The following is an 89691-nucleotide window of genomic DNA, read 5'->3' as shown; positions in this document are numbered from 1 at the left end:
GGACCAGCCGGCGCACCTGAAGCTGGCGGATGCGGAGACGCCGATCCGGGTGAACCTGGCCCTGTACGACGCGCCGGAGACGCGCTACTGCCCGGCCGGGGTGTACGAGATCGTGCGCAACGAGGACGGGACGAACCCGCGCTTGCAGATCAACGCGCAGAACTGCGTGCACTGCAAGACCTGCGACATCAAGGACCCGACGCAGAACATCAACTGGGTGGTGCCGGAAGGCGGCGGCGGGCCGAACTATCCGGGCATGTGACGCGGGTTCACGTTGGGTTTTCGCTGGCGCTCAACCCAACCTACGGGTGCTTCGTAGGTTGGGTTGAGGAGCAGCCGAAAACCCAACGTTACTCCGCCGCCTTGGCGGTGAACGTGCGCGGCGGCTGGCATCCGGTGCGGGCCATCTCGTCGTGGATCCAGCGGTAGGTGCGCTCCAGGCCGTCTTCCAGGCGGACGTCGGGGGCCCAGCCCAGCACCTGGGAGATCAACGTGTTGTCGCTGTTGCGGCCGCGCACGCCCTTGGGCGCGTCCAGCTTGTAGCGGCGCTTCAGCGTGATGCCGGCGATGTCCTCGACGATGTCGACGAGCTGGTTGATGGTCACCAGCTGGTCGCTGCCCAGGTTCAGCGGGTCGGCGTAGTCGCCGGTCATGATGCGCAGCGTGCCGTACAGGCAGTCGTCGATGTACATGAAGCTGCGCGTCTGCTCGCCGTCGCCCCAGATCTCGATCTCGTGGATGCCGCTCCGCTTGGCCTGGATGACCTTGCGGCAGATGGCGGCCGGTGCCTTCTCACGCCCGCCGTCGTAGGTGCCGTTGGGGCCGTAGACGTTGTGGTAGCGCACGACGCGCGTGATCAGCCCGAAATCCTCGCTGAAGTGGCGGCACATCCGCTCGCTGAACAGCTTCTCCCAGCCGTAGCCGTCCTCCGGCATGGCGGGGTAGGCGTCGCTTTCCCGGAGCGGCTGCACCTCGGCGCTGGTCTGCTTGTCGGCGGCGTAGACGCAGGCGGAGGAGGAGAACAGGAAGCGCGTAGCCCCCTGGTCGCGGGCGGCCAGCAGCATGTTGGTGTTGATCAGCACCGACAGCATGCACTCGGCCTTGTGCGTCTCGATGAAGCCCATGCCGCCCATGTCGCAGGCGAGGTTGAAGACGTGGTCGGCGCCGGCCGCCATCTCCTGGCAATGTTCGCGCAGGCGCAGGTCGCGCTGGTGGTTCTCGACCTGCGGGAAGAACTGGTACCACTCGTCGGCGTCCTTGATGTCCACCGCGCGGATGCGGGTGTAGCCCTGCGACAGCAGGTGCCCGACGAGGTGGCCGCCGATGAAGCCGCCGGCTCCGGTGATGAGGATGGTGTCGCCGAGGTTCATGATTCTTACCCGATGGTCGGCCCGACGCGCGGAGCCTGTGGTGCTGCAAGGTTTGCCTGTGTCAGATCGACGGCCGGGCGGGCCGGTTCGTCGGGGAGGGAGTAGTGCAGGACGCCGGTGAGCTGGCCCAGAACCCGCGCCACGAAGGCCGGGTTGTTGGTGGCGTAGCGCTTCCAAAGGCGGCGCGGCTCCGACAGCATGCGGAACAGCCATTCGAAGCCGCTGCGCTGGATGAAGCGCGGCGCCTGCCGCTTGACGCCCGCGTGGAAGTCGAAGGCGGCGCCCACGCCGACCAGGACCGGGGCGCGCAGCAGGGGGCGGTGCGCGGCCATCCAGCGCTCCTGCTTGGGCGTGCTGAGGCCGACCCAGACGATGTCGGCGCTGCTGTCGTCGATGGCGCGCACGACGGCGGCGTCCTCCTCGGCGGTCAGCGGGCGGAAGGGCGGGGAGTGGGTGCCGACGATGCGGCAGTCGGGGAAGCGCGCCTCCAGGTTGGCGCGCAGCTTGGCCAGCGTGTCCTCCGACGAGCCGTAGAGGAAGTGGCGGTGGCCGCGCCGCACCGAACGCTCGAACGCGGCCAGCATCAGGTCGGGGCCGTAGACGCGGTCGGCGTGGCGGCGGCGCGCCAGCTTCAGCAGCCAGACCAGCGGCATGCCGTCGGGCGTGACCATGCCGGCGGCGTTGTGGATGGCGCGGATGTCCGGGTCGTGCTGGCTTTCCATCACGCCGTGCACGCCGGTGACGCAGACGTAGGCGCGCTGGTCCGCGTCGATCCAGCGGTCGATGGTGTCGAGCGCGTCGCCCATGTTGATGGCGCTGACCCCGACGCCGAGGACGTTGATGCGGTCGGGCCTGTGCATGGACGGAAACGCCTCCGGTTAAGTGTTCGCCGCTCGCCGCATGGTGGACGGGGCTTGAACATGTTCGCGAATATGGCGCGGCAATTCTGCAGCCGTCAAGGCAATGGACTATGCAGGAGGTCAGAGGCACCGGTGGCGGTCGCGAAAGGTGCGCGCCCTCCGCCGGAGTGGAGTGTCCTCCCCATGCTTTCCCGGCGGACGGGTCTTGAACCTCTTCGGTTCCGCTCCTTGCGGCGGCGCCGCCGACAAGGTGCGAGGTCGCGGATATTAGCCGTATGCCGTTGCCGGTCGGCGATGTCTTTTTGGTGACGACGAGGGCCTATTTTCCGGCATGCATGCGAGGCCGGCGCGCGGGCAACAAAAAAGCCCCTCTCCCGCCGTGGGAGAGGGGCTTTTTCTTCCCGGCGGCGCTTACGCCGAGAATTCCTTTTCGTGCAGCCAGGCGGTGTGGCGGGGCGGCTTCTTGGTGACGGCCCATTCGTCGATCATGTCGTGGGCGACGTCCTTCATGCGCTTCATCTGCTCCGGCGTCGTCGTCCAGGCGGCGCATTCCAGGCGGTGGCCGCTGGGGTCGAAGAAGTAGATGGACTTGAAGATCTCGTGGTTGGTCGGGCCGACGACCGACAGGCCGGCCTTCTCCGCCCGTTCCTTGATCGCCAGCAGGGTGTCGACGTCCGCCACCTGGAAGGCGATGTGCTGCGTCCAGTCCGGGGTGTTGGGGTCGCGGCCCATGGGCGGCTTGGTCGGCAGTTCGAAAAAGGCGAGGATGTTGCCGGCCCCGGCGTCCAGGAAGATGTGCATGTAGGGGTCCGGCTCCTTGGTGGAGGGGACCTGATCCTCGGCGATGGCGCCGATCAGGTCCATGTCCAGGACGTCCTTGTAGAACTGCACCGTCTCCTTGGCGTCCTTGCAGCGGTACGCCACGTGGTGGATCTGCTGGACCAGCATGGGTCGTTCACTCCCTTCAGGTTTTTCGACGGCGCGCTCGACGCCGTGTGCTCTGGGGGATTAATAGTTTCATTTGAAACCATTGTCAATGCGGTTTGTTTTGGGGCGGTTTGTTCTGGGGCGGTTTGTTTGGCCGGCGCGGGTGGGTGGCGCGGCCGGCGGATGCAACCGGATGCAACGGGATGCAACGGATTTGGCGGTGTGTTGCATTGGTGCACCCCGTTCAATTTCCGGGCGGGCGGGGCGGGGAGGTGCGGGCGCAATGGTCCCATGATCGCGCCCATCATCGCCCTCGTTAGGAATATTGTCAATGCGAGCGGCTGCGGTTGCGATTCGCGGCGCCAACGATGCGTGACCTTTACTGGTGCGATCAGAACTGTTATAGGACATTACAGTTATGGCGCTTCAAGACGCCCGGCGCGGGGCGGCCTCCGGACCGGTTCCGCGCACGAGACATCCGCACACGCATCCAGGAGGAAACGCATGACCTCGACCGCTTCCGCCCTTCGCCGCGGCTGGCGCCGCGCACTTCCGGCCGCCCTTTCGGCCGCCCTTTCGGCCGCCCTTTCGGCCGCCTTTCCGGCCGCCGTTGCGGCCGTGCTGCTGCCCGGCGCGGCGCTGGCCGACATCACCGTCGGCCTCATCGTGCCGGCCACCGGCTCCACGGCGGCGCTGGGTATTCCGGCCAAGAACACCGCGGCGCTGTTCCCCGACGAGATCGGGGGCGAGAAGCTGCGCCTGATCGTCGTCGACGACGCGTCCGACCCGACGACGGCGACGACGCAGGCCCGCCGCCTGGTGACGGAAGAGAAGGTGGACGTGATCCTCGGTTCGGTCATGACCGGGGCGGCCATCGCTGTGGCCGGCGTGGCGAACGAGACGGGCGTGCCGCAGCTGGCCCTGTCGCCCATCGACCTGCCGGCGGGCAAGGACGCCTGGACCTTCCGCATGCCGCAGAACGTCACGCTGATGGCGAAGGCGGTGGTCGAGCACATGCGCGCCAAGAACGTCAAGACGCTGGGCTTCATCGGCTTTTCCGACGCCTGGGGCGACTTCTGGCTGCGCGACCTGAAGGCGCTGGCCGAGCCGGCGGGCCTGAAGCTGGTGGCGGAGGAGCGCTATGCGCGCGCCGACACGTCGGTGACCGGGCAGGTGCTGAAGCTGCTGGCGGCGCGGCCGGACGCGGTGCTGGTCGGCGCGTCGGGCACCGCGGCGGCGCTGCCGAACATCGCGCTGCGCGAGCGTGGGTACAAGGGCCAGATCTACCAGACGCACGGGGCGGTGACGCACGACTTCATCCGCATCGGCGGCGCCTCGGTGGAGGGGACGATCCTGGCGTCGGGGCCGGTGATCGTGGCCGACCAGCTGCCGGAATCGAGCCCGGTGCGCGCCCCGGCGCTGGCCTATGTGACCAAGTACGAGGAGAAGTACGGCGCCAACACCCGCACCCAGTTCGGCGCCCACACCTGGGACGCCGTCCAGGTGCTGAACCGCGCCGTGCCGGCCGCCCTGAAGACGGCGAAGCCCGGCACGAAGGAGTTCCGCGCGGCGCTGCGCGACGCGCTGGAGAACGAGAAGGAAATCGCCGCCACCCAGGGCGTCTACAACTTCACCAAGGACGACCACTTCGGGCTGGACCAGCGCGGCTACGTGCTGCTGAGCATCGAAGGGGGCAAGTGGAAGCTGGTGAAGTGACGTGCTGATGTTCCCTCCCTCGCCCTTGGCGGGGGAGGGAAGGGGCCCACGAAGTGGGAAGGGTGGGGGCAGCGGCCTTTGTGGCGGGCGGTGACGCCGGTCACGGATTCTCGGGCAGGCCGTTGCCCCCACCCTCCCAAGCTTCGCTTGGGTCCCTCCCTCCCCCTGCGGAGCAGGGGGAGGGCTAGGAACGAATGCCCTCCCGGAGGAAACGTTGGACGCGACCATCGCCCTGTTCCTGGCGCAGGACGGCGTGACGAACGGCGCCATCTACGCGCTGCTCGCGCTGTCGCTGGTGCTGGTCTTCACCATCACGCGCGTGATCTTCATCCCGCAAGGCGAGTTCGTCGCCTATGGCGCGCTGACGCTGGCGGCGTTCGAGCGCGGCGCCTTCCCGCTGACCGCCGTGCTGGCCGTGCTGCTGGGGCTGGCGGCCTTCGCCGCCGATCTGGCGCGCGAGCCGGCGGCGCGCACACCCCGGCGCATCGCCGTCGGCTTGGCGGCGGACGTCGGCTTTCCGATGGCGCTGCTGCTGGCGGCGTGGCACGTGGCGCCGCTGAAGCTGGGGCCGGCGGTGGAGGTGCCGCTGACGCTGGCGATGATCGCGGCGCTGGGGCCGTTCCTGTACCGGCTGGTGTTCCGGCCACTGGCGGAGGCGTCGGTGCTGGTGCTGCTGATCGCGGCGGTGGGCGTGCATCTGGCGCTGGTCGGGCTGGGGCTGGTGTTCTTCGGGGCGGAGGGGTTCCGCACGCAGCCGCTGACCTCGGCCATGTTCGAGGTGGGGCCGGCGCTGGTGACGGGGCAAAGCCTGTGGGTGCTGGGCACGGCGGGCGGGTTGATCGCGGCGCTGTGGGCCTTCTTCGAGCACACGCTGACCGGCAAGGCGCTGCGCGCCACGGCGGTGAACCGGCTGGGCGCGCGGCTGGTGGGCATCCCCACGGCGTCGGCCGGGCGGATCGCGTTCGCGCTGGCGGCGCTGATCGGGGCGCTGTCGGGCGTGCTGATCGCGCCGGTGACGACGGTGTTCTACGACACCGGGTTCCTGACCGGGCTGAAGGGCTTCGTCGCCGCCATCATCGGCGGGCTGGTCAGCTATCCGCTGGGCGCCGCCGCGGCGATCCTGGTGGGGCTGGTGGAGGCCTTCGCGTCCTTCTTCGCCAGCACGTTCAAGGAGGTGATCGTCTTCACGATCATCATCCCGGTGCTGCTCTGGCGGTCGCTCCGCACCGTGCACGTGGAGGACGAGGAATGACGCCGTCGCGCATTCTCGCCCTCGCGATCCTGGCGGTCGGGGCGGTGCTGCCGCTCATACCGGGGACGCCGGAGTTCTGGATCACGCTTCTCAACTACATCGGGCTGTCGTCGCTGGTGGTGATGGGGCTGGTGGTGGTCACCGGCGTGGGCGGCATGACGTCGTTCGGGCAGGCGGCCTTCTGCGGGTTCGGCGCGTACACGACCGCCGTGCTGTCCACGACCTATGGCATCTCGCCGTGGCTGACGCTGGTGGCGGCGCTAGCGCTGACCGGGGCGGCGGCGTTCGTGCTGGGGCTGATGACGGTGCGGCTGTCCGGCCATTACCTGCCGTTGGGCACCATGGCCTGGGCGATCAGCCTGTTCTACCTGTTCGGCAACCTGGACCAGCTGGGCCGGCACGACGGCATCTCCGGCATTCCGCCGCTGAGCGTGGGCGGCTACGCCTTCTACGACGGGCGGGCGGTGTACTACGTGATCTGGGGCTTCGTGCTGGCCGCCGCCGTGGCGACCTTCCACCTGCTGGACAGCCGCGTCGGGCGGGCCATCCGCGCGCTGCGCGGGGGCGTGACGGCGGCGGAGGCGTTCGGCGTGGACACGGGGCGGGCGAAGCTGGTCGCCTTCGTCTACGCGGCACTGCTGGCGGCGGTGTCCGGGTGGCTGTTCGCGCACGTGCAGCGGGCGGTGAACCCGACGCCCTTCGGCCTGAACGCCAGCATCGAGTACCTGTTCATGGCCGTGGTCGGCGGGGCGGGGCACGTGTGGGGGGCGGTGCTGGGGGCGGGCCTCGTCACCCTGCTGAAGGACCAGCTGCAGGCCCTGCTGCCGCGCCTGATCGGCGGCAACGGGAATTACGAGGCGATCGTCTTCGGCGCGGCGCTGGTGCTGCTGCTGCAATACGCGCGGGACGGGCTGTGGCCGGCGCTGACGCGCTTCCTGCCGGAGCGCGCGCCGAAGCCCGTGCGGGCGGACGCCGAGGAACTGCCGCGCCGGCCGTTCCCGGAACCGGGTCGGCCGCTGCTGGACGTGGACGCGCTGCAGAAGACCTTCGGTGGCCTCGTGGCGGTGCGCGACATCGGATTCTCGATCCGGGCCGGGGAGATCATCGGGCTGATCGGGCCGAACGGGGCGGGGAAGAGCACGACCTTCAACCTCGTCACCGGCGTGCTGCGCCCGTCGGGCGGCGACATCCGGTTGCTGGGCGAGCGCATCGGCGGCCTGCCGTCGCGCGCCATCGCGCGGCGCGGCGTGGCGCGCACCTTCCAGCACGTGAAACTGCTGCCCACCATGAGCGTGCTGGACAACGTCATGCTGGGCGCGCACCTGCGCGGCCGGGCGGGGGTGGCGCAGGCGGTGCTGCGCCTGGACCGCGCGGAGGAGGACCGGCTGCGCGCCGAGGCCGTGCGGCAGCTGGAGCGCTGCGGCCTGGGCGACAGCCTGCACCGGCCGGCGGGCACGCTGGCGCTGGGGCAGAGCCGCATCGTGGAGATCGCGCGCGCACTCTGCCTGGACCCCATGCTGCTGCTGCTGGACGAGCCGGCGGCGGGACTGCGCCACGCGGAGAAGCAGGCGCTGGGCGACCTGCTGCGCCGCCTGCGCGACGAGGGCACCACGGTGCTGCTGGTCGAGCACGACATGGACTTCGTCATGGGGCTGGTCGACCGGCTGGTGGTCATGGAGTTCGGCGCCAAGATCGCCGAGGGGCTGCCGGCGCAGATCCGCAGCAACCCGGCCGTGCTGGAAGCCTATCTCGGGGGGATCGAATGACGGGACCGGTATTCGCGCTGCGCGACGTCAGCGTCGCCTACGGCAAGATCGAGGCGGTGCGCCGGGTGTCGCTGGAGATCGCGGCGGGCAGCATCGTCACGGTGATCGGCGCCAACGGGGCCGGCAAGACGACGCTGCTGAACGCCGCCATGGGCATCCTGCCGTGCACGGGGGAGATCCTGTTCGAGGGCCGCTCGCTGCGTACGGAATCCATCGAGGAGCGGGTGGCGGACGGCATCAGCCTGGTGGCCGAGAAGCGCGAGCTGTTCGCCACCATGCCGGTGGAGGACAACCTGCGCCTGGGCGCCTACACCCGCCCGCGCGGCGAGCGGACGAAGGATGCGCTGGAGCAGGTCTACACCCTGTTCCCGCGCCTGAAGGAACGGCGCCGTCAGGCGGCCGGCACCCTGTCGGGCGGCGAGCGGCAGATGCTGGCCATGGGCCGCGCGCTGATGGCCAAGCCCAAGGTACTGATGCTGGACGAACCCAGCCTGGGCCTCGCCCCGCGCATCGTGAAGGAGATCCTGCATCTGGTGGCCGAGCTGCGCACCACCGGCGTGGCGATCCTGCTGGTCGAGCAGAACGCCCGCGCGGCGCTGCGCATCGCCGACTATGGCTACGTCATGGAGACGGGGGCGGTGACGCTGCACGGGCCGGCGGCGACGCTGGCGAACGACCCGCGCGTCATCGAAAGCTACCTGGGTTTCGCCGAGTGCGCCGCTTGACGGTGTGGTGAGATCTGTTATGGTTCATAACAATTATGCGCACGTGATAGAAGGGAGTTCCGATGCGCCTGGGCGAAAAAATTATGGCGGGTGAGAGAATTCTGGAAGGCGTCCTGCCGTCCTCGCTGCGCGCGGAGATGCGCGAGGCGGTCGCCGTCCTGACCCTGTCGCGGCCGGAGAAGCGCAACGCGCTGAACGACGAAACCATCCTGGGCATTGAGGCGTTCTTCCTGTCCCTGCCGGCCGAGGCCAAGGCGGTGGTGATCGCGGCGGAGGGGGAGAACTTCTCGGCCGGGCTGGACCTGTCGGAGATCACCGAGCGGTCGACGGTGGAGGGCGTGTCGCACTCCATGATGTGGCACCGCGCGTTCGAGCGGATCGAGTTCGGGCGGGTGCCGGTGGTGGCGGTGCTGAAGGGCGCGGTGGTCGGCGGCGGGCTGGAACTGGCCTGCGCCGCGCACATCCGCGTGGCGGAGCGCAGCGCCTATTATGCCCTGCCGGAGGGGCAGCGCGGCATCTTCGTGGGCGGGGGTGCGTCGGTGCGGGTGCCGCGGCTGATCGGGGCGGCGCGCATGGCCGACATGATGCTGACGGGGCGCGTGCACGACGCCGAGGCCGGCTACGCGCTGGGTCTGTCGCAGTACCTGGTGGAGCCGGGCGAGGGCTTCACCAAGGCGCTGGATCTGGGGGCGCGCATCGCGTCCAACGCGCCGATCACCAACTTCGCGGTCATCCACGCGCTGCCGCGCATCGCCGAGGCCGACCCGCGCCAGGGCTTCATGATGGAGGCGCTGATGGCCGCCGTCGCCCAGGGCAGCGACGACGCCAAGGAACGCCTGCGCGCCTTCCTGGAAAAGCGCGCCAAGAAGGTCACCGAGTTCTGAAGAACAGCCGCCGAACGGGGGAACAACGCCCCGCGGCGGACCAACGACCACGCCGATAGGCCGGGGGAAAGCCCCCGGCGCGTTCTCGGGAGGAACGCCATGATAGAGTTGATGCGCGAGGTCCGTCTCGGCGAGGCGGACGTTACGGTCGTGCGCCGTCCGGACGGCAGCATGCTGGTGCGCGCCGAGGGCGCGCTGGAACCCTATCCCGACAAGCTGACCCTGTGCCTGGAACGCTGGGCGGCCGAGGCGCCGGACCGCGTGTTCCTGATGCAGCGGGCAGCGGACGGCGGCTGGCGCGAGGTGACTTATGCCCAGGCGCTGGACACGGTGCGGCGGCTGGCGCAGGCGCTGATCGACCGGGGGCTGACGCGGGAGCGCGGGGTCGCCATCCTGTCGGGCAACGACGTGGAGCACGCGCTGCTTGGGCTGGCGGCGCAGTACGCGGGCGTGCCCTACGCGCCGGTGTCGACGGCGTACTCGCTGGTCAGCACCGACTTCGGCAAGCTGCGCCACGTGCTGGGCCTCGCCACGCCGGGGCTGGTCTTCGCCGCCGACGGGGAGCGCTACGGGCCGGCGCTGCGCGCGGCGGTGCCGGAGGGGGTGGAGGTGGTGCTGACGCGCGGGCCGGGCGGCTTGGCGTTCGCCGATCTGGCGGCGACGGAGCCGACGGCGGCGGTGGACGCGGCGCACGCGGCCGTGGGGCCGGACACGGTGGCGAAGCTGCTGTTCACCTCGGGCTCCACCGGCATGCCGAAGGGGGTGATCAACACCCAGCGCATGCTGTGCGCCAACCAGCAGATGCTGCGGCAGGTCTTCGCCTTCCTGGCCGACGAGCCGCCGGTGCTGGTGGACTGGCTGCCGTGGAACCACACCTTCGGCGGCAACCACAACTTCAACATGGTGCTGTACAACGGCGGCACCTACGTGATCGACGAGGGGCGGCCGGTGGCCGACGGCGTGCTGCCGACGGTCGCCAACCTGCGCGAGATCGCCCCCACCATGTACCTGAACGTGCCGAAAGGCTACGAGGCGCTGGTGCCGCACCTGCGCGCCGAGCCGGAGTTGCGCAAGCGCTTCTTCAGCCGCCTGAAGGCGCTGTTCTACGCCGGGGCCGGGCTGTCGCCCTTCATCTGGGACAGCCTGGAGGAGCTGGCGGTGGAGGCGTGCGGGCAGCGGGTGGTGTTCGTCACCAGCCTGGGCTCCACCGAGACCGCGCCGGCCGCGCTGATCTGCAACCGCCGGGTGGAGCAGCCGGGCGTGGTCGGCATCCCGGCACCGGGCGTGGAGGTGAAGCTGGTGCCCACCGCCGAGAAGCTGGAGCTGCGCCTGCGCGGGCCGAACATCATGCCCGGCTACTGGCGCCAGGACGAGCTGACGGCCAAGGCCTTCGACGAGGAGGGCTTCTACAGGATGGGCGACGCGCTGCGCTTCGTCGATCCGGAGAAGCCGGAACTGGGCTTCCTGTTCGACGGGCGGATTTCCGAGGACTTCAAGCTGGCGACCGGCACGTGGGTCAGTGTCAGCACGCTGCGGGGGGCGGTGCTGCGGCACTTCGCACCACTGGTCAGCGACGTGGTGATCGCCGGGCACGACCGCGACGACGTGGCGATGCTGATCGTGCCGGACGTGCCGGCCTGCCGCGACTTCTGCCCGGACTTCGCCCGCACCCTGCCGGACGCCGAGGTGCTGCGCCGGCCGGAGGTGCGGGAACGCTTCCAGGCGCTGCTGGACGAGTTCGCGCGCATGGGCACCGGCAGCTCCAACCGCGTGGAGCGCGCCGTCGTGCTGGAGGACCGGCCGTCGCTGGACGCCGGGGAGATCACCGACAAGGGCTCGCTGAACCAGCGCGCCGTCCTGACCCGCCGCGCGGCGCTGGTGGAGGCGCTGTACGCGGCCACGCCGGGGCCGGAGGTTCTGGTGGCGAAGCGATAATCAAGGAGAGCGACATGGACATTCGGGGACACGCGGCCGTCGTCACGGGCGGCGGATCGGGGTTGGGGGCGGCGACGGCGCGGCGGCTGGCTGCGGCCGGGGCCAGGGTGGCGGTGCTGGACGTCAACATGGACGCGGCACAGGGCGTGGCGAGCGAGGTCGGCGGCATCGCCGTGCGCTGCGACGTCAGCGACGCCGACGCGGCGGCCGCGGCGCTGGCCGAGGCGCGGGCGGCGCACGGGGCGGCGCGGCTGCTGGTCAACTGCGCGGGCATCGGTGTCGCCAAGCGCATCCTGGGGCGCGAGGGGCCGCAGGCGCTGGGCGACTTTGAGCGGGTGATCCGCGTCAACCTGGTGGGCAGCTTCAACATGCTGCGCCTCGCGGTGGCGGACATGAGCACGCTGGAGCCGCTGGAGGACGGGGAGCGGGGGCTGGTCGTCTCCACCGCGTCGGTCGCGGCGTACGAGGGGCAGGTCGGGCAGGCGGCCTATTCGGCGTCGAAGGCGGGCATCGTCGGGCTGACGCTGCCGGCGGCGCGCGAGCTGGCGCAGTTCGGCATCCGCGTCATGGCGATCGCACCGGGGCTGTTCTTCACGCCGATGATGCAGGGCTTGCCGGAAGAGGTGCAGGCGAGCCTGGGCGCCTCCGTCCCCTTCCCCCGGCGCCTGGGCAAGCCGGAGGAGTTCGCCGACCTCGTCCTGACCTGCGCGGAGAACCGCGCGCTCAACGGCGAGGTGATCCGGCTCGACGGGGCTTTGCGGCTTCCGCCGCGCTGATGGCGGTCGGGGTTTTGGCCGGGGCCTTGGCGGCGGTGGCCTTGGGGGCGCGGGGGCGCGCCGCCCGGGGCTTCGCCGCCGGGGCCTCGGGCGCGTCGGGGTCGTCGGCCATGGACGGGTCGCCCAGGTCGGTCAGGCGCGGCAGCAGGTCGAGCAGCCAGACGCGGCCGTCCGGGCCGATGCGGTCGCGCACGCGCTGCTCGTGCTCCCGCCACAGGGCGTTCAGCTGCTCCATCAGCGTCACACCCTTGGCGGTGAGGTGCAACGCGTGGGAGCGGCGGTCGGTCGCCGCCGGCTTGCGCTTCACCAGCCCGCGCGCCTCCAGCCCGTCCAGCAGCGGCACGAAGTTGGTGCGCTTGATGCTGAGCGCCGTGCTGACCTGCGACTGCTTCAGGCCCGGATTGCGCTCGATCACCGAGAGCACGGAGAACTGCGCCGGGCGGATGTCGGCGGCGGCGAAGGTGCGGATGAAGTCGTGGAAGACCGCCATCTGCGCCCGCTTCAGCAGGAAGCCCATCGACTCCCCGATCAACCCGAGGTCGACCGCGCCGTCGGTTTCGGGGGCCGGGGTCGAGGCGGGCGCCGAGGGCGCCTTCCGGCGCGGGGCGCGCGGCCGCTTCGGGGGAACGTCGGTCATGATGCTGCTGCTCGGGTTGGGCAAACGCATTGGAATGGCCTGGATTCTAGCAGACGGGCGGTGCATATGGTATCGCTATTAATGTTATGATGCATTACAATCATGAAAAGGGCATCGGGAGGAAGCGGCATGACGTACAGGGCACCGTTGGGTGAGATCCTTTTCACGCTGGAACACGTGGCGGGGCTGGGCGTCGCGGTGCGCGACGGGCTGTTCGGCGGCCTGGACGACGACCTCGTGCGCGCCCTGCTGGACCAGGCCGGGTCCTTCGCCGAAGGGGTGCTTGCGCCGCTGAACCGCACGGGCGACGTGGAGGGCGTGCGGTTCGCGGACGGCGCCGTGCGCACGCCCACGGGATTCCGCGACGCCTACCGGCGGTGGGCGGATGCCGGCTGGAACGGCGTGGCGCTGCCGGAGGAATGGGGCGGCGCCGGCCTGCCGGTGATGCTGAACACCGCTGTCATGGAGATGCACACCGCCGCCTGCATGGCCTTCGGCATGGGGCCGGTGCTGACGCAGGGGGCGTCCGACGCGCTGATCGCGCACGCGAGCGAGGCGTTGAAGGCGCGCTGGCTGCCCAAGCTGGTGTCGGGCGAATGGACCGCCACCATGAACCTGACGGAGCCGCAGGCGGGATCCGACCTGGGCCTGCTGCGCACGCGCGCGGTGCCGGCGGGGGACGGGACGTACCGCATCACGGGGCAGAAGATCTTCATCACCTGTGGCGAGCACGACCTGTCCGACAACATCGTCCACCTCGTGCTGGCACGTTTGCCGGACGCGCCGGCCGGTACCAAGGGGATCAGCCTGTTCCTGGTGCCCAAGCGGCTGCTCGACGAGGACGGCTCGCCCGGCGCGCTGAACGACGTGCGCTGCGCCGGGGTGGAGCACAAGCTGGGCCTGCACGGCAGCCCGACCTGCACCATGGTGTTCGGCGAAGACGGCTCCCTTGGGGGCGGGGCGGTCGGCTGGCTGGTGGGGGAGGAGAACCGGGGGCTGGCGTGCATGTTCACCATGATGAACCGCGCGCGGCTGGCCACGGGGCTGCAGGGCGTGTCGATCGGCGACCGCGCCTACCAGCAGGCGCTGGCCTTCGCGCAGGAGCGCCGGCAGGGACGCGCGCCGGGGGCGGCGGGCACCAGCCCCATCGTCGATCACCCGGACGTGCGGCGCATGCTGCTGACCATGCGCGCGCTGACGGCGGCCGGGCGCGCCATCGCCTACACCACCGCCGAGGCCATCGACCGGGCCGAGCGCGGCGGCGACGCGGCGGCGCAGGAGCGGGCGGACCTGCTGACGCCGGTCACCAAGGCGTTCTGCACGGACGCCGGCATCGAGGTGGCGTCGCTGGGCATCCAGGTGCACGGCGGCATGGGCTTCGTCGAGGAGACGGGGGCGGCGCAGCTGCTGCGCGACGTGCGCATCACCTCGATCTACGAAGGGACCAACGGCATCCAGGCCATCGACCTCGTGACGCGCAAGCTGCCGCGCAAGGGGGGCGAGCCGGTGCGGGCGATGCTGGCCGGCTGGCGCGCCATCGTGGCCGATGTTGCGGCCGATGTGGCGGCGGCGGACGCGTCGGCGTTCGGCGCCATGGCGCCACGCCTGACGGAAGCGCTGGACGCGGTGGAGCGGGCGACGGGCTGGCTGCTGGCGGGAGGGCGCGACGTCGAGGAGACGCTGGCCGCCGCCACGCCCTACATGCGGCTGTTCGGCCTGACGGCGGGCGGCGTGCTGCTCGCCAAGGGGGCGGTGGCGGCGCTGGGGCTGCTGCGGGCGGGGCAGGACGACCCGGCGCTGCGCGGGCGCATCGCGACGGCGCGATTCTACGCCGAGGATCTTCTCACCGCCGCGCCGGGCCTTGCCCAGACGACGATGGAGGGCGGCGCCACGCTGCGCGCGGGCGTGGATGCCTTTGCCTAGAAAGCCCCTCCCCCCTGGCGGGGGAGGGGTTGGGGAGAGGGGGAAACGCCGGCTAATGCCGGGGCCCGGCTCTCTTCCGGCTTCGCCGTAACGACCCTCTCCCCAACCCCTCTCCCGTAAAGGGAGAGGGGCTAGACCGCTGCTTGAACGACTTTCTGCACACCGGAGACAGCACGATGAACGTCGACGAACTGGTCGCCATCGACATCCACACCCACGCCGAGAAGTCCTGCCGCGCGCCCCTGGTGGAGGAGGCGCTGGCGATGGAGGAGGCGAAGGCCAAGTACTTCAAGAACGACCTGGGCCAGCCGGGCATCCCGGAAATCGCCGAGTACTACCGCCAGCGCAAGATGGCCGCGGTGATCTTCCCGGTGGACGCCGAGTGCTGCACCGGCCTGCCGCGGGTGCCGAACGACGAGGTGGCGGAGCTGGTGGCGCAGAACCGCGACGTGATGATCCCCTTCGCCAGCATCGACCCGGCGCGCGGCAAGCTGGGCATCCGCGAGGCGCGGCGGCTGATCGAGGAGTACGGGGTGCGGGGCTTCAAGTTCCACCCGACCATGCAGGGCTTCTTCCCCAACGACCGCATGGCCTATCCGCTGTACGAGGTGATCGCCGAATACAAGCTGCCGGCGCTGTTCCACACCGGGCAGACGGGCATCGGCGCGGGCATGCCGGGCGGGGCGGGGCTGCGGCTGAAGTATTCGAACCCCATGCACCTGGACGACGTGGCGGCGGACTTCCCCGACATGCCGATCATCCTGGCGCACCCCTCCTTCCCCTGGCAGGAGGAGGCGTTGGCTGTGGCGACGCACAAGCCGAACGTCTACATCGACCTGTCCGGCTGGTCGCCCAAGTACTTCCCGCAGATCCTGGTGCAGTACGCCAACACGCTGCTGAAGCACAAGGTGCTGTTCGGTTCGGACTTCCCGCTGATCACGCCGGACCGCTGGATCGCCGACTTCGACAAGCTGCCGATCAAGGAGGACGTGCGGCCGCTGATCCTGAAGGAGAACGCGGCGCGGCTGCTGGGGTTGAAGGGGGCGGTTTGAGAGGGCGCTTCATCGGCGACGTTTTGCCCCCTCCCTAACCCTCCCCCGCAAGGCTGTGGAGGGGACTGCCGCCGTTTCGGCACAAGACCCTCCACCGCGAAGCGGGGGAGGGTGGCCGAGCGCAAGCGGAGGCCGGGAGGGGGCCGCGTGGCGGACGCTCATCCATTGTGCTACGCTCCCCACCGCAGCACGGGGAGGATGGCGTGACGTTCGAGCTTTGGATGATCTACGCGGTGGCGGCGGTTGGCCTGTCGTTGACGCCGGGGCCGAACGGGCTGTTGTCGCTGACGCACGGCGTGCGCTTCGGTGCGGCGCGAACGGTGTTCACCGTGCTGGGCGGGGTGTGCGGCTTCCTGGTGCTGGTCGCGGCGTCGCTGGCCGGGCTGGGGGCGCTGCTGGCGGCGTCGGAGGCGGCGTTCACCATCGCCAAGTGGGTCGGGGCCGCGTACCTCGTGTACCTGGGCGTGCGGCTGTGGAAGGCGCCGGCGCCGGCGGTGAGCACGGCGGGTGCCGATGGCACGGTGCGCGATGCCGGGGCGGGCCGGCTGTTCACGCAGGGCTTCCTGGTGGCGGCGACGAACCCGAAGGCGCTGATCTTCTTCGCGGCGTTCCTGCCACAGTTCATGGTGCCGGGCGTGTCGTTCTGGGTGCAGTTCGCCGTGCTGGGCGGCACCTTCGCAGCGGTCGAGTTCGTTTACGAGCTGGTGCTGGCCGGCATGGCGCAGCGCATAGCACCCTGGCTGTCGCGGCACGGGCGCTGGTTCAACCGGATCACCGGATCGATGTTCGTGGGCATCGGCGGCGTGCTGGCGGGCGCCAGCCGGTAGCGGATGCAACCAGGACGGCGGTTGCGCGTTGTCGGGGGAAGAGGAAACGAAACCCCCGATCGAGGACCGCCATGAAGGCCTTTCTATCCGCCGTCGTGTTCGTGCTGATCCTGGCCGTGGTGGCCGGGGTGGCGCTGGACCGCGTCTTCAGCGAGCAAGCCGACGACGCCTTCGCCACGTCGAGCGCGCGCGTGGGCGAAGGCGGCGCCATCGAGACCCGGAAGTTCTCCGGGCAGTGACGGCGCCGCCGCCCCTCACTCCACTGCTTCCTACTCCGCCGCGCGCGGGCCGGTGCGGCGGGTGGCGTCGTTGGCGCGGGCTTTCTTCAGCTGCTGTTCGTACCAGCGGCGGTGGTGGTCCTTGGCCCAGTTCTCGTCCACCTGGCCGGAGCCCATGGCGTCGAAGGCGCCTTCCATGCCGAGCGAGCCGATGTAGATGTGCGCCAGGATGATGGCGATCATCAGCGCGGCCAGGACGGCGTGCACCACGTGCAGGATCTGCATGCCGCCGATGCCGGTGACGGCGAAGGGCGTCATCAGGAGGAAGCCGGTCACCGCCAGCGCGCCGCCGCCCAGGATCACCGCCCAGAAGATGCCCTTCTGCCCGGCGTTGAAGCGCCCGCATTCCGGATGCTCGCCGGACTTGGACAGCAGGCCGCCCATGGACTTCAGCCAGACGAGGTCGGCGCGTTCCGGGATGTTGTCGCGGATCCACAGCACCAGCATCAGCAGCACGCCGATGACGAAGGGTAGGCTGAAGAAGTTGTGGACGATCTTGCTGCCCTCGGCCAGCGTCGAGAAGGCCTGGTGCCCGAACAGCGGGATCAGCAGCGGCCGGCCGAAGGTTACGGCGAGACCGGTCAGCGCCAGCACGATGAAGCTGGTGGCCGTGGTCCAGTGCGCGAAGCGGTCGATCCAGCCGAAGCGCGGCACGGTGCGGCCCGACCGCCCGTGGTCGATGCGGATCGTCCCGCGCACGAGGTAGAAGAGCGCCAGCAACGCCACCATGCCGACGATGAGGATGCCGGCGACGATGCGCAGCCAGAAGGTGCGGAATTCCCGCCACTCGCGCCCCTCCGGCTGGACCAGCACGCCGAGTTTGGCGTCGGGGATGCTGACGCGGCCAACGATCTGGTCCTGCGCGGGGTTGTACAGCTCGACCTGGTCCTTGGAGGTGGGGGAGTTCTGGCCCGGCTGCTGGTAGAGCTGGGCCTGGGAGACGGCCGGCCCAATCAACGGCAGGGCCAGCAGCAGGGCGGCGGCGAGCAGCAGGCGGTGGAGCGTCTTCATGGTGTGTCCTCCTCGGCTCAGCTGCCGCCGGTGCCGGTCTGGCCGGGGGCGAACGGGCTGCCGCGGTCGCCGCGGCCGTAGGCGGTGGCCCAGCCCCAGGCGCCGGAGCCGTAGCCGCGGCGCACCGTGCGCTCCTTGTAGATGTCGGCCAGCACGTCGCCGTCGCCGGCCATCAGCGCGCGGGTCGAGCACATCTCGGCGCACAGCGGCAGCTTGCCTTCGGACAGGCGGTTCTTGCCGTACTTCTGGAACTCCTCCGGCGTGCCGTCGGCCTCCGGGCCGCCGGCGCAGAAGGTGCACTTGTCCATCTTGCCGCGCCCGCCGTAGTTGGTGGCCTGCGGGAACTGCGGCGCCCCGAAGGGGCAGGCGTAGAAGCAGTAGCCGCAGCCGATGCACAGGTCCTTGGAATGCAGCACCACGCCGTCCGACGTCTGGTAGAAGCAGTCGACCGGGCAAACGGCGGCGCAGGGTGGGTCGTTGCAGTGCATGCAGGCCATGGAGATGGAGCGTTCGCCCGGATTGCCGTCGTTCAGCGTGACGACGCGGCGGCGGTTGATGCCCCAGGGGACCTCGTGCTCGTTCTTGCAGGCGGTGACGCAGGCGTTGCATTCGATGCAGCGCTCGGCGTCGCACAGGAACTTCATGCGTGCCATCTTGCGTCCTCCTGTCACGCCGGCTCGACGCGGCAGAGCGTGACCTTGGTTTCCTGCATGAACGTCACCGGGTCGTAGCCGTAGGTGGTCACGGCGTTCACCGGCTCGCCCAGCACGATGGGATCGGTGCCGGGCGGGTAGTTCTTGCGCTGGCTTTCGCCCTGCCAGTAGCCGGAGAAGTGGAAGGGCATGAACACGGTGCCGGGGCCGACGCGGTTGGTGACCAGCGCGCGGACCTTGGCCTTGGAGTTGCCCTCCGGCCCGTAGACCCAGACCCAGGCGTTGTCGCGGATGCCCAGACGTTCGGCGTCGCGCGTGTTGATCTCGGCGAACATGCTCTGCTGCAGCTCGGCCAGCCAGCGGTTGGAGCGGGTCTCCTCGCCGCCGCCCTCGTACTCGACCAGACGGCCCGAGGTGAGGACGAAGGGGAACTTGGCGGCGATGTCCTTCTCGATGGCGGCCGTCTGCACCGCGCGGTTGAGGTGCGGCAGGCGGAAGTCGCGGCGGTCCTGGATCGCCGGGTACTGGGAGACGAGGTCCTTGCGCGGCGTGTAGATCGGCTCGCGGTGGATCGGCACGGGGTCCGGCAGGTTCCAGGCCAGGGCGCGCGCCTTGGCGTTGCCGTAGGGCAGGCAGCCGTGCTTGAGCGCCACGCGGATGATGCCCATGGACAGGTCGGTCTGCCAGCTGACCTCGTCCACCTTGGCGCCGCCGATGGCCTGGATGACGCGCGTCTCGTCCGGCGTCAGGTCCTTGTCCCAGCCCAGCTTCTTCAGCACGGCCATGGTGAACTCGGGATACCCGTCCTGGATCTCCGCACCCACGGAGGAGGAGCCCTCGGCCAGCAGCGAGACGCCCTCGCGCTCCACGCCGAAGCGGGCGCGGAAGGTGCCGCCGCCGTCCATCACGTGCTTGGAGGTGTCGTAGAGGACGGCGGAGCCGGGGTGCTTCAGCTCCGGATGGCCCCAGCACGGCCAGGGCAGGCCGTAGTAGTCGCCGGCGCACGGCCCCTTGTCAGCGCGCATGGTGATCTTGTCGAAGTCGGCCTGGTGCTTCATGTGCAGCTTCAGGCGTTCGGGCGACTGGCCGGTGGCGCCGATGGACAGGCAACTGCGGTTGATCTCGCGCAGGATGTCCTCCGGCACGGGGCGGGTGCCCTCCACCGTGATGTGCTTGAACATCTCCTTCTCGAAGCCCAGCTTGCGGGCCAGGAGGTACATGATCTCGTAGTCGTCCTTGGATTCGAAGATCGGCTTCACGATCCGCTCGCCCCACTGCATGGAGCGGTTGGAGCAGGTGCGCGAGCCGTCCGTCTCGAACTGGGTGCAGGCGGGCAGGATGTAGCTGCCGTTCTTGCGGTTGCTGATCGCGGCGAAGGTGGTGGGGTGCGGGTCGGCGATGACCAGCAGGTCCAGCTTCTCCAGCCCCTTCACCATGTCGGGCATGCGGGTCACGGTGTTGCCGCCGTGGCCGAAGCAGACCATGGCGCGCAGCAGGTCGGGCTGCTCCACGTCCTTCTTGTCGGACAGCACCGCGTCGAACCAGCGGGTGGTGGGGATGCCTTTGGCCTCCATCAGCTCCTTGGAGGCGAAGCGGGACTTCATCCACTCGTAATCCACGTCCCAGGCGCGGCAAAAGTGCTTCCACGCCCCCTCCGCCAGCCCGTAGTAGCCGGGCAGGGTGGAGACGTCGAGGCCGAAGTCGGTCGCCCCCTGCACGTTGCAGTGGCCGCGATAGATGTTGGCCCCGCCGCCCTCCACGCCGATGTTGCCGAGTGCGAGCTGCAGGATGGAGAAGGCGCGCACGTTGGCGGTGCCCACCGTCTTCTGCGTCGCCCCCATGCACCAGATCAGCGTGCTGGGGCGGTTCTTGGCGAACTGTTCGGCGACGCGCTTCAGTTGCTCGCCGGGGACGCCGGAGACGCGCTCCACCTCCTGCGGGGTCCACTTCTTCACCTCGGCGCGGACCTGGTCGAAGCCGTAGACGCGCTTGGCGATGTAGTCCTTGTCCTCCCACCCGTTTTCCAGGATGTGCCAGAGGATGCCCCAGACCACCGGGATGTCGGTGCCCGGCCGTATGCGGACGTACTCCGTGGCGTGGGCGGCGGTGCGGGTGAAGCGCGGGTCGATGACGATGAAGGGGGCGCGGTTCTTCTCCTTCCCGCGCAGCATGTGCTGCATCGACACCGGGTGCGCCTCGGCCGGGTTGCCGCCGATGATGAGCAGCGCCTTGGAGTTCTGGATGTCGTTGTAGCTGTTGGTCATGGCGCCGTAGCCCCACGTGTTCGCGACACCGGCGACCGTGGTGGAATGGCAGATGCGCGCCTGATGGTCGACGTTGTTGGTGCCCCAGAACGCTGCCAGCTTGCGGTAGAGATACGACCCTTCGTTGGAGAACTTGGCGGAGCCCAGCCAGAAGACCGAATCAGGGCCGGATTTCTGGCGGATCTCCATCAGCTTGTTTCCGATCTCGTCGATCGCCTGATCCCAGCTGATGCGCTTCCACTCGCCGCTTTCCAGCTTCAGCGGGTACTTCACGCGCCGCTCGCCGGTGGTGAGTTCGCGCACCGAGGCCCCCTTGGCGCAGTGGGTGCCCTGGCTGATCGGGCTCTCCCACCCCGGTTCCTGCCCGGTCCACACGCCGTTCTGGATCTCGGCGATCACCGTGCAGCCGACGGAGCAGTGGGTGCAGATGTTCTTGCGCGTCACCGTCTCCACGCCCGGCATGGGGCCGGCGGCCTCCGCCTTGCGGATCATGGTGGCGGGGAGTGCCCCCAGCGCCGCCATGCCGCCGGCCGCGAGGCCGGAGCGCTGGAGGAAGGAACGGCGGCTGACGCCGTCGCCGGTGGTGAGCGTGCGGGCCAGCGAGCCGCGGGACGCCTGGGTGGACGTGCGCGGGGTGGAGCTGCGTTTGATCAACATGGGCGGACCCTCCAGCGCCTTACAGCCGGTTCAGGGCGTAGAAGCGCTTCACGTGCTCGGTCTCCTGGTAGCGCTGCTTGACCTGTTCCTGCGGGGATTCGGCGGCGTCGGCTGCGCCGGGCACGGCGGTTGCGGCTGCGGCGGCGCCGATGGTGCCCAGGCCGAGGCCCTTCAGCAGGTCGCGGCGTTCGATGCCGCTCCTGGCGATTCCGGCTTTGTCGTCGTTGCGGCTCATGACTCCAGGCCCTCCCGCGCCACCATGGCGAATGCGTCGGTTTCAATGTCCGTGAACAGCCGGCCGATGGCGCCGACCGGCCGGTACAGGCGCGCCGCGCCGGCGTGCTCCAGGTCCGAGAAGAAGTGCCGGGCCCAGGGAGCCAGATGGCGCTCGAAGAACCGCTTCTGCCGCTCCAGGTCGGGCACGCCCAGCGTGCCGCCGATCAGCGCCGCCATCACCTCGCACAAGGTGGCGACGTGGTCCTCCGGCTCGGCCACGCCGGGGGCGGGCTCGACGCCGAGTTCGCGCAGGTCCTGGCGCACGCGCGCCAGCGGGCGGTCGTTCAGGGCGCCGGTGAGGTAGTAGGAGGCGTAGGGGACCAGCTCGCCGCGCACGACGCCGATGAACAGCGCGTTGTACTCGCGCTCGGCCTCATCCTCGGATGTGCAGCGGGCGGCGGCGGCCAGGGCGTCCAGCGCCTGTCCGACCGGCGTGGCGTCGCCATGCAGGCCGGCGGCGGCGTCCAGCAGGGTGCTGGACGGCGGGCGTGCCAGGAACTGCGCCAGCAGCGTGTACGCCTGCGCGCGCAGGCGGTCGGCGTCGTCCGTCTCCACCGGTGCGGTCAGAGCCGCCATGATCCCTCCCCGGGCGTCCCGGACGTCATGTGTTCTGCGCCCGTTCCATATTTTGTCCTTAGAACAGCCCTAAGCGTCGGAAGTGCCGTTTCGTTCCCGATCGGGTGAAAATTCTTCTGTTTCCGTGGGTTCGGCCGCCTCTACGGGGTCGGCTGCCTTTGTGGGGTCGGCTGCGGCGACGGGCGGTTCCGACTCATTCGCGGGGGGCGGGTCGGGGGTGTCGCGGAACACCGCCTCGACCAGCTTGCGCACGTCGTCGGTGGGCAGAAGCTGGCCGTAGCCCGGGGCGTTGAAGTCCCAGTCGTATTCGCCGAAACCGCGGAATTCCGCGATCTTCGGGTCGCTGACCCAGGCCTTGCGCAAGGCCAGCCGCTTCACCTCCTCCGGCACGCCGGCCGCGAGGAAGCGGGTGTAGTCGCTGTCGGCGCCCAGGCTGTCGATGGGCGGCAGGGGGGGCGGGTCTTCCGGTTGTCCCGGCTGTTCCGGCTCTTGCGGCGCGGGTGTGGCGGCGGGTTCCTCTTCGAGGATCGCTTCCCGCTTGCGGCGGGACCAGCGGGCGAGGAAGCCTTCGGGATCAGTCGCGTCGGGTTTAGCCATCGTCGCCCTCCAGGTGCGGCGCGCGGCGGCGGGCCAGGGCCTCCGGGTCGGCGCGATCGCGCTGGCGCTTGTGGAAGGGGCGCTCGACGTGGTGCCGCGCCACGAAGTCCCGTATCCAGGCGGCGACGGGGGCGGGCAGGGGCAGCGCCTCGATCAGGTCGTCGCCGGAATCGGAATGGGCGTCGATCTCGCCGGTGTCGACGGTGGCGCCCAGCAGGCGCAGGCCCGGCGCCTCGCCGGTGCGGCGCAGGACGACGTAGAGGGCGGGCTGCGGGCCTTCCAGGTTGTGCTTGTAGTTGTCGGTCTCGCTGCGGAACAGCTCCACCTCCACCGTGCCGGCGAGGTAGCGGGTCCAGCCGTCGCCCTCCTCCAGCACGGTCCAGGGCGGCAGGGGCGGCGCGCCGGGCAGGGCGGCGACGGCCGTCCAGCGCTCCGGCTGCCAGGGGTGGTCGATGCGCCGGCGCTCCACCACCACGCCGACGCTCATGCGTTCCGTGGTGTCCATGGCGAAACAACGCGTTCGGGGAGACTTGGTGCCCTCGGCTGTTGTTCAAGGACCGAATACCCTGTCCGGAAGGAGCCTTCCCGTGCGCGCCATCCTGCCGTTGACCCTCGCCGCGCTGGTTTGGGCGGCCCCCGCCCTTGCCCAGGAGACGCAGAAGCAGGGACTGACGAACGACCCGAACGTCCAGCGGAGCCAGCAGCCGGAGCCCACGCCGCAGGGCACCCGCACGCCGGGCAACGAGACCAGCGCTGCCACCCAGACCAGCGAGCTGCAGGACGCACTGGCCGCCGTCCGCCGCGCCCCGCCCGACCTGCAGGGCACCCCGGTGCCGCGCCCGAACCCGATGGCCAGCGAGCCGGACGACCCGAAGGAGCCGTCCCGCTCCGCCAACCCGTCGGACCTCAGCAGCCAGGAAGTGAAGTAAGCGCGGGCATGGCGATTCCGCGGCGGCCGTCCATATCGCTACGGGGAGCGCCGTAGGTTGGGTTTTCGCTGGCGCTAGAAAGAAACAAGGGGCAGGTGCTCCTCATAGCCCCTCCCCCTTGACGGGGGAGGGGTCGGGGAGAGGGTGGTTACGCCCGGCAGGGCGGAAGAGAGTCATGTTCCGCCTGCCGGCGGCTATCCCCCTCTCCCCAACCCCTCTCCCGCGAGGGGATAGGGGCTTTGTCCTAGTTTCATCCCACCGCGGGTCGGTGCGCCAGCGCCGGTGGGAACTCAACCCAACCTACGGTCCACGGGTGTGCAGGGAGGACGCCATGCGGAAGAGAACCCTCATCATCACCGCCGGCCTGGGCGTTGCGCTGGCCCTGCCGGCGGCGGCGCACCACGGCTGGAGTTCCTACGACGCCGGCAACGTCGTCGTGGTGGAGTCCCCCGTGCTGTCGTCCAGCTACGAGAACCCGCACGGCGAGGTGCAGGTCGAGGGGAAGGGCAAGCGCTGGACCGTCGTGCTGGCGCCGCCGTCGCGCATGGAGCGGCGCGGCCTGCCGCGCGAGGACATCGCGGTGGGCAAGGTGGTGCGCGTCGAGGGCTATCCCAGCCGCGTGCACGACGGCGAAATGCGCGCCGAACGCATCATCGTCAACGGCCGGACCATAGAGCTGCGCTGATGGAGCCGCGCTGATGGAGCATGGCGCGGCGCCCGGCCTGGCGCCCGAATGGGCCGTGGCGCTGGAGGCGTCGGGCCTGGGCGAGGCGATGCGGCATTCCACGTGGCTGTACCCCACGGCCAACCTGCTGCACCTGCTGGGGCTGGTGCTGCTGGTGGGGTCGATGGTGGCGCTGGACCTGCGGCTGCTGGGCGTGGCGGCGGCGGTGCCGGCGGCGGCGCTGTCGCGTTTCCTGACGCCGGTGGCGGCGGGCGGGCTGGTGCTGCTGCTGGGCAGCGGCTTCGCCATGTTCGCGGCGGACGCCGGGCCGCTGGCCGGCAACAGGCTGCTGCAAGCCAAATGGGCGCTGATCGCGCTGGGCATCGCCAACGCGCTGCTGTTCCGGTGGCTGTGGCGGGAGCGGCTGGCGGGCTGGGACGACGCCGCGCCGGTCGCCGGGCGGGCGCAGGCGGCGCTGTCGCTGGCGATCTGGTTCGCCGCCGCCACCGCCGGGCGGTTGATCGCCTACTATTGACTTCGCGGATCCGGCGCGGGCGTGGAACGATCCGCGGTTCGGGCGTGTTCCCATGCCATACCCCCATATCGTCGGAGATGCGGGAGTCAGGCATGCAGATCATGATTGTCGAAGACGACGCCGTCGCGGCGCTGTCGTTTGAAACGATCCTTCGCTTCCACGGCCACGAGATAATCGGCCCGTTTTCCTGCCCATCCGACGTCTTCAAGGCCCTGCAGGGGGGCATTCCGGACCTGGTGCTGATGAACATCGACCTGAAGGGGAACGCTTCGGGCCTGGATTGCGCGCGCGTGCTGTTCAAGCGCTACGGCATTCCCGTGGTGTTCATCAGCGGGGATGCCGACAAGGCGCAGCTGGGGCGCGACGTGGCGCTGGGCTACATGCCCAAGCCCATGTCGGAGAACACGATGCTGAGCGGCATGCACGCCATCGAGGAGCTGATGCAGGGCCGCACGCCCAAGCACATCCCGGCGGGGCTGGAGGTGTTCCAGCACCCCTAAGGGGGCGGCGCCTTACGCCCGCAGCCTCTCCATCATCGGCAGGCCGGCCTTGTAGACCTCCACATGGTTGGTGCGGTCGGCGGCGGCCTCGATATCGGCCGCGGGGTTGCCGCGCACCAGCAGCAGGTCAGCCATCAGGCCCTCCGCGATCGTGCCGATGCGGTGGTCGAGGCCCATCAGGTCCGCCCCCTGGCTGGTGCCGGCGACCAGCGCCTCCGTCGGCGTCATGCCCCAATCCACCATGTAGGCCAGCTCGCGCGCGTTGGCGCCGTGGGTGTTGAAGGGCGTGCCGGCGTCGGTGCCCAGCGCGATGCGGCCGCCGGCCTTCTGGTACATGCGGAAGGACGCCTGGTGCCGCTCGGCGACGCTGCGCGCCTTGTCGACGACGTAGGCGGGGATGCCCTGGTCGGCGTGATCCAGGATGTTCTTCACGGCGGCGATGGTGGGGACCAGGAAGGTGCCGGCCGCCAGCATCTCCTCCAGGCATCGCTCGTCCATGAAGATGCCGTGCTCGATGCTGTCGATGCCCGCGCGCACGGCGTTGAGGATGCCCTGGGTGCCCTGGGCGTGGCTGGCGGTCTTGCGGCGGAAGCGCTTGGCCTCGTGCACGCCCGCATTCATCTCCTCGGCGGTGTAGTGGGCGTCCTGCGGGTCGACGCCGGGGGTCATGACGCCGCCGGTCGCCATCAGCTTCACGAGGTCGCAGCCGGCGTGCACCTGCTCGCGCACCGCCTTGACCACATCGTCCACGCCGTCGGCGACGCGGGCGATGTGGTTGCCGTGGCCGCCGGTCATGCAGATCATCCGGCCCGCCGCGCGGATGGTGGCGCCGGGGAAGACGCCCATTTCGATGGCGTCGCGCACGGCGAATTCCAGATGGTCCTTGCCGCCGCAGTCGCGCACCGCCACCACGCCGCTGCGCAGGCTGATCTGGGCGTTCGCCAGGATGGTGAGGACGAGCTGGGCCGGCGACATCTTCTGCATGGTGCCGCGCGGGTCGGGGCTGCCGGTGTAGCAGAGGTGGATGTGGCAATCGATCAGGCCGGGCATCAGCGTGCAGCCGGAGGTGTCGACGACCGGACCGGTCCAGCCGGCGAACTCCGCCAGCGGCGCCACGCGCCTGATCCGGGCGCCGTCCAGCAGCACGGCATGGTTTTCCAGCAGCGCGCCGCGCCCGTCGAAGACCAGTCCCCCGCGGAACAGCATGTCGAATTCTCCTGTGTGGCCCGTCAGCCGGCCGCCCGGTCCTCTTCCACGTCCAGGCCCTTGTGGGTCAGGCCGGAATAGCTGGGCATCAGCGACAACAGCTCGCGCGTGTAGGGGTGTTGCGGGGCGCTGAACAGCGTCTCCGTCTCCGCCACCTCCAGCAGCGCGCCGTTCCGCATGACGCCGACGCGGTCGCACATCTGGCGGATCACCGGCAGGTCGTGGCTGATGAACAGCATGGTCAGCCGCAACTCCGCCTGCAGGTCCTTGAGCAGGTTGAGGATCTGCGCCTGGATGGAGACGTCGAGCGCCGAGGTCGGCTCGTCGCAGATCAGGAAGCGCGGGCGGGTGGCAAGGGCGCGTGCGATGCAGATGCGCTGGCGCTGGCCGCCGGAGAACTCGTGCGGGTACTTCTCGGCCGCCTTCGCCCCCAGGCCGACGTGGTCCAGCAGGTCGCGGACGATCCTCTCCACCTCCGCCCGGCTGCCGGCCAGCTTGTGGAAGCGGATCGGCTCGGCCACGATGTCCAGCACGCGCATGCGCGGGTTCAGCGACGAGTACGGGTCCTGGAAGACCATCTGGATCTGCCGGCGGAACGGGTTCAGGTCGCGGTCGCGCTTCAGCGCCGTCAGGTCGGTGCCGTCGAACAGGATCTGCCCGGACGAGGGGCGGTAGAGGCCGGTGACCAGCCGCGTCACGGTGGACTTGCCGCTGCCGCTCTCGCCCACCAGCCCGAAGGTCTCGCCCTCGGCGATGGTGAAGCCGACGTCCTTCACCGCGTCCAGGTAACGGCGGTTGCGCGGCAGCCACGCGGTGTTGAGCGGGAAGCGGATGCCGAGCCCGCGCACCTCCAACAGCGGCCCGTCGTGCGCGCGCTTGAAGTCGCGCGACTTGCCCAGCCAGTGCTCCTTCAGGCTGATGGCCGGCGGCTTGGTGGCGATGCCCTCGATGTAGTCGACGTAGGGGAAGCGGTGTAGCCGCACGTCCGGGCGCGGCACGGCGCCGATCAGCGCGCGGGTGTAGGGGTGGTCGGGGTCGCCGAGGATCTTGGCCGTCGGCCCTTCCTCCACCACCCGGCCGCGGTACATGACGGCGACGCGGTCGGTGATCTCGGCGATCACGCCCATGTCGTGGGTGATGATGATCATGCCGACCTTGCGGTCGCGGCACAGGCGGCGCAGCAGTTCCAGGATCTGCGCCTGGATGGAGACGTCGAGGGCGGTGGTCGGCTCGTCCGCCACCACCACCTCGGGCTCGGCGCACAGCGCCAGCGCGATGACGACGCGCTGGCGCATGCCGCCGGAGAACTGGTGCGGGTAGTGCTTGAGGCGCAGCTCCGGCTCCGGGATGCCCACCTGGCGCAGCAGGTCGGCGGCGCGGCGGCGGGCGGCGGCGGCGTCCACGTGCAGGTGAAGCTGGATCGTCTCGACGAGCTGCTGCTCCACCGTCTGCAGCGGGTCGAGCGAGGTGAGGGGATCCTGGAAGATCATGCCGATGCGCCGGCCGCGCATCTTGCGCTTCTCCGCCTCGTCCAGGTCGTCGATGCGCTGGCCCTTCAGGCGGATGGCACCGGCGCCGACGCGGCCGGGCGGCTCCAAGAGGCCGATGACGGCGTTGCCGATGGTGGACTTGCCGGCACCGGATTCACCGACCACGCCAAGGATCTCGCCGGGGCCGACGCTGAGCGTGACACCGTTCACCGCCACGTGGGTGCCCCGGCGGCTGGGGAATTCGACCGTCAGGTTCTCGACGTCGAGGAGCGCCATGCCCTCACCTTATCTCAGCTTGGGATTGAGGGCGTCGCGCAGCCAGTCGCCCAGCAGGTTGACCGACAGCACCAGCAGGACCAGCACGATGCCGGGGAAGATCGAGATCCACCATTGCCCGGAGAACAAGTAGTCGTTGCCGATGCGGATGAGCGTGCCGAGCGACGGCGTGGTCGGCGGCACGCCGACGCCGAGGAAGCTCAAGGTCGCCTCGGTGATGATGGCCAGCGCCAGGTTGATGGTGGCGATGACCAGCACCGGCCCCAGCACGTTCGGCAGGATGTGGCGGCGCAGGATGGCGGCCGGGCCGATGCCGATGATGCGGGCGGCCTGCACGTATTCCTTGCGGCTCTCCACCATGGTGGCGCCGCGCACGGTGCGCGCGTACTGCACCCAGTTGGAGATGCCGATGGCGAAGACCAGCACGTAGACCGCCATGTTCTCCTGCGCCTCGCGCGGCAGCACGCCGCGCGCGACGCCGTCCACCAGCAAAGCGATGAGGATGGCCGGGAAGGAGAGCTGCACGTCGGCCACGCGCATGATGGCCGCGTCGAGCCGGCCGCCGGCATAGCCGCTGACCAGCCCCAGCGACACGCCGATCAGCACCGCCAGCAGGACCGAGGCGAAGCCCACCAGCAGCGAAATCCGCGCGCCATACAGGATGGCCGACAGGATGTCGCGCCCCTGGTCGTCGGTGCCCAGCGGGAAGGGCGCCTCGCCGCCCGCCATCCACACGGGGGGCAAATTGGCGCTCATGATGTCCAGCGAGGCGAGGTCGAAGGGGTTGTGCGGCGCGATCAGCGGGGCCGACAGCGCGCCCGCGATCAGGATGAGCGTCAGCAGCGCCGAGACCATCGCCGTGGGGGAGCGCTTGAAGCTGTGCCAGACGTCGCTGTCGTCCAGCGATTGCCAGAAGGCTTTCACGGCCGTCATGCCCCGGCCCTCCGCACGCGCAGGCGGGGATCGACCGCGAAGTACAGCAGGTCGACCGCGAGGTTGATGACCACGAAGAAGAAGGAGACGAGGCACAGGTAGGCTGCCATGACCGGGATATCCACCGTGTGGATGGCCTGGATGAACAGCAGGCCCATGCCCGGCCACTGGAACACGCTTTCCGTGATGATGGCGAAGGCGATGATGGAGCCCAGCTGCAGCCCGGTGATGGTGATGACCGGCACCAGCGTGTTCTTCAGCGCGTGGCGGAAGTGGATGAAGCGGTTCGGCAGGCCGCGGGCGTGGCAGAACTTGACGAAGTCGGTGCGCAGCACCTCCAGCATCTCGGACCGCACGAGGCGCATGATCAGCGTCATCTGGAACAGCGCCAGGGTGATCGCCGGCAGGATCAGCGACTGCAGGCCGGACTTGGTGAGCAGCCCGGTGGTCCAGCCGCCCAGGTTCACCACCTCGCCCCGCCCGAAGGTCGGCAGCCAGCGCAGGATGACGCCGAACAGCAGGATCAAAAGGATGCCGATCAGGAAGGTCGGCAGCGACACCCCCACCAGCGACAGCGACATGAAGGCGCGCGACAGCACCCCCCTTGGCCGCAAGGCGGTGTAGACGCCCATGGGGATGCCCAGCACCAGCGCCAGCAGCATGGAGACGATGGACAGCTCCAGCGTCGCCGGCAGCCGTTCGGCCAGCAGCTCGCTGACCGGGCGGCGGTGGCGGTAGGAGATGCCGAACTCGCCCGTCGCGGCGTTGCCGACGAAGCGCGCGTACTGCACCAGGAACGGGTCGTTGAGGCCGAGCCGCTCGCGCAGCTCTCGCGCTGCTGGAGCGTGGTGTCCTGGCCGGTCATGGCGTTGACGGGATCGCCGACGTAGCGGAACAGCGCGAACGCGATCAGAGCCACGGCGAGGATCACCAGCACCGATTGCAGCAGGCGGTGGAGGATGAAGGTGAGCATGCGGCCTCGTCTTCAACCCCTCTCCCGTCCCGGGAGAGGGAGGGGCCCGCCCGAAGGGCGGGAGGGTGAGGGTAAAACCAAGGATCCTTGCCTTTACCCTCACCCGGCCGCCTGCGGCGGCCACCCTCTCCCGGGGCGGGAGAGGGTTGGTCCTTACGGCATCACGGCCGAGCGCAGGTCGAGCACGTCGTCGGCGCGCTGCACGACCTTCACGCCGTCCTTGACGCCCCACGACATCGGCTGCGCGTGCAGCGGCAGGTAGCCGAAGTCGGCGCGCACGATGGCCCAGGCCTCCTTGATCATGGCGTTGCGCTTGGCCTGATCGGTCTCGGCGCCGACCTTGGCGGTCAGCTCGTCCACCTTCGGGTTGCAGTAGCCGCCCAGGTTGAACAGGCCGGACTGCGTCTCCTTGTTGCGGCAGCCGGCGAGGTTGAGGAGCGAGTTGTGGCTGTCGATGGAACTCGGCGTCCAGCCCAGCATGTAGAAGCTGGTGTCGTAGCCGGCCTGGGCCAGCACCTTGCCGAAGTACTTGCCCTTGGTCTGCGCCAGCAGGTTCACCTTGATGCCGACGCGGGCCAGCATGCCGGCCACCGCCTGGCAGACCTTCTCGTCGTTGACGTAGCGGTCGTTGGGGCAGTCCATCGTCACTTCAAAGCCGTTGGGGTAGCCGGCCTCGGCCAGCAGCTTCTTCGACTTCTCGGGGTCGTACTTGTACGGCTCGCCGAAGGCCTTGTCGTAGCCGTTGATCTCCGGCGCGATCAGGGAGCCCAGCGGCACGGCGGAGCCGCGCATGATCTGCTTGTTGATGGCGTCGAGGTTGACGGCGGACACCACCGCCTCGCGCACGCGCTTGTCCTTGAAGGGGTTCTTGCCCTTGATGTTGGAGTACTTCAGCTCGTCGCGGTCCTGGTCCATGCCGACGAAGATGGCGCGCGCCTCGGCCCCCGTGAGCGGGCTGACGCCCGGCGCCTGGTCCAGGCGGTCCCAGTCCTGCACGGGCACGGGCTGGATGACGTCCAGCTCACCCGACAGCAGGGCCGCCACGCGGGTGGCGGGCTGCGCCACGGGGGTGAACATCACCTCGTCCACGTTGGTCTTGATGCCCTTGTCCCAGTAGTCGGGGAAGCGCTTCAGGACCGTCTTGGTGTCTGGCTGCCGCTCGGTCAGGACGAAGGGGCCGGTGCCGTTGGCGTGCAGGTTGGCGTGGTTGCCCTGGTTGGAGCCCTTGACGTTCGTCGCCTCGGTCGTGTTGTTCTGCTTCGACCACTCCTCGTCCATGATGTAGAGGAAGACCCATTCGCGCGGCAGGATCGGGTTGGGGGTGGGGGTGATGACCTCCACCGTGTGGTCGTCGATCTTGCGGACCTCCTTGGCCTTGGCGCTGTAGCCCTTCATGTCGGACCCTTCGGTCGCCGCGCGCTTCCAGGAGAAGATCACGTCCTCGGCGGTGAAGGGGTTGCCGTTGTGGAACTTGACGCCCTTGCGCAGGTGGAAGACCCACTTGGTCGGCTCCGGGTTTTCCCACTTCTCGGCCAGCATGGGGGCGAGCTGCAGCTTCTCGTCGTAGCCGACCAGCGGTTCGTAGATGTTGCCCTGGAAGCCCAGCGTGAACGTCTCGTTCAGGCCGTGCGGGTCCATGGTCGTCGCGTCGCCCTGGTAGGACCAGCGCAGCGTCTTGGCCGACGCCGGGGATGCCAGGAGGGGAGCCGCGAGGGCGGCGGCGGCCACGGAATGGAGAAGGAGCGACCCGATCTTCATGTTTCCCTGACTCCCTGTTTGGGCCCTGGTGGGCCTTCGTTGATTTGGAAGCGCTCGCTCACGCCGCGAGGCGCCGCGTGAGGTCGCGCAGGAAGCGCTCGCACGCGGTGACCTGGGCGATGTCGATGTACTCGTTGGGCTGGTGCGCCTGGTCGATGGAGCCGGGGCCGCACATCACGGTGGACAGCCCGGCCTCCTGGAACTGGCCGGCCTCGGCGCCGTAGGAGACGACGCCGGTGTCGTTGCGCCCGGTCAGCGCGTGGCAGAGCTGCGCCGCCGCCCCGGCCGGTTCCGGCGCCAGTCCCGGCGCGCCGGCCAGCACGTCGGTGTGGATGTCGCAGGCCGGGGAGACGCGCCGCATTTCCGCCCGCAGCCTATCCGAAAACTCCTGGAAGCGGTCGTGATAGCCCTTCCAGTCGTCGCCGGGGACCGGGCGGATGTCCCACATGAACTCGCAATGGCGCGCGGTGATGTTCTGCGCCGTGCCGCCCTGGATGATGCCGACGTTCATCGTGGTGCAGGGCGGGTCGAAGGGGGAGGAGGGATCGGCGCCGGCCGCCGCCTGCACGCCCATGTCGGCGATGAAGTTGACCAGCCGCGCCGCCGTCATCACCGCGCTGACGCCGCGGTCCATGTGGGCGGAGTGGACCTCGTGCCCGGTCACCGTGGTGCGCAGCACGTAGCAGCCCTTGTGCGCCACCACCACGCGCATGGAGGTCGGCTCGCCGACGATGACGGCGCCGGGGCGCGGCAGTTCGGCGGCGATGCGCCGGATCATCGCCGGGGCGCCCAGGCAGCCGATCTCCTCGTCATAGGACAGCGCCAGATGCACCGGCCGCTTCAGCCCGGCAGCCAGCATTTCCGGCACCAGGGCCAGGGCGATGGCGGAGAAGCTCTTCATGTCGGCGGTGCCGCGGCCGTACAGGCGGCCGTCGCGCTCGACCAGGGTGAAGGGATCGGTGTCCCAGGCCTGCCCGTCCACCGGCACCACGTCGGTGTGGCCGGACAGGACGACGCCGCCCTCCGCCATCGGGCCGATGGTGGCGAACAGGTTCGCCTTGCTGCCGTCGGCGTTGGGGACGATGCGCCCCTCGACGCCGTGCCCGGCCAGATAGTCCCTCACCCAGTCGATGAGGGCCATGTTGGAGCGCCGCGACACCGTGTCGAATCCCACGAGCCGGGCGATCACGTCCCGTGACGCCTTGTCCAACCCGATATCCCTGTCCCTGTCGCCGGCCCCGTTCTTCTGAGAGGGCTCGTGCGGTCTTATCCGTTGATAAAACAATGGGGTGGGCCGCCCGCTGGTGTCAAATGGCAATTCGTCAGGGTGTGGCGCCGGGCCTGGATTCAGCGCTCTGGATTCAGGACTCGCGCAACGCCAGCCACAGGCCGGCGGCCAGCACGGCGATGGCGGCGGCGAGGCTCCAGGTCACCGGCTCGCCCAGCAGGGTGGCGCCGAGTGCCGCGGCGGTGACCGGGCTGAGGCCCAGGAAGACCGTCACCCGCGTCGGCGACGCGTGGCGCAGCGCCCAGAGCCACAGGAAATAGCCGGCCCCGCTGCTGGCGCCGATGAAGGCCACCACCGCCCAGCCGGTGCCGGTGAAGCGGGGTACTGTGGTGAAGAAGCCCTCGCCGGCCGCCAGCACGGCCAGCCCGCCGACCGAGGCGAGCATGGCGAAGGCGCTGACCGGCAGCGTCTCGTACTTGCGCAGGTACGGGCGGTAGAGGACGCTGCACAGCGCCCCGCTGAAGGCGGCGGCCAGGACGGCGGCCGTGCCCAGCCATTCGGCCGGATCCGAACTGGCCGCCAACGCCTTTTCGCCCACCGCCAGGGCGACGCCGGCCACGGTGAGGGCGACTCCGGCAGTGCGGCGCACGGACAGCGCCTCCCGCCCCAGCGCGGCGGCCAGCAGCATGGTCATCAGCGGGAAGGTGGCGAACAGCAGCGCCACCCGCGCCGACGGCACCGTCAGCAACGCCACGTTCAGCAGCGCGATCACCACGCCGAACTGCACGGTGCCCAAGAACGCGATGGGCAGCAGGTCGCGCCGGTCGATGCGCGGCACGCCCGTGGCGGCCACCGCCGGCAGCAGGCACAGGAAGCCGATGGCGTAGCGCAGCAGCGCCAGCGACGCCGGGCCGGTCTGGTCCAGCACGAAGCGGCTGGCGACGATGGCGGCGCCCACCTGCACGCCCACCGCGGCGGCGGCGAGCACCGCCAGCGGCGGCGCCGCGCTCACAGGTCGCGTTCCCAGGTCTCGCCGATCAGGTCCTTGCCGAAGTGGTCGTGCGGCTCCGACGCCACCAGCTGGAAGCCGGCCTTCTCGTAGATCCGCCGGGCAGGAAGCAGGATGCTGTTGGTCCACAGCGTCATGCGGCGGTAGCCGGCCTGCCTGGCGAAGCGCAGGCATTCGTCCACCAGCCGCGCGCCGATGCCGTGGCCGCGCGCCGAGGGTTCGACGATCAGCAGGCGCAGCTTGGCGATCTCGTCCGTCTTGCGCACCACGAAGACGCAGCCGACGTTCTGCCCGTCCATCTCGGCGATCCAGCAGCGCTCCCGCGCCGGGTCGTAGGTGCGCAGGAACTCCGCCGCCACGTCGGCGACCAGCGCCTCGAAATCGGCGCCCCAGCCGTAGTCCTCGGCGTACAACACGCCGTGCCGCTGGATCACCCAGCCGATGTCGCCCGGCCGCGGCGGGCGCAGGATGTAGGGCGCGCGGCGCGGCGGCGGGTCGCCCATCAGCTCCTCGATGGTGCGCATCGCGGCGACGAGGCGGTCCTGGTCGGCCGTGCCCAGGCGGGCGAGCATGGCGCCGATCTCCTGCCGGGAGCGGGCGTTGAGGTCGGCGAAGGCCTCCCAGCCCTCCGCCGTCAGCGACAGGATGTTCTGCCGCGCGTCGGCCTCCGACGGCTGCCGGGTGATCAGCCCGCGCTGCTCGAACCCGCGCAGGATGCGGCTGAGATAGCCGGGGTCGAGGCCCAGTTCCTCGCTCAACTCGTTCGCGGTGGTGCGCTCGTGATGCGCCAGTTCGTAGACCACGCGCGCCTCGGCGAGCGAGAAGGGGCTGCCCAGCAGCCCTTCGTGCAGCACGCCGACCGTGCGCGTGTAGAACCGGCTGAAGCGGCGCACCGCCTCGATCCTTTGCAGAGACTCCTGATCCGACATGACCGCCGACCTCCCAACCGGACGAAAGTTGGTTGCTATCGTCAATCAGTTGTTTGACGCTGTCAAGTATGTGTGCGGCGGCCGTGATCAACCGCCGCGCGCGGCGTCATGCCAGGCCGAGCACCACGAGCAACGCGCGGTCGACGGCCTTCATCGTATCGTCGTCGATCCGGCCGATCACCTGCCGCACCCGATCGGTTCGGATCGCGGCAACCTTGTCGACCATCACCTCGGACGGCCGGTCGAGCCCGTTCCCGGCGGTCGGCGGCACCGGGATGCGAAAGGTGTTGCCGCCGGTCAGATGACCGGATTCCAGGAGGCAGACGAGCACGCTGGCGTGCGTCGGATTGAGCAGGTCGGACTGGACGACGAGGTTAGGCCGGACTTTCCCGAAATCACCCTTGGCGGCGGCGAGGACGATGTCGCCGCGCTTCACGCCGGATCCTCATCGTCCATGGCGTCCTCGATCCAATCCAGCGCCGCGCGTTCGGAGGGCAGGTCGCGAACCGCGAGGGAGTCCCGCCGGACGCGTTCGGCAAAGCCCGCCGCGCGGGTATCCGGCACCCATACCGTCTTCGGGCGCAGGCCCTGGGCCCGCAGGCGGGTGCGGTAATTCTGCACGTTGCGACGGATGTTGCCGGGCGTGGCCATGGCGCACCTCCTGTAACCGGTTATAGGCGTCATGGCCGAAGGGTGCAAGGCCATGCGCCAAGGCAATCGGTTGAAGGGCCTGGGATTGCTGTGTAGCCCCTCTCCCCTCGCGGGAGAGGGGTTGGGGAGAGGGGGAGAGCCGCCTCTCGCGCTGGCCTTCAGCCAGCGCTGACGGCGTCAGGCGGATGCCTCTGGCATACGCTGAGAGCCGGCAGGCGGAACATGACTCCCTTCCGGCCATCCGGCCGTAATCCCCCTCTCCCCAACCCCTCCCCCGCCAGGGGGGAGGGGCTCTTAAGCGTTTGCCCTGGCCCGCGGCTCTTGACATGCTCCCTCCAACTCTGGCCATGAAAGGGCCGTGCACGAACGGAGGCGGGCGGCGATGCGGGCGGTGGTCTGCGAGGAGTTCGGCGAGCCGGCGGCGGTGCTGCGGCTGCGCGACGCGGAGGCGCCGCGGCCCGGCCCCGGCGAGGTGCTGGTGCGCGCCGTGGCGCGTTCCATCAACCCCTCCGACCTGCTCACCGTTCGCGGCGTCTACGCGCGCCACACCCGGCTGCCGCTGGTGCCGGGGTTCGAGGCGGTCGGTACCGTCGTGGCGGTGGGCGACGGCGTGCCGGCCGGCATGGTCGGGCGCCGGGTGCTGCCGCTGAAGGGGGCGGGCACGTGGCAGGAGGTCGTGACCGCGCCGGCCGCGTGGGCGGTCGAGGTGCCGGACGCCGTGCCCGACGCGGTGGCGACGCAGCTGTACATCAACCCGATCTCCGTCCTGCGCATGCTGACCGTGGAGCTGGACCTGCAGCCCGGCGACGTGGTGGTGGCCAACGCCGCCGGCTCGGCCTGCGGGCGGATCGCCGCGCAACTGGCGCGCGAACTGGGGCTGCGGCTGCTGGCGGTGACGCACAGCGACGCCTACACCGACGAACTGACGGCGCTGGGTGCGGCGGCCGTGGTGAACGGTGCCCGCGAGGACGTGTCCGCCGCCGTGCGGCGGCTGACCGGCGGGCGCGGCGCGCGGGCGGCGCTGGACGCCATCGGCGGCGCGGCCGGCGAGGCGCTGGTGGAACTGATCGAGCCGGGCGGCACGCTGGTGTCCTATGGCCTGCTGTCGGGGGCGCTGCTGCCCGTCGACCTGCCGGCCGCCCGGGCGCGCGGCGTCGCGGTGCGCAGCTTCTGGCTGCGGCCGTGGACGGAACGCTGCACGCCCACTGAGTGGCATGCGGCCTTCGGCGCGATCATCGAGCGCGTCGTCGCCGGCACGCTTGCGCTGCCGGCCGGGGGCGCGTACGACCTCGCCGAGGTGGCGGATGCCGTGCGCGCTGCCGAGGCGTCCGGCCGGAGCGGCAAGATCGTGCTGACCGGCTGATCCTTTTCCACTGGAGAGCATCGTTCCATGCTGAGCACCCGCGACCTCGTCCACTGCGCCCTGTTCGCCGCCGTCACCGCGGCGCTGGGATTGCTGCCGCCGATCCCGCTCGGCTTCATCCCGGTGCCGATCACGGCGCAGACGCTGGGCGTCATGCTGGCCGGCGCGCTGCTGGGGGCGAAGCGCGGCGGGCTGGCGCTGGTGCTGTTCGTGCTGCTGGTGGCGGCCGGCCTGCCGCTGCTGGCCGGCGGGCGCGGCGGCATGGGCGCTATCCTGGGGCCGACCGGCGGCTTCGCGCTCGGCTTCATTCCCGGCGCCTTCGTCGTCGGCCTGCTGACGGAGCGACTGCACGGCCGCGGCGGCGTGCTGGGCCAGTTCGCCGCCTGCATGCTGGGCGGCATCGGCGTGATCTACGCCTGCGGCATCCCGTGGCTGTCGGTGGTGGCCGGCATGCCGATCGAGAAGGCGGCCATGGCCTCCATGGCGTTCGTGCCGGGCGACCTGATCAAGGCCGGCATCGCCGCCTTCGTCGCCGCCACGGTGCGCCGCGCCTACCCGGCCATCGCGGTGCGCGGATGACCGGCCCGGCGCCGCTCGCCGCCCCCTTCGTGGCGGCGGCGCTGGCGCGCCCGGACAAGCTTGCGCTTCACGTCGGCGCGAAGGCCTTGAGCTACGGCGCGCTGCTCGGCGCGGCGCGGCGCGTGGCGGCGGGTGTGGCGGCGCTGTCCGGCGAAGCGCCGCCGCGCGTTGCCGTCCAGATGGACAACCGGGCGGAGTTCCTGGAGATCGTTCTGGGCACGGTGCTGGGCGGCGGCATCGTGGCGCTGCTCGACCCGAAATGGAGTGCGGCGCAGCGGCAGGCGGCGCTGGATCTCGTCCGGCCCGCCGTTCTGTTCGACGATCCCGGCGCCTACCGCGCGTGGCGCGACGCTCAGCCGGCCGATCGACCGTTCGCCGAAGTCGCCCCGGCGACGCCGTTCCTGATCGGCTTCACCTCCGGCACCACGGGGCGGCCGAAGGCCTTCATCCGCTCGCAAGCCTCCTGGGTGGCGACGCTGGACGCCAGCCGCGTGGAGTTCGCCATCGGGGTGGGCGACGGCATCCTGGTGCCGGGGCCGCTGGTGCACGGGCTTGGCCTGTACGCGGCGGTCGAGGGGCTGGCGGCGGGGGCCACGGTGCACGTGCTGCCCCGCTTCGACGCCGGTGCGGCGCTGGAGACGCTGGACGCGCACGGCCTGACCACGCTGGTCGCCGTGCCGACCATGCTGGTGGCGCTGCTGGAGGAGGCCGGGCGGCGCGGCGTTCGGCTGCCGTCCGTGCGCCGCGTCATCGCGTCGGGCGCCAAGCTGGCCCCGGTGGTGCACGAGCGGCTGGCCTCCGCCTTTCCGGAAGCCGGGGTGTTCGAGTACTACGGCGCCTCCGAACTCAGCTTCGTCAGCGTGGCGCCGTCGCGGGACGGCGTGCCGTTCGACAGCGTCGGCCGCGCCTTCCACGGCGTCGAGGTGCAGGTCCGCACCGCCGACGGCCGCCCCGCGCCGCGCGGCGAGGCCGGCACGGTGTGGGTGCGCAGCGCCATGCTGAGCGACGGCTACATCGGCCCGGCGGACGGCGTGGGTTTCCGCGAGGAGGGCGGCTGGGCCACCGTCGGCGACCAGGGCTGGATCGACGAACACGGCTGGCTGCGGCTGATCGGCCGGGAAGGCGACATGCTGATCTCCGGCGGCCTCAACGTCTACCCGGCGGAGGTGGAGGCGGTGCTGCGCGAACACCCGCTGGTCGCGGAAGCCGTGGTGCTGGGCCTGCCCGACGCCTATTGGGGCGACGCCGTCACCGCCGTGCTGTGGTGGCGCGGGGCGGAGCGGGCGACGCTGGCCGAACTGCGGGCGTGGTGCCACGCCCGGCTGGAGGGCTACAAATGCCCGCGCCGGGCCTTCACCGCGCGCGACGTGCCGCTGACCGGCAGCGGCAAGATCGCCCGCGCGCAGGTGCGCGCCTGGGCCCTGACCGGCAGCGCCGCCCTGGAGGAGATCGCATGAGCCGTGAGCGCGCCGTCATCGTCGCCGCACGCCGCACGCCCGTGGGGCGCATCGGCGGCGTCCTGCGCGCGTTGAGCGTGGAGCAGCTCGCCGCCCCGGTGATCCGCGCCGTGCTGGCCGACGCCGGGCTGGAGCCGGGGGAGGTGGACGACGTCATCCTCGGCAACGCGGTCGGGCCGGGCGGCAACGTGGCGCGGCTGTCGGCGCTGACGGCGGGGCTGCCGGTGCATGTGCCGGGCGTGACGGTGGACCGCCAGTGCGGTTCCGGCCTGGAAGCGATCAACCAGGCCGCGCGGCTGATCGAGGCCGGGGCGGGGGAGGTCTATCTGGCCGGCGGCGTCGAGAGCACCAGCACCGCCCCCTGGCGTATCGCCAAGCCCGCCAGCGTCTACCGCACGCCGCGCTTCTACGACCGCGCCCGCATGGCGCCCGACGATGTTGGCGACCCGGAAATGGGTGTCGCGGCGGAGAACGTGGCGCGGGCGTACGGCATCACGCGCGAGCGGCAGGACCTGTATGCCCTGAACAGCCACCGCAAGGCGGTGGCGGCGCAGGCAGCATGCCGCTTCGCGCGGGAGATCGTGCCGCTGGACCTGCCCGGCGGCGGCGTGGCGGAGCGCGACGAGTGCCCGCGCGCCGACACCTCGCTGGAAAAGCTCGGCAGGCTGAAGGCGGTGTTCGTGGAGGGCGGCACGGTCACCGCCGGCAACGCCTGCCCGGTCAACGACGGTGCGGCCGTCGTCGCCGTGGTGTCGGAGCGGCGGTTCCGCCGGCTCGGGCTGGCGGGTGGGTTGGTTGTGGTGGATTCCACGGCGGCCGGTGTCGACCCAGCGCTGCTGGGCACCGGCCCGGTGCCGGCGGTGCGCCGCCTGCTGGACCGCAACCCGGGCCTGCGCCTGGACGACGTCGACGTCGTCGAGTTCAACGAGGCGTTCGCCGCGCAGGTGCTGGCCTGCCTCGACACGCTGGGCATTGCCGGGGAAAAGGTGAGCGTCGGCGGCGGGGCGCTGGCGCTGGGCCATCCCTACGGCGCCTCGGGGGCGATCCTGGTCACCCGCCTGTTCAGCGAAATGACCGGTCCGGCCGCCGTCGCCCGACGCGGTCTGGCCACGCTGGGCATCGGCGGCGGCCTGGGCCTTGCGACGCTGGTCGAGCGGATCTGAGCGCCCTGAGCGCCTACGACCCCGATGGCCCCAGCAGCAGGATGTCGGTGGCGCTGAGCGTGCGGACGTTCAGCGTGGCGATGGTCACCGCCGCCCCGGCCCCGCTGCCGTCCGCGTCGAACGACAGCACGCCGGTGCGCGTGTTGAAGACGAAGCGGTCGTCGGCGTCCAGCGGGTTGTCGAGCGCGAAGTGCGCCGACGACAGCGTGCCCGTCGTCATGTGGCCGAAGCTGGGGCTATAGAAGGCCAGCTTGTCCAACCCCGTCTCGAAGTCGAGGATGGTGTCGCCCATCTCGTCGAAGCGCACGTAGGCGAAGACGTCGGCGCCGGCACCGCCCTCCATGGTGTCGATGCCGAGGTTGCCGTAGAGGACGTCGTTGCCCTCGCCGCCCAGCAGGTGGTCGCCGTCCTGGCCACCGAACAGCGTGTCGTCGCCGAACTGGCCGTACAGCGTGTCGCGGCCGCGGTTGCCGTACAGCATGTCGCCGGCCATGTTGCCGTAGAGGTGGTCCTGGTCCTGGCCGCCGAAGACGGTGTCGGATTCCTGGCCGCCGAACAGCGTGTCGTCGTCGTGGTTGCCGTACAGCACGTCGGCGCCGATCTGGCCGTACAGCACGTCGGTCCCGTACTGGCCCCACAGCAGGTCGCCGTCCTGGCCGCCGAACACGACGTCCAGGTCCTGGCCGCCGAACACGGTGTCGGCGCCCTGGTTGCCGTAGACCACGTCGTTCTGCTGGTTGCCGTAGAAGACGTCGCCGCCCACACCGCCCCACAGCGTGTCCGCGCCGGAGCCGCCGGTGACAGTGTCGTTGCCGGCGTCGCCGTACAGCACGTCGGCACCCGCGCGCGAGCCGATGAAATCGTCGCCGCCGCCGCCGTACAGCGTGTCGTCGTCCTCGCCCAGCACCATGACCTGCGCGGCGTCGTCGCCCACGGCGGTCTGCGAGCCGGCCCCGCCGCTGACCCAGGCCGCGCCGAACACGGCGATGAAGTTGACGTTGTTGATCTGCACGTTGGTCTGCGCCGGCACGCTCTGTGCGTCGAGCACCACGGCCTGGTACAGCGAACCGGTCTGCGCCGGGGCGTTGAGCACGATGGGCCCGTTCAGCGTCACGCCCGGCACCGATTCCAGCGTCACCGTGCGGACGAACACCGGCGCCGTCGTCGAGAGCGTGTTGAGGAAGGTGCCGGCGGTGCTGGTCATCTCCGTCCGCGTGGCGGTGGCGGCGGGTGCCGTGGTGCGCGCCTCGATGGAGGCGATCAGCGCCTGCTGGGTCTGCGTGCCGGTGGTGGCGTCCAGGTCGCCGACGGAGGACAGGCCGGCACCCGTCGGCAGGCTGGCCAGCAGCACCGGCGTGTTGCCGGAATCGCGCACGATCGGGATGTCGGCCAGCACGCGGTTGGGCGTGGCCGGATCGTCGACGCGGGTGGGCTGCACCGCCGAGATGGAGGTGGTGCTGGTGTTGTCGCCCGTGGTCGCGAAGACGATCTCGGTTCCGACCATCATGCCGTCGATGCGCGAATAGGTGCGCACCACGCGGTTGCCGGAGGCGGACGTGGACGTCGTCGTCTCCACCACCTCCACCGGGACGGTGGGCAGCGCGGCCGTCGGCGCCGGCAGGTCCTGCACGGTGATGGTCGGCGTCAGTTGCACGAGGCCGGTCGTCGTGGTGGGCGTGGTGGGCGTGGTCACCACCGGCGTGGGCGTGCCGCCGCCCCCGCCGCCGCCGCCGCCATTGTCGCCGGAGGTCTGCGGCGCCGCGCTGGTGGCGAAGTTGAACGTGGTGGCGTCGGCGATGCCGGCGAAGGCGTTGCCGGCCACGTCGGCCAGCGCCGTGCCCGACACCTGCACGTAGTAGCCGGTGGAGTAGGCGAGGTCGGCGAAGGGATTGAGCGTGACCGTGCCGCCGGTCACCGTGGCCGTGCCGCCGGCGCTGCCGGTTCCCGCCGACAGGTCGAAGGTCTCCACCACCACGCCGCCGGTGCGGTAGAGCGTCGCCGTCGGCGTGGTGGTGCCGGCCCGCACGTCCTCGGCGAAGGTCAGCACCAGGTTGGCGCCCACCGCCGCGGCGGTGGTGTCGTCGGCCGGCGTCGTGGAGGACACCGTCGGGGCGCCCGTGTCGATGGTCACCGTCAGCGCCGCCGAGGCGGTGGAGGTGTTGCCGGCGGCGTCCGTCGCCCTGGCGGTCAGCGTGTGGGCGCCGTCGGCCAGCGACGCGCCCGACGTGATGGTCCAGGCGCCGGTGGTGCCGTCGGCCGTCGCCGTGCCGATCGCCGTAGCGCCGCCGTCGTACAGCACGACGGTGCTGCCGGCCTCGGCCGTGCCGGTGAGGGTGGGGGCGGTGGTGCGGGTGCGGTCGTCGGTGCTCAGGGCGCCGGTGTCGCTCGCGGCCGTCAGATCCGGCGTGCCGGGGGCCGTCGGCGCCGTCGCGTCGATGGTGACGGTGAACGCGGTCGAGGCGGCGGAGACGTTGCCGGTGGTGTCGGTCGCCCGCGCGGTCAGCGTGTGCGCGCCGTCGGCCAGCGACGACGTGGCGGTGACGGTCCAGGCGCCAAGCCCGTTGGCGGTGGCGGTACCCACCGCGGTGGCGCCTTCATAAAGGACGACGGTGCTGTTGGCGGGAGCCGAGCCGCTGATCGCCGGGCCGCTGAGCTTCGTCCTGTTGTCGTTGGTCGTGCCGGTGTCGGAGGCGGTGGTCAAGCCCAGGGCGCTGGGCGCCGCCGGCCCGGCGTCGATGGTCAGCGTCAGGCTGCCCGACGCGCCGGAGGTGTTGCCGGCCGCGTCGGCGGCCTTGGCCGTCAGCGTGTGGGCGCCCACCGACAGCGTGGAGGACGTGATCGTCCAGTTGCCCGAGCCATTGGCGGTCGCGGTGCCCACGGCGGTGGTCCCGCCGTCGTACAGCACGACGACGCTGTTCGCCTCGGCCGTGCCGGACAGGGCGGGGGTATCGGCGGTGGTGCGGTTGTCGCCCGCCGTGCCGGTGTCGGAGGCGGTGGTGAGCGCCGGTGCCGACGGGTTGCCGGGTGCGGTCGCGTCGATGGTGACCGTCAGCGCCGGGGAGGAATGGCCCGAGGTGTTGCCGGCGGCGTCCGTCGCGGTGGCGGTCAGCGTGTGGGCGCCGTCGGCCATGGAGGCGCCCGCGGTGATCGTCCACTGGCCGGAGCCGTTGGCCGTCGCCGTGCCGACCGCCGTCGTGCCGCCGTCGTAGAGGATGACGACGCTGTTGGCTTCGGCCGTGCCGGACAGGGCCGGGGTGGTCGCCTTGGTGCGGTTGTCGCCCGCCGTGCCGGTGTCCGACGCGGTGGTCAGCCCCTGGACGGCCGGCGCGTTCGGCGCCGTGGCGTCGATGGTGACGGTGTAGGAGGACGAGGCCGACGAGGTGTTGCCGTAGGCGTCCGTGGCCTTGGCGGTGAGCGTGTGCGCGCCGTCGCTGAGCGAGGAGGTGGAGGTCACCGTCCAGGCGCCGGAGCCGTTGGCGGTGGCGGTGCCGACCGCCGTGCCGCCCTCGTACAGCACGACCGTGCTGTTGGCCGGGGCCGAACCCTCGATGGCCGGGCCGCTGAGCTTGGTCTTGTGGTCGCCGGTGGTGCCGGTGTCCGAGGCGGTGGTCAGGCCAAGGGCGCTGGGCGCCGACGGGGCCGTGTCGATGGTCAGGACGAAGTTGCCCGACGCGCCGGAAGTGTTGCCGGCCGTGTCCGTCGCCTTGGCGGTCAGCGTGTGCGCGCCGGTGGAGAGCGACGAGGAGGTGATCGTCCAGTTGCCCAAACCGTCCGCCGTGACGGTGCCGAGGGGCGTCGTGCCGCCGTCGTACAGCACCACCACGCTGCCCGCCTCCGCCGTGCCCTGCACGGCGGGCGTGGCGGCGGTGGTGTGGCCGTCGCTTGCCGTGCCGGTGTCGGAGGCGGTGGCGAGCGCCGGGGTGGCCGGCGCGTTCGGCGCCGTGGTGTCGATGGTGACGGCGAAGGCGGAGGAGGCGTCCGACGTGTTGCCGGCGGCGTCGGTGGCCTTGGCGGTCAGCGTGAAGCTGCCGGCGCCCAGCGTGGCGGTGGCGCCGTGGTCCAGCGTCCAGTTGCCGGAGCCGTTGGCCGTCACCGTGCCGATGGCGCCGCCGTCCTTGTAAAGGACGACGGTGCTGTTCACCTCGGCCGTGCCGGTGATGGTCAGCGTCGTGTCGCTGGTGATGCCGTCGGTGCCGGAGCGGCCGGTGTCGCCGCTGATGGCCGACACCGCCGGGGCGTTCGGCGCCACCCGGTCCACGGTGTAGGTCTGGCCGCCGGTGTAGCCGCCGCCGATGGCGAGGTTCGCCCCGTCGACGATGCCGGTGCCGCTGGCGTTGAGGTCGAGGCGCAGCGTGCCGGCGCCCGTCACGCCGGTGACGGTGACCGTGTAGACCGAGCCGCTGACCGCGCTGACCGTGCCCACCGTGCCGGTGGCGGTGCCGGTCTGGGTGACCGTGAAGTCGGCGGCGTCGACGTTGCTCACCGGCTCGCTGAACGTCACCGTGTAGGAGACGCTCGCGGCGTTGGTCAGCGTGCCGGCCGCACCCGTCCGCTCGATCGTCGACACCGAGGGGGCGGTGGTGTCGGCGGCGCTGGCGACGGTGAAGGTGAAGCCGGACGTGCCGCTGATGCCGGCGTAGGCGTTGCCGGCCGCGTCGGTCAGCGCCGTGCCGTCCACCAGCAGGTAATAGCTGGCGCCGGCCGTCAGGTTGCTGTCCGGGTTGATGGTGACCTGGGTGCCGGAGACGGTGACCTGCGCGCTGACGGTGCTGTCGTCGCTGGCCTTTTTCAGCGTGACGCTGCCGCCGCCCGACCGCATGGCCTCGGCGAAGGTCAGCACCACGTCGGCGTTCGTCGTGACGTTGGTGCCGCCGTTGGTGGGCGTGCTCGACGACAGGGTCGGCGCGGTGGTGTCCACCGTGACCGTCAGGCCGGCGGAAGCGGTGGAGGTGTTGCCGTAGGCGTCCGTGGCCTTGGCGGTGAGCGTGTGCGCGCCGTCGCCGAGCGAGGAGGTGGAGGTCACCGTCCAGGCGCCGGAACCGTTGGCGGTGGCGGTGCCCACCGCCGTGGCGCCGTCGTACAGCACGACCGTGCTGTTGGCCGGGGCGGAGCCTTCGATGGCCGGGCCGCTGAGCTTGGTCTTGTCGTCGCTGGTGGCGCCGGTGTCGGAGGCGGTGGTGAGGCCAAGGGCGCTGGGCGCCGACGGGGCGGCGTCGATGGTCAGCGTGAGGGAGCCCGAGGCGGTGGAGGTGTTGCCGGCGGCGTCCGTCGCCTTGGCGGTGAGCGTGTGGCCGCCGGTCGAGAGCGACGAGGACGTGATCGTCCAGTTGCCCGAGCCGTCCGCCGTGGCGGTGCCGACCGCCGTGGTGCCGCCGTCGTAGAGGACGACGGTGCTGCTCGCCTCGGCCGTGCCTTGCACGGCGGGTGTGCCGGCGGTGGTGCGGTCGTCGCCCGCCGTGCCGCTGTCGGAGCCGCCGGTGAGCGCCGGTGCCGAGGGGGCGCCGGGTGCAGTGGCGTCGATGGTCACGGTCAGCGCGGTCGAGGCGTCGGACGTCGAGCCGCTGGAGGTCGCCTTGGCGGTCAGGGTGTGGGCGCCGTCGGCCAGCGACGCGCCCGACGTGATGGTCCAGGCGCCGGTGGTGGCGTTCGCGGTGGCGGTGCCGATGGCCGTGGTGCCGCCGTCGTACAGCACCACCGTCGCCCCGGCTACGGCGGTGCCGCTGATGGCGGGCGCGGTCGCCTTCGTCTTGCGGTCGCCCTGGGTGCCGGTGTCCGACGCCGTGGTCAGGTCCAGCCCGGTGGGGGCGGCGGTCGCGGCGGCCGAGGTGCCGCTGGTGAAGTTCAGCGTCGTGGTGGCGCTGATGCCGGCGTAGGCGTTGCCGGCGAGGTCGGTGATGGCGCCGCTGTCGATCAGGATGTAGTGGCCGGTGGAGGCCGTGAGGTCCGCCATCGGGTCGATCGTCACCTGGGTGCCGGAGAAGGTCACCCGCGTGCTGGTCGCCGGGTTGAAGGATTCCACCAGCGTGCCGCCCGCCGTGTAGAGGCGGATGGTGCCGTTGCCGGCCTGCACCGTTTCGCTGAAGGCCAGCGTGATGTTGGCGTTGAGCGCCACGCCCGTCGCCTCGTCCGTGGGCGAGGAGGAGCCGAGTGTGAGCGTCGGCGCCGTGCCGTCGGCGGTGGCGGAGGCGCTGGTGGTGAAGGACAGCGTGCTGCTGCCGGTGAACCCGGCGAACGCGTTGCCAGAGCTGTCGGTGACGGCGCCGCTGGCGACCTCCACGTAGTAGGCGGTGTTCGTCGCGAGGTTCGACGTCGGGTTGATGATGAGCTGGGTGCCGGAGTAGGTCAGCTGCGTGGTGTCGGTCGCCTGGATGGTCGCGACCACCGAGTTGTCCGACACCTTCTTGATGAGGATGGTGCCGCTGCTGCCGGCCTGCACCACCTCGGAGAAGGTGAGGGTGATGTTGGCGTTCACCGGAATGCCGGTGGCGCCGGTCGACGGCGCCTTGCCGCTGAGCGTCGGGGCCGTGGTGTCGGTGGGCAGCAGCGCCGCCGCGGTGAGCACCGGGGAGTAGGCGCCCAGCTGCGTGTAGGGGGTGCTGCTGCTGGCTTCCGACTTGTTGATGCCGCCGATGTCGCCGTTGATGCTGTTGAGCTGCGTCATCGTGACGACGACGTAGCGCAGGGCGGAATCCTTGGTGATGCCGTAGATCGGGCTGGTGCGGCCGTTGGCGGCGGTGGCGAGCAGGGACGCCACGTCGGCGAACGGCACCTTGAAGCTGACGAAGGTGTCGCCTTCGGAATCGCCGAAATTCGTGGCGCTGCCGGTCGTCGCCCAGTCGGGATCGGTGGTCGAGCCGACCGCGTTGAAGCTGTAGTTGACGCCTGCCGTCGAGGTGTAGGTGTAGCTGGTGCTGGTGATGCTGGTGGTGCTGGGCGAGTTGTTGGCGCCGGTGCCGGGATCCCACAGCGACACGCCGCGGCCGGTCTTGCCGTCGTAGCTGACGAAGGCGTCGATCTTGCCGTCGAGGTTGGCGTCGATGCCGACCAGCGCCACCGCGCCGAACGCCGTGCCGCCGCCATCGGAGATGCGGAAGCGGAAGGCCAGCTCGTCGTCGCCGGTGGCGGCCGTGCCCTTGTCGTCGAAGCTGGTGTAGAGGACTGCGTGGTTGGCGTCGCCGACGAGGTCGAGGCTGGCGGCGCCGGCCTGCGGGTCGTTGGCGATGTCGAACTTGGCGCCCTGCAGAACCGCCGTCCAGCCGGTGTTGCCGCCCAGGCTGATGGTGGCAAGCGTGTGGCCGTAGGCGGCGAGGCGGGTCGGGTCGCCGAACACCGGCGCGGTCACGCGCCCGGCATGGGCGGCGAGGTCCCAGGTGCCGCCGGCCGCCGTGCCGCCGGTGGCGCCGAAGGAGGCGGCGACGTTGGCGCCGGTCAGCGCCGCCAGCGCGCGCAGGAACGCGGCACCGGCATCGCCCTGCGCCACGTGGCAGCCGTACACCAGCAGGTCGCCGCCGTCGGCCAGCGCCGCGCCGATGCGGCGCAGCGCGCCGGCCGCGTCGAGCAGGCGTTCGGTGTCGACCGGCCGGTCGCCCAGCGCGAGGCTGCCCGGCTCGCCGTGCGACAGGACGTGGATGGCGGCGAGGCCGCCGTGACCGGCCAGGGCCTCGGCCATCTGCGACAGGCCGTCCCGGCCGGCGGCGACGCGCAGCACCGCGCAGCCCGGGCGCGCGGCGGCGGCCAGGAAGCCGACGTCGGCGACGCGTTCGTCGATGAAAATCAGTTCCCGGAGGGCATCGGGCGGTGCGCCGAAGGCCGACAGATTGGAAGAAAGTTCCACGGCGTCCGAAACACTCATATCGCCCTCAAGTACTTTTCAGAAATGTTCACTACAGCGCGCGGGTTTTGCAGAGCCGTGTTGCCGAACATCCACCAACTGCCAGTAGCGACGCATAAACTTGCACCACTTTACTCGCAGATGATCAGCAATGACTCTGCACAATAAGTTTTATCTAAACTTTTTAAGAAATGCCAGCACGATACAACCGCTTGCGGTGCTCCGTTTGTGACAATCGGCGACGGAATGCTGCAATTTGCGTCGTACGGAAGCGACGCCGAGGGCATAGAGCACAACCGGAAACGCGAGTGGAGCGCCCCTTCATCAAGTTGCGGTATAAAAACGCCGCGCACAGGTTGATGGAGAGGGGGCGTTGGAAGACGACCGGTGGTCGGACGATCAGCGGGCCGGCGTTGCGAAGGTCAGCAACTGCTCGGCTACGTTGTGAATGGCGCTCCCCCATTCACCGGGGCTCGGCTGGCGGAACAGGCGCAGCGTGGGGTACCAGGGGGAGTCGTCGCGGCCGGTCAGCCAGCGCCAGCAGCCGTCGAAGCGGGACAGCACCCACACTGGCTTGCCGAGCGCGCCGGCCAGATGCGCCACCGACGTGTCGACCGTGATCACCAGGTCGAGGTTCATGATCAGCGCGGCGGTGTCCGCGAAGTCGCCCACGCCACCCGTGAGGTCGATGAGGTCGAGCCCGGCCGGCGGCGTGCGGAGCTGCTCCGCCGGCTCGCCCATTTGCAGATTGTAGAAGGTGACGGCATCGCGCGCCGCCGCCAGGGGGGCGAAGGCGGCCAGCGTCAGGCTGCGCCGGCGGTCGGTGGCGTTGGCGCGCGGCGCGTGCCGGCGCGGATCGCCCGACCACACCAGCCCAACCCTGGGACGGCCGCCGCCGTGCGGCAGGCGCGCGCGCCACGCCGACACGTCGGCGGGGTCCGCGTGCAGGTAGGGGACGTTCGCCGGGATCGTCGCCTCGTGGGTGGCGAAGGCGCGGGGCAGGCTGAGCAGGGGGCAGTGCAGGTCGAAGTCGGGGATCGGCTCGTGCAGTTCGTACACGGCGGCGACGCCGGGCATGGCGGCCACCAGCCGCTTCAGCGCCTTCTGCACGGCCAGGATCACGCGCCCGCCGCGCGCTGCGACCAGGGGCGCGTAGCGCACGAAGTGCAGCGTGTCGCCGTGCCCCTGTTCGGCGTGCAGGAGGATCGACCGGCCGGCGAGGTCCTCGCCGCCCCACAGCGGGTGGCGGAGGTTGGGAACCGGCAGCTGGCCGGTGCGCCAGCGCCACTCGTACTCCGCCCATCCGTCCGCCCAGCGCCCGGCCTTCAGCAACGCCAGGGACAGGTTGAAGTGGCCGTCGGCGTTCTCCGGGCTGCGCGTGAGGACGCCGCGGAAATCCTCCTCCGCCTCCGCCAGCCGGCCGAGGTCGAGGTGCGTGATTCCCAGGTTGTTGCGCGCCGAAATGTGGTCCGGCGCCAGCGCCAGCGCCCGCCGGCAGGCCACCTCCGCCGCGGCGTAGTCGGCGGCGCCGCGCGCGTCGCTGCGCCGGGCATAGCCGAGGTTGGCGTAAGCGTCGGGGTGGTCGGGCTGGAGCGCCACCGCGCGCTGGTAGGACTCGCGGGCCGGCGCGCCCTCGCCGACCTCCCAGAGCGCGCTGCCCAGGTTGTTCCACGGGTCCGGATAGCCCGGCCGCAGCGCCAGCGCGCGCCGGTAGGGCACCTTCGCGTCGGTGAAGCGGCGCGCGGCGATCAGGGCGCTGCCCAGGTTGTTGAAGGCCTCGGCGAAATCGGGACGCAAGGCCAGGGCCCGCCGGTAGGCGGCATCGGCCCGTCCGGCGTCCTGCCGCTTGATGAGCGTGTCGCCGAGCCGGCGCCACGCCTCCGCGTCGGCCGGGCGCAGCCGCACGTCGCGCGCCGCGACGGCGGTCGCGGCCACCGCGTCGCCCCGTGCCAGCGCCGTTCGCGCCAGATGCTCGACGCCTTCAGCGTCGTCGGGCTTCAGCGCCAGGACACGCCGCCACGCCGCGAGCGCCGCTGCGTAGCGCCGCTGGTCGAAGATGGCGGCGGCGACGGCCTGCGCCGCGTCCAGACGGTCCGGCGCCAGGCGCACGGCCCGGAGCCCGCAGTCCAGCGCGCGGGCCGGATGTCCCTGCTGGCGGTGGAGCTTGGCGAGATTGACGTGCGGCTCGGCGTAGGCGGGATTCAGCGCGACCGCCCGCCGCGCGGCGGCGGCGGCACAGCCGAGGTCGCCGCGCGTCCGCCCGACTTCGGCGTTCGTGTTGTGGTAGATTGCCGCCTCGCCGTTGACCCGCAGCGCGCGGCCGACGAGTCGCCCCGCCGCCGCGGCGTCGCCGCGCTGCAGAGACGCCAGCCCGAGCAGGTGCAGGGCGTCCCCATAGCCGGGATTGAGGGCGAGCGCCTTTCGGTAGAAGGCCCCGGCTTCCGCCGGACGCCCGGCGCGGTGAGCCGACAGGGCCTGCGCGACGAGCGCGGCCGGATCGGGCAGGGCGGTGCCTGTGCTCACGCGGTCAGACGAGGGTGATCCAGTCGTTGGTGATCTGGCTGGCCGCGAGGCCCTTCAGCGTCAGCTCCTCGCCGCTGCTGAGGCGGATCACGGCATCGCCGTTGAGCGCCGACGTCCTGGTGTAGGTGACGCTGGCCAGCAGTTCGATCCGGTCGCCGGCCACGAAGCTGAAATCGCTCACCGTGTCGTTGCCGGTGCCGGGGCGGAACGAGAAGACGTCCGAACCGGAACCGCCGAACAGCAGGTCGTTGTCCCGGTTGCCGGTCAACCAGTCGTTGCCGTCGCCGCCGTAGATGGTGTCGGCCCCCTGGCCGCCGAAGATGGTGTCGTTGCTGACGTCGCCGTTGATGAAGTCGTCGCCCAGGTTGCCATAGATCAGGTCCTCGTTGTCGCCACCGAAGACCGAATCGCCCGCCTGGCCGCCGAACAGCGTGTCCGCGCCGGACTCGCCGTACATCAGGTCCTGGTCCTGGTTGCCGTACATCACGTCTTCGAGCGCGCCGCCGTACAGCGTGTCGTTGCCGGTGAAGCCGGCCAGCGAATCGCCGTAGTACCAGCCGTACAGAAGGTCGTTGCCGCTGTAGAGATTGCTTTCCTTGTACGTGCCCGAGAACACGTCGCGCCATGCCGCCGTGACATCCGACAGCGTCGAGATCGGCAAATTGTTGGAATAATCATACTCAATTTTGTTAATTGTTCCGGAGACCCCGCCGACGGCGGAAGTGCCGGTGAAAGTCCCGTAATATGCCTGAATACTTTCTCGGCCGTCGATGGTTTCCTTGAGCACAACCTTGTCGGGCGAGAAAAGAATAACTGAATAGTTTGATGGATTGATGTTGTCCGTCGAAAGATTGCTCACGTGGTTCTGACTGAGCGGCGTTACGGAAAGCTTCGCCATGACGGACTCCGACGGTGAACATTACACTGGAGAGGCTTATATCCGCGGCGCGGAGTCCTGTCCAGCAATGCCACGCAGAGCCGAATAAAGTTTCACCGGAGACAGTTCCACCGGAGACGAGGGGGGAGGCGGCGCCGGCCGCCGGATCAGCCCGCGAGGCGGGCTTCCACCTGCTCGCAGATATAGTGGTACAGGCAGATGTGCGCCTGCTGGATGAGCGGGGTGTGCCGCGACGGCACGTCGATCAGCAGGTCGCTGAGCGCGCGCAGCCGGCCGCCGCCTTCGCCGGTCATCGCCACCGTGGTCATGCCCAAGGCGCGCGCCGCCTCGAAGGCCGCGACCACGTTCGGCGAGTTGCCGCTGGTGGACAGGCCCAGGAGGACGCCGCCGTCCTGCCCGTACGCCTCGACCTGCCGCGAGAACACCGTCTCGTAGGAATAGTCGTTGGCCCAGGCGGTCAGCACCGCCGGGTTCGAGGACAGGCAGATGGCGTTGAGCCCGCGCCGCTCCTTGAGGAAGCGGCCGACCAGTTCGCCGGTGATGTGCTGCGCATCCGAAGCCGAGCCGCCGTTGCCGCACACCAGCAGCGGCCTGCCGGCGCCCAGCGCGTCGGCGATGCGCGTCACGGCCGTGTCGACGACGGTGGCGTCCAGCGCCTCCTGGGTCCGCTGCAAAACGGCAATGGACTCGTCGAGGTAGCGGCTCAGCATGGGATGCTCCGGGTTGCAGAACGGGCCGATGGCGGCGGCAGAGTGGCAGGAGCCTTGCGGCGGTTCAACGGAAATGGGGCGGGAATGGACGCAGGGCAGGGTTTCCGGCACGCGGCCCGGCCATCAGCCGCAGAACGACAGGCAATGCGCCATGATGACGTCGAGCACGCTGTCCGAGCCGCGCTCCGCCAGCCTCTGCGCGATTGCCCGCGCGTTTTGCCGGAAGTGCTCCGTCCCCAGAAGATGGGTCAGCGCCTGCGTCACATGCGTCGGCTCGAACGCCCCGGCCGAACGCATGGAGACGGCGACGCGCATGCCGCCCAGCGCGTTGGCGTTGCCGCGCTGCTCCTGGTGGCGCGGCACGACGAGCTGCGGCCGGCCCAGCGCCAGGACGGTCTCGACCGTGCCGACGCCGCCGTGGTGCACGACCACCCGCGCACGCCCCACCGCCTCGCGCATGGGTTGCGGCCGGTCGTGGATGAGCAGGCCGCGGTCGCGCCACGTCTGCATGGCCTGGGGCGGTGCGTCGCGCAGGTAGATGCGCCCGGACCGGCCGCTCTGCGCCAGCCCTTCCAGCACCTTGGCCGTGTGCGGGTAGGACAGCGACAGGTAGCCGAAGTAGTCCTCCGCCGGCTCTTCCTCCAGCGGCGGGGGCAGCTGGGTCAGCGTGCCGATCGCCGGCTTCCGGCGGTGCCGGCCGTAGAAGTCCAGTTCCGGCAGGGTGATGACGAACACGCCGCTGCCGGCCAGGATGGAGGGCACCGTCGGCGGCAGCGGCCGGCCGCGGCGGCGCTGCACCTCCTGCACGGTGGCCAGGATCTTCGCCTCGTCGGTGCGGGGCGGCGCGTCGCGGAACGGCGGGAAGCGGTCCAGTTCCGGCGGCGGCAGGATGAAGCCGTCGCCGATGTTGACCACCGGCCGCGCGCCGTAGGCCGCCAGGCACACGCCGGGGGCGTAGTCGGTGACGATCAGCGCCGGGTCGACCACGTCGATCAGCCCCTGCCACGCCGTCACCATCGGCAGCAGGCGGTTGACGTCGGTGAAGCCGACGGTGGCCAGGATGTCGCCGAAGGTGCTCATCGGCTCCTTCTCCTGGCCCGGCGGCGCGGCGGGAATGGCGAACGGCGCCTGCACGAAGGTGAAGCCTTCCGGCGCCAGGACGACGTGGGAGTTCTCCAGCGAACGCACCGCGAAGACGCAGTCGTGCCCGGCCTCGCGCAGGCGCCGGGCGATCGGCAGCAGGCGGGTGATGTGGCCGAAGCCGTCCCCCAGTTCCCAGGCCAGCAGGACCCGCGCCATCACCGTGCCTCCGTCTGCGCGACGGCCCGGCGGGCCGCCACCTGTTCGCCCAGCGCCGCGGCCATCTCCGCCACGACGCCGTCCCAGTCGCCGGCGCGGCGCTGCCGGAACAGGCGCGCCGTCGGGTACCAGGGGCTGTCGCCGCGCCCGACCATCCAGCGCCAGTCGGGGGCGTGGTGCAGGGCGACCCACACCGGGCAGCCCAGCGCACCGGCGAGGTGTGCGGTCGACGTGCAGGTCGAGATCACGAGGTCGAGCTGGCGCATGGCCGCCGCGGTGTCGCGGAAATCGCCGATGCGGTCGCTGAGCCGCACCAGTTCGGGCGGGGCGTCGGCGAGGTCCTCCTCGCGCGGGCCCTTTTGCAGGCTGAACACCTGCACGCCGTCGACCGCGAGGAGCGGCAGGAAATGCCTGAGCCGCGACGAACGGGCGCGGTCGCCGCTGAACTGCGGGTTGCCGCCCCAGACGATGCCGACCTTGAACCGGTCCGGGTCCGCCTCCGGAATGTCGAACCGCGCCTGCGGCGGCACGCGGACGTAGGGCACGGCGCGCGGGATGTCGTCCAGCGTCGCGTGGCCGAGCACCAGCGGCGCCGACAGGAGCGGCAGGTGCAGGTCGAACGGCGGCGGCGGCGCGAAGCGGGGGATGATGGCGTCGATCTCCGGCGTCCCCTCCAGCAAGGGGATCAGCGGCTCGTGGCTTTCCAGCACGATGCGCCCGCCCCGCGCGCGGATCTGCGGCAGGTAGCGCAGGAACTGGAAGACGTCGCCCATGCCCTGCTCGGTGTGGATGAGCAGCGTCTTGCCGGCGAACGGCCGGCCGTCCCACATCGGCTGCGTGAAATCGCGCCGACGCGAGGGGAAGCCGTCATAGCGCCAGCGCCACTCGTACTCGGCGAAGCCCTCGCCCATCTGCCCGTCGGCCAGCAGGGCCAGCGAATAGTTCCAATGGAACTGCGCGTTCTCCGGCTCCAGGGCCAGGGCGCGGCGCAGCGCCCGGAGCGTACCGCCGAGGTCGCCCATCTCCTTGAGCAGGTTCGACAGGTTGTAGAGCATGCCCGAACTGGCCGGCTCCAGCGCCAGCCCGCGGGCGTAGGAGGCGCGCGCGTCCTCCAGCCGTCCCATCCGCCGGTAGAGCGCGCCCAGGTTCGTGAACAGGAACGCCGGACGGCCGGCCCGCGCGGCGTACTGCCGGTACCCGTGCAGGCTTTCCTCCCACCGGTCCAGGCGCTGCATCACGTTGGCGTAGGAGAGCAGGGTGTTGGCGTTGTCCGCATCGACCTTGACCGCGACGTCGAGCACCCGCGCCGCGCGCTCCAGCTCGCCCGCCGCCTCCAGCGTGCGGCCCAGGGTGGACAGGGCCGGGGCGTTGAACGCCTGCAGGTTGACCGCCGCCTCCAGGTGCTTCACGGCGGGGCCGTACCGGCGCGCGTCGGCCAGATCGCTTCCGGCGATGAGGTGCAGCTCGGCCGAATTGGGGGCCTGCGCCAGAGCGGCGCGCAGCCGCGCCTCGAACAGCGGCCGGTCCTTCGTCGCCTGCGCCAGCCGCACGGCCAGCACGTGCACCGGCGCGGGCTGCGGCCGGCCGGAGGCCAGCAGCGCCGCGACGCGCGCATCGGCGGCGCCGGGGCTGCCGCCCTTCCATTCCAGTTCGGCGAGGCGGACGGCCAGCCCGGGATCGTCCGGGAACTGGACCAGCGCCTTCTCCAGCATCGGACGCCCTTCCGTCTGGCGCTGCGGCGCCGACAGACGGTCCACGTACGCGCACACCGCCCAGGCGGAGGCGTAACCGGGCGACGCGGAATCGGAGGCCGGCGCCGTGCCGGCGGGTGGATCAGAAATCGACAAGGCCATACTTCTTCAACCAGGCGAAGGTGCGTATCAGACGACGGCGCACGGGCAGGGGATGATTGCTCAGCAGTTCCCCGACGCGCTTCGGACCCGCGGCCAGTTCGGCGATCAGCGCGCGGATGCCTTCCGGCGGCACCGTCGTGGCGCCGCCGAAGCGGTTCAGCGTGCCGGTCAGCACCGTCTCCAGCCGTTTGGCCGCGTCCGCCCCGGCAAGGCGCATCACGTCCTCGCCGCCGATCAGGCGCGTGGGGTGGCGGCGGAACATGGTGAAGGGATCGGCGCGCAGGGGCGACGCGGGTTCGCCCGCACGCCGGGGCGCGGTCTGGGGCGCGGCGTGGCGGCGCTCCGCCAGTTCGGCCCACAGCTGCTGGTAGGCGCCGATGACGTGCCGCCAGTCGAAGACGTCGAGCGCCCGCCGCCGGCCCGCGGCCCCCATGCGGCGCCGCAAGCCGTCGTCGGCGGCGAGTCGGGCGACCGCGTCGGCGCAGGCGTCGATGTCGACCGCCGTCGCCAGGCAGGCGGCGCCGATGAAATGGTCGTAGTTGTCCAGTTCCAGCAGGAAGCGGTCGGACAGGTCCCCGCCGGCGAGCGGCGGCGGCGCCACCGTCGGTATGGTGAAGCCGGTCTCGCCGTCGACCACCGTCTCCCGGTAGCCGTCCCAGTCGCTGACCACGCAGGGCAGCCCGGCGGCCATCGCCTCCACCGGCGTCAGGCCGAAGCTCTCCTGGATGTTGTCGGACAGCGAGCAGAACAGATCGGCGGCGAACCAGGAGGCGCGCGCCAGCGCGGGATCGGCGCCGTCCAGGATGTGCACGGCCACGGACGGGCAAAAGCGCGGCACCGCGTCGTGGAACTCACGCTCGATGCCGGAGTTCGGGAACTGGCCGACCAGCATCAGGTGCAGCTTGCGCCCCGGACCCAGGCGCGCCTGGGCGCGCTCGAAGGCCATGAACATGGGCACCGGGTGCGCCTTGGCGTGGAACACCAGACGGCCCAGGAACAGCCCGGCCACGTCGCCGTCCGCCATGCCCAGGCGGGCGCGCAGGGCACGCCCCGCCTCGTCCTCGGCCGGGCCGCGCGTGAACCCGTCGCAGTCGACCCCGAGCGGGATGACGGGAAGTTGCGCGTTGCGCTTCGGCTTGGCGCCGACGCGCTCCTCCAGATAGCCGGCGTAGCCGTCGAGCAACTCCTCGACGGCGGCGCGCACGCTGTTGGTGGTGCAGATCAGCGCGTCCCATTCCTGCACCGGCGCCGTCAGGAAGGCACCGATCGCCTCCATCGCGCGTTCGGAGGAGACGGTGTGTGTGACGCCGCACAGGCTGTACGCCCGCTCGTCCACCACGCGGCGGTGCCACGCGGCCTCGGCGAGGCCGGGGCCCGGCAGGTACAGGCAGCCGGGCTCGGCCAACGAGCCGAGATTGCCTGCGTTGTGCCAGCGCGTCTCGCACGGGGCGCCCTTCAGCGCCGCGGTGCGCTGCCGGAAATCGTCGTAATGGGCGCGGTTGTTCGTGAAGCAGTGGAACGGCTCGACCCCGATGCTCTCGACGAAGCCCTTGAGGAAGCCTGCGCCAGCCGCGTGGCGACCCTTGACCTGGGCGCGGGCGGCGTTGAAACCCTCGGGATGGTAAAAGAGGGCGGCCGTCGCGCGGCGCGTGGCGGGAGTGGAAGCGTCTGGCTGGCTCATGGTGTCCTGAGGCGGGCTGGCGACGCGCCGTTTTACTCGAATGCCATGCGGAGAGCGAGACTTTAAGAGCCCGCATGGCGTGTGCTAAACGGGGGCGCACAGCGGTCACACCAGCACGGAGAGCCTTGGCACATGTCGGTGGCGCAGCAGAGCGCGGAACCGCCCGAACGCTGTCTGCCGCTGGCCGTGCAGCACCATCAGGCCGGCCGGCTGGCGGAGGCGGTGGCCCTCTACCGCCGCTACCTGTCCCGCTTTCCCGGCCATTCCGGCGCCCGCGCCAACCTGGGCGTGGCGCTGCGGGCGCTGGGCCGGCTGGACGAGGCGATCGCCTGGTACCGTTCGGCGCTGATCATCGACCCCGGCAACGGCGGCGTGCACTACAACCTGGGCAACGCGCTGCGCGCCGCCGGGCGGAGGCGCGAGGCGGCCGCCTGCTTCCGCGCCGCCGCCCAGCACCGGCCGGACAACGCCGAGGCGTTCAACAACCTGGGCATCACGCTGCGCGAGATGGGCGAGCGGGAGCGGGCCGCCGTCGGCTTCCGCCAGGCGCTCGCCCTGCAGCCCGACCACCCGGAGGCGCACAGCAACCTGGGCCTCGCCCTCACCGACGGCGACCGGGGCGCCGCGGCCACCGCGAGCTTCGCGCGCGCCGTTCGGCTGCGCCCGGACCGGCACGACCTGCGCTACAATCTGGCGGTGGCGCTCAAGGGACAAGGCCGCGCGGCGGAGGCGCTGCACGCGCTGCGGCGCTGTGCCGCGCTGCGGCCGGAGCACGCCGAGGCGTGGTTCACCCAGGCCAACATCCTGCGCGAGGATGAACGGGCCGGCGACGCCCTGCCGTTCTTCGACCGCGCGCTCGCCCTCGCCCCGGAACACCTGGAGGCGCGCAACAACCTGGGCCTCGCGCTGACCGGGCTGGGGTTGCCGGAGGCGGCGGAGACGGCGCTGAAGCGCACGCTGGCGGTGCGGCCGGACTACGCCGAGGCGTTCAACAACCTGGGCGCCGCGCTGAAGGAGCAGGAACGCCTGGACGAGTCGGTGCGCAGCTTCCGCCACGCGCTGTCCGTCCGCCCCGACTTCCCGGAAGGGCACATCAACCTGGGCGTGGCGCTGAAGGCGCAGGGCCACATCGACGAGGCCATGGAGCATTACCGCCGCGCCATAGAACCGGGCGCGGCACCGCCCTATGCCTATTACAACATGGGCAACGCCTTCCAGGCGCGGGGCGACCTGGACCGCGCCATCGCCAGCTTCCGTCAGGCGGTGGAGCGCGACGCGGAGTACGTGGACGCGCACTGGAACCTGTCGCTGGCGCAGCTCACCCGCGGCGACTTCGAGGACGGCTGGCGACGCTACGAGTGGCGCTGGCGCAACAAGAACACGCCGCCGCGCGACTTCGCGCAGCCGCAGTGGGCCGGCGAGGACATCGCGGGCCGCACCATCCTGCTGCACGCCGAGCAGGGGCTGGGCGACACGCTGCACTTCGTGCGCTACGCCCCACTGGTGGCGGCGCGCGGCGCGCGCGTGATCCTGGAGGTGCAGCCGCCGCTGGTCCGGCTGTTCGCGCCGCTGACGGGGCAGGGCGTCGCGCGGATCATCGCCAAGGGCGAGTCGCTGCCCGACTTCGACGTGCACTGCCCGCTGCTCAGCCTGCCGCTGGCCTTCGGAACGCGGCTGGAGACGATCCCGGCGGACGTCCCCTACCTGCACCCCGATCCGCGCGACGCGGCGGCGTGGCGGGAACGGCTGCCGGACGGCGGGCCGCGCAAGGTGGGGCTGGTGTGGGCCGGCAACCCGCGCAAGGAGGTGCCCGGCGCCAACGCCGTGGACCGCCGCCGCTCCATCGCGCTCGACCAGCTGGCGCCGCTGGCCGGCACGCCGGGTGTGCGGTTCTACAGCCTGCAGAAGGGCGACGACGCGGCGGCCCAGCTGCGCCGCCCGCCGCCGGGGCTGGAGGTGGCCGACCCGATGGACCAGGTGGGCGACTTCGCCGATACGGCGGCGCTGGTCGGCCGGCTCGACCTCGTGATCGGGGTCGACACCTCGGTGATCCATCTGGCTGGCGGCCTCGGCCGGCCGGTGTGGGTGCTGTCCCGTTTCGACGGCTGCTGGCGCTGGCTGACCGACCGGGACGACAGCCCGTGGTACCCGACCCTGCGCCTGTACCGGCAGGAGGAGCCGGGGAACTGGACGCCGGTGATCGAGCGGCTGGCACGGGACCTGCGCGCCTGGGCCGCATCCTGACGGGGGGCTTCCCCGCGCCGCAAAAGCGCCCATCTTTGCCGCCAGGGTCGGACGCCGACGGGCAACGACGCGGAGAGGATCTGTGAAGCGACTTTCCTGGACGGCCGCCTTCCTGCTGGCGGGCGGCGTGACGCTGCTGCTGTGGCATCAGGCGCGGGCGCAGACGGCCGGCGCGGCACCGACGTTCCGCCTGCCCATCGCCTGTTCGCCGGGGACCGACTGCTGGGTGCAGAACTACGTCGACGCCGATCCGGGGCCGGAGCGCGCCGACTACACCTGCGGCCGGCTGAGCTACGACGGGCACAAGGGGACCGACTTCCGCCTGCCCGACATGCCGGCGGTGGAGCGCGGCGTGCCGGTGCTGGCCGCCGCCCCCGGCGTGGTGCGGGCGGTGCGCGACGGCATGGACGACGTCAACATCCGCAAGATCGGCCGCGAGGCGCTGCAGGGCCGCGACGCCGGCAACAGCGTGGCGGTGGTGCATGGCGACGGTTGGGAAACCCAGTACGCCCACCTGAAGCGCGGCAGCGTCGCCGTGAAGGCCGGCGACCGCGTGGAGGCGGGGCAGAAACTCGGCCTTGTCGGGCTGTCCGGCAACACGGAGTTCCCGCACGTCCATTTCGAGGTGCGGCACCAGGGGAAGACGGTCGACCCCTTCGTCGGCCCGGCGGAGGCGCCGCGCTGCGGCGGCCCGCGCGCGCCCATGTGGGCGGCCGAGGTGGAGCCGGTCCTCGCCTACCGCCCGACCGCCGGGCTTGCCGCCGGCTTCGCCCCCGGCCCCGTGGAGACCGAGCGGGCGCGCGACGGCGCCTACGCCGCCGCCACGCTGCCGCGTGACGCCGAGGCGCTGGTGTTCTGGGCCGACGTTATGGGCGTGCTGGCCGGGGACGAGACGCGCGTCGTCATCGACGGGCCGGGCGGCACCGTGTTCGACCAGCGCACGCCGGTGAAGGACAGCCGGGTGGCGTGGTTCTCCTTCGCCGGGCGCAAACGGCCGCCGGGCGGCTGGCCGGCCGGCACCTACACCGGCCGCTTCACCCTGACGCGAGCCGGCGGCACGGTGGTGGATCTGACGCGGCGGGTCACCCTGCAATGATCGGGCCCTACCCCGAAGGCGCATGGGCGGCGGCGGGGGCGGATCTTATGTTCTTCGCCATCGCACGGACACGAACGCGGGAAAGTCACCCATGAGCCCACGCAACGTCGTTCTGGTCACCGGTGGGGCCGGCTACATCGGCAGCCATGCCGTGCTCGCGCTGAAGGCGGCGGGCGTCGGCGTGGTCGTGCTGGACGACCTCTCCACCGGCCGGCGCGCCGCCGTTCCCGACGGCGTGCCCTTCGTGCAGGGCAGTGCCGGCGATGCGGAGCTGGTGGCCGACACGATCGCGCGGCACGGCGTGGACGCCGTCATGCACTTCGCCGGCTCCATCGTCGTCCCGGAATCGGTGGAGAAGCCGCTCGCCTACTACCGCAACAACACGGTCAACAGCCACGCGCTGATCGAGACGGCGGTGCGCAGCGGGGTGGAGCGCTTCGTCTTCTCCTCCACCGCCGCCGTCTACGGCATGCCGGACACCCTGCCGATCGCGGAGGATTCGCCGGCGCGGCCGATCAACCCCTACGGCGCCTCCAAGCTGATGACGGAGACGATGCTGCGCGACACCGGCGCCGCGCACGGCCTGCGCTACGGCATCCTGCGCTATTTCAACGTGGCCGGCGCCGACCCGGAGGGGCGGTCGGGGCAGTGCGGCAAGGCGGCCACCCACCTCATCAAGATCGCCGCCCAGGTGGTGACCGGCCAGCGGCCGGACATGACCATCCACGGCGACGACTACGACACCCCGGACGGCACCTGCGTGCGCGACTACATCCACGTCAGCGACCTCGCCGACGCGCATGTCCGCCTGATCCAGCATCTGGCGGGTGGCGGCGACAGCGTGACGCTGAACTGCGGCTACGGCCGCGGCTATTCGGTGCGCGAGGTTCTGGCGGCGGTCGAGCGTGCCACCGGCCGGCCGCTGCCGGTGCACGTGGGGCCGCGCCGGGCCGGCGATCCGCCGGCGCTGGTGGCGGGGGCGGACCGCATCCGCGCGACGCTCGGCTGGCGGCCGCGCCACGAGGACCTCGACCTCATCGTCCGCAGCGCGCTGGCGTGGGAGCGCAAGGTGGCGGACGGGGCGGTGTAGGGCGCATCCCTTCGGCGGTGACATCCGGTGCGCAGTCACGCTATATGGTCGGCGCCGCACAGTCGCCGGAAGGGAGCCTCGCCGTGGCGCGCCAGAGCTTTTACGCCGTCTACGTCCTGTTCAAGACCGAGGAAGAGGCCGCCGCCTGGGAGGCCGGCCTGCCGCCGCAGCCGGCCGAAGGCCCGGCAGGCTGGGAGCTGCTTCCCTCCACCGCGCTGCGCGACGACCAGGGCGGCTATTTCGACGGCGTCTTCCGCAAGGTGACCGGCCACGACGCCGACACCATCGCCGCGATCGTCCGCGGCGCGCCCGAGCGCTGCTACGAGCCGCGCAAGGACGGTTTCGTGTGGACCGACATGGCGGCGCTGGCCAAGGGCAGGCCCGAGAAATTCGCCAAGAGCTACGTCTCGGCGGCAGAGGGTGAGGAACTCAGTGGCGGCGTCGGCATCGTCGGCGGCGGCGGCGGCGGCGGCGACTATTGAGGCTATGCGTCGCCGCAAGGCGGCGCTGCGGCTCGCTCGTGCTCCTGCGCGGCCATATAACCCGCCGACACCTCCTTCAACTGGCGGAGGGCGTCGGCCACGACGGGCATCAGGACTTTGCTCTCGCCCTTGAAGTGCACCATTGTGCGGCCCAGAAGATCCCAAACGTGAATTTTCTGGCCGGGCACGAAACTGTGATTGTACCGGTCGCACGGCAAGAATGAAACGACGGCATCATCGTACGTCACCTGGCTGGGACGCCCCTCCACGAGGTAGGGGCCCAGCATGGAAGAGAGGACGTATTGATCGCCATACCAACCTTTGACGCCGTCCGGATGAAAGGCGCGCAGTTTCGGGGACAGGTCGATCCGATCGTAAGTGCCCACCGCCTTGCGGAAGAGCCGACGCGCCGCCGCACCGCCGCGCGCCACCAGCACTCCTCCCTGGAAGGGCATCGGCGGTGCGCCCTCTGCAACACGAAAGCCGATTTCCGCGGTCGGGCGGACAGTGACGCCGACGTCGAACGGGCGTGCGAAGGTCACCGGGCGGACGACCAAAACGTCCGTGTCGAGAAAAACCACCATTTCATCATCGGCAAGCCCGTCGACGAACGCGGCCTGGGCCACCATGCGATCGTACATGACGGTGTCGAAGGTAGCCGGGTGGCGCACCACCGCATCCAGTTCGAGCGAGCCGTCGAAGCTTGTCTGCTCGTCGGTCAACATCACGACACGGCAATCAGGGTGTGCGGTGCGGATGCCGTCGACCGCAAGGGCAATCATCTCCCGGTCGCCCTTCTCTACCTCTCCGCCCCTCGCGGTGTGAAAGAAGGCAAAGATCATGACGGGCTTCCCAGGTTGCTGCGATTGCAAGCAATAAGAACTTCCATATGGCGGTCAGCAATGCCGATAGCGAGCCATCGCTCGACCGTCCACCCGGCACGTTGAAGAAGTGCGCGCAGTCCGACCTCGTCGAAGTCGTTGATCCAGCCATGTGCGCGGCGGTAGGCCAGCGCCTCGTCGGTTCCGATGCAGTAGCTCATCACGAGGCGCGGCGCTGTCTTGGCGATTCGGGCGAGCACTTCGGCCGGATTCCTCAGATACTCCATGACGCCGAGCATCAGCACGGTATCGAAGCGGTCCTCCGGAAAAGTTGTCATGTCGTCAAGGTTCACGACAAGACAGTCTTCACGGCGCTTAACCACGTCGCTTGGCGTGTATCGGCACGATGGCAGCAGGTAATTCCCGACGGCCATGCCTCCGGCACCGAGATCCAGCACGGAATTGCCGCTTGGGACGAGCATTGCAGCCAACCGGGCGCGCGCGACCCAGCGTCCCTGGACGCTGGCCGAACTTTGCCAGCGCGCGGCGCCTGCCTTCTGTTGGTCGGCGTAACGACGAACGACGAGCGACCATTCGGCGCTAAGAACCTGGAATTCGGGGTGGTCATCAATCCAGGCATCGAGAAAGCGCCGGCAACCCTCGAACGATCCGTAGTCGTCGAATACGATGATGCCGCCCGGCGGAATGCGGCCTGTCAGACGTTCAAGGCAAACGCGGATCGATTCCACCCAGTCGCAATCGATGTGCGCGAGCGCTACCGCCTCATCGCCATGCAGTGTTTCGCGGAAATCGCCCTTCAAGAGGCAGATGGAATCGCGTTTCAGATCCAAGCCGGCATCACGCAGGTTGTCGACAACGAACGGGGCCAGATCGTCGACGCGATCCAGATAGTTTCTGTCCGTTGGGGATGAAGACTGGCGGGCAACGAAGCGCCGGTAAACCTCATTGGCGTGGGGACCGTCGTCGGCTCCCGGCGCCGGCATCATGGCAAACACATCATACAGACGAAGTGGCCGGCCAAGTGTCTTTGCATGGCCGATTACGATGGCGGAGCCTCCCATGGCCACGCCCGCCTCGACGATGATGCCCGGCACACGGTCCTGCTCGATGATTTCCACGGCATGGACCAACTGTTCCAGTTTCCGATTACCCGCACAGAAGGTGAGGGCGCGGTCGCGCACATGCGCGATCGACCGAGCGACCGCCGGCTTCACGCGCGACCGTCCTTGCCAATGATGGTACGGATACGGGCGATATAGTCGCTCATCATCGGCCTGTATGTGTGCATTCGGCCTTCGAAGCGTGCAAAATCGTAATGTGCGATCTGACTCTCGGCATCGGCGTCGATCAAAGGAAAATCGAAGGTGTGAGCAAATCCCTCGTGCCGGCGGTCATAAGGCACAAGGAAGCTGGGGATTCCCATGGACAGGCATTTGAGATGGGCGTGCACGCGATTCCCGAAATGCGCGTCGGCCGCCGCATAAAGGCTGAGATAGGAGGAATAGTCTGCGCTATCGAAAACATCGATTCCCAGACGAGCGGCTTCCGCAATCAATGTCTCGTCGCACGGGCTCTGGTGCAATGCCAGCACGTACCGTCGCGCTGGCAACAGGCGACGCGCGGCGTGCATGATGTTGACCTGTTCCTGCAGGCGACCGACATCACGGTCGGTGACCGTTACCACCACCAGACCGTACACGGCTTTGCGCTGGAAGCCGCGATCCACATCGTCAACAGGGAAGGCCACCGGACAACCGGTCATAACGACCGCCTCGGCACGATCGGCAAGACCGGCCCTCAGATAGTCCGCCGACATGGCGCACCTGACGGAGAAGAGGGGGAAACGCTCCAGCATTGCACTGACGAAGCGCGCGGATTCGGAGGTCAGTCCGCGCGTCAGGGTATGATCCTCGTGCAGGCCCAGACCGAGTGCGATAACCGGCACCCGAATTTTTTCGAGAGTCGTCCTATCGAAGCCGGGTGCAAATGTAAGATCATCCTTCAGACTGTTCGCACCCGCGACGACAAGACACCGCGTCTCGTTGATTCGTTCGATGTGCTGCCCCCCCACCGTTACCCGTGACGAGAACTGGTGACGTGGAGGAAAGCCGATCAACTGGATCGCGGAATCAAGGATGAATCCATCGCCAACGTTGACTCGCTTTGGCGCACCTAGCGGAACGAGGTAAGGGGTGAGAACCGAGTACCCGCGCTCGCTCAAGAAGCCATTCCCGCTCAAAATAATGCCTGACGCGAGCATGTAGGAATTGGTTAGGTCCATGCAAGCACAATGTGGCTCCGCCCGGAATGACCGGGCACACGCCTGTCAGGTAAGGAAGTTCCGCCAGAAGGCGACCAGTTCCCGCTCCTCGCGTTCAAGCGTGTAGCGCGCGGCGGTGGCGCGGCCGGCGGCGATGCGCGTCTCGGCGGTGCCGCCGCGCACCGCCGTCAGGCACGCGGCGAGCTGGCGGACGGCGCTGTCGAGGTCTTCCCCATCCGCCCACCAGCCGTTCTCGGCGCTGGCGTACTCGCGCCCGCCGTCGCCCAGGAAGCCGGTGACGGCGCAGCCGCTGGCCATCGCCTCCAGCCCGGTCAGCCCGATGCCCTCCAGCCGTGCCAGCGACAGGAAGACGGCCGACTCTCCCATCACCCGGGCCACCAGCCCTTCGGCCGCGTCCTTCAGGATGGCCCAGCGGACGCCGGCGTGCTCCGGGTGCTCGGCGCGCAGCAGGTCGCGGATGTATTCCATCTCGTGCGGCCGCTTGCGCGGGATCGCGGCGATGCGCAGCTGCTTGGGCCGGGGCCGGTACAGCGCCGGATCGATGGCCAGGTGCGCGGTGGCGACGGGCAGGCCGGGGAAGCGGCGGCGCAGGAAGGCGGTGACGACGTCGCCGGTGGACAGCGCCGCCTCGATCCCGAAGCCGGAGAAGTCGCGGGCCCCGTGGAGGCCGAAGGCGACGTAATAATGGTTCTGGCAGAGCAGCACCTTGCGCGCCGGGGTGTTGGCGACGCCGCGCAGGGTGAAGCGGCTGTCCTCGCCGATCACCACCACGTCGCGGGGGGACAGCACCACCTCGTCCGCCGACAGGATTGGCACGTCGGGGGCGGCGAACCAGTCGGGCCGCTCCACGTGCTTGTGCACGATCGCCGCGTCGAAACCGTTGCGGCGCAGCGTATCGACGTGGCGGTACGACACCTTGATGCCGCCGGTGATCCGCCCCTGCTCGCAATAATAGAGAATTCGTCCCATCCGCTGCGCCCCGCCGACCCCGCTCGTGCCAGGAGATAGCATCCGGCGCCGGCCTTCGTCACGACCGAAAGCGGTATCCTCTATCCCATGACGAAGGCCGGAGTTGACAGGGATCCGTGTATCCTGCGACTACCCGCATGTTGTCGGCGACGCGTGCGCCGCACACAAGAGTTTGTTCATGCAGAGGTTGTTATGACGCAGGCTGCGCAACCGGACGGTAGCATCGCGGTCGCCACGGAAGACCCCGACGCGCTGTTCCAGCAGGCGGTGGCGCTGGCCCGCGCGCAGCGGGCGGACGAGGCGGTCGGCTTGTTCGTCCGCGTCGCGTCGCTCAAGCCGAAGGATCCGCGCCCCGCCTTCAGCCTGGGCCTGCTGCACCAGGGCAAGGATCCGGCGACGGCCGAGCGCTGGCTGCGCGAGGCGCTGACGCGCGACCCCGAGCACGCGACGGCGCGCTTCACGCTGGGCGCGCTTCTCGGCATGCAGCGCCGCGACCGCGAGGCGGCGGAATGCTTTCGCGGGGTGTTGAGGCGCGCACCCCACCACGCCGACAGCCACGCCAACCTCGCCACCCTGCTGACCCGCCTAGGCGAGGACGACGACGCGCGCTACCACCTGCACCGCGCGGTGGAACTGAAACCCGACGACGCCCCCAAGCGTTATGCGCTGGCCGTGGCGCTGCACAAGACGCACCGCCTGGACGAGGCGGCGGAGCAGTTCCGCGCCGTGCTGCGGCTGCGCCCCGACGACCTGGACACGCTGTACAACCTGGGCGTCACGCTGCCGCCGCTGCGCCGCGAGGCGGAGGCGCTGGAGTGTTTCGAGCGTATCCTGGAACTGGACCCGCAGAACGTCGGCGGCACCTATCAGCTGGGCCGCCTGCTGATCACGCAGGGGCGCGCGGCGGACGCCGTGGCGATCCTCAAGCGCGCGCACGCGCTGGAGCCCGACCATGCGGAGGCGCTGCGCTATCTGGCGCGCGCCAGCACCATGGCCGGCGAGACCGCGCCCGAGGAGAAGCTGCTGCGCCGCATCCTCGCCATCGCGCCGGAGGACGGCCGGGTGCGCCATCGCCTGGGCCAGATCGTGCGCGACCGCGGCGAGACGGAGGAGGCGTTCGCGCACTTCGCCGCCGCCGCCGCCGACCGCGCGGTGCGGGAAGAGGCGCTGGCCGCCCTGCGCAAGTTGGCGATCGATCTGGGCCGGCGCGCGGAATACATGGAGTTGGCAAGGACATTCCCCTCCACCTACCAGCTGTGGCTGGACGAGCACCACGAGCTGGACGAGGAGGACCGCCCGGCCATCGTCGCGCGCATCGCCGGCATGGCCGTGCACCCGCGCTTTTCCGTGGTGCTGCCGGTCTACAACCCGGCGCTGGAGTTCCTGGATGCCGCCATCCGTTCGGTGCGCGACCAGATCTACCCGCACTGGGAGCTGTGCATCGCCGACGACGCCTCCACCGACCCGGCGGTGCGCACGCTGATCGAACGGCACATGGCGGAGGAGCCGCGCATCAAGGCGGTGTTCCGCGCCGAAAACGGCCACATCGCCGCCGCCAGCAACAGCGGGCTGGAGATCGCCACCGGCACCCACGTCGGCTTCCTCGACCACGACGACCTGTTCAGCGAGCACGCGCTGTACGTGATGGCCGAGGCGCTGAACGAGCATCCCGACGCCGAGTTGGTCTACAGCGACCACGACCTCGTCGACGAGTTCGGCACCCGCCACAACCCGTATTTCAAAGGCGGCTGGGACCTCGACCTGTTCTACGTGCACAACTACGTCTGCCACCTCGCCGTCTACCGGCTGGACCGGGTGCGGGCGGTCGGCGGCTTCCGCCTGGGCACGCACGGCAGCCAGGATTGGGACCTGACCCTGCGCGTGATCGAGCAGATCGAGCCGCGGCACATCCACCGCGTTCCCTTCATCCTGTACCACTGGCGTGCCATCGCCGGCTCCACCGCCGCCGACCCGAACGCCAAGCCCTACAGCACCGTCGCGGCGCTGCGCGCGCTGCGCGACCATTTCGAGCGCATCGGCGTGAAAGCCGGCGTGGAGGAAACGACGGCCGGCTACCGCGTGCGCCGGCCGCTGCCGGATCCCGCACCCCGCGTCAGCGTCATCGTGCCGACCAAGGACCGGCTGGACTTCCTGAAGCCCTGCATCGAGGGCGTGCTGACCGGCACCGACTACCCGGGCGAGATCGAGGTGCTGATCGTCGACAACGGCAGCACCGATCCCGACACGCTGGCCTACATGGAGATGCTGGAGCGCACGGCGCGCGCGCGCGTGCAGCGGGCGCCGGGGCCGTTCAACTACGCGGCGCTCAACAACGACGCGGTGCGGCTGACCACCGGCACGATCCTGTGCTTCCTCAACAACGACACCGAACCGCTGGAGCGCGACTGGCTGAGCGAGATGGTGGTGCAGGCGGTGCGGCCGGAAATCGGTGCGGTCGGTGCCAAGCTGTACTACCGCGACGGCACGGTGCAGCACACCGGCGTGGTGACCGGCCTGGGCGGCATCGCCGGGCACCACCACCTGGGCCTGACGCGCGACGATCCCGGCTATTACGCCCGCGCCCGCGCCATCCACGCGGCAGCCGCCGTGACCGGCGCCTGCCTGGTGATGCGGCGGGCGGTGTTCGATGCGGTGGGCGGCTTCGACGCCGAGAACTTCCACGTGAACTTCAACGACGTCGACCTGTGCCTGAAGATCAACGCGGCCGGGTACCGCGTGCTGATGAACCCACACGCCGAGCTGCACCACTATGAATCCGCCTCGCGCGGCATCTATCTGACGCCGCACAAGAAGATGCTGCTGGAAACCGAAGGCGACCGGCTGTGGGCCAAGTGGGGGCGCACGCTGCTGGAGGACCCGTTCTACAACCCCAACCTGTCGCTCAGCCATCCCTTCCATCTGGCCGAGGAGCCGCGCGTCGTCAAACCGTGGGCACCGGAGGAGGGGGAGCGCGTGTGGGACGACCTCTACGCCGTGCTGAAGCGGGCGCGCGGGGGCGACGAGATCGAAGCCTGAGCGGAGGCGGCGAGAAAGGGCGATGACCGACTACTACGCGCCCGGAAGCCTCAGCATCGGCTTCTACGACGTCATGAGCGCGGTGTGCCACCGGCACCTGGATGGCGACGTGGCGTTCTACGCCGCTCTCGCCGGTTCGCCGCCGCGTGCGATCCTGGAGGCGGGGGTGGGCACCGGACGGGTCGCCTGGGCGCTGGCCGAACGGGGGTACGAGGTCACCGGGTTCGACCGCTCGCCGGACATGCTGGCCGCCGCCGAACGCAACCGGCCGCCGGGGCTGGCCGCGCGGCTGGCGGTGGGCGAACTGACGGCGTTCGATTTCGGTCGCCGGTTCGACCTGGTGATCGCGCCCTTCTACGTCTTCAACCACCTGCACACCGACGCGGAGCGGCGGGCGGGGCTGGCCCGCCTGAACGCGCACCGGGCGGATGGGGGGCGCATCGTGCTGCACCTCGCCGGTGCCGCGGTGCTGTCCGCCGACATCCCGGAGGCGACGCTGGCGGATCAGCGGACCACCGTCCGTTTCGATGAGCACGACGCGATGCTGCAGGTGCGCATCGCCGGCCGCGAAGTCGACCGGCAGCGGCAAGTCTGCGCCCAGCACGTGGAGTACGCGCTGCTCCACGCCGACGGGCGCGTGCTGCACAGGAGCGTGGAGACGCTGCGCTACGCCTGGATGACGGACGGGCAGTTGGCTGCGCTGCTGGACGAGGCGGGGCTGCGGCTACTCGACCGCCGCAGCGGCTTTGCCGACGCGGCGGGGGTGGAGGACATCCTGGTGCTTGGCTGACGCCTTGTCCTCGCAGAGCGCCCTCATAGAGCGCCCTCATAAAGCGCTTGATGACGGCGGACGGACTCAGCAACGCCGACCGTGGCGGGAATGTGCGCCTGAAGTTCGCCCCACAGATCCGGCTCGTCCAGCGCACGGGCCAGCGTGGCGGCGAGCGCAGGGGCCGAGCCGGCGGTGAAGTGCAGGCCGTTCACGCCGTCCGCCACGCGCTCGGCCATGCCGCCGATGTCGGAACAAATGACGGGGCGCCTGTGGGCGAACGCCTCCTCGATCACCAGGGGCGCGTTTTCCCACCAGATCGACGGCATGACCACCCAGTCGACCTTGCGGATCAGCTCCGGCACGCGGGCGGCGTCGTAGAGGCCGTGCCAGCTCACCACGCCGGCCAAGTCCTTCAGCTTCGCCTCGAATCGCTCCTTGAAGTCGTCGGTCTGGAACAGCATGCCGCCGTGCAGGTGCACCGCGAAGTCGCGCCGCCCGGCGCGCACCAGCGCGTCCGCCGCGTCCAGCAGGACGTTGGCGCCCTTGTACAGGTTGATGTGCCCGAAGAAGCCGAAGACGTTGCGCCGCCCGCCCTGCGGCAATGGACGCGCCGGAGTCGGCTCCACCGGGGCGCGCCCGTTCGGCAGCACCGTGATGCGCTCGGCCTCCAGCCCCCAATCCACGTAGCGCTGCTTGAGGAAATGGCTGGGCGCCACGAAGCGGTCGACCAGCGACAGCATCCCCTTGATGTGCCGCTCGCGCAGCGAGAACTTCCAGGCGTCGGCCGACGGGAAGCAGCCGTGGCAGGCGTCGTGCGTGGCGCGCTGGCACAGCGTGTCGTCCGGCGCCTTCAGCATCGTGCCGTCGCGGTGGCAGATCGGATAGTAGTCGTGCAGCGTGAAGACGATCTTCGCCTTGGGCAGCACCCGGCGCACCACGAACAGCATCTCCACGCCGATCATCAGCGCGTGGTGGAAGTGGACCACGTCCGGCCGGAAGCTGGTCAGCAGCCCCTCCAGGTCCGGCACGACGCCGCCGAGGTCGAGCTGGGACAGGAAGAAGCGGTCGGCGTGCCCGGTCCACAGAAGGATCTCGTCGGCCGAGCGCCCCACCGTCTGGAACCGCGTTCCCGGCTTGGGATCGCGCTGCTGCGCCATGGCGCAGCCGAGGAACATGGCATCGACGTCGCCGTCCGCCTTCATCGCCCGGAACAACTCGTGCGCCACGATCTCCGTGCCGCCGGGGTGCAGGGCGGGGTGGTTGTGGACGATGTAGAGGACGCGCAGCTTGGGCATGGCGGTGGGCTTACTCGGCGGGCAACGGGGCGAGGTCGGCGGCAAGCTCGGCAAGGGCAGGGTAGGGACGCGCCATCACCGCGCCCATCAGGTCGCGCCAGCGGCGGTCGTGCCGCCACTGGTTGTAGAGGTTGGCCGCCGTCTGCGTGTAGCCGGGGTGCAGCTCGATCGACTGGCGTTCGTAGTGGTAGAGCGCCGATTCCGGCACGTAGGCGATCTCGTGCCCGGCCGCCCGCACCTTGAGGCACAGGTCGGAATCCTCGAAGTCGCCGACCACGTACTCCTCGTCGAAGCCGCCGAGGGATTCGAAGACCGCGCGCCGCACCAGCATGGTGGCGGCGGTCACGCCCGGCACCAGACGGGCGACGCAGGCCGCCGGGTATTCGCGCGGGTAGCCCTTGTGGTAGTGGTGGTTGTACCAGCGGCCCTGCACGTCGCGGTCGAAGTAGAGGCCGGCGTGCTGGAGCGAATCGTCGTCGAACAGCAGCTTCGGCCCGGCCATGGCGATGTGGCTGTGCGCCGCCACCGTGGCCTGCAGCGGCGCCATCCAGCCGGGCGCCACCGGCACCACGTCGGAATTCACGAACAGCAGCGCGTCGGACCGCGCCGCCGCGGCCCCGGCGTTGCAGGCCGAGGAGAAGCCGAAGTTGCCGCTCATCACCACCAGCGTGGCGGGCAGGGCGTAGAGGCGCACGAGCATGCGCAGGATGTGCTCAACCTGATCGCGCTGCTCGGGCGAATCGAGCACGTAGATCAGCTCGGCCCCGGCCATGGCGGGGTCGAGCGCGAAGGCCCCGAACTGGAAACGCAGGTAGTCCAGGTTGCGGTACAGCGGGATGACCAGTGACACGGCCGGCCCGTCGGTGGGCGTGCCGATGGCGATCACCTCGGGCGCGCGCTTCTCCGCCAGAACGGCGCGCTGCAGCGACGCGACCGGGGTGGCCAGCGTCTCCTCGATCACGTGCGGGGTCAGCCGCGACTGCGGCACCGCGCCCAGCACGTCGTCACGCCCCTGGCGCGGCGTCGCGGCCCGCAACGGCGGAGCCACGTCCAGCACCCGGCCGGAGCGCAAGACCACCTCGAACCGGTACTGGAACACGGGATAGGCGGGCGCGTCGCCGGGCAGGAAGGTCGCGAATCCGATGTTGGCGTCGCTCAGCGGGTGCGGGCTACCGGCGTACGCCTGCTCCACGTCGGGCCGCGGGAAACGCGCGAAAGGCGCGTCCAGCGTGCGGCGGGCGCCGTCGGGTGCCACGGCCACGATGCGCTCGACCGCGCCGTAGGGATCGCGCAGCCAGCCTTTGACGAACAGCCCCCCGGCGCCGTGGCCGAGCGCCAGGTCGATGCCGGCGCCGACCGGGTCGGCGGGGTTGCGGACCTCGCGCGGCGCCACCGGCGCGCCGAGCTGCGCCTCGCGCAGCACGGCGGCGGCGGTCTGGTTCCGCACCGCTTCGGCGCCCAACGCACGCAGCACGTACTGGCGCGTCTCGCGGGACGGGCCGGCCCGCCCGTCGGACAGCCAGTCGACGAGCCGGCGTGGCGCCGCGGGTGGAATGCGCCGGCAGCACACGCCGGCCTCGCCGAACAGCACCAGGGCGGCGGGTGGGCGGCCGGACTCGGCAAGGCCGACCAGAAGGTCGAAGGCCAACGCCCCGGCAGCGCCGGCGCGCACCGCCGGTTCGAACGGGTTGCGCCAGAGCCGTGCCGTGCCGAGGACGACGGCCGTCTCGATGGCGCCGATGCCGAGGGGCAGCGCCCCCCGGCAGTGCACATAGCCGGGCGCCGCCGCCACCATGGCCGCCGGCGTGCCGGGCGGGGGGAAGAGCGCGTCGAGCAGGGCCCGGCAGGCCATCACATAGTCCGGATCGGCCTGCTGCTGGAACAGCGCGGCGGCGCCGTCGAGCAGCGACTTGAGCGTCCGCGCGAAGTCGCGCGGGTCGAGGTCGCGCAGCAGTTCCACCAGGGGGGCAACGCCGTCCGCGCCGGATGGGGTGATCGTCGCCCGCGCCACCACCGCGCCGCCGGTATCGGTCAGCGCGAGCACGCCGCCACCCGACAGCGCCGGGACGCGCGCGATGACGAGCGCCCGGTGTCCGCCGCCGGCTGCGCGGTCGAACCGGGAAATCAGGTGTGGGCGCTTGAGCGGCTGCCCGTCGAGGACCGGCGCGAGCGGGCCGGTGATCGGCTGCGCGGCCTGGACGATGATGGCGGCAACGGCCGAGGACAGGCGCACGACACGCACGGATCCCAGCGCGGCGGCTTCGTCCTCGGACGGGGAGGCGGATTCGGGCATCGTCACGGAATCGTAGCCAACAAAAAAGGAGAGAGCCGCTTCCTTACAGCAAGGAACGGCTCTCTCCCATGTTCGAAAACGGTGATCAGCTGACGATGAAGTACCGGCTCGGGTCGCTCTGCAGGTTCGCCAGCGTCAGGCCCTTGAGCGTCAGCGTGACCGAGTTGCCGGTGCCGAGGCTGAGGACCACGTTGCCCGACGGGTCCTGCGACAGGTGCGACACGACGTCCGACGCCTGGTTGAGCGTGAGGCCGTTGATGTTGCGGGCGAGCTGGATGCGGTCACCCGAGGTAAAGTCGAGCACCACGTCCTGGCCGCCGGTCGAGGAGATGACGAAGGTGTCGTTGCCCAGGCCACCACCCAGCACGTCGTTGCCGGCGCCGCCGTAGATCACGTCGTCGCCCTGGCCGCCGAAGATCGAGTCGGCACCCTGGCCGCCGAACAGAACGTCGCTGCCCTGGTTGCCGTAGAGGACGTCGTTGCCGACCTCGCCGTAGAGCACGTCGTTGTGCAGGTTGCCGTACAGGACGTCCTGGTCCTGGCCGCCGAAGACCACGTCGTTGCCCTGGCCGCCGAACATGGTGTCGTTGCCGGTCGTGCTCGACACCGTGTCGTTGCCCAACTCGCCGAACAGCACGTCGTTGCCGACGCCGCCGCCGACCACGTCGTTGCCGGCGCCGCCGTAGTTCAGGTCGTCACCCTCGCCGCCGATGATCGAGTCGGAACCGCCGCCGCCGAACTGCGAGTCGTTGCCGCCGCCGCCGTCGAGCGTCGCGTTGCCGCCGCCGGCGATCACGAGGTCACCGCCGGTCGAGCCGCTGACCTGAACCGGAACGTTGCTGGTGTTGTCGATGATGACCCTGTTGGTCGAGGTCGACAGCGTCACCGTGGCGGTGGTCTGGCCCGCGGTGGTGGGGAGCGTCACCCGCTGCAGGGCCTGCTCGGACGCGTTGATGTGATCCAGAATGTTCGAGATCACGTCCTTGTGGACCTGCGAAATGGTCTTGTTGCTGTCAATGATACCGCCGGCAACAGTGGCCATGGGGATAACTCCTTTAGGTCGGCAAAAACTTTCCGCCTATGTACCTCAAACACCACCCACCGCAAAGGGGAATTCCCCAATGGCGTGCAATTCATCGTCCGACCGGACAGGTTTGTTGCCGTAAGCTCACAGATTCACGGCAAGTGGTGACGCTTGCGGCGGAGAGTCGCCGTAGAGGAGAGGCGATCTGACCGAGTGGCCCGCCGGCGGCGGCTCGGACACCGGGAAATCATGGACGCGCGGGCGGGGTGCCCGGGTATTTTCAGCCCTTGTTTACCAACTTGCGGTAATGCCCATGGCGGGCGGCGCCGGAGGTCCGGCGGCCGTCGGGATGATGGTGCGAAGGACGGACAGCATGGCGACGGTGAGCACGACGGCAACCAGCATCACGTCCGGTGCCGGCTCCGACACGCTGGTGATCACCGGCGGGGCCCTCACCGCGGCGTCGCTCACCACCATCACCGGGTACGCGGCGCTGCAGATCAACACCAACGCGGCGCACGTGGTGACTCTGCCGGCGGGCATCGGCACCGCCGGGTCCACTTTCACGCTGACCGCCAACAGCACCATCGGCGTCACCGTCAGCGCCGCCGCCTTCATCACGACGAACATCAAGCTGAACGCCACCGCCTTCACCGGTGACGACACCCTGATCGCCGGCCCGGCGGACGACACCCTTGCCGGCGGTGCCGGGCGCGACAGCCTGGACGGCGGCGCCGGGGCCGGCAACGACATCGTGGACGGCGGGGCGGACAACGACCTGATCCTCGGCGGAGCGGGCAACGATTCGCTCTCCGGCGGACTCGGGTCCGACATACTCTATGGCCACCGCGGTGCCGACCTGTTGTACGGCGGAGAGGGGAACGACACGCTGTTCGGCGGCCAGGACGCCGACGCGGTGTGGGGCGGCGACGGCAACGACCTGCTGTACGGCCACGCCGACGCCGACGCGCTGGCGGGCGAGGGGGGCGCCGACACGCTGTTCGGCGGCCAGGGCACCGACGCGCTCTCCGGCGGGGGCGGCAACGACGTGCTGACCGGCGAGATGGAAGCCGACACCCTGTCGGGGGGCGAAGGAAACGACGTGCTGTACGGCAACCAGGGCGCCGACCAGCTGCTGGGCGAAGGCGGCGCCGACACCCTGTTCGGTGGCCAGGACAACGACGCCGTGCACGGCGACGACGGCGAGGACCTGGTGTTCGGCAACAACGGCGACGACACCCTGCGCGGCGGGTCCGGAAACGACACGCTGTACGGCGGCCAGGGCGCCGACCAGATGTACGGCGATGTCGGCGCGGACGTGCTGTTCGGCAACGCCGGCAACGATACGCTGACGGGCTTTGCCGATGGCGACCGCTTCGCCTTCGGCGCCGGCCAGGGCGACGACGTGATCACCGACTTCGCGTTCAACGACGGCGACCGCATCCAGATCACCGCCGGCCTGACGTACACGCTCAGTTCGATCACCACCGGGACGGTCGTTTCGTTCACCGGCGGCGGATCGGTGACGCTGGTCGGCGTCGCCAGGGCGACCGTGACGTCCGACTGGTTCGTCACCGGAACCTGAGGGAATACACCTGAGGGAATACACGGGGGCGCGGCCAAAGCCGTTGCCAGGAGCGGCAACGCTCTGGCATCAATAGCCGCGCCGCCCCACCGTTTTACGATTTCCAGGTTTCGTATCGTGATCCGTCCGTCCGCGTTCCTGCTGCCCACCGCGATCGGCCAGGCCGTCGCCCACCGTCTCGGCCGCGACCGGCTGTGCCGCCCCATCGTCATCGGCGCCACCGGCGGGTCCGGCACGCGCGCCGTGCGCGCCGTGCTGGAGCGCGCCGGGGTGTTCATGGGCGCCAACGTCAACAACGTCGGCGACGCGATGGACTACGAACCGCTGCTCGACGAGCTGATCAACCAGATCCTCGACGAGACGCACTCGCTCGACTACGACGTCGGCCGCCTGTCGCCGCGCCTGCGCGAGCCGGCCATCGCGCGGCTGAAGAACCAGATCCGCGTCTATCTGAAGGACCGGCCGCGCGACGGCACGATGTGGGGCTGGAAGAACCCGCGCTCCATGTACATCCTGCCGCTGATCCACGCGGTGTTCCCGGAGGTGGTCTTCGTGCACGTCGTGCGCGACGGCCGCGACATGGCGATCTCCACCAACCAGTGGCAGTTCAGGAAGCACTACCACGCCATGTTCGGCAAGACGGCCAGCGAGGAGGAGGTGCCCGTCGCCTCGTGCGCGCTGTGGGGCCGCGCCAACCTGGGTGCGGCAGAATGGGGCGAGCGCGTGCTGGGCGAGCGCTACGTCCGGCTGCGCTTGGAGGATCTCGTCACCACCCCGGTGGAGACCACGGCCGACCTGCTGCGCCGCCTCGGCATCGATCCGGCGCGGGCGGCCGACGCCGCGTCCGTCCTGGAGAAGCCGCCGTCGCTCTACCGCTGGCAGCGCCACCTGACCGAGGACACCGTCCGCGAGCTGGAAGAGGTGAGCGGCGAGGCGCTGCGCCGATTCGGCTACCCGCCGGCCAGCACGGTTCCGGCCGCCGCCGCGTGACCTCCACGGTGAACAACCGTGCCCTGGTGGTGCTGGGGATGCACCGCAGCGGCACGTCGGCGCTGGCCGGCACCTTCCACAAGCTGGGTCTCGACTTCGGCAGCAACCTGATGCCGCCGGAGGAGGGGTCCAACGAGATGGGCTTCTGGGAGCACAACAGCATCGTGCCGATCCACGAGCGCACGCTGCGCGCGCTGGATTCGCACTGGAGCGACCCGGCCCCGCTGCCCGTCGGCTGGACCGAACGGCCGGAGGTGCGGGAGCTGGCGCGCGAGATCGTCGAGGTGCTGCGCCACGACTTCGACCGGCCCGGCGACTGGGGGATGAAGGACCCGCGGATGTGCCGGCTGCTGCCGCTGTGGCTGCCGCTGTTCGCCGAGGTCGGGGCCCGCCCGGTCTTCGTCGTGACCAGCCGCCATCCCTACGAGGTGGCGCGGTCGCTGGCCAAGCGCGACGGCATGACCCTGGACCGCTCCTACGAGCTGTGGTACCGCCACATGGCCGAGGCCGAGCTGTACAGCCGCGGGCATCCGCGCGTCTTCCTGCGCTACGAGGCGCTGCTGGCCGATTGGCGCGGCTCCGTCGGGCGGGCCTTGAAGGCGCTGGACTTCCCGGCGCTGCTGGGCGGCATGGCGGCGCACGGGGCGGAGATCGACGCCTTCCTCACCCCGGCGTTGCGCCACAACGCCGCCGACGACGCGCAGTTCCGCGCCGAGGCGCCCGATCACGTGCAGCGCCTGCACGCGCGGTTTTCGGCAACATCGCCAGGGGGCTGGATCGGCCGCCTGATGCAAATCCTGCGTGGGCGCCCGTCGTTCGGCGGGTGACCGCGCCTCCAGGGTCTTAGGTGACGCATGACGCCCGCACGCACGCTCCTCGTCCTCGCCGCGGATCCGGCGGACGCCGCCGGTATCGAAGCGCTGGCCGCCGACGCCCGGCCGTCGGTCCCCTGGAACGTGATTCGCGGCGACGGCACGGCGACGGACGAGGCCATTCGCCGCGCCGACCTGGTGATCGACCTGAACGGCGCCAACCTGAACGGCGCAGGTGCCGGTGGAAAGACTCTGCGCCTGGCCCCGGATCTGGCGCCACCACGCCTCTTTCGTCCGCTGCCGGAGGCGCCGGGCCGGGCGCTGGAGCGCATCCTGGTGGCGGTGGAGCCCGGTGGAACGCTGACCGCCGACGCCGTCGTGGCGCTGGCCGGCGGGCTGGCCCGCCGCGCCGCCGTCACCCTGGGCACGCGGTCGGCGGCGACCTTCCTCGCGTGGCCGGCGCTGGACGGCATCGCCGTGCGCGCCGCGGCCGGCGACGATGCGTGGCTGGACCTGATGGCGCAGCACGATCTGGTGGTGACGGCGGACGCCGAGACCGCGGTGCTCGCCAACGCGCTGCTGAAGCCGGCGGTGCTGCTGGATGGGGCGGCACCGCTGCCGTTTGTCTTCACGGCGGAGATCGCGACGCTGGACGACGTGGTGGCGGGCCTGAACCTTGCCGGCACCATGCCCGACCTGATCAACTGGAAGCGGGCGCAGCGGGCGGAATGGCTGGCGGCGCTGGACGCCGCGCTGAAGGCGCGGGGGCTGTGAGCGCCATGCTGACCGTGCGCAGCCGCCATGGCGCCGCCCCGGACGGGGTGCCAAGCGCCGTGCACAGCGGCAACATGGGCGACATCATCTATGCCCTGCCCACGCTCGCCGCCTTGAGGACGCAACGCCTGGTGCTGAACGCCTGCCGCGACCCCGGCGTCGGCGGCCGCGTGCTCGGCCCCGGCATGGCGGAGTTCCTGGTGCCGCTGCTGCTGGCGCAACCCGGCCTGCGGCAGGTGGACGTGGCGGAGGTGCCGGTGCGCCTCTCCCCCGGGTTCGGCGCGCGGGCGCGCAGCGTGGTGCTGAGCGAGGGCTTGCCGCTGGAACACGTCCCGGCCGGGGCACTGGGCGTCGACCACGTGCTCGACCGCTTCCGCCTGCAGCCGCTCGACCGCCTGCACCTCGTGGACGCGCACGCGCGCGCCGCCGGCGTGCGGGTCAACGGGGCGCAGCCCTTCCTGCACCTGCCGGAACCGGTGGAGCGGCGCGCCGACGCGCCCATCGTGCTGTCGCTGACGCCGCGCTACCGCCATCAGCCGTGCGAGTTCTTCGCGGCCCTGCTGAAGGGCCTCGGCCCCGTGGTCATGGTCGGGCTGCCGGAGGATGCCGCCGTCTACGCCGGCATCGCCGGGGAACTGATCACGGCGAAGGATGGGATGGAACTGGCGCGGCTGATCGCCGGGGCGCGGGCCTTCGTCGGCGCGCCGTCGCTGCCCTACGCCATCGCCGAGGGGCTGAAGGTGCCGCGCCTCGTCGACGTGCCGGCCTTTCCGGCCAACGCCTTTCCGCTGGGCGCCGACGGCTGGGTGATGCCGGCCGGGCTGCCGGCGGCGCGGCGCATGCTGGAAGCCATGCTGGAAGGGAAGGGGCGGGAGGTTCCGCTGGCCCTGAACGCCGCGCGCGACGCGCGGGTGGCCCTGCCGGCCGCACCCATGGGCCGAATCAAGGCGTACGTCCGCCTGGGGCCGCACTACGCCGAACCACCGGCGGCCGTGGCGCCGCTGGCGCTGGCGCCGGTGCCGCAAAGGGTCGAACTGGCACTGCCGCCGCAGGCGGAACCGCCACAGGCCGTGCGTTTCGACGTCGGCGAGCGCGTCGGGCCGTTCGACGTGGTGGCGTTGCGCCTGTTCGACGCGCAGGGGCACGAACTGTGGCGCCTGGAAGCCGGCGAGGCGGCGCTGCGCGCGCAGCCGCGCGGCAATCTGTCCTTTCAGCCCGGCCCGGCCGGCCGGCCGCTGTGGGTGAACGTCGACGGGCATGCCTGGATCGAGCTGCCGGTGCCGGCCGAACGCCTTGCCGCGCTGCGCGGCGGCGGCCAACTGGCCGCCGACCTGCGGGCGCTGGCGCCGGAGGAGATCACGGCACTGCTTACGGCCGCCGCGGCCGAACGCGACGCCGCCCGCGCCGAACAGGCTGCCGCCCGCGCCGACCAGGCCGCGGCGCGCGCCGAGGCGGATGCCGCGCGGGGCGCCTACGCCGAGACGTTGGCCGAGCGGGACCGGGCGCGGGCCGATCACATGGCGGCGATGGCCGACGTCCACTCGCTCACCGCGCAGCGCGACGCGCTCCACGCGCGCATCGAGGGGATCTACCGTTCGACGTCGTGGAAGGTCTCCGCACCCGTGCGCGTGGCCATGCGGCTGCTCCGGGGCAGGGGGCTGCGGGGCTGAGGCCGGGCGCCGGCATCGAATCGCTTTGCTCCGGCGCGTCTTCGCGCTAAACCTGTGACGCCCATCTTTCGAGGAACGAGATCATGGCAGAAGGTACCGTGGACTACTACGCGATGGTCGAGGAGGCGTGGCAGCTGAGCGACGCCGCTCGCGACTACGTCAAGAACGCCGGGCGCGAGGTGGACAACACCGAGCTCTGGGAGAAGATCTTCGCCCCGTCGCCGCTGGTGGATCACGAGCGCACCGCGCGCGAGGGCGGCCAGCCGATGCAGAAGATCTTCTTCAAGAATCCGTACGGCCTGTACTACCGGCCGGACCACAAGGACTGGATCCCGTTCCGCCACGGCCAGCTCGACCCGGCCTACCTGCAGGCGGTCTGATCGTTCGTGCGACCACCCGGGGTGCTTCGGCACCCCGGGGCCGCGTCGAGCCCTTTTCTCAGGCCGCGACAATCCAGCCGGCGTTGAACTGCGCGCCGGAGACGCCGAGCACCGTGACCGTGTGGCCGCTGGCCAGCGTCAGCACCGCGCTGCCCGACGAATCCTGGCCCAGCTGCCAGGACATGCCGGCCGTGATGGCGATGCGGTCGCCGCCGCCGGCACTGAAATCCGCGATCACGTCGGCGCCGCCACCGGACCCGATGACGAAGCGGTCCGCCCCGTCGCCGCCCCACAGCGTGTCGTTGCCACGGTTGCCGTGCAGCGTGTCGCTGCCCGCCCCGCCGAACAGCTGGTCGGCCTCCAGCCCGCCGAACAGCGCGTCGTCGCCCGATCCGCCGAACAGCGTGTCGCGGCCGGTGTTGCCGTACAGCACGTCGCTGTCGAAATTGCCGTACAGGATGTCGTGGCCCGAACCGCCGAAGGCGGTGTCGTTGCCGCGGTTGCCGGACAGCCGGTCGGAATCGGCATTGCCGTACAGCACGTCGGTGCCGATCCCGCCCGACAGCTGGTCCTGGCCGTAGCCGCCGGACAGGGTGTCGTTGCCCTCGTTGCCGTACACGGTGTCGTCGCCGTCGTCGCCCCACAGCGTGTTGCCGGCGCCGTCGCCCGTCATGCGGTCGCCGTGAAACGTGCCGACCGCGTTCGGCGCGTAGGGGACCGCCACCGCCGCACCCCGGCCGTCGGCCGCCGTGCGGGCGGCAAGGTCGAGCACGATGCCCTCCGGCGCCGCAGCACCACCGGCCTTCACGCCGATCACCGGGGCCGCCCCCCGCGCGGAATCGACGCCGAGGATGAAATCGGCCGCCGTCATGGTGTAGGTGCTGGCGATGCCCCGCAGCTCGACGGCGAAGTCGGCGGCGAGGTCGGTGTTGACGTTGCCTTCCACGATGATGGAGGCGCCCTCGACCGACCAGCGCACCTGCCCCACGGCGGTGAAGGCGGCCTGATCGATGAAGACGAACGCTTGCTTGCCGATCTTCAGGCTGTCGGCGTCCATCTCCGTCAGGTCGATGCGGTCGCGCTGGGTGTGCGCGTTGGTGCCGCGGAAATCGACGATGTCCTGGCCGGGAATCAGCACCGCCTTGGCGCCGCCGACCGAGAGGAACTCGATGGTGCGCGTGCCGTCGGCGGCGAACACCTCCTTCAGGTCGCCGCGATAGTCGGCGATGACGTCACGGACGGTGGGCTTGCTTTCGCTGGGATCGGCGAAGGCGAAGATGTCGGCGCCGGTCCCGCCGCTGATCATGTCGGCGCCGGCGCCGCCGTTGATCCAGTCGTCGCCGGCCCCGCCGTCGATGACGTCGACGTGCGTGGCGTCCGCCGGCAGGCCGGTGTTCATGGTGTTGGTGCGGTCGGCGAGGAAGTCGCCGTAGATGGAATCGGCGCCGGCGCCGCCGAACAGCGTGTCCGCGCCCGTCGTGCCCAGGATGGTGTCGTTGTCGGGCCCGCCGTCGATCCAGTCGTTGCCGCCACCGCCGTCGATGCGGTCGTGCCCGCCGTCGCCGACCAGCACGTCGGCGGCCGACAGGCCGACCGCGTCGCCGGACAGGCTGTCGTTGCCGTGGCCGCCGGCCAGCACGTCCTTGCCGCCGCCGCCGAGGAGGGTGTCGTTGCCACCGGCCCCGGAAATGACGTCCTCCAGCGGCGTGCCGGCCAGCGAATCGTTGGCCTCCGTGCCCGTCGTCATCGAGGCCGCGTCGATCAGGCCGACGTCGCGCAGAAGCGCGAAGTCCAGCGCCGTGAAGGCGCCGCGCGTGCCCAGTTCCACGGTGTTGCTGAACAGGCCGTCGCGCAGGCCGGTGCCGGCGAAGTAGTGCGTGTAGTCGCCGTCGACCAGGGGAAGCGGGTTGCCGTACACCGCCAGCGTGCTGGGCCCGGAGAAGTAGGGCAGCGGCGAGGGCTGGGCGCCGATGAAGCTCATCCAGCGGTCGAAGCCCGTCATGATGCCGCCGGCGGGCACGCCGTACACGAGGTCGCGCGTGCTGGCGATGCCCAGCGCGTGCCCCACCTCGTGCCGGACGACGTCGTAGAAGTCGTACTGGTCGGCCGGCACCAGCGGGGTGTAGGCCGGGGTGGGGTCCTGCGGCGTCGGGTCGAACCAGAACAGGTTGCCGGTGGTCAGCGCCGTCTGGCTGATGGAAAGGGTTATGTCCGGGGCGTCGCCGTTGGGGTCGGTGCCGGTGACGATCTCGAACGCGGCGCCGGACTGGTGGACCGGGTACGACGCGCCCTGCGCCTGCTTCAGCAGGGACGCGTACGGCGTGCTCGCGGCGTTCTTGAGCAGCATCTCCGCGCCCTGCACGTAGGTGCGCAGGTACACCGACGCGTCGGCGACCCCGGTCGCCAGAACGGTCTCGCCCAGGTCCTCCACCTTGACCAGCACGTCGATGCTGGCGGAGGTGTTGTAATGCTTGACGATGCTGTCGACGGCGGCGGTGATGCCGGCGGTCATCACCGGCGTGCCATAGGGCAGCGCGGTGTCGTCGTAGGTGACCGTAACCTTGTAAGCCATCGCCCCGCCCCGTGCCCTCGCTGCATCCAGCGAAAGCCATAGCGGCGCAATGGTTGAGGATCGCCTAATGCCCGTCCGCCGGGCCGGCGCCGCCCGCGTCTATTCCTGTGCCGGCTCTATTCCTGCGTCGGCGGGGGCGGGAGGGTGCGCAGCAGGTCCAGGAGCACGCGCTCGGCATCGCCTTCGGGGGCGGCTTCGAGCAGCGCGTCGACGTCGATGGCGTCGAGGTTCGGGGCGGTCGCGTCGTCCGGGCTCACGCCATACAGCCGGCGGAGTTGGAACAACGCGGACTCGACGGTCGCACGGGCGTCGGCGTGCGACAGGACGCCGGTCGAAACGAGCCGGCGCAGCAGCGACGCGCTGAGGGCGAAGGAGGCGGCGGCGAGCGGTTCGGCGTCCTTGTGCGGCACGGCAGGCGGTCCTGTCTGGGAATGCGGGGCGGACTCTAGCGCGAAGTTCCGCGGTCCGCCATGGCCCGGCGCCAGCACTCCTCGTACTGGCCGGCGATGGTGGTGGTGGAAAAGCGCGTGCGCACGGCCGGGGCCGCTGTCCGGGCGCGCTCCCGATAGGCGGGAAGGTCGGCCAGCCAGCGCGTCCAGCCGTCGGCCAGCGCCGCCACGTCGCACGGCACCACCACCAGGCCGCTGCCGTATTCCTCCAGCACCACGCGGATGTCGCCGGTGTCGGTGGCCAATACCGGCACGCCCATGGCCAGCGCCTCCAGCATGGCGATCGGCAGTCCCTCGAACTTGGACGACACGATCATGCCGGACAACAGCGGGTAGACCTGCGTCAGGTCGTTACAGAAGGGAATGCGCTGCACGTTGTCCAGGCCGTGTTCGGCGATGAACGCCTCGCACGCCCCGGCCAGCTCGCCGTCACCGATCAGAACGTAGCGGTCGGGCGAGCCTTCCGCCCTGGCGCGGCGGGCGAGGTCCAGGAAGTTCAGCGGCTCCTTCTGGTCGGTCAGGCGGCCAATGAAGGCGAAGGCGCGGCGGTCCGTGGGGATGCCGGTCAGGGCCGACAGGCGGGCGCGTTCGGCCTCGTCCGGTTCCGGCTTGTCGAAGCGGCGTGCGTCGATGGCGGAGTAGATCAGGTCGATGCGCGCCGGGTCCATGCCCAGACGGCCGGTGAACGTGTCGCGGATGCGGCGGTTGATGGCGATGAAGCGATCGAAGGACTGGATGCCGGGATCAGGGTAGTGTTCGATCCAGCCCACCTCGGTGTCGTAGACCTGCTGGTCGATGATCGGCACGCCGTCGAACAGGTCGCGCAACGCCGCCGCGTGCTGCACCAGCCAGGGCGAGCCGTTGCAGATCCACACCACGTCCGGCTTCACCCCGCGCGCCAGCGACGCCAGCAGCGCCAGATGGTGCGGGTTTTCCGACAGCTCGGCCAGATCGAAGATGGGCGCCACCCCGGCGGTCTGATGGTGCAGGCTGCCCTGGCGGGCGGCAAGGCGCTCGCTGGTGACCACCAGGAAGTTCCAGCGGTCCTTCAGCGCCTTCATGATCTCGATCGTGTTGCGCTCGACGCCGCCCACGGCGAGGAAGATCGGCAGCACGAGCACGAGGGGCTTGTCGCCCTCCGGGCGCGGCAGGGGCAGCGGCTGCCCCGCCCCGGCGCGGGGCGCCGGCACGGACGGCGGGCCGCCCAGGCCGATCCACGCATCCGCCGCCTGCGGGGCGGCGTGGCCCAGGACGGCGTCCAGCGTGGTCACGGCCACCGGCACGCCGTCCGGTGCGGGCAGCAGGCGCAGCAGCCGGCCGGTCAGCGGACGCGCCGGGGCGGCGCCGTCGAGGAACACCGCGGCGGCCTCGGCGGCGAACACCGCCTGGTCGCGCAACTCGCCGGCCAGCGCGAGGGCCGGCGCCTCTTCCAGCGAACGCGTGACCAGCGCGAAGTCCGCCGGCAGTTGCGCAAGACCCAGCAGCACGTTCTGCAGATGGGTGGCGCTCAACGCCGCGCGGGCGGAGCGGGGGGCATAAACGTATGCGCAGCCGGCCGTCGCCGCGCCGCCGATGGCCGGCAGCACCACCAGCAGGCCCGGCGCGGCCGCGGCGAGCCGCACGCCCAGGCCGGGATCGTCGGATGGCGACACGATGCCGATGGCGGGCGGGCGGAGCGCCGAATCCACCGGTACGGCGGGCAGGGAGGCCGGGGCCGGGTGCGCCAGCGTGCGGTACAGGCGGCGCAGCGGCCGTTCCAGCGACGCGCCGCCGGGCATCCCGGCGAGGAGCCGGCGCACGATCGGCTTCAGGGTGTCGAGCATGGGGCGGGGATTCGGCTGCGGGGGAGGGGGCTTGGGGCGCGTTCTTATAGACCGGCGCTGGCGGGACTGGTAGAGGGGATTGCTCCGGCCGGACCGGCCGTGTGCGGGACAAGGACCATGCGGAACCTCAAATGCGTCGTCCTCGGCGGCGGCGGCTTCATCGGCACCAACCTGTGCCGTCACCTGCGCGGCCGCGTGGGCGAACTGCGCGCCTTCGGCCGCAGCCGGCCGTTCCCGGACGCGCTGAAGGGGGTGGAGTGGTACGACGGCGCCTTCACCGACACCACGGAACTGGCCTATGCCGTGGAGGGCTGCGACGTCGTCTTCCACCTGATCAGCGCCACCACGCCGGCCAGCGCCAACCTGGACACCGTGCACGACCTGCAGGTCAACGTCGCCGGCACGCTGGCGCTTTTGGAGATGTGCCGCGCCGGCACGGTGGGGCGGGTGGTCTTCGTGTCGTCGGGCGGCACCGTCTACGGCATCCCGTCCCAGGTGCCGACGCCGGAGACGGCGGCCACCGACCCCATCACCTCCTACGGCATCGGCAAGCTGGCGGTGGAGAAGTACCTGGGGCTGTACCGGCACCTGCACGGGCTCGACCACCGCATCCTGCGCGTCGCCAACCCCTTCGGCCCCTACCAGACCGCGCACAAGCGCCAGGGGGTGATCGCCGCCTTCCTGCGCCGCGCTCTGGCCCGGCAGCCGCTGGAAGTGTGGGGCCGGGGGGACGTGGTGCGCGACTACGTCTACGTCGACGACGTGGTGGAGGCGTTGGAGAAGGCCGCCGTGCACCAGGGGACCGAACGGCTGTTCAACATCGGCAGCGGCGTCGGGCGCAGCCTGACGGAGATCATCGACGACCTGGGCGCCGTCGTCGGCCGCCCGCTGGAGACGGTGTTCCACGAGGGGCGACCGGTCGACGTGCCGGTCAGCGTGCTGGACATCGCCCGCGCCTGCCGCGACCTGGGCTGGGAGCCGCGCACGGAGTGGCGGGACGGGCTGAGCCGCGCCTGGGACTGGCTGCGCGCCGCAGAACTGGGATAAGTGCCACTGGTCACAGCCGTCCCGGTTGACGGGAGCGCCGTGCCTGGGCACGATCGGCCTACCTCATTCGGATTGTGGTGCGGGTCGATGCGTTGTGTTCCGGGGCGGCGTGTTCTGGGTGTTTCCGTAGCGGCGCTGCTGGCCTGCCAACCTCTGGCCGTCCACGCGCAAGGCGTGCTGACGCCCGGCGGTGCCGCGAAGGCACCGGCGCTCTCCGTGCCACTGGAGTCGGCCACCACGCCGCAGGCGGCGGCCAAGCCCGCCGGCACGTTCGATTACGCGCCGTTCGCCGCCGGCCTGGGTGCCGCCGTGGGCATCATCGGCTTCAACATCGCGGCCCTGGGGCTGGGCGCGCTGCCCGGCGGCTGGGCCTATGTCAGCGGCGCCCTGGTTCCCGCCGAGATGTCGGTGGCCATGAGCCGCGTCTATGCCGGCACCAGCGCGGTGATCGGCGGCCTGCTCGGCTACACCGCCGCCGAAAGCGCGGGCCAGGGCGGCGACGACGACTGGCCCATCTCGAAGACGGCGCTGGCCACCGGTGCGGGCGCCATCGTCGGCATCGCCGCCTTCAACGTGCTGACCGCCGGGCTGGGCACCGTGCCGCTGGCCGGCGGGGCGCTGGCCGCCGTCCCGTACGAGACGGCGCTGGGCAGCCGCCTGATCGCCGCCCTGTCGGGTGGTGCGGGCGCCGTGGCCGGCACCGCCGCCTACGACGCCGTCACAGGCGAGCGGCACGACTACGGCTACGTCGGCGCGCTGGCGCTGGGTGCCTTGGGCGGCGTGGCCGCCGGCAACCTGCTGGGCGGATCGCTGGGCACGCTGCCGTACTACGCGGGCGCGGGGGCGGAGGCCGTGGGCGTCACCGCGTCCGCCGCGGCGCAGGCGGCCAGCCGCGTGTACGTCGTCACCGCCGGCGTGCTGGGCGCCTGGGCGGCGGACTGGGCCTATGGCCGGCCGAAGCCGGTCATCCGCGTCGTCTCGCCGTGACGCGGCGGGGGCTCGGCCTCGTCGTCGCGGCGCTGCTGGCGTGCCAGCCGGCCAGCGCCGAACCCGTTACTGTTACCGTACAGCCGGTCAACGTCCTGACGGTGAAGCCGTCGTCCAACCAGCCGCCCTATGCGCTGGGGCTGGGAACGGCGGCCGGCCTTGTCGGCATCAATGCGCTGGCGCTGGGTATCGGCGCGCTGACCGGTGGCTGGACCTACGCGGCGATCGGGCTGGTGACGGTTCCCGCGGAGACATCGCTGGCGACGCTCGGCGCCCACGCGACCGCCGCCGTCGCGGGCGGCGCGGCCGCGGTGGCCGGCACCGCCGTCTATGACTGGATCACCGGCGAGCGACACGACTACGGCTATGTCATGGCGCTGACGCTGGGCGCGTTCGGCGGCGTCGCGGCGGGCAACCTGCTGCGCGGCCCGCTGGGCATCCCGCCGCATCACATCGCGGCCGGGCCGGGGGCGGAGGTCGCCTCGCAGGTGGCCAGCCACATGTACGTCATCGTGTCCGGCATGCTGGGCGCCACGGCGGCGGGCTGGCTCTATGGGGAGCCGGGCCCGCCGCCGTGGTGAGGGCGGCCGCTTCCGCCTACAGGAAGCGCGAGCGGAAGTAGGCGATGGTGCGCTCCAGACCGTCGTCCAGCGGCACCTTCGGCTCCCAGCCCAGCAGGGACTTGGCCTTGGCGATGTCAGGGCGGCGCTGCTTGGGGTCGTCCTGCGGCAGCGGCTTGTGGACGATCTTGGAGGAGGTGCCGGTCAGGCGGATGACCTTCTCCGCCAGTTCCAGCATGGTGAACTCACCGGGGTTGCCGAGGTTCAGCGGGCCGGTGTGCTGCTCCGGCGTGCCCATGAAGCGGACGAAGCCTTCGATCAGGTCGTCGACGTAGCAGAAGGCGCGCGTCTGCTGCCCCTCGCCGTAGATGGTGATCGGCTCGCCCTTCAGGGCCTGCATGATGAAGTTGGACACCACGCGCCCGTCGTTGGGGTGCATGCGCGGCCCGTAGGTGTTGAAGATGCGCACCACCTTGATCGGCAGCCCGTGCTGGCGGTGGTAGTCGAAGAACAGTGTCTCGGCGCAGCGCTTGCCCTCGTCGTAGCAGGCGCGCGGGCCGATCGGGTTGACGTTGCCCCAGTACTCCTCCGGCTGCGGGTGCACGGTGGGGTCGCCGTACACCTCGCTGGTGGAGGCCTGCAGGATGCGGGCACCCAGCCGCTTCGCCAGACCCAGCACGTTGATGGCGCCATGCACCGACGTCTTGGTCGTCTGCACCGGGTCGAACTGGTAGTGCACGGGAGACGCCGGGCAGGCGAGGTTGTAGATCTCGTCCACCTCCACATAGAGCGGGAACGTCACATCGTGCCGCATCGCCTCGAAGCGTGTGTTGTTCAACAGGTGCGCGATGTTGTGGCGTGACCCGGTGAAGTAGTTGTCGACGCACAGCACGTCGTGCCCGTCGGCGAGCAGGCGCTCGCACAGGTGCGACCCCAGGAAACCGGCCCCGCCGGTCACCATGATGCGCTTGTCGTAGCCGCGTAGGGTACCCATGGTGTCTCCGCTGCCGTTGCGTCCGCCTTTAGCGTCCGGGGTGCGCGGCTCACTCTGCGCGTGGAACCGCTGCGTTCGGGGCGGTGTGGGGGCGGCCGATGCTGGTGTAGTCGAATCCGGCCTTGGCCATGTCGGCCGGGTTGTAGATGTTGCGCAGGTCGACCATCACCGGCGCCTTCAGCAGCCCCTTGACCCGCTTCAGGTCCAGCGCCCGGAACTCGTTC

Annotated in this window: 73 protein-coding genes and 1 pseudogene; 35 read left to right on the top strand and 39 right to left on the bottom strand. The window is 70.7% G+C overall.

Annotation, left to right across the window (positions count from 1 at the left end; translation table 11 throughout):
- On the top strand, positions 1-262 hold a 262-nt coding region (locus VED21_RS28910; protein WP_324888111.1), incomplete at its 5' end, for a 4Fe-4S dicluster domain-containing protein.
- A gap of 88 nt (positions 263-350) precedes the next feature.
- On the opposite strand, the gene VED21_RS28905 is transcribed toward VED21_RS28910, so the two are convergent.
- The 3 genes from VED21_RS28905 to VED21_RS28895 form a co-directional block, all read right to left on the bottom strand.
- Positions 351-1370, bottom strand: coding sequence for an NAD-dependent epimerase/dehydratase family protein (locus VED21_RS28905; protein ID WP_324888642.1), 1020 nt, complete (start codon positions 1368-1370; stop codon positions 351-353).
- Positions 1371-1375: 5 nt separating this feature from the next.
- Complete coding sequence (locus tag VED21_RS28900) at positions 1376-2230, bottom strand: WecB/TagA/CpsF family glycosyltransferase (protein WP_324888640.1); 855 nt, start codon at positions 2228-2230, stop codon at positions 1376-1378.
- A 411-nt stretch (positions 2231-2641) separates the two neighbouring features.
- Positions 2642-3178 (bottom strand): VOC family protein, encoded by a 537-nt coding sequence (locus VED21_RS28895; protein ID WP_324888639.1) that lies wholly within the window; start codon positions 3176-3178, stop codon positions 2642-2644.
- A gap of 483 nt (positions 3179-3661) precedes the next feature.
- Here VED21_RS28895 and VED21_RS28890 point away from each other — a divergent pair, with 483 nt between their 5' ends.
- From VED21_RS28890 to VED21_RS28860, 7 genes are all read left to right on the top strand, one after another.
- Positions 3662-4873: an ABC transporter substrate-binding protein gene (locus VED21_RS28890; RefSeq protein ID WP_324888637.1), complete on the top strand. Its 1212-nt coding sequence runs from the start codon at positions 3662-3664 to the stop codon at positions 4871-4873.
- 214 nt (positions 4874-5087) lie between these two features.
- Positions 5088-6125, top strand: coding sequence for a branched-chain amino acid ABC transporter permease (locus tag VED21_RS28885; protein ID WP_324888635.1), 1038 nt, complete (start codon positions 5088-5090; stop codon positions 6123-6125).
- Entirely contained in the window at positions 6122-7891 is a 1770-nt protein-coding gene (locus VED21_RS28880; protein WP_324888633.1) for a branched-chain amino acid ABC transporter ATP-binding protein/permease, read from the top strand. The genes VED21_RS28885 and VED21_RS28880 overlap by 4 nt, the downstream gene beginning before the upstream one ends.
- Positions 7888-8616: an ABC transporter ATP-binding protein gene (locus tag VED21_RS28875; protein WP_324888631.1), complete on the top strand. Its 729-nt coding sequence runs from the start codon at positions 7888-7890 to the stop codon at positions 8614-8616. Before VED21_RS28880 ends, VED21_RS28875 begins: the two co-directional genes overlap by 4 nt.
- Before the next feature lie 83 nt (positions 8617-8699).
- A complete protein-coding gene (locus VED21_RS28870; RefSeq protein ID WP_324888629.1) occupies positions 8700-9500 on the top strand; it encodes a crotonase/enoyl-CoA hydratase family protein in 801 nt (266 codons plus the stop codon).
- A gap of 99 nt (positions 9501-9599) precedes the next feature.
- Complete coding sequence (locus tag VED21_RS28865; protein WP_324888627.1) at positions 9600-11435, top strand: feruloyl-CoA synthase; 1836 nt, start codon at positions 9600-9602, stop codon at positions 11433-11435.
- 14 nt (positions 11436-11449) lie between these two features.
- A complete protein-coding gene (locus VED21_RS28860) occupies positions 11450-12211 on the top strand; it encodes an SDR family NAD(P)-dependent oxidoreductase (protein WP_324888624.1) in 762 nt (253 codons plus the stop codon).
- Here VED21_RS28860 and VED21_RS28855 read toward each other — a convergent pair.
- Complete coding sequence (locus VED21_RS28855) at positions 12159-12848, bottom strand: MarR family winged helix-turn-helix transcriptional regulator (RefSeq protein WP_324888622.1); 690 nt, start codon at positions 12846-12848, stop codon at positions 12159-12161. The two genes, VED21_RS28860 and VED21_RS28855, sit on opposite strands and share 53 nt — an antisense overlap.
- Positions 12849-12977: 129 nt before the next feature.
- On the opposite strand from VED21_RS28855, the gene VED21_RS28850 reads away from it, so the two are divergent.
- The 4 genes from VED21_RS28850 to VED21_RS28835 all read left to right on the top strand — a co-directional run bounded on the left by VED21_RS28850 (position 12978) and on the right by VED21_RS28835 (position 16889).
- Positions 12978-14771 (top strand): acyl-CoA dehydrogenase, encoded by a 1794-nt coding sequence (locus tag VED21_RS28850; protein ID WP_324888620.1) that lies wholly within the window; start codon positions 12978-12980, stop codon positions 14769-14771.
- 176 nt (positions 14772-14947) lie between these two features.
- The gene (locus VED21_RS28845) at positions 14948-15823 is read left to right on the top strand and encodes an amidohydrolase family protein (protein ID WP_324888618.1); all 876 of its coding nucleotides are present in this window, start codon (positions 14948-14950) and stop codon (positions 15821-15823) included.
- A gap of 203 nt (positions 15824-16026) precedes the next feature.
- Complete coding sequence (locus VED21_RS28840; protein ID WP_324888616.1) at positions 16027-16650, top strand: LysE family translocator; 624 nt, start codon at positions 16027-16029, stop codon at positions 16648-16650.
- 71 nt (positions 16651-16721) lie between these two features.
- A complete protein-coding gene (locus tag VED21_RS28835; RefSeq protein ID WP_324888614.1) occupies positions 16722-16889 on the top strand; it encodes a hypothetical protein in 168 nt (55 codons plus the stop codon).
- Between the two features lie 30 nt (positions 16890-16919).
- Here VED21_RS28835 and VED21_RS28830 read toward each other — a convergent pair whose 3' ends face one another.
- The 7 genes from VED21_RS28830 to VED21_RS28800 form a co-directional block, all read right to left on the bottom strand.
- A complete protein-coding gene (locus VED21_RS28830) occupies positions 16920-17939 on the bottom strand; it encodes a formate dehydrogenase subunit gamma (protein WP_324888612.1) in 1020 nt (339 codons plus the stop codon).
- A 17-nt stretch (positions 17940-17956) separates the two neighbouring features.
- Positions 17957-18592, bottom strand: a complete 636-nt coding sequence (gene fdh3B, locus VED21_RS28825) for a formate dehydrogenase FDH3 subunit beta (protein ID WP_324888610.1) — start codon at positions 18590-18592, stop codon at positions 17957-17959.
- Between the two features lie 14 nt (positions 18593-18606).
- A complete protein-coding gene (locus VED21_RS28820) occupies positions 18607-21513 on the bottom strand; it encodes a formate dehydrogenase subunit alpha (RefSeq protein WP_324888608.1) in 2907 nt (968 codons plus the stop codon).
- Positions 21514-21532: 19 nt separating this feature from the next.
- A complete protein-coding gene (locus VED21_RS28815) occupies positions 21533-21748 on the bottom strand; it encodes a twin-arginine translocation signal domain-containing protein (RefSeq protein ID WP_324888606.1) in 216 nt (71 codons plus the stop codon).
- Positions 21745-22365, bottom strand: a complete 621-nt coding sequence (locus tag VED21_RS28810) for a molecular chaperone TorD family protein (RefSeq protein WP_324888604.1) — start codon at positions 22363-22365, stop codon at positions 21745-21747. The genes VED21_RS28815 and VED21_RS28810 overlap by 4 nt, the downstream gene beginning before the upstream one ends.
- Before the next feature lie 69 nt (positions 22366-22434).
- Complete coding sequence (locus tag VED21_RS28805; RefSeq protein WP_324888602.1) at positions 22435-22962, bottom strand: DUF3306 domain-containing protein; 528 nt, start codon at positions 22960-22962, stop codon at positions 22435-22437.
- Positions 22955-23467, bottom strand: a complete 513-nt coding sequence (locus VED21_RS28800) for a DUF3305 domain-containing protein (protein WP_324888600.1) — start codon at positions 23465-23467, stop codon at positions 22955-22957. The genes VED21_RS28805 and VED21_RS28800 overlap by 8 nt, the downstream gene beginning before the upstream one ends.
- Positions 23468-23549: 82 nt before the next feature.
- Between VED21_RS28800 and VED21_RS28795 the strand changes: the two genes are divergently transcribed.
- The 4 genes from VED21_RS28795 (at position 23550) to VED21_RS28780 (ending at position 25590) form a co-directional block, all read left to right on the top strand.
- Complete coding sequence (locus tag VED21_RS28795; RefSeq protein ID WP_324888598.1) at positions 23550-23891, top strand: hypothetical protein; 342 nt, start codon at positions 23550-23552, stop codon at positions 23889-23891.
- Positions 23892-24222: 331 nt separating this feature from the next.
- Complete coding sequence (locus VED21_RS28790) at positions 24223-24576, top strand: DUF6152 family protein (RefSeq protein ID WP_324888596.1); 354 nt, start codon at positions 24223-24225, stop codon at positions 24574-24576.
- Positions 24577-24589: 13 nt separating this feature from the next.
- Positions 24590-25090 (top strand): DUF6644 family protein, encoded by a 501-nt coding sequence (locus VED21_RS28785; RefSeq protein WP_324888595.1) that lies wholly within the window; start codon positions 24590-24592, stop codon positions 25088-25090.
- A 92-nt stretch (positions 25091-25182) separates the two neighbouring features.
- Positions 25183-25590 (top strand): response regulator, encoded by a 408-nt coding sequence (locus VED21_RS28780; RefSeq protein ID WP_324888592.1) that lies wholly within the window; start codon positions 25183-25185, stop codon positions 25588-25590.
- Positions 25591-25602: 12 nt separating this feature from the next.
- Here the strand turns inward: VED21_RS28780 and VED21_RS28775 are convergent, their stop codons facing one another.
- From VED21_RS28775 to VED21_RS28730, 10 genes and pseudogenes are all read right to left on the bottom strand, one after another.
- The gene (locus VED21_RS28775; protein ID WP_324888591.1) at positions 25603-26796 is read right to left on the bottom strand and encodes an amidohydrolase family protein; all 1194 of its coding nucleotides are present in this window, start codon (positions 26794-26796) and stop codon (positions 25603-25605) included.
- 23 nt (positions 26797-26819) lie between these two features.
- Positions 26820-28562 carry an ABC transporter ATP-binding protein gene (locus VED21_RS28770; RefSeq protein WP_324888589.1) on the bottom strand — a complete coding sequence of 581 codons (1743 nt, stop codon included), beginning with the start codon at positions 28560-28562 and terminating at the stop codon, positions 26820-26822.
- 9 nt (positions 28563-28571) lie between these two features.
- Entirely contained in the window at positions 28572-29495 is a 924-nt protein-coding gene (locus VED21_RS28765) for an ABC transporter permease (RefSeq protein ID WP_324888587.1), read from the bottom strand.
- Positions 29492-30468: pseudogene (locus VED21_RS28760) on the bottom strand (ABC transporter permease). Before VED21_RS28760 ends, VED21_RS28765 begins: the two are co-directional and overlap by 4 nt.
- A gap of 153 nt (positions 30469-30621) precedes the next feature.
- Positions 30622-32226 carry an ABC transporter substrate-binding protein gene (locus VED21_RS28755; RefSeq protein WP_324888585.1) on the bottom strand — a complete coding sequence of 535 codons (1605 nt, stop codon included), beginning with the start codon at positions 32224-32226 and terminating at the stop codon, positions 30622-30624.
- Positions 32227-32284: 58 nt separating this feature from the next.
- A complete protein-coding gene (gene argE, locus VED21_RS28750; RefSeq protein ID WP_324888583.1) occupies positions 32285-33436 on the bottom strand; it encodes an acetylornithine deacetylase in 1152 nt (383 codons plus the stop codon).
- Positions 33437-33587: 151 nt separating this feature from the next.
- Positions 33588-34466, bottom strand: coding sequence for a DMT family transporter (locus tag VED21_RS28745; protein WP_324888580.1), 879 nt, complete (start codon positions 34464-34466; stop codon positions 33588-33590).
- Complete coding sequence (locus VED21_RS28740; protein ID WP_324888578.1) at positions 34463-35392, bottom strand: bifunctional helix-turn-helix transcriptional regulator/GNAT family N-acetyltransferase; 930 nt, start codon at positions 35390-35392, stop codon at positions 34463-34465. Before VED21_RS28740 ends, VED21_RS28745 begins: the two co-directional genes overlap by 4 nt.
- Positions 35393-35498: 106 nt before the next feature.
- Positions 35499-35828: a type II toxin-antitoxin system PemK/MazF family toxin gene (locus VED21_RS28735; RefSeq protein ID WP_324888576.1), complete on the bottom strand. Its 330-nt coding sequence runs from the start codon at positions 35826-35828 to the stop codon at positions 35499-35501.
- The gene (locus VED21_RS28730; RefSeq protein WP_324888574.1) at positions 35825-36043 is read right to left on the bottom strand and encodes an antitoxin MazE family protein; all 219 of its coding nucleotides are present in this window, start codon (positions 36041-36043) and stop codon (positions 35825-35827) included. Before VED21_RS28730 ends, VED21_RS28735 begins: the two co-directional genes overlap by 4 nt.
- A gap of 358 nt (positions 36044-36401) precedes the next feature.
- Between VED21_RS28730 and VED21_RS28725 the strand changes: the two genes are divergently transcribed.
- From VED21_RS28725 to VED21_RS28710, 4 genes are read left to right on the top strand one after another with little or no spacing between them, the layout of a single operon-like run.
- A complete protein-coding gene (locus VED21_RS28725; RefSeq protein ID WP_324888572.1) occupies positions 36402-37406 on the top strand; it encodes a zinc-dependent alcohol dehydrogenase family protein in 1005 nt (334 codons plus the stop codon).
- Positions 37407-37433: 27 nt separating this feature from the next.
- Entirely contained in the window at positions 37434-37985 is a 552-nt protein-coding gene (locus VED21_RS28720) for a biotin transporter BioY (protein ID WP_324888570.1), read from the top strand.
- Positions 37982-39442, top strand: a complete 1461-nt coding sequence (locus tag VED21_RS28715) for an AMP-binding protein (RefSeq protein WP_324888569.1) — start codon at positions 37982-37984, stop codon at positions 39440-39442. Before VED21_RS28720 ends, VED21_RS28715 begins: the two co-directional genes overlap by 4 nt.
- A complete protein-coding gene (locus tag VED21_RS28710) occupies positions 39439-40605 on the top strand; it encodes a thiolase family protein (protein ID WP_324888567.1) in 1167 nt (388 codons plus the stop codon). Before VED21_RS28715 ends, VED21_RS28710 begins: the two co-directional genes overlap by 4 nt.
- A 13-nt stretch (positions 40606-40618) precedes the next feature.
- Here the strand turns inward: VED21_RS28710 and VED21_RS28705 are convergent, their stop codons facing one another.
- The 7 genes from VED21_RS28705 to VED21_RS28675 all read right to left on the bottom strand — a co-directional run bounded on the left by VED21_RS28705 (position 40619) and on the right by VED21_RS28675 (position 57400).
- Positions 40619-48457, bottom strand: coding sequence for an Ig-like domain-containing protein (locus VED21_RS28705; protein ID WP_324888564.1), 7839 nt, complete (start codon positions 48455-48457; stop codon positions 40619-40621).
- Between the two features lie 378 nt (positions 48458-48835).
- Positions 48836-50959 (bottom strand): tetratricopeptide repeat protein, encoded by a 2124-nt coding sequence (locus VED21_RS28700; protein ID WP_324888563.1) that lies wholly within the window; start codon positions 50957-50959, stop codon positions 48836-48838.
- Between the two features lie 4 nt (positions 50960-50963).
- The gene (locus tag VED21_RS28695; RefSeq protein WP_324888561.1) at positions 50964-51620 is read right to left on the bottom strand and encodes a calcium-binding protein; all 657 of its coding nucleotides are present in this window, start codon (positions 51618-51620) and stop codon (positions 50964-50966) included.
- Between the two features lie 383 nt (positions 51621-52003).
- The gene (locus VED21_RS28690; RefSeq protein ID WP_324888559.1) at positions 52004-52567 is read right to left on the bottom strand and encodes a D-sedoheptulose-7-phosphate isomerase; all 564 of its coding nucleotides are present in this window, start codon (positions 52565-52567) and stop codon (positions 52004-52006) included.
- A 123-nt stretch (positions 52568-52690) separates the two neighbouring features.
- A complete protein-coding gene (locus VED21_RS28685; RefSeq protein WP_324888557.1) occupies positions 52691-53866 on the bottom strand; it encodes a glycosyltransferase in 1176 nt (391 codons plus the stop codon).
- Positions 53866-55713 carry a tetratricopeptide repeat-containing glycosyltransferase family protein gene (locus VED21_RS28680; protein WP_324888555.1) on the bottom strand — a complete coding sequence of 616 codons (1848 nt, stop codon included), beginning with the start codon at positions 55711-55713 and terminating at the stop codon, positions 53866-53868. Before VED21_RS28680 ends, VED21_RS28685 begins: the two co-directional genes overlap by 1 nt.
- Positions 55700-57400 carry a glycosyltransferase family 4 protein gene (locus tag VED21_RS28675; protein ID WP_324888553.1) on the bottom strand — a complete coding sequence of 567 codons (1701 nt, stop codon included), beginning with the start codon at positions 57398-57400 and terminating at the stop codon, positions 55700-55702. Before VED21_RS28675 ends, VED21_RS28680 begins: the two co-directional genes overlap by 14 nt.
- Positions 57401-57532: 132 nt before the next feature.
- On the opposite strand from VED21_RS28675, the gene VED21_RS28670 reads away from it, so the two are divergent.
- The 4 genes from VED21_RS28670 (at position 57533) to VED21_RS28655 (ending at position 62312) form a co-directional block, all read left to right on the top strand.
- On the top strand, positions 57533-59644 hold the full coding sequence (locus tag VED21_RS28670; RefSeq protein ID WP_324888551.1) for a tetratricopeptide repeat protein: 2112 nt from the start codon (positions 57533-57535) through the stop codon (positions 59642-59644).
- 82 nt (positions 59645-59726) lie between these two features.
- On the top strand, positions 59727-60740 hold the full coding sequence (locus tag VED21_RS28665; protein ID WP_324888549.1) for a M23 family metallopeptidase: 1014 nt from the start codon (positions 59727-59729) through the stop codon (positions 60738-60740).
- A 91-nt stretch (positions 60741-60831) separates the two neighbouring features.
- The gene (gene galE, locus VED21_RS28660) at positions 60832-61830 is read left to right on the top strand and encodes a UDP-glucose 4-epimerase GalE (RefSeq protein WP_324888547.1); all 999 of its coding nucleotides are present in this window, start codon (positions 60832-60834) and stop codon (positions 61828-61830) included.
- Between the two features lie 44 nt (positions 61831-61874).
- The gene (locus tag VED21_RS28655; RefSeq protein WP_324888545.1) at positions 61875-62312 is read left to right on the top strand and encodes a hypothetical protein; all 438 of its coding nucleotides are present in this window, start codon (positions 61875-61877) and stop codon (positions 62310-62312) included.
- Positions 62313-62314: 2 nt separating this feature from the next.
- Here the strand turns inward: VED21_RS28655 and VED21_RS28650 are convergent, their stop codons facing one another.
- Genes VED21_RS28650 through VED21_RS28635 form a run of 4 tightly spaced genes read right to left on the bottom strand, consistent with a single transcriptional unit; the run spans position 62315 to position 66404 of the window.
- Complete coding sequence (locus VED21_RS28650; protein WP_324888543.1) at positions 62315-63154, bottom strand: hypothetical protein; 840 nt, start codon at positions 63152-63154, stop codon at positions 62315-62317.
- Complete coding sequence (locus VED21_RS28645; protein ID WP_324888541.1) at positions 63151-64368, bottom strand: TylF/MycF/NovP-related O-methyltransferase; 1218 nt, start codon at positions 64366-64368, stop codon at positions 63151-63153. Before VED21_RS28645 ends, VED21_RS28650 begins: the two co-directional genes overlap by 4 nt.
- The gene (locus VED21_RS28640) at positions 64365-65435 is read right to left on the bottom strand and encodes a polysaccharide pyruvyl transferase family protein (protein WP_324888539.1); all 1071 of its coding nucleotides are present in this window, start codon (positions 65433-65435) and stop codon (positions 64365-64367) included. The genes VED21_RS28645 and VED21_RS28640 overlap by 4 nt, the downstream gene beginning before the upstream one ends.
- Before the next feature lie 45 nt (positions 65436-65480).
- Positions 65481-66404, bottom strand: a complete 924-nt coding sequence (locus tag VED21_RS28635; RefSeq protein WP_324888537.1) for a hypothetical protein — start codon at positions 66402-66404, stop codon at positions 65481-65483.
- A 192-nt stretch (positions 66405-66596) separates the two neighbouring features.
- Between VED21_RS28635 and VED21_RS28630 the strand changes: the two genes are divergently transcribed.
- The gene (locus tag VED21_RS28630) at positions 66597-69440 is read left to right on the top strand and encodes a glycosyltransferase (RefSeq protein WP_324888535.1); all 2844 of its coding nucleotides are present in this window, start codon (positions 66597-66599) and stop codon (positions 69438-69440) included.
- Positions 69441-69462: 22 nt separating this feature from the next.
- Positions 69463-70230, top strand: coding sequence for a class I SAM-dependent methyltransferase (locus VED21_RS28625; RefSeq protein WP_324888533.1), 768 nt, complete (start codon positions 69463-69465; stop codon positions 70228-70230).
- Between the two features lie 23 nt (positions 70231-70253).
- On the opposite strand, the gene VED21_RS28620 is transcribed toward VED21_RS28625, so the two are convergent.
- From VED21_RS28620 to VED21_RS28610, 3 genes are all read right to left on the bottom strand, one after another.
- Positions 70254-71507 (bottom strand): glycosyltransferase family 4 protein, encoded by a 1254-nt coding sequence (locus VED21_RS28620; protein ID WP_324888531.1) that lies wholly within the window; start codon positions 71505-71507, stop codon positions 70254-70256.
- A gap of 10 nt (positions 71508-71517) precedes the next feature.
- Complete coding sequence (locus VED21_RS28615; RefSeq protein ID WP_324888529.1) at positions 71518-73800, bottom strand: glycosyltransferase; 2283 nt, start codon at positions 73798-73800, stop codon at positions 71518-71520.
- Between the two features lie 85 nt (positions 73801-73885).
- On the bottom strand, positions 73886-74842 hold the full coding sequence (locus tag VED21_RS28610) for a calcium-binding protein (protein WP_324888527.1): 957 nt from the start codon (positions 74840-74842) through the stop codon (positions 73886-73888).
- 355 nt (positions 74843-75197) lie between these two features.
- On the opposite strand from VED21_RS28610, the gene VED21_RS28605 reads away from it, so the two are divergent.
- The 6 genes from VED21_RS28605 (at position 75198) to VED21_RS28580 (ending at position 81035) form a co-directional block, all read left to right on the top strand.
- Positions 75198-76409 carry a calcium-binding protein gene (locus VED21_RS28605; RefSeq protein ID WP_324888525.1) on the top strand — a complete coding sequence of 404 codons (1212 nt, stop codon included), beginning with the start codon at positions 75198-75200 and terminating at the stop codon, positions 76407-76409.
- A 117-nt stretch (positions 76410-76526) separates the two neighbouring features.
- Complete coding sequence (locus VED21_RS28600; protein ID WP_324888523.1) at positions 76527-77399, top strand: sulfotransferase; 873 nt, start codon at positions 76527-76529, stop codon at positions 77397-77399.
- Positions 77396-78226, top strand: coding sequence for a hypothetical protein (locus tag VED21_RS28595; protein ID WP_324888521.1), 831 nt, complete (start codon positions 77396-77398; stop codon positions 78224-78226). The genes VED21_RS28600 and VED21_RS28595 overlap by 4 nt, the downstream gene beginning before the upstream one ends.
- Positions 78227-78253: 27 nt before the next feature.
- The gene (locus VED21_RS28590; protein WP_324888519.1) at positions 78254-78985 is read left to right on the top strand and encodes a hypothetical protein; all 732 of its coding nucleotides are present in this window, start codon (positions 78254-78256) and stop codon (positions 78983-78985) included.
- Positions 78982-80655: a hypothetical protein gene (locus tag VED21_RS28585; protein WP_324888517.1), complete on the top strand. Its 1674-nt coding sequence runs from the start codon at positions 78982-78984 to the stop codon at positions 80653-80655. The genes VED21_RS28590 and VED21_RS28585 overlap by 4 nt, the downstream gene beginning before the upstream one ends.
- An 83-nt stretch (positions 80656-80738) precedes the next feature.
- On the top strand, positions 80739-81035 hold the full coding sequence (locus VED21_RS28580) for a hypothetical protein (RefSeq protein ID WP_324888515.1): 297 nt from the start codon (positions 80739-80741) through the stop codon (positions 81033-81035).
- A 58-nt stretch (positions 81036-81093) separates the two neighbouring features.
- Here the strand turns inward: VED21_RS28580 and VED21_RS28575 are convergent, their stop codons facing one another.
- From VED21_RS28575 to VED21_RS28565, 3 genes are all read right to left on the bottom strand, one after another.
- Complete coding sequence (locus VED21_RS28575; RefSeq protein WP_324888513.1) at positions 81094-83607, bottom strand: hypothetical protein; 2514 nt, start codon at positions 83605-83607, stop codon at positions 81094-81096.
- A gap of 116 nt (positions 83608-83723) precedes the next feature.
- The gene (locus tag VED21_RS28570; protein ID WP_324888511.1) at positions 83724-84017 is read right to left on the bottom strand and encodes a hypothetical protein; all 294 of its coding nucleotides are present in this window, start codon (positions 84015-84017) and stop codon (positions 83724-83726) included.
- A gap of 35 nt (positions 84018-84052) precedes the next feature.
- Positions 84053-85879 (bottom strand): glycosyltransferase family 4 protein, encoded by a 1827-nt coding sequence (locus VED21_RS28565; protein WP_324888509.1) that lies wholly within the window; start codon positions 85877-85879, stop codon positions 84053-84055.
- Positions 85880-85996: 117 nt separating this feature from the next.
- Between VED21_RS28565 and VED21_RS28560 the strand changes: the two genes are divergently transcribed.
- The 3 genes from VED21_RS28560 to VED21_RS28550 all read left to right on the top strand — a co-directional run bounded on the left by VED21_RS28560 (position 85997) and on the right by VED21_RS28550 (position 88494).
- Entirely contained in the window at positions 85997-86926 is a 930-nt protein-coding gene (locus VED21_RS28560) for an NAD-dependent epimerase/dehydratase family protein (RefSeq protein ID WP_324888507.1), read from the top strand.
- An 87-nt stretch (positions 86927-87013) separates the two neighbouring features.
- Entirely contained in the window at positions 87014-87913 is a 900-nt protein-coding gene (locus VED21_RS28555; protein ID WP_324888504.1) for a hypothetical protein, read from the top strand.
- The gene (locus VED21_RS28550; RefSeq protein ID WP_324888503.1) at positions 87910-88494 is read left to right on the top strand and encodes a hypothetical protein; all 585 of its coding nucleotides are present in this window, start codon (positions 87910-87912) and stop codon (positions 88492-88494) included. Before VED21_RS28555 ends, VED21_RS28550 begins: the two co-directional genes overlap by 4 nt.
- A 16-nt stretch (positions 88495-88510) precedes the next feature.
- On the opposite strand, the gene VED21_RS28545 is transcribed toward VED21_RS28550, so the two are convergent.
- Entirely contained in the window at positions 88511-89467 is a 957-nt protein-coding gene (locus VED21_RS28545) for a UDP-glucuronic acid decarboxylase family protein (protein WP_324888501.1), read from the bottom strand.
- Positions 89468-89691: the final 224 nt, after the last annotated feature.

Source organism: Azospirillum sp. (assembly GCF_035627195.1).
Lineage (GTDB): Bacteria > Pseudomonadota > Alphaproteobacteria > Azospirillales > Azospirillaceae > Azospirillum.
Note: the sequence above shows the minus strand (reverse complement) of the source record. Positions and strands in the feature narration are given on the sequence as shown.

What these genes read in the sequence shown, in the direction of transcription:
- VED21_RS28590 (WP_324888519.1), top strand. Translation starts at nt 78,254, where the DNA reads ATGACGCCCGCACGCACGCTCCTCGTCCTCGCCGCGGATCCGGCGGAC.
- VED21_RS28860 (WP_324888624.1), top strand. Translation starts at nt 11,450, where the DNA reads ATGGACATTCGGGGACACGCGGCCGTCGTCACGGGCGGCGGATCGGGG.
- VED21_RS28555 (WP_324888504.1), top strand. Translation starts at nt 87,014, where the DNA reads ATGCGTTGTGTTCCGGGGCGGCGTGTTCTGGGTGTTTCCGTAGCGGCG.
- VED21_RS28815 (WP_324888606.1), bottom strand. Translation starts at nt 21,748, where the DNA reads ATGAGCCGCAACGACGACAAAGCCGGAATCGCCAGGAGCGGCATCGAA.
- VED21_RS28740 (WP_324888578.1), bottom strand. Translation starts at nt 35,392, where the DNA reads ATGTCGGATCAGGAGTCTCTGCAAAGGATCGAGGCGGTGCGCCGCTTC.
- VED21_RS28855 (WP_324888622.1), bottom strand. Translation starts at nt 12,848, where the DNA reads ATGACCGACGTTCCCCCGAAGCGGCCGCGCGCCCCGCGCCGGAAGGCG.
- VED21_RS28805 (WP_324888602.1), bottom strand. Translation starts at nt 22,962, where the DNA reads ATGGCTAAACCCGACGCGACTGATCCCGAAGGCTTCCTCGCCCGCTGG.
- VED21_RS28720 (WP_324888570.1), top strand. Translation starts at nt 37,434, where the DNA reads ATGCTGAGCACCCGCGACCTCGTCCACTGCGCCCTGTTCGCCGCCGTC.
- VED21_RS28675 (WP_324888553.1), bottom strand. Translation starts at nt 57,400, where the DNA reads ATGAGCCAGCCAGACGCTTCCACTCCCGCCACGCGCCGCGCGACGGCC.
- VED21_RS28770 (WP_324888589.1), bottom strand. Translation starts at nt 28,562, where the DNA reads ATGGCGCTCCTCGACGTCGAGAACCTGACGGTCGAATTCCCCAGCCGC.
- VED21_RS28830 (WP_324888612.1), bottom strand. Translation starts at nt 17,939, where the DNA reads ATGAAGACGCTCCACCGCCTGCTGCTCGCCGCCGCCCTGCTGCTGGCC.
- VED21_RS28620 (WP_324888531.1), bottom strand. Translation starts at nt 71,507, where the DNA reads ATGCCCAAGCTGCGCGTCCTCTACATCGTCCACAACCACCCCGCCCTG.
- VED21_RS28630 (WP_324888535.1), top strand. Translation starts at nt 66,597, where the DNA reads ATGACGCAGGCTGCGCAACCGGACGGTAGCATCGCGGTCGCCACGGAA.
- VED21_RS28780 (WP_324888592.1), top strand. Translation starts at nt 25,183, where the DNA reads ATGCAGATCATGATTGTCGAAGACGACGCCGTCGCGGCGCTGTCGTTT.
- VED21_RS28785 (WP_324888595.1), top strand. Translation starts at nt 24,590, where the DNA reads ATGGAGCATGGCGCGGCGCCCGGCCTGGCGCCCGAATGGGCCGTGGCG.
- VED21_RS28755 (WP_324888585.1), bottom strand. Translation starts at nt 32,226, where the DNA reads ATGAAGATCGGGTCGCTCCTTCTCCATTCCGTGGCCGCCGCCGCCCTC.
- VED21_RS28895 (WP_324888639.1), bottom strand. Translation starts at nt 3,178, where the DNA reads ATGCTGGTCCAGCAGATCCACCACGTGGCGTACCGCTGCAAGGACGCC.
- VED21_RS28635 (WP_324888537.1), bottom strand. Translation starts at nt 66,404, where the DNA reads ATGGGACGAATTCTCTATTATTGCGAGCAGGGGCGGATCACCGGCGGC.
- VED21_RS28610 (WP_324888527.1), bottom strand. Translation starts at nt 74,842, where the DNA reads ATGGCCACTGTTGCCGGCGGTATCATTGACAGCAACAAGACCATTTCG.
- VED21_RS28835 (WP_324888614.1), top strand. Translation starts at nt 16,722, where the DNA reads ATGAAGGCCTTTCTATCCGCCGTCGTGTTCGTGCTGATCCTGGCCGTG.
- fdh3B (WP_324888610.1), bottom strand. Translation starts at nt 18,592, where the DNA reads ATGGCACGCATGAAGTTCCTGTGCGACGCCGAGCGCTGCATCGAATGC.
- VED21_RS28605 (WP_324888525.1), top strand. Translation starts at nt 75,198, where the DNA reads ATGGCGACGGTGAGCACGACGGCAACCAGCATCACGTCCGGTGCCGGC.
- VED21_RS28565 (WP_324888509.1), bottom strand. Translation starts at nt 85,879, where the DNA reads ATGCTCGACACCCTGAAGCCGATCGTGCGCCGGCTCCTCGCCGGGATG.
- VED21_RS28715 (WP_324888569.1), top strand. Translation starts at nt 37,982, where the DNA reads ATGACCGGCCCGGCGCCGCTCGCCGCCCCCTTCGTGGCGGCGGCGCTG.
- VED21_RS28870 (WP_324888629.1), top strand. Translation starts at nt 8,700, where the DNA reads ATGGCGGGTGAGAGAATTCTGGAAGGCGTCCTGCCGTCCTCGCTGCGC.
- VED21_RS28650 (WP_324888543.1), bottom strand. Translation starts at nt 63,154, where the DNA reads ATGATCTTTGCCTTCTTTCACACCGCGAGGGGCGGAGAGGTAGAGAAG.
- VED21_RS28625 (WP_324888533.1), top strand. Translation starts at nt 69,463, where the DNA reads ATGACCGACTACTACGCGCCCGGAAGCCTCAGCATCGGCTTCTACGAC.
- VED21_RS28800 (WP_324888600.1), bottom strand. Translation starts at nt 23,467, where the DNA reads ATGGACACCACGGAACGCATGAGCGTCGGCGTGGTGGTGGAGCGCCGG.
- VED21_RS28575 (WP_324888513.1), bottom strand. Translation starts at nt 83,607, where the DNA reads ATGGCTTACAAGGTTACGGTCACCTACGACGACACCGCGCTGCCCTAT.
- VED21_RS28710 (WP_324888567.1), top strand. Translation starts at nt 39,439, where the DNA reads ATGAGCCGTGAGCGCGCCGTCATCGTCGCCGCACGCCGCACGCCCGTG.
- VED21_RS28820 (WP_324888608.1), bottom strand. Translation starts at nt 21,513, where the DNA reads ATGTTGATCAAACGCAGCTCCACCCCGCGCACGTCCACCCAGGCGTCC.
- VED21_RS28670 (WP_324888551.1), top strand. Translation starts at nt 57,533, where the DNA reads ATGTCGGTGGCGCAGCAGAGCGCGGAACCGCCCGAACGCTGTCTGCCG.
- VED21_RS28850 (WP_324888620.1), top strand. Translation starts at nt 12,978, where the DNA reads ATGACGTACAGGGCACCGTTGGGTGAGATCCTTTTCACGCTGGAACAC.
- VED21_RS28810 (WP_324888604.1), bottom strand. Translation starts at nt 22,365, where the DNA reads ATGGCGGCTCTGACCGCACCGGTGGAGACGGACGACGCCGACCGCCTG.
- VED21_RS28765 (WP_324888587.1), bottom strand. Translation starts at nt 29,495, where the DNA reads ATGACGGCCGTGAAAGCCTTCTGGCAATCGCTGGACGACAGCGACGTC.
- VED21_RS28775 (WP_324888591.1), bottom strand. Translation starts at nt 26,796, where the DNA reads ATGCTGTTCCGCGGGGGACTGGTCTTCGACGGGCGCGGCGCGCTGCTG.
- galE (WP_324888547.1), top strand. Translation starts at nt 60,832, where the DNA reads ATGAGCCCACGCAACGTCGTTCTGGTCACCGGTGGGGCCGGCTACATC.
- VED21_RS28880 (WP_324888633.1), top strand. Translation starts at nt 6,122, where the DNA reads ATGACGCCGTCGCGCATTCTCGCCCTCGCGATCCTGGCGGTCGGGGCG.
- VED21_RS28890 (WP_324888637.1), top strand. Translation starts at nt 3,662, where the DNA reads ATGACCTCGACCGCTTCCGCCCTTCGCCGCGGCTGGCGCCGCGCACTT.
- VED21_RS28730 (WP_324888574.1), bottom strand. Translation starts at nt 36,043, where the DNA reads ATGGCCACGCCCGGCAACATCCGTCGCAACGTGCAGAATTACCGCACC.
- VED21_RS28560 (WP_324888507.1), top strand. Translation starts at nt 85,997, where the DNA reads ATGCGGAACCTCAAATGCGTCGTCCTCGGCGGCGGCGGCTTCATCGGC.
- VED21_RS28845 (WP_324888618.1), top strand. Translation starts at nt 14,948, where the DNA reads ATGAACGTCGACGAACTGGTCGCCATCGACATCCACACCCACGCCGAG.
- VED21_RS28580 (WP_324888515.1), top strand. Translation starts at nt 80,739, where the DNA reads ATGGCAGAAGGTACCGTGGACTACTACGCGATGGTCGAGGAGGCGTGG.
- VED21_RS28865 (WP_324888627.1), top strand. Translation starts at nt 9,600, where the DNA reads ATGATAGAGTTGATGCGCGAGGTCCGTCTCGGCGAGGCGGACGTTACG.
- VED21_RS28690 (WP_324888559.1), bottom strand. Translation starts at nt 52,567, where the DNA reads ATGCTGAGCCGCTACCTCGACGAGTCCATTGCCGTTTTGCAGCGGACC.
- VED21_RS28875 (WP_324888631.1), top strand. Translation starts at nt 7,888, where the DNA reads ATGACGGGACCGGTATTCGCGCTGCGCGACGTCAGCGTCGCCTACGGC.
- VED21_RS28905 (WP_324888642.1), bottom strand. Translation starts at nt 1,370, where the DNA reads ATGAACCTCGGCGACACCATCCTCATCACCGGAGCCGGCGGCTTCATC.
- VED21_RS28900 (WP_324888640.1), bottom strand. Translation starts at nt 2,230, where the DNA reads ATGCACAGGCCCGACCGCATCAACGTCCTCGGCGTCGGGGTCAGCGCC.
- VED21_RS28545 (WP_324888501.1), bottom strand. Translation starts at nt 89,467, where the DNA reads ATGGGTACCCTACGCGGCTACGACAAGCGCATCATGGTGACCGGCGGG.
- VED21_RS28705 (WP_324888564.1), bottom strand. Translation starts at nt 48,457, where the DNA reads ATGAGTGTTTCGGACGCCGTGGAACTTTCTTCCAATCTGTCGGCCTTC.
- VED21_RS28655 (WP_324888545.1), top strand. Translation starts at nt 61,875, where the DNA reads ATGGTCGGCGCCGCACAGTCGCCGGAAGGGAGCCTCGCCGTGGCGCGC.
- VED21_RS28615 (WP_324888529.1), bottom strand. Translation starts at nt 73,800, where the DNA reads ATGCCCGAATCCGCCTCCCCGTCCGAGGACGAAGCCGCCGCGCTGGGA.
- VED21_RS28685 (WP_324888557.1), bottom strand. Translation starts at nt 53,866, where the DNA reads ATGGCGCGGGTCCTGCTGGCCTGGGAACTGGGGGACGGCTTCGGCCAC.
- VED21_RS28640 (WP_324888539.1), bottom strand. Translation starts at nt 65,435, where the DNA reads ATGGACCTAACCAATTCCTACATGCTCGCGTCAGGCATTATTTTGAGC.
- VED21_RS28790 (WP_324888596.1), top strand. Translation starts at nt 24,223, where the DNA reads ATGCGGAAGAGAACCCTCATCATCACCGCCGGCCTGGGCGTTGCGCTG.